The 111,876-nt window shown below is 68.8% G+C and carries 116 protein-coding genes and 2 tRNA genes (2 of these 118 only partly in view); 47 read left to right on the top strand and 71 right to left on the bottom strand.

The window, feature by feature from the left end:
* The 3 genes in view from dxr to AWC02_RS20480 are tightly spaced (at most 4 nt apart) and all read right to left on the bottom strand, a layout consistent with a single transcriptional unit that may run on beyond the window.
* Positions 1-304, bottom strand: partial view of a 1-deoxy-D-xylulose-5-phosphate reductoisomerase gene (gene dxr / locus AWC02_RS20490; protein WP_085130659.1) — the beginning only. 872 nt of this gene lie to the left of the window's left edge; the window shows 304 of its 1,176 coding nt (coding positions 1-304); the start codon lies at positions 302-304; the stop codon falls past the left edge of the window.
* A 4-nt stretch (positions 305-308) separates the two neighbouring features.
* Positions 309-704: a VOC family protein gene (locus tag AWC02_RS20485; RefSeq protein ID WP_085130657.1), complete on the bottom strand. Its 396-nt coding sequence runs from the start codon at positions 702-704 to the stop codon at positions 309-311.
* Positions 658-1,497: a helix-turn-helix transcriptional regulator gene (locus tag AWC02_RS20480; protein ID WP_085130809.1), complete on the bottom strand. Its 840-nt coding sequence runs from the start codon at positions 1,495-1,497 to the stop codon at positions 658-660. The genes AWC02_RS20485 and AWC02_RS20480 overlap by 47 nt, the downstream gene beginning before the upstream one ends.
* A 161-nt stretch (positions 1,498-1,658) precedes the next feature.
* On the opposite strand from AWC02_RS20480, the gene AWC02_RS20475 reads away from it, so the two are divergent.
* Complete coding sequence (locus tag AWC02_RS20475; protein WP_046322185.1) at positions 1,659-1,913, top strand: DUF2631 domain-containing protein; 255 nt, start codon at positions 1,659-1,661, stop codon at positions 1,911-1,913.
* A gap of 21 nt (positions 1,914-1,934) precedes the next feature.
* Here AWC02_RS20475 and rlmN read toward each other — a convergent pair whose 3' ends face one another.
* The 4 genes from rlmN to pyrH all read right to left on the bottom strand — a co-directional run bounded on the left by rlmN (position 1,935) and on the right by pyrH (position 5,330).
* Positions 1,935-3,044: a dual-specificity RNA methyltransferase RlmN gene (gene rlmN, locus AWC02_RS20470; RefSeq protein ID WP_085130655.1), complete on the bottom strand. Its 1,110-nt coding sequence runs from the start codon at positions 3,042-3,044 to the stop codon at positions 1,935-1,937.
* A gap of 24 nt (positions 3,045-3,068) precedes the next feature.
* Entirely contained in the window at positions 3,069-3,932 is an 864-nt protein-coding gene (locus AWC02_RS20465; RefSeq protein ID WP_085130653.1) for a phosphatidate cytidylyltransferase, read from the bottom strand.
* A 22-nt stretch (positions 3,933-3,954) separates the two neighbouring features.
* Positions 3,955-4,512 carry a ribosome recycling factor gene (frr, locus tag AWC02_RS20460; RefSeq protein WP_085130651.1) on the bottom strand — a complete coding sequence of 186 codons (558 nt, stop codon included), beginning with the start codon at positions 4,510-4,512 and terminating at the stop codon, positions 3,955-3,957.
* Between the two features lie 65 nt (positions 4,513-4,577).
* The gene (gene pyrH / locus AWC02_RS20455; RefSeq protein WP_085130649.1) at positions 4,578-5,330 is read right to left on the bottom strand and encodes a UMP kinase; all 753 of its coding nucleotides are present in this window, start codon (positions 5,328-5,330) and stop codon (positions 4,578-4,580) included.
* Positions 5,331-5,507: 177 nt separating this feature from the next.
* Between pyrH and AWC02_RS20450 the strand changes: the two genes are divergently transcribed.
* The 8 genes from AWC02_RS20450 to AWC02_RS20415 are packed head-to-tail and all read left to right on the top strand — an operon-like array spanning position 5,508 to position 13,285.
* Positions 5,508-5,837, top strand: coding sequence for an ArsR/SmtB family transcription factor (locus AWC02_RS20450; protein ID WP_109561105.1), 330 nt, complete (start codon positions 5,508-5,510; stop codon positions 5,835-5,837).
* Positions 5,834-6,313: an NADH-quinone oxidoreductase subunit B family protein gene (locus AWC02_RS20445; protein WP_085130645.1), complete on the top strand. Its 480-nt coding sequence runs from the start codon at positions 5,834-5,836 to the stop codon at positions 6,311-6,313. The genes AWC02_RS20450 and AWC02_RS20445 overlap by 4 nt, the downstream gene beginning before the upstream one ends.
* Entirely contained in the window at positions 6,310-8,253 is a 1,944-nt protein-coding gene (locus tag AWC02_RS20440) for a proton-conducting transporter transmembrane domain-containing protein (protein WP_419179298.1), read from the top strand. Before AWC02_RS20445 ends, AWC02_RS20440 begins: the two co-directional genes overlap by 4 nt.
* 5 nt (positions 8,254-8,258) lie before the next feature.
* Positions 8,259-9,212 carry a respiratory chain complex I subunit 1 family protein gene (locus tag AWC02_RS20435; protein WP_109561104.1) on the top strand — a complete coding sequence of 318 codons (954 nt, stop codon included), beginning with the start codon at positions 8,259-8,261 and terminating at the stop codon, positions 9,210-9,212.
* Positions 9,209-9,871 carry a hypothetical protein gene (locus tag AWC02_RS20430; RefSeq protein ID WP_085130639.1) on the top strand — a complete coding sequence of 221 codons (663 nt, stop codon included), beginning with the start codon at positions 9,209-9,211 and terminating at the stop codon, positions 9,869-9,871. The genes AWC02_RS20435 and AWC02_RS20430 overlap by 4 nt, the downstream gene beginning before the upstream one ends.
* The gene (locus AWC02_RS20425; RefSeq protein WP_085130637.1) at positions 9,871-11,337 is read left to right on the top strand and encodes a proton-conducting transporter transmembrane domain-containing protein; all 1,467 of its coding nucleotides are present in this window, start codon (positions 9,871-9,873) and stop codon (positions 11,335-11,337) included. The genes AWC02_RS20430 and AWC02_RS20425 overlap by 1 nt, the downstream gene beginning before the upstream one ends.
* Positions 11,337-12,815 carry a hydrogenase large subunit gene (locus tag AWC02_RS20420; protein ID WP_085130635.1) on the top strand — a complete coding sequence of 493 codons (1,479 nt, stop codon included), beginning with the start codon at positions 11,337-11,339 and terminating at the stop codon, positions 12,813-12,815. The genes AWC02_RS20425 and AWC02_RS20420 overlap by 1 nt, the downstream gene beginning before the upstream one ends.
* Before the next feature lie 38 nt (positions 12,816-12,853).
* A complete protein-coding gene (locus tag AWC02_RS20415; RefSeq protein ID WP_085130633.1) occupies positions 12,854-13,285 on the top strand; it encodes a MarR family winged helix-turn-helix transcriptional regulator in 432 nt (143 codons plus the stop codon).
* Between the two features lie 37 nt (positions 13,286-13,322).
* Here the strand turns inward: AWC02_RS20415 and AWC02_RS20410 are convergent, their stop codons facing one another.
* From AWC02_RS20410 to rpsB, 3 genes are all read right to left on the bottom strand, one after another.
* A complete protein-coding gene (locus AWC02_RS20410) occupies positions 13,323-14,735 on the bottom strand; it encodes an amidase (protein ID WP_085130631.1) in 1,413 nt (470 codons plus the stop codon).
* Between the two features lie 144 nt (positions 14,736-14,879).
* A complete protein-coding gene (gene tsf, locus AWC02_RS20405; protein WP_085130629.1) occupies positions 14,880-15,695 on the bottom strand; it encodes a translation elongation factor Ts in 816 nt (271 codons plus the stop codon).
* Positions 15,696-15,710: 15 nt separating this feature from the next.
* Positions 15,711-16,538, bottom strand: coding sequence for a 30S ribosomal protein S2 (gene rpsB, locus AWC02_RS20400; RefSeq protein ID WP_046320154.1), 828 nt, complete (start codon positions 16,536-16,538; stop codon positions 15,711-15,713).
* Positions 16,539-16,774: 236 nt separating this feature from the next.
* On the opposite strand from rpsB, the gene AWC02_RS20395 reads away from it, so the two are divergent.
* Positions 16,775-17,269, top strand: a complete 495-nt coding sequence (locus AWC02_RS20395; protein WP_085130627.1) for a M23 family metallopeptidase — start codon at positions 16,775-16,777, stop codon at positions 17,267-17,269.
* On the opposite strand, the gene AWC02_RS20390 is transcribed toward AWC02_RS20395, so the two are convergent.
* The 12 genes from AWC02_RS20390 to rplS all read right to left on the bottom strand — a co-directional run bounded on the left by AWC02_RS20390 (position 17,266) and on the right by rplS (position 27,247).
* Entirely contained in the window at positions 17,266-18,132 is an 867-nt protein-coding gene (locus tag AWC02_RS20390; RefSeq protein ID WP_085130625.1) for an alpha/beta fold hydrolase, read from the bottom strand. The two genes, AWC02_RS20395 and AWC02_RS20390, sit on opposite strands and share 4 nt — an antisense overlap.
* A complete protein-coding gene (locus tag AWC02_RS20385) occupies positions 18,129-19,028 on the bottom strand; it encodes a tyrosine recombinase XerC (protein ID WP_085130623.1) in 900 nt (299 codons plus the stop codon). The genes AWC02_RS20390 and AWC02_RS20385 overlap by 4 nt, the downstream gene beginning before the upstream one ends.
* A gap of 33 nt (positions 19,029-19,061) precedes the next feature.
* Positions 19,062-20,222: an alpha-hydroxy-acid oxidizing protein gene (locus tag AWC02_RS20380; protein WP_085130621.1), complete on the bottom strand. Its 1,161-nt coding sequence runs from the start codon at positions 20,220-20,222 to the stop codon at positions 19,062-19,064.
* A gap of 4 nt (positions 20,223-20,226) precedes the next feature.
* On the bottom strand, positions 20,227-21,096 hold the full coding sequence (locus AWC02_RS20375) for a siderophore-interacting protein (protein WP_085130807.1): 870 nt from the start codon (positions 21,094-21,096) through the stop codon (positions 20,227-20,229).
* Between the two features lie 41 nt (positions 21,097-21,137).
* The gene (dprA, locus tag AWC02_RS20370; protein WP_085130619.1) at positions 21,138-22,274 is read right to left on the bottom strand and encodes a DNA-processing protein DprA; all 1,137 of its coding nucleotides are present in this window, start codon (positions 22,272-22,274) and stop codon (positions 21,138-21,140) included.
* The gene (locus AWC02_RS20365; RefSeq protein ID WP_085130617.1) at positions 22,271-23,782 is read right to left on the bottom strand and encodes a YifB family Mg chelatase-like AAA ATPase; all 1,512 of its coding nucleotides are present in this window, start codon (positions 23,780-23,782) and stop codon (positions 22,271-22,273) included. Before AWC02_RS20365 ends, dprA begins: the two co-directional genes overlap by 4 nt.
* A complete protein-coding gene (locus tag AWC02_RS20360) occupies positions 23,783-24,151 on the bottom strand; it encodes a YraN family protein (RefSeq protein WP_085130615.1) in 369 nt (122 codons plus the stop codon). It abuts the gene before it with no gap.
* A 148-nt stretch (positions 24,152-24,299) separates the two neighbouring features.
* Positions 24,300-24,962: a GNAT family N-acetyltransferase gene (locus AWC02_RS20355; RefSeq protein WP_085130613.1), complete on the bottom strand. Its 663-nt coding sequence runs from the start codon at positions 24,960-24,962 to the stop codon at positions 24,300-24,302.
* A gap of 42 nt (positions 24,963-25,004) precedes the next feature.
* Entirely contained in the window at positions 25,005-25,310 is a 306-nt protein-coding gene (locus AWC02_RS20350) for a DUF2469 domain-containing protein (protein WP_012393608.1), read from the bottom strand.
* Positions 25,307-26,020: a ribonuclease HII gene (locus AWC02_RS20345; RefSeq protein WP_085130611.1), complete on the bottom strand. Its 714-nt coding sequence runs from the start codon at positions 26,018-26,020 to the stop codon at positions 25,307-25,309. Before AWC02_RS20345 ends, AWC02_RS20350 begins: the two co-directional genes overlap by 4 nt.
* Before the next feature lie 2 nt (positions 26,021-26,022).
* Complete coding sequence (lepB, locus tag AWC02_RS20340; RefSeq protein WP_085130609.1) at positions 26,023-26,838, bottom strand: signal peptidase I; 816 nt, start codon at positions 26,836-26,838, stop codon at positions 26,023-26,025.
* A 67-nt stretch (positions 26,839-26,905) separates the two neighbouring features.
* A complete protein-coding gene (gene rplS, locus AWC02_RS20335; RefSeq protein WP_046320174.1) occupies positions 26,906-27,247 on the bottom strand; it encodes a 50S ribosomal protein L19 in 342 nt (113 codons plus the stop codon).
* 382 nt (positions 27,248-27,629) lie between these two features.
* Between rplS and AWC02_RS20330 the strand changes: the two genes are divergently transcribed.
* Positions 27,630-28,526: a serine hydrolase gene (locus AWC02_RS20330; RefSeq protein ID WP_085130805.1), complete on the top strand. Its 897-nt coding sequence runs from the start codon at positions 27,630-27,632 to the stop codon at positions 28,524-28,526.
* A gap of 86 nt (positions 28,527-28,612) precedes the next feature.
* On the opposite strand, the gene trmD is transcribed toward AWC02_RS20330, so the two are convergent.
* The 5 genes from trmD to AWC02_RS20305 all read right to left on the bottom strand — a co-directional run bounded on the left by trmD (position 28,613) and on the right by AWC02_RS20305 (position 31,165).
* Positions 28,613-29,302 carry a tRNA (guanosine(37)-N1)-methyltransferase TrmD gene (trmD, locus tag AWC02_RS20325; RefSeq protein WP_085130607.1) on the bottom strand — a complete coding sequence of 230 codons (690 nt, stop codon included), beginning with the start codon at positions 29,300-29,302 and terminating at the stop codon, positions 28,613-28,615.
* A 7-nt stretch (positions 29,303-29,309) separates the two neighbouring features.
* Positions 29,310-29,831 (bottom strand): ribosome maturation factor RimM, encoded by a 522-nt coding sequence (rimM, locus tag AWC02_RS20320; protein WP_085130605.1) that lies wholly within the window; start codon positions 29,829-29,831, stop codon positions 29,310-29,312.
* An 11-nt stretch (positions 29,832-29,842) separates the two neighbouring features.
* The gene (locus tag AWC02_RS20315; RefSeq protein WP_019736217.1) at positions 29,843-30,085 is read right to left on the bottom strand and encodes an RNA-binding protein; all 243 of its coding nucleotides are present in this window, start codon (positions 30,083-30,085) and stop codon (positions 29,843-29,845) included.
* A gap of 8 nt (positions 30,086-30,093) precedes the next feature.
* The gene (gene rpsP / locus AWC02_RS20310; protein WP_085130603.1) at positions 30,094-30,576 is read right to left on the bottom strand and encodes a 30S ribosomal protein S16; all 483 of its coding nucleotides are present in this window, start codon (positions 30,574-30,576) and stop codon (positions 30,094-30,096) included.
* A gap of 169 nt (positions 30,577-30,745) precedes the next feature.
* A complete protein-coding gene (locus AWC02_RS20305; RefSeq protein ID WP_085130601.1) occupies positions 30,746-31,165 on the bottom strand; it encodes a nuclear transport factor 2 family protein in 420 nt (139 codons plus the stop codon).
* A gap of 48 nt (positions 31,166-31,213) precedes the next feature.
* Between AWC02_RS20305 and AWC02_RS20300 the strand changes: the two genes are divergently transcribed.
* Positions 31,214-32,083 carry a D-alanyl-D-alanine carboxypeptidase family protein gene (locus AWC02_RS20300; protein ID WP_085130599.1) on the top strand — a complete coding sequence of 290 codons (870 nt, stop codon included), beginning with the start codon at positions 31,214-31,216 and terminating at the stop codon, positions 32,081-32,083.
* Positions 32,084-32,095: 12 nt separating this feature from the next.
* Here AWC02_RS20300 and AWC02_RS20295 read toward each other — a convergent pair whose 3' ends face one another.
* Positions 32,096-33,163 (bottom strand): amidohydrolase family protein, encoded by a 1,068-nt coding sequence (locus AWC02_RS20295; protein ID WP_085130597.1) that lies wholly within the window; start codon positions 33,161-33,163, stop codon positions 32,096-32,098.
* A gap of 1 nt (position 33,164) precedes the next feature.
* On the bottom strand, positions 33,165-34,733 hold the full coding sequence (gene ffh / locus AWC02_RS20290; protein WP_085130595.1) for a signal recognition particle protein: 1,569 nt from the start codon (positions 34,731-34,733) through the stop codon (positions 33,165-33,167).
* Between the two features lie 329 nt (positions 34,734-35,062).
* On the opposite strand from ffh, the gene AWC02_RS20285 reads away from it, so the two are divergent.
* A complete protein-coding gene (locus AWC02_RS20285) occupies positions 35,063-35,908 on the top strand; it encodes a PE family protein (protein ID WP_085130593.1) in 846 nt (281 codons plus the stop codon).
* A gap of 36 nt (positions 35,909-35,944) precedes the next feature.
* Complete coding sequence (locus AWC02_RS20280) at positions 35,945-37,141, top strand: PPE family protein (RefSeq protein WP_109561096.1); 1,197 nt, start codon at positions 35,945-35,947, stop codon at positions 37,139-37,141.
* 980 nt (positions 37,142-38,121) lie between these two features.
* On the opposite strand, the gene AWC02_RS20275 is transcribed toward AWC02_RS20280, so the two are convergent.
* From AWC02_RS20275 to AWC02_RS20255, 5 genes are all read right to left on the bottom strand, one after another.
* Positions 38,122-38,997, bottom strand: a complete 876-nt coding sequence (locus AWC02_RS20275) for a DUF294 nucleotidyltransferase-like domain-containing protein (RefSeq protein WP_085130589.1) — start codon at positions 38,995-38,997, stop codon at positions 38,122-38,124.
* Between the two features lie 118 nt (positions 38,998-39,115).
* Positions 39,116-39,454, bottom strand: coding sequence for a P-II family nitrogen regulator (locus tag AWC02_RS20270; RefSeq protein ID WP_046319478.1), 339 nt, complete (start codon positions 39,452-39,454; stop codon positions 39,116-39,118).
* On the bottom strand, positions 39,360-40,832 hold the full coding sequence (locus tag AWC02_RS20265; protein WP_085130587.1) for an ammonium transporter: 1,473 nt from the start codon (positions 40,830-40,832) through the stop codon (positions 39,360-39,362). Before AWC02_RS20265 ends, AWC02_RS20270 begins: the two co-directional genes overlap by 95 nt.
* A gap of 235 nt (positions 40,833-41,067) precedes the next feature.
* Positions 41,068-42,516 carry a hypothetical protein gene (locus tag AWC02_RS22950; RefSeq protein WP_165757943.1) on the bottom strand — a complete coding sequence of 483 codons (1,449 nt, stop codon included), beginning with the start codon at positions 42,514-42,516 and terminating at the stop codon, positions 41,068-41,070.
* Positions 42,517-42,690: 174 nt separating this feature from the next.
* Positions 42,691-44,034 carry a PE-PPE domain-containing protein gene (locus tag AWC02_RS20255; RefSeq protein ID WP_237160553.1) on the bottom strand — a complete coding sequence of 448 codons (1,344 nt, stop codon included), beginning with the start codon at positions 44,032-44,034 and terminating at the stop codon, positions 42,691-42,693.
* Positions 44,035-44,233: 199 nt separating this feature from the next.
* On the opposite strand from AWC02_RS20255, the gene AWC02_RS20250 reads away from it, so the two are divergent.
* Positions 44,234-45,010, top strand: a complete 777-nt coding sequence (locus tag AWC02_RS20250) for an SDR family NAD(P)-dependent oxidoreductase (RefSeq protein WP_085130803.1) — start codon at positions 44,234-44,236, stop codon at positions 45,008-45,010.
* Between the two features lie 60 nt (positions 45,011-45,070).
* On the opposite strand, the gene AWC02_RS20245 is transcribed toward AWC02_RS20250, so the two are convergent.
* From AWC02_RS20245 to AWC02_RS20220, 6 genes are all read right to left on the bottom strand, one after another.
* Positions 45,071-45,439 (bottom strand): SpoIIAA family protein, encoded by a 369-nt coding sequence (locus AWC02_RS20245; RefSeq protein WP_085130582.1) that lies wholly within the window; start codon positions 45,437-45,439, stop codon positions 45,071-45,073.
* A 109-nt stretch (positions 45,440-45,548) separates the two neighbouring features.
* The gene (locus tag AWC02_RS20240) at positions 45,549-46,520 is read right to left on the bottom strand and encodes a glycoside hydrolase family 6 protein (protein WP_085130580.1); all 972 of its coding nucleotides are present in this window, start codon (positions 46,518-46,520) and stop codon (positions 45,549-45,551) included.
* Positions 46,521-46,580: 60 nt separating this feature from the next.
* Positions 46,581-47,834 carry a signal recognition particle-docking protein FtsY gene (gene ftsY / locus AWC02_RS20235; RefSeq protein ID WP_237160552.1) on the bottom strand — a complete coding sequence of 418 codons (1,254 nt, stop codon included), beginning with the start codon at positions 47,832-47,834 and terminating at the stop codon, positions 46,581-46,583.
* Between the two features lie 92 nt (positions 47,835-47,926).
* Entirely contained in the window at positions 47,927-51,517 is a 3,591-nt protein-coding gene (gene smc / locus AWC02_RS20230) for a chromosome segregation protein SMC (protein ID WP_085130575.1), read from the bottom strand.
* A 19-nt stretch (positions 51,518-51,536) separates the two neighbouring features.
* Positions 51,537-51,818 carry an acylphosphatase gene (locus AWC02_RS20225; protein WP_085130573.1) on the bottom strand — a complete coding sequence of 94 codons (282 nt, stop codon included), beginning with the start codon at positions 51,816-51,818 and terminating at the stop codon, positions 51,537-51,539.
* On the bottom strand, positions 51,805-52,221 hold the full coding sequence (locus tag AWC02_RS20220) for an OsmC family protein (RefSeq protein WP_085130571.1): 417 nt from the start codon (positions 52,219-52,221) through the stop codon (positions 51,805-51,807). Before AWC02_RS20220 ends, AWC02_RS20225 begins: the two co-directional genes overlap by 14 nt.
* 125 nt (positions 52,222-52,346) lie before the next feature.
* Here AWC02_RS20220 and AWC02_RS20215 point away from each other — a divergent pair, with 125 nt between their 5' ends.
* Positions 52,347-52,976 (top strand): DJ-1/PfpI family protein, encoded by a 630-nt coding sequence (locus tag AWC02_RS20215; RefSeq protein ID WP_085130569.1) that lies wholly within the window; start codon positions 52,347-52,349, stop codon positions 52,974-52,976.
* Between the two features lie 18 nt (positions 52,977-52,994).
* Positions 52,995-53,768: a PIG-L deacetylase family protein gene (locus AWC02_RS20210; RefSeq protein WP_085130567.1), complete on the top strand. Its 774-nt coding sequence runs from the start codon at positions 52,995-52,997 to the stop codon at positions 53,766-53,768.
* Between the two features lie 22 nt (positions 53,769-53,790).
* Here AWC02_RS20210 and mutM read toward each other — a convergent pair whose 3' ends face one another.
* From mutM to sepIVA, 4 genes are read right to left on the bottom strand one after another with little or no spacing between them, the layout of a single operon-like run.
* Positions 53,791-54,636, bottom strand: coding sequence for a bifunctional DNA-formamidopyrimidine glycosylase/DNA-(apurinic or apyrimidinic site) lyase (mutM, locus tag AWC02_RS20205; RefSeq protein ID WP_085130565.1), 846 nt, complete (start codon positions 54,634-54,636; stop codon positions 53,791-53,793).
* A gap of 2 nt (positions 54,637-54,638) precedes the next feature.
* Positions 54,639-55,367 carry a ribonuclease III gene (gene rnc, locus AWC02_RS20200; protein WP_085130563.1) on the bottom strand — a complete coding sequence of 243 codons (729 nt, stop codon included), beginning with the start codon at positions 55,365-55,367 and terminating at the stop codon, positions 54,639-54,641.
* Positions 55,364-55,972 carry a YceD family protein gene (locus tag AWC02_RS20195; protein WP_085130561.1) on the bottom strand — a complete coding sequence of 203 codons (609 nt, stop codon included), beginning with the start codon at positions 55,970-55,972 and terminating at the stop codon, positions 55,364-55,366. Before AWC02_RS20195 ends, rnc begins: the two co-directional genes overlap by 4 nt.
* Before the next feature lie 38 nt (positions 55,973-56,010).
* Positions 56,011-56,748: a cell division protein SepIVA gene (sepIVA, locus tag AWC02_RS20190; RefSeq protein ID WP_085130559.1), complete on the bottom strand. Its 738-nt coding sequence runs from the start codon at positions 56,746-56,748 to the stop codon at positions 56,011-56,013.
* A 140-nt stretch (positions 56,749-56,888) separates the two neighbouring features.
* On the opposite strand from sepIVA, the gene purU reads away from it, so the two are divergent.
* Both purU and AWC02_RS20180 read left to right on the top strand, forming a co-directional pair.
* Positions 56,889-57,830, top strand: a complete 942-nt coding sequence (gene purU, locus AWC02_RS20185; RefSeq protein ID WP_237160551.1) for a formyltetrahydrofolate deformylase — start codon at positions 56,889-56,891, stop codon at positions 57,828-57,830.
* 36 nt (positions 57,831-57,866) lie between these two features.
* The gene (locus tag AWC02_RS20180) at positions 57,867-58,421 is read left to right on the top strand and encodes a DUF4334 domain-containing protein (protein WP_085130557.1); all 555 of its coding nucleotides are present in this window, start codon (positions 57,867-57,869) and stop codon (positions 58,419-58,421) included.
* Here AWC02_RS20180 and AWC02_RS20175 read toward each other — a convergent pair.
* The 3 genes from AWC02_RS20175 to AWC02_RS20165 are packed head-to-tail and all read right to left on the bottom strand — an operon-like array spanning position 58,418 to position 61,769.
* Positions 58,418-60,400, bottom strand: a complete 1,983-nt coding sequence (locus tag AWC02_RS20175; protein WP_085130555.1) for a 5-oxoprolinase/urea amidolyase family protein — start codon at positions 60,398-60,400, stop codon at positions 58,418-58,420. The genes AWC02_RS20180 and AWC02_RS20175 overlap by 4 nt on opposite strands.
* On the bottom strand, positions 60,397-61,014 hold the full coding sequence (locus AWC02_RS20170) for an urea amidolyase associated protein UAAP2 (protein ID WP_085130553.1): 618 nt from the start codon (positions 61,012-61,014) through the stop codon (positions 60,397-60,399). Before AWC02_RS20170 ends, AWC02_RS20175 begins: the two co-directional genes overlap by 4 nt.
* Positions 61,011-61,769, bottom strand: coding sequence for a DUF1989 domain-containing protein (locus tag AWC02_RS20165; protein WP_085130551.1), 759 nt, complete (start codon positions 61,767-61,769; stop codon positions 61,011-61,013). Before AWC02_RS20165 ends, AWC02_RS20170 begins: the two co-directional genes overlap by 4 nt.
* A 105-nt stretch (positions 61,770-61,874) precedes the next feature.
* On the opposite strand from AWC02_RS20165, the gene AWC02_RS20160 reads away from it, so the two are divergent.
* The gene (locus AWC02_RS20160; RefSeq protein WP_085130549.1) at positions 61,875-62,534 is read left to right on the top strand and encodes a TetR/AcrR family transcriptional regulator; all 660 of its coding nucleotides are present in this window, start codon (positions 61,875-61,877) and stop codon (positions 62,532-62,534) included.
* 12 nt (positions 62,535-62,546) lie between these two features.
* Here the strand turns inward: AWC02_RS20160 and coaD are convergent, their stop codons facing one another.
* The 6 genes from coaD to AWC02_RS20130 all read right to left on the bottom strand — a co-directional run bounded on the left by coaD (position 62,547) and on the right by AWC02_RS20130 (position 69,602).
* Positions 62,547-63,026 carry a pantetheine-phosphate adenylyltransferase gene (gene coaD / locus AWC02_RS20155; protein ID WP_046317394.1) on the bottom strand — a complete coding sequence of 160 codons (480 nt, stop codon included), beginning with the start codon at positions 63,024-63,026 and terminating at the stop codon, positions 62,547-62,549.
* Between the two features lie 46 nt (positions 63,027-63,072).
* Positions 63,073-63,648 (bottom strand): 16S rRNA (guanine(966)-N(2))-methyltransferase RsmD, encoded by a 576-nt coding sequence (rsmD, locus tag AWC02_RS20150; protein WP_272818997.1) that lies wholly within the window; start codon positions 63,646-63,648, stop codon positions 63,073-63,075.
* Positions 63,649-63,673: 25 nt separating this feature from the next.
* A complete protein-coding gene (locus AWC02_RS20145) occupies positions 63,674-67,057 on the bottom strand; it encodes a pyruvate carboxylase (RefSeq protein ID WP_085130799.1) in 3,384 nt (1,127 codons plus the stop codon).
* 8 nt (positions 67,058-67,065) lie between these two features.
* Complete coding sequence (locus AWC02_RS20140; RefSeq protein WP_237160563.1) at positions 67,066-67,674, bottom strand: vitamin K epoxide reductase family protein; 609 nt, start codon at positions 67,672-67,674, stop codon at positions 67,066-67,068.
* A 2-nt stretch (positions 67,675-67,676) separates the two neighbouring features.
* The gene (locus AWC02_RS20135) at positions 67,677-68,435 is read right to left on the bottom strand and encodes a DsbA family protein (protein WP_085130543.1); all 759 of its coding nucleotides are present in this window, start codon (positions 68,433-68,435) and stop codon (positions 67,677-67,679) included.
* 63 nt (positions 68,436-68,498) lie between these two features.
* The gene (locus AWC02_RS20130) at positions 68,499-69,602 is read right to left on the bottom strand and encodes an alpha/beta hydrolase (protein WP_085130541.1); all 1,104 of its coding nucleotides are present in this window, start codon (positions 69,600-69,602) and stop codon (positions 68,499-68,501) included.
* On the opposite strand from AWC02_RS20130, the gene AWC02_RS20125 reads away from it, so the two are divergent.
* On the top strand, positions 69,601-70,446 hold the full coding sequence (locus AWC02_RS20125; RefSeq protein ID WP_207568096.1) for an aldo/keto reductase: 846 nt from the start codon (positions 69,601-69,603) through the stop codon (positions 70,444-70,446). The two genes, AWC02_RS20130 and AWC02_RS20125, sit on opposite strands and share 2 nt — an antisense overlap.
* Before the next feature lies 1 nt (position 70,447).
* A complete protein-coding gene (locus AWC02_RS20120) occupies positions 70,448-71,287 on the top strand; it encodes an aldo/keto reductase (protein WP_085130539.1) in 840 nt (279 codons plus the stop codon).
* A gap of 37 nt (positions 71,288-71,324) precedes the next feature.
* On the opposite strand, the gene AWC02_RS20115 is transcribed toward AWC02_RS20120, so the two are convergent.
* Genes AWC02_RS20115 through AWC02_RS20105 form a run of 3 tightly spaced genes read right to left on the bottom strand, consistent with a single transcriptional unit; the run spans position 71,325 to position 75,912 of the window.
* Entirely contained in the window at positions 71,325-72,041 is a 717-nt protein-coding gene (locus tag AWC02_RS20115) for an HNH endonuclease family protein (protein WP_085130537.1), read from the bottom strand.
* Positions 72,038-74,266, bottom strand: a complete 2,229-nt coding sequence (gene recG / locus AWC02_RS20110) for an ATP-dependent DNA helicase RecG (RefSeq protein WP_085130535.1) — start codon at positions 74,264-74,266, stop codon at positions 72,038-72,040. Before recG ends, AWC02_RS20115 begins: the two co-directional genes overlap by 4 nt.
* Positions 74,267-74,268: 2 nt before the next feature.
* Positions 74,269-75,912, bottom strand: a complete 1,644-nt coding sequence (locus AWC02_RS20105; protein ID WP_085130795.1) for a DAK2 domain-containing protein — start codon at positions 75,910-75,912, stop codon at positions 74,269-74,271.
* A gap of 193 nt (positions 75,913-76,105) precedes the next feature.
* Between AWC02_RS20105 and rpmB the strand changes: the two genes are divergently transcribed.
* Positions 76,106-76,297, top strand: a complete 192-nt coding sequence (gene rpmB, locus AWC02_RS20100) for a 50S ribosomal protein L28 (RefSeq protein ID WP_024443272.1) — start codon at positions 76,106-76,108, stop codon at positions 76,295-76,297.
* 53 nt (positions 76,298-76,350) lie between these two features.
* Here rpmB and AWC02_RS20095 read toward each other — a convergent pair whose 3' ends face one another.
* Both AWC02_RS20095 and AWC02_RS20090 read right to left on the bottom strand, forming a co-directional pair.
* On the bottom strand, positions 76,351-77,031 hold the full coding sequence (locus AWC02_RS20095) for a uracil-DNA glycosylase (protein WP_085130533.1): 681 nt from the start codon (positions 77,029-77,031) through the stop codon (positions 76,351-76,353).
* Between the two features lie 6 nt (positions 77,032-77,037).
* The gene (locus tag AWC02_RS20090; RefSeq protein WP_272818995.1) at positions 77,038-78,009 is read right to left on the bottom strand and encodes a thiamine-phosphate kinase; all 972 of its coding nucleotides are present in this window, start codon (positions 78,007-78,009) and stop codon (positions 77,038-77,040) included.
* A 42-nt stretch (positions 78,010-78,051) separates the two neighbouring features.
* On the opposite strand from AWC02_RS20090, the gene AWC02_RS20085 reads away from it, so the two are divergent.
* Complete coding sequence (locus tag AWC02_RS20085) at positions 78,052-78,597, top strand: DUF3515 domain-containing protein (RefSeq protein ID WP_109561102.1); 546 nt, start codon at positions 78,052-78,054, stop codon at positions 78,595-78,597.
* A gap of 116 nt (positions 78,598-78,713) precedes the next feature.
* On the opposite strand, the gene AWC02_RS20080 is transcribed toward AWC02_RS20085, so the two are convergent.
* Both AWC02_RS20080 and AWC02_RS20075 read right to left on the bottom strand, forming a co-directional pair.
* Positions 78,714-79,826: a D-alanine--D-alanine ligase family protein gene (locus AWC02_RS20080; RefSeq protein WP_085130529.1), complete on the bottom strand. Its 1,113-nt coding sequence runs from the start codon at positions 79,824-79,826 to the stop codon at positions 78,714-78,716.
* Positions 79,827-79,899: 73 nt separating this feature from the next.
* A complete protein-coding gene (locus AWC02_RS20075) occupies positions 79,900-80,928 on the bottom strand; it encodes an NAD(P)H-dependent glycerol-3-phosphate dehydrogenase (protein ID WP_085130527.1) in 1,029 nt (342 codons plus the stop codon).
* A gap of 175 nt (positions 80,929-81,103) precedes the next feature.
* Between AWC02_RS20075 and cofC the strand changes: the two genes are divergently transcribed.
* Genes cofC through mutT1 form a run of 3 tightly spaced genes read left to right on the top strand, consistent with a single transcriptional unit; the run spans position 81,104 to position 84,958 of the window.
* A complete protein-coding gene (cofC, locus tag AWC02_RS20070) occupies positions 81,104-81,793 on the top strand; it encodes a 2-phospho-L-lactate guanylyltransferase (RefSeq protein ID WP_085130525.1) in 690 nt (229 codons plus the stop codon).
* A complete protein-coding gene (locus tag AWC02_RS20065; protein ID WP_085130523.1) occupies positions 81,783-83,975 on the top strand; it encodes an RNA degradosome polyphosphate kinase in 2,193 nt (730 codons plus the stop codon). Before cofC ends, AWC02_RS20065 begins: the two co-directional genes overlap by 11 nt.
* 50 nt (positions 83,976-84,025) lie before the next feature.
* Positions 84,026-84,958 carry an 8-oxo-(d)GTP phosphatase MutT1 gene (mutT1, locus tag AWC02_RS20060; RefSeq protein ID WP_085130521.1) on the top strand — a complete coding sequence of 311 codons (933 nt, stop codon included), beginning with the start codon at positions 84,026-84,028 and terminating at the stop codon, positions 84,956-84,958.
* A 49-nt stretch (positions 84,959-85,007) separates the two neighbouring features.
* On the opposite strand, the gene AWC02_RS20055 is transcribed toward mutT1, so the two are convergent.
* The 3 genes from AWC02_RS20055 to leuC all read right to left on the bottom strand — a co-directional run bounded on the left by AWC02_RS20055 (position 85,008) and on the right by leuC (position 87,955).
* A complete protein-coding gene (locus tag AWC02_RS20055; protein WP_085130519.1) occupies positions 85,008-85,721 on the bottom strand; it encodes an HU family DNA-binding protein in 714 nt (237 codons plus the stop codon).
* A gap of 189 nt (positions 85,722-85,910) precedes the next feature.
* Positions 85,911-86,507 (bottom strand): 3-isopropylmalate dehydratase small subunit, encoded by a 597-nt coding sequence (leuD, locus tag AWC02_RS20050; protein ID WP_085130517.1) that lies wholly within the window; start codon positions 86,505-86,507, stop codon positions 85,911-85,913.
* A 29-nt stretch (positions 86,508-86,536) separates the two neighbouring features.
* The gene (gene leuC, locus AWC02_RS20045; RefSeq protein WP_085130515.1) at positions 86,537-87,955 is read right to left on the bottom strand and encodes a 3-isopropylmalate dehydratase large subunit; all 1,419 of its coding nucleotides are present in this window, start codon (positions 87,953-87,955) and stop codon (positions 86,537-86,539) included.
* Positions 87,956-88,000: 45 nt separating this feature from the next.
* Between leuC and AWC02_RS20040 the strand changes: the two genes are divergently transcribed.
* Entirely contained in the window at positions 88,001-88,702 is a 702-nt protein-coding gene (locus tag AWC02_RS20040) for an IclR family transcriptional regulator (protein WP_085130513.1), read from the top strand.
* Between the two features lie 100 nt (positions 88,703-88,802).
* Complete coding sequence (locus AWC02_RS20035; protein WP_085130511.1) at positions 88,803-89,303, top strand: PPOX class F420-dependent oxidoreductase; 501 nt, start codon at positions 88,803-88,805, stop codon at positions 89,301-89,303.
* A 63-nt stretch (positions 89,304-89,366) separates the two neighbouring features.
* Here AWC02_RS20035 and AWC02_RS20030 read toward each other — a convergent pair.
* The 4 genes from AWC02_RS20030 to AWC02_RS20015 all read right to left on the bottom strand — a co-directional run bounded on the left by AWC02_RS20030 (position 89,367) and on the right by AWC02_RS20015 (position 91,941).
* Positions 89,367-89,439, bottom strand: a tRNA-Glu gene (locus tag AWC02_RS20030).
* Positions 89,440-89,512: 73 nt separating this feature from the next.
* Positions 89,513-89,584: transfer RNA gene (locus tag AWC02_RS20025), tRNA-Gln, on the bottom strand.
* Between the two features lie 99 nt (positions 89,585-89,683).
* A complete protein-coding gene (gene gltX, locus AWC02_RS20020; protein ID WP_085130509.1) occupies positions 89,684-91,156 on the bottom strand; it encodes a glutamate--tRNA ligase in 1,473 nt (490 codons plus the stop codon).
* Positions 91,156-91,941: a fumarylacetoacetate hydrolase family protein gene (locus tag AWC02_RS20015; RefSeq protein ID WP_085130507.1), complete on the bottom strand. Its 786-nt coding sequence runs from the start codon at positions 91,939-91,941 to the stop codon at positions 91,156-91,158. The genes gltX and AWC02_RS20015 overlap by 1 nt, the downstream gene beginning before the upstream one ends.
* Positions 91,942-92,152: 211 nt before the next feature.
* Here AWC02_RS20015 and AWC02_RS20010 point away from each other — a divergent pair, with 211 nt between their 5' ends.
* The 5 genes from AWC02_RS20010 to thpD all read left to right on the top strand — a co-directional run bounded on the left by AWC02_RS20010 (position 92,153) and on the right by thpD (position 96,702).
* Entirely contained in the window at positions 92,153-93,409 is a 1,257-nt protein-coding gene (locus tag AWC02_RS20010; RefSeq protein ID WP_085130505.1) for an MFS transporter, read from the top strand.
* Positions 93,410-93,436: 27 nt separating this feature from the next.
* Complete coding sequence (gene ectA / locus AWC02_RS20005) at positions 93,437-93,946, top strand: diaminobutyrate acetyltransferase (RefSeq protein WP_085130503.1); 510 nt, start codon at positions 93,437-93,439, stop codon at positions 93,944-93,946.
* A 187-nt stretch (positions 93,947-94,133) separates the two neighbouring features.
* On the top strand, positions 94,134-95,411 hold the full coding sequence (gene ectB / locus AWC02_RS20000) for a diaminobutyrate--2-oxoglutarate transaminase (protein WP_085130501.1): 1,278 nt from the start codon (positions 94,134-94,136) through the stop codon (positions 95,409-95,411).
* Positions 95,408-95,815 (top strand): ectoine synthase, encoded by a 408-nt coding sequence (locus AWC02_RS19995; RefSeq protein WP_085130499.1) that lies wholly within the window; start codon positions 95,408-95,410, stop codon positions 95,813-95,815. Before ectB ends, AWC02_RS19995 begins: the two co-directional genes overlap by 4 nt.
* Complete coding sequence (thpD, locus tag AWC02_RS19990) at positions 95,812-96,702, top strand: ectoine hydroxylase (protein ID WP_085130497.1); 891 nt, start codon at positions 95,812-95,814, stop codon at positions 96,700-96,702. Before AWC02_RS19995 ends, thpD begins: the two co-directional genes overlap by 4 nt.
* A gap of 36 nt (positions 96,703-96,738) precedes the next feature.
* Here the strand turns inward: thpD and AWC02_RS19985 are convergent, their stop codons facing one another.
* Positions 96,739-97,554 (bottom strand): IclR family transcriptional regulator, encoded by an 816-nt coding sequence (locus AWC02_RS19985; RefSeq protein WP_085130495.1) that lies wholly within the window; start codon positions 97,552-97,554, stop codon positions 96,739-96,741.
* A gap of 247 nt (positions 97,555-97,801) precedes the next feature.
* Here AWC02_RS19985 and AWC02_RS19980 point away from each other — a divergent pair, with 247 nt between their 5' ends.
* The 11 genes from AWC02_RS19980 (at position 97,802) to AWC02_RS19930 (ending at position 106,697) form a co-directional block, all read left to right on the top strand.
* Positions 97,802-99,241, top strand: coding sequence for a Rieske 2Fe-2S domain-containing protein (locus AWC02_RS19980; RefSeq protein ID WP_085130493.1), 1,440 nt, complete (start codon positions 97,802-97,804; stop codon positions 99,239-99,241).
* Positions 99,238-99,861 (top strand): 3-phenylpropionate/cinnamic acid dioxygenase subunit beta, encoded by a 624-nt coding sequence (locus AWC02_RS19975; RefSeq protein ID WP_085130492.1) that lies wholly within the window; start codon positions 99,238-99,240, stop codon positions 99,859-99,861. Before AWC02_RS19980 ends, AWC02_RS19975 begins: the two co-directional genes overlap by 4 nt.
* Positions 99,858-100,118 (top strand): dihydrodiol dehydrogenase, encoded by a 261-nt coding sequence (locus AWC02_RS19970; protein WP_085130491.1) that lies wholly within the window; start codon positions 99,858-99,860, stop codon positions 100,116-100,118. The genes AWC02_RS19975 and AWC02_RS19970 overlap by 4 nt, the downstream gene beginning before the upstream one ends.
* Positions 100,115-100,924 carry a 3-(cis-5,6-dihydroxycyclohexa-1,3-dien-1-yl)propanoate dehydrogenase gene (gene hcaB, locus AWC02_RS19965; RefSeq protein ID WP_085130489.1) on the top strand — a complete coding sequence of 270 codons (810 nt, stop codon included), beginning with the start codon at positions 100,115-100,117 and terminating at the stop codon, positions 100,922-100,924. Before AWC02_RS19970 ends, hcaB begins: the two co-directional genes overlap by 4 nt.
* A gap of 3 nt (positions 100,925-100,927) precedes the next feature.
* Positions 100,928-101,653 carry a 3,4-dihydroxyphthalate decarboxylase gene (gene phtC, locus AWC02_RS19960; protein WP_085130487.1) on the top strand — a complete coding sequence of 242 codons (726 nt, stop codon included), beginning with the start codon at positions 100,928-100,930 and terminating at the stop codon, positions 101,651-101,653.
* Positions 101,654-101,719: 66 nt separating this feature from the next.
* Positions 101,720-102,466 (top strand): protocatechuate 3,4-dioxygenase subunit beta, encoded by a 747-nt coding sequence (gene pcaH / locus AWC02_RS19955; RefSeq protein WP_085130485.1) that lies wholly within the window; start codon positions 101,720-101,722, stop codon positions 102,464-102,466.
* Positions 102,463-103,011, top strand: coding sequence for a protocatechuate 3,4-dioxygenase subunit alpha (pcaG, locus tag AWC02_RS19950; protein WP_085130483.1), 549 nt, complete (start codon positions 102,463-102,465; stop codon positions 103,009-103,011). The genes pcaH and pcaG overlap by 4 nt, the downstream gene beginning before the upstream one ends.
* Entirely contained in the window at positions 103,008-104,210 is a 1,203-nt protein-coding gene (gene pcaB, locus AWC02_RS19945) for a 3-carboxy-cis,cis-muconate cycloisomerase (protein ID WP_085130481.1), read from the top strand. Before pcaG ends, pcaB begins: the two co-directional genes overlap by 4 nt.
* Complete coding sequence (pcaDC, locus tag AWC02_RS19940; protein ID WP_085130479.1) at positions 104,207-105,364, top strand: bifunctional 3-oxoadipate enol-lactonase/4-carboxymuconolactone decarboxylase PcaDC; 1,158 nt, start codon at positions 104,207-104,209, stop codon at positions 105,362-105,364. The genes pcaB and pcaDC overlap by 4 nt, the downstream gene beginning before the upstream one ends.
* Positions 105,361-106,029, top strand: a complete 669-nt coding sequence (locus tag AWC02_RS19935) for a 3-oxoacid CoA-transferase subunit A (protein ID WP_085130477.1) — start codon at positions 105,361-105,363, stop codon at positions 106,027-106,029. The genes pcaDC and AWC02_RS19935 overlap by 4 nt, the downstream gene beginning before the upstream one ends.
* Complete coding sequence (locus tag AWC02_RS19930) at positions 106,020-106,697, top strand: 3-oxoacid CoA-transferase subunit B (protein WP_085130475.1); 678 nt, start codon at positions 106,020-106,022, stop codon at positions 106,695-106,697. Before AWC02_RS19935 ends, AWC02_RS19930 begins: the two co-directional genes overlap by 10 nt.
* A gap of 25 nt (positions 106,698-106,722) precedes the next feature.
* On the opposite strand, the gene AWC02_RS19925 is transcribed toward AWC02_RS19930, so the two are convergent.
* A complete protein-coding gene (locus AWC02_RS19925) occupies positions 106,723-107,739 on the bottom strand; it encodes a 3-isopropylmalate dehydrogenase (protein WP_085130473.1) in 1,017 nt (338 codons plus the stop codon).
* Positions 107,736-109,322 carry a phosphoglycerate dehydrogenase gene (gene serA / locus AWC02_RS19920; protein ID WP_085130472.1) on the bottom strand — a complete coding sequence of 529 codons (1,587 nt, stop codon included), beginning with the start codon at positions 109,320-109,322 and terminating at the stop codon, positions 107,736-107,738. The genes AWC02_RS19925 and serA overlap by 4 nt, the downstream gene beginning before the upstream one ends.
* 98 nt (positions 109,323-109,420) lie before the next feature.
* On the opposite strand from serA, the gene AWC02_RS19915 reads away from it, so the two are divergent.
* Together AWC02_RS19915 and AWC02_RS19910 are read left to right on the top strand one after the other, a co-directional pair.
* On the top strand, positions 109,421-110,854 hold the full coding sequence (locus AWC02_RS19915; protein WP_085130470.1) for a phytoene desaturase family protein: 1,434 nt from the start codon (positions 109,421-109,423) through the stop codon (positions 110,852-110,854).
* Positions 110,855-111,045: 191 nt separating this feature from the next.
* Entirely contained in the window at positions 111,046-111,666 is a 621-nt protein-coding gene (locus AWC02_RS19910) for a hypothetical protein (RefSeq protein ID WP_085130468.1), read from the top strand.
* An 86-nt stretch (positions 111,667-111,752) separates the two neighbouring features.
* Here the strand turns inward: AWC02_RS19910 and ilvC are convergent, their stop codons facing one another.
* Positions 111,753-111,876 carry the final stretch of a ketol-acid reductoisomerase gene (ilvC, locus tag AWC02_RS19905; RefSeq protein WP_207568098.1) on the bottom strand. 878 nt of this gene lie beyond the right edge of the window, so only the last 124 of its 1,002 coding nucleotides appear in the window; its start codon lies beyond the right edge, outside the window — the gene reads right to left on this strand; the stop codon is at positions 111,753-111,755.

Raw genomic sequence — 111,876 nt, 5'->3', positions numbered from 1 at the left:
CGAGCGCGCCGACCAGCGCGTTGAGCACCACATCGGCCTCGGTGTCATACACCAGGCTGGTGACGGCTTCGGGTCCGCGGTAGGGGGCGTCGAGCGCTTCGCCGATCTGCGGGTCGGCGACGGCGATGTTGGCGACCCCGGTCTCGGCCCGCTGCGCTGCCAGCAGCGCCGGGTTACCGCCGCCGGCTGCCAGTCCGACGATCTCGAACCGGTCCGGGTTCGCCGCGACGACCTGCAACGCCTGGGTTCCGATCGAGCCGGTGGAGCCCAACAGCAGAACTTTGATGCGGCGGCCCGTACTCACCCACCTATTGTGCGCCCGCGTAGTTGCCGAAGCTCCAGAGGTTGCCCTCGGGGTCGCGAACCGCGAACTCGCGCGCGCCGTAGTCGGTGTCGCTCAGCGGCATGACCACCTCGGCGTTGTGCTCCAGAACCCGTTGGTACAGCGCGTCGGGATCGCTGGTGACGACGTAGCCGCCCGCGGTGCCCGGTTCGCGGCACCAGTCGTTACCGGGCTTGTGACTGCCGAGCATGATGGCGCCGACGCCCTCCGGCCAGCGCAGTTCGGCGTGCGCGACGGTATCGCCGGTCTCGCCGTAGCGGGCCGCGACGACGAAGCCGAAGGTCTCGACGTAGTAGTCGATGAGCTTCGCGGCGTCATGCGCTTGCAGGGTCAGCCAGACGGTCGGATTCGAAGGTGTCATGCCCCCACTGTGACCGCTGGGGGTGGCCGCCGTCTTGAATGTTTTGGAACTCTTCGGCCAGCCAGGCTCCCGGGGACACGCCGGCGTACCGAACGAACTCGCGGCTCAGATGGGCCTGATCGGCGTATCCGGCCGCGGCCGCGACACCGGCCAGGTCGACACTGCCGTGCCGGCGGGCCTCCTCGGCCAGCCGGGCGGTCGCGTATTCGAAGCGCATCAGCATGGCCACCGCCTTGGGACTGTGGCCGACCTCGCGGCGGAACAGGGTGGACAGATGCCGCTGACTGATTCCGCTGCGCTCCGCAACCCGGGCCACCGGCATCCTGCCCCGGCTGCGGGCCAGTAGCTGCCAGGCGAAGATCAGCTCGGGGCGCACGGCGGCGTCCCGCCGGCGATACTGCTCCGCCAGATACTCCGAGACGACCCCGAACACCTCCGGCCACGACCGCCCGGCGGCGACCTGCTCGTGCAGGCGCAACGCCCGCCGGCCCAGCATCGGTGCTCCGTCGAAGTCGCTGACGCTCAGTTCGGCGGCCGGCACACCGAACAGCGCGCGAGACGCCAGCGGATGCACCGCCAGCTGAACCCCGGCCTGCCCGCTGGTCTGCGCCACCCGGGCCGCGTGGGTATGCAGGCCGCCGAGCAATACCGGAGCGGGCCGTGCGGCGGCCAAGGTGTCGAGCGATGCGGCCGCGCGCACCCCCTCGTCGAGGCTGACGATGAAGGTCAGCGTCGATGAGGGCATTCCGCGGTGGACGCCGTCGGGGACATCGAACGCGCGATAGCCCACCATCGACGCCACGCCGGGGGCGATGCGGGGCGGTGCAGTCGCGAAATCCCAGATCCGCGGGGCGCGTGCGGTGTGCTCGGCCATGGTGTCCACGGTAGATCGGCTGAATGGGGGTATGTCAGAATGTCGCGCAGTAGTTGCACAGGCGAACTGAAGGAGTCGAAGTGGCCAGTACCGAGGTGGAGCGCCACACTGGGGTCGACCCCGTCGAGGTGCCGTCTGCGGCGTGGGGTTGGAGCGCGATCAACTACCGGACCTGGCACATCGTCGGTTTCGCCATCGTCGGCTTCCTGCTGCTCATGCTGCGCGGAAACCACATCGGCCACGTCGAGGACTACTTCCTGCTGGGATTCGCCGCGCTGACCCTGATCGTCGTCGTGCGCGACATCATCGGCCGCAACCGCGGCTGGCTGCGCTGAGCGCACCCGCCTGAGCGTCCGCTAGGCGTTCTCGGCCGCCAGCTGGCCGCAGGCGGCTGCGATCTCCCGTCCGCGGGTGTCGCGGACCGTACATTCCACGCCCTGAGCCCGCACGCGCCGCACGAACTCCCGCTCCGCCGGCTTGGGACTGGCGTCCCATTGGCTGCCCGGCGTGGGATTGAGCGGAATCAGGTTGACGTGCACCAGCTGCCCCAGCGCCTTGTGCAGTTTCTTCCCCAGCAGGTCGGCCCGCCAGGGCTGGTCGTTGACGTCGCGGATCAGCGCGTATTCCACCGACACCCGCCGGCCGGTCACGTCCGCGTAATAGCTTGCGGCGTCAAGGACTTCGGCGACCTTCCACCGATTGTTGACCGGCACCAGCGTGTCGCGCAGCTCGTCGTCGGGGGTATGCAGCGACAGCGCGAGCGTCACCCCGAGGCGCTCGTCGGCGAGCTTGCGGATCGCCGGGGCCAGTCCGACGGTGGACACCGTCACCGACCGCGCCGAGATCCCGAAGCCGTTCGGCGGCGGCTCGGTGATCCGCCGCACGGCTGCCACCACCCGGGCGTAGTTGGCCAGCGGCTCCCCCATGCCCATGAACACGATGTTGGAGAGCCTCGCCCCAGAAGATGAAGCACCGCCGCTGTCTCGTAGCGTCACCGCCGCCGACCGCACCTGCTCGAGAATCTCGGCGGTGGACAGGTTACGGGTCAGCCCGGCCTGCCCGGTGGCGCAGAACGGACAGGCCATGCCGCAGCCGGCCTGCGAGGAGATGCACACGGTGTTGCGGCGCGGATAGCGCATCAGCACCGACTCGAACTTGGTGTCATCGTGCGCCCGCCACAACGTTTTTCGGGTCTGTCCGGAATCGCATTCGATCTCGTTGGCAGCGGTCAGCAGTGCGGGGAACAGCGCGTCGGCCACCGCGGAGCGCACCGCCGCCGGAAGGTCGGTCATCAACTGCGGATCGGCGAGCAGTCTGCCGTAGTACTGCTGGGCGAGTTGGTTGGCACGGAAGGCCGGCAAGCCCAGTTCGGCGACGGCCGCGGCCCGCCCGGCCGGGTCCAGGTCAGCCAGGTGGCGAGGCGGCAGGGCGCGTTTGGGTGCGGTGAACACCAGCTGAGGCGTCATGATCGGTTCCAGTATGCCTGTGACTCAGAGAACGGTTAGGACGATCCAGGTCACCACCGCCGCCGGCAACAGCGCGTCGAGTCGGTCCATGATGCCGCCGTGACCGGGCAGCAGACGGCCCATGTCCTTGATGCCCAGATCCCGTTTGACCTGGGATTCGATGAGGTCGCCGAAGACGCCGGTGAAGACGAGCAGCAGCCCCAGCGGTAGGCCCACCCACCATGGCCGGTCGAGGAACATCGTCACCGCGAACACGGCCGCGGCAACACCGGCGACCAGTGAGCCGGCCAGCCCCTCCCACGACTTCTTCGGGCTGATCGCCGGCGCCATCGGGTGCTTGCCGAACAGCACACCGACGGCGTACCCGCCGATGTCGGAGAAGACCACCGGAAACAGCAGGCACAGCACCCGGCCCGGTCCGTTGTCGCGGAAGACCAGCAGGGCAGCGAAGCTCATGCACAGCGGCACCCAGACGGCGATCAGGATCATCGCCGACATGTCCCGCAGATAGTTGACCGGGGTGTGGTTCAGCCCGCGATGCACCAGCCGCCAGATCATGCAGATCACCACGGTGGCGCCGAAAGCGCCCAGCACTCCCCTGGCCCCGAACGGCAGTGACAGCCACAGCATCGCCTGGCCGCCGAGGGCCAACGGGATGAACGGCACGTCGTAGCCGGCCTCACGCAGCCGCCTGGTGATCTCGTGCGTGCCGACCGGCGCGGCCACCGCAAGAATCAGCACCCAGAAACGCGGGGCGAACAGCAGCGTGTAGACCAGTGTCCCGGCCAGCAGTACGCCGACGGCGATGGCCGCCGGAAGGTTGCGTCCGGCTCGCGACTGCTTCGGTTGCGGAACCGCGGCGTCTACGCCGGTGTCATGGTTGGCCACGGTTGTGCCTGCTGGGCGGTCCCTAGACCTCCAGCAGCTCGCCTTCCTTGTGCTTGACCAGCTCGTCGATCTGCGTCACGAACTGCTGGGTGGACTTGTCCAGATCCTTCTCCGCCCGGCCGACCTCGTCCTCGCCGGCATCACCGTCTTTGCGGATACGGTGCAGCTCCTCCATCGCCTTACGGCGGATGTTGCGCACCGAGACCTTGGCGTCCTCGCCCTTGGCTTTGGCCTGCTTGACCAGCTCCTTGCGCCGCTCCTCGGTGAGCTGCGGCACGGCCACCCGGATCACCGAGCCGTCGTTGCTCGGGTTCAGACCGAGGTCGGAGTTGCGGATCGCGTTCTCGATGGGGCCCAGCTGCGACGCCTCGTAGGGCTTGATCACCACCAGGCGCGCCTCGGGCACGTTGATGCTGCACAGCTGGGTGATGGGGGTCATCGACCCGTAGTAGTCGATGACAATCCGCGAGAACATGCCCGGGTTGGCCCGGCCGGTCCGGATGGTCGAGAGATCGTCACGGGCCACCGACACGGCCTTCTCCATTTTCTCCTCGGCATCGAAGAGAGCCTCGTCGATCATGTACCCCGCTCCTCGTTATCTTCGCTGTGGCACGGCCGCTGCGGGGGCATCCCCCATCGCGCCCGTCAGCTGGTGACCAGTGTCCCGATCTTCTCACCCGCGACCGCCCGCGCGATATTTCCGTCGGTCAACAGGTTGAACACCAGGATCGGCATGCCATTGTCCATGCACAGGCTGAAGGCAGTGGCATCGGCCACCTTCAGTCCCTGCTCGAGCGCCTGGCGGTGGGTGATCGAGGTGAGCAGCTCGGCGTCGGGGTGCGTCCGCGGGTCGGCGGTGAACACCCCGTCGACCGCCTTGGCCATCAGCACCACCTGAGCGCCGATCTCCAGCGCCCGCTGCGCCGCGGTGGTGTCGGTGGAGAAATACGGCAGACCCATGCCGGCCCCGAAGATCACCACCCGGCCCTTCTCCAGGTGCCGCTGTGCCCGCAGCGGAATGTAGGGCTCGGCGACCTGACCCATGGTGATCGCGGTCTGCACCCGGGTGTCGATACCTTCTTTTTCCAGGAAGTCCTGCAACGCAAGGCTGTTCATCACGGTGCCGAGCATGCCCATGTAGTCCGAGCGCATCCGCTCCATGCCGCGCTGCTGCAACTGGGCGCCACGGAAGAAGTTGCCGCCGCCGATTACGACAGCGACCTGCACACCGTCGCGGACCACTTCGGCGATCTGGCGTGCGACCTGGGCAACCACGTCGGGGTCGAGCCCAACCTGCCCGCCGCCGAACATCTCCCCACCGAGCTTGAGCAACACCCGCGAATAGCGGGGGCGGCGACCGGCCGGGCGGCCTTCGTCGGTACTCGTCGGCTCCGTCATCAGGCTCCTTTGGGCTGCGCGGATATGACAGCGCCATCGCGGTTAACGTCCGCGACGGCATCCTCATCCTGCCCTACCGGGCAGGTCAAACACAGCGCGGGGTCGCGACACCCGCATCCACCCCTACAGCATATGAAGAACTTTTCAATTGATGCTTTGGTTGGTATGGTTTCGGCTGTGCCGAACTCGCTGCATCAGGTCAAGGCCGAGTTCTTCAAGACCCTCGGGCACCCCGCCCGCATCCGGATCCTGGAGCTGCTGGCCGAACGCGACCACTCCGTCGGCGAGCTGCTGCCCGAGATCGGGATCGAGGCATCGAACCTGTCGCAGCAGCTCGGCGTGCTGCGCCGCGCCGGCGTGGTGACGGCGGCCAAGGACGGCAGCGCAGTGGTCTACTCCATCGCCTCGCCCGTACTCACCGAGCTGCTCGCCGTGGCACGCAAGGCCCTGACCGGGCTTCTCTCCGACCAGGTCGCCATCCTCGATGACCTGCGGGCCGGCCAATGAGCTGGCTGACCCGGATCCGTGCGCTGGGCCGCATCACCGAACCGGCCGGCGCCCGCCCCCCTGCCGCCGCCGACCCGCCCGCCGGTGTCGCGGGATCGTGCCAGATCCGCCACGTCGACGCCGGATCCTGCAACGGTTGCGAGATCGAGATCGCCGGGGCGTTCGGCCCGGTGTACGACGCCGAACGGTTCGGCGCCCGACTGGTCGCCTCGCCGCGGCACGCCGACGCCCTCTTGGTCACCGGGGTGGTCACCCGCAACATGGCCGAGCCGCTGCGCAACACGCTGGCGGCCACACCACAGCCCCGCAAGGTCATCGCCTGCGGCGACTGCGCGCTCAACCGGGGCGTCTTCGCGCAGGCCTACGGCACGGTGGGCGCCGTCGGCGAGGTGGTCGACGTCGATGTCGAGATCCCCGGATGCCCGCCGCGGCCCGAACAGATCCTCGCCGCCCTACGGTCGGTGACCGGCCGGTGAGCACCACCCCGGCAGCACCGCACCGCCAGGCCGTTGCGGCAGCCATCAGCGGTGCGGCAACAGCCGGGGTCGGTGCCGCCGGAGTCGCGATCGGCCTGGCGGGCGCCTTCGCCACCGTGCCCGCCGTCCGCATCGATTGGCTGGTTCCGCTGCTGGGCGTGCAGCTGCGCATCGATGCGCTCGGCGGCTTCTTCATGGCGCTGACCGGCGCGGTGGCAGTGGCGGCGGGCCTGTATTGGATCGGCTATGCGCGCCACGAGCGCTACGGCGCGGTCCCGCTGGTGGGCCTGCCGCTCTTCGCCGCCTCGCTGCTGGCGGTACCGGCGGCAGGCTCGGTGACCACTTTCCTGCTGGCGTGGGAGCTGATGGCACTCACCTCCCTGGTGTTGGTGCTGACCGAACAACAGCGCGCCGAGGTCCGTTCGGCCGCGCTGAGCTACGCGGTGATGACACAGTTGGGCTTTGCCGCGCTGCTGGTGGGCATGGTGGTGCTGGCCGCCTATACCGGCGACGCCTTCACCAACACCGGCGTGCTGCCCGAGCCGGCGCGCAACACCGTGTTCGTGTTGACACTGCTGGGCTTCGGCTCCAAAGCCGGGCTGCTTCCGCTGCATGCCTGGTTGCCCAGAGCGCACCCGGAGGCACCCAGCCCGGTCTCAGCGCTGCTCAGTGCCGCCATGGTCAGCCTCGGCGTCTACGGGATCATCCGTGTCGACGTCGTACTGCTCGGGCCGGGCCCCCGGTGGTGGGGTCTGACGCTGTTGATCGCCGGGGGCGCCTCGGCGCTGTACGGCGTGCTGCAGGCGTCGGTGGCGACCGACCTCAAACGGCTGCTTGCCTACTCGACGACGGAGAACGTCGGGTTGATCACCCTGGCCCTGGGCGCGGCCCTGTTGTTCTCCGGTGCCGGAGCGCGTGATGCCGCTGCCGTCGCCGCGGTCGCGGCATTGCTGCACCTACTCGCCCACAGTGCGTTCAAAAGCCTCGGCTTCCTGGCGGCCGGGTCGGTGCTGGCCGCCACCGGCCTGCGCGACCTGGACCGGCTTGGCGGACTGGCCCCCCGAATGCCGGGCACCACAGCGCTCTTCGGGGTGGCCGCGCTCGGCGCCGCCGGCCTGCCCCTGGGCGCCGGATTCGTCAGCGAATGGCTGCTGATCCAGTCGCTGATGCACGCCCGGGCCACCGACGACGTCACCCTGACCCTGGTGACACCGTTGGCGGTGGGTGCGGTCGCACTGACGGCCGGCCTGGGGGTGGCCGCCATGGTCAAGGCCTTCGGCATCGGATTCCTGGCCCGTCCGCGCAGCGATGCCGCGGCAGCGGCCACCGAAGCGCCGGCCACGATGCTGGCCGGGATGACGCTTGCCGCCCTGCCCTGCCTGATGCTGGCCGTCGCGCCGGGCACCGTCGGGCCACTGCTGCGCGCGGCGCTCGACACACTGCCCCTCCCCGGCGCGGCCCCGGACCTCGGAACGTTCCTGCGCCTGCCCGGTCTGGGCGCCTCAATGTCCCCGGGGCTGCTGGCCGCCGCGCTGGCCGCCGCCGCCGTCGTGGTCGTGATCGCTTCCCGCTGGCGTGCGAGCACCCGCCCCAGCGCCGCCACGGTGCCGCTGTGGGCCTGCGGAGCAGACGATCTGAGCCCCCGGATGCAATACACCGCAACATCGTTCGCCCAGCCGCTGCAGCAGGTCTTCGATGATGTGCTGCGCACCGACACCGCCGTCGAGGTGACCCGCCAGGCTCCGTCGAGCTACTACGTGGACCGGATCGCCTACCGCACGCGGGTGGCCGACGTCGTGGAAGAACGCTGGTATGCCCCCCTGCTGCGGGCCGTGGCCGCCGCTGCGCAACTGGTGCGGCGTGCCCACACCGGCAGCGTGCACCTCTACCTGGCCTACGGTGCCGCGGGAGTGCTGATCGCCATGCTGGTGGCGCGATGAACGTCATGGCCTACCTGGCAGGAATCGTCCAGGTCACCGGCGTGATCTTCGGCGCCCCCCTGGTGGTCGGTCTGATGCGCCAGGTCCGGGCCCGCGCCGAGGGACGCGCCGGTGCCGGGATCTGGCAACCGTGGCGTGACCTACGCAAGCTGCTGGGCAAGCAGAATCTCAAGCCGCTGGGCACCACCTGGGTTTTCGCCGCGGCGCCGACCGCCCTGGCAGCGACCACGCTGGTGATCGCCGCAACCGCTCCCCTGGTGGCGACCGGTTCACCACTGGACCCGGTCGCCGATCTGATCACCGTTGTGGGCCTGCTGTTTTTGGGCACCGTGGCATTGACCCTGGCCGGTATCGACACCGCGACAGCCTTCGGCGGAATGGGCGCCAGCCGGGAGATCACCATCGCCGCCCTGGTGGAACCGACCATCCTGCTGGCGGTGTTCGCATTGTCGATCCCGGCGAACTCGGCCAATCTGGGTGCCATCGTCGGGCATACCAGCGAGCAGCCCGGACAGGTGCTCTCCCTGGCGAGCGCGCTGGCGTTCGTCGCGCTGGTCATCGTGATCGTCGCCGAGACCGGCCGGCTGCCGGTGGACAACCCATCGACACATCTGGAGCTGACGATGGTGCACGAGGCCATGGTGCTCGAATACGCCGGGCCGAAGCTGGCGCTGGTCGAATGGGCGAGCGGCATGCGCCTGACCGTGCTGCTGGCGCTGCTGGCAAACCTGTTCTTGCCCTGGGGCATCGCCAGCGCGCACCCCGGTGCGCTCGACGTCGTCCTCGGGGCGGCGGCGATCGCACTCAAAGTGGCCGTCCTGGCCGCAGCCATGGCCGGCGTCGAAGTGTTCCTCGCCAAGCTACGGCTGTTCCGGGTACCCGAACTGCTCGCCGGCTCCTTCGTGTTGGCACTGCTGGCGGTGACGGCGGCGAACTTCTTCACCGAGGCGGCCGGATGAACGACGCGTGGATGAACTACGTCAACATGCTGGACCTGGCTGCCGGTGGCGTGCTGCTGGCCGCGGTGCTGGCCGTCTGGCACCGGGACCTGTCGGTGGTCGTACGCCGCCTGCTGGTCGCCCAAGGCATCGCGTTGGCCGCCATCCCGGTGATTCGCGGTGTGTACGAGCATGATCGGGCCCTGCTGATGGTGGGTGTCGGCGTGCTGGCGGTGCGGGCCGTTGTACTGCCGGGGTTGCTGCACCGGGCACTGGGAGCCGAACGCCGGGAATCGGCGCCGCTGGTCGGTACCACCGCCGCGCTGCTGATGGTCACCGCGCTGGTGGTGGCGGGCTTCACCATCGCCCAACCGGTGGTCGCGCTGGCGCCCAGCACCTCGACCAACGCCGCCCCGGCGGCCATCGCCACGGTGCTGATCGCACTGTTCATCATGGCGACCCGCCGCCATGCCATCTCCCAGGCGGTCGGGCTGCTGATGCTCGACAACGGGATCGCCGCAACCGCTTTCCTGCTTACGGCCGGCGTCCCGCTGATCGTGGAGCTCGGCGCCTCGCTGGACGTGCTGTTCGTCGTGATCGTCCTGGGCGTACTGACCGGAGCGCTGCGCAAAGCCTTCGGCGGTGTGGATCTGGACCTGTTGCGGGAGCTGCGCGACTGATGACTGCTCTGATCCTGCTTCCCCTGCTGGCACCGGTGCTGGCAACGCTGTGTGCGCTGGCGCTCGGCTGGCGCAGGCTGACCGCCGCCGCCACCGTGGTATCGGCTCTGACGATCCTCGGATGCGGTGCCGCGCTGGGCTTCCAGGTCGGCGACCGCCCCCATCTGGCGGTGGACGGCCTGCTGCGCGCCGACGCGCTCTCGGCGACCATGCTGATCGTCATCGGCGTCGTCGGCAGCCTGGCCACCTGGGCGAGTATCGGCTACATCGATGCCGAGCTGGCGAACGGGCACACCGATGCGCGTGGCGCACGCCTGTACGGCATTCTGACCCCGGCGTTCCTGGCGGCGATGGCTCTTGCGGTGTCGGCCAACAACATCGGCGTGGTGTGGATCGCGGTGGAGGCCACCACGGTGGTCACCGCGTTTCTGGTCGGCCACCAGCGCAGCCGGGCCGCCCTGGAAGCCACCTGGAAATACGTCATGGTGTGCTCGGTGGGCATCACCATCGCCTTCCTGGGAACGGTGCTGTTGCACTTCGCCGCGTTGCACGCCGGGGCAGGCAGCGAGGACGCGTTGAATCTCGACGTGCTGGCCGCCCATGCCGGGGCCCTCGACCCGGCGGTGACCCGATTGGCCGGTGCACTGTTGCTGATCGGCTACGGCGCGAAGATGGGCCTGGTGCCGTTTCACACCTGGCTCGCCGATGCGCACAGTCAGGCCCCGGCGCCGGTGTCGGCGTTGATGAGCGGGGTGCTGCTGTCCGTCGCGTTCTCGGTTCTGATCCGGATCAAACCGATCATCGATGTCGCGGTCGGGCCTGGCTACCTGCGGAACGCACTGCTGGCGGCGGGACTGGCGACGCTGCTGATCGCGGCCCTGCTGCTCAGCGTCACGGGCGATCTCAAGCGGATGCTTGCCTACTCGTCGATGGAGACGATGGGCCTGATCGCGATTGCCGCGGCTGCCGGCACGCAGCTGGCGATCACCGCACTGCTGCTGCACGTCGCGGCCCACGGTGTCGGCAAGACCGTGCTGTTCCTGGCCGGCGGGCAGCTGCAGGCCGCCCACGGCACCACGGCCATCGGCGAGATCACCGCCGTACTCGGCCGGTCACGGCTGGTCGGCGGTGCGTTCGCCGCCGGGATGGTGATCCTGCTGGGGCTGCCGCCGTTCGCGATGTTCGCCAGCGAGGTGGCGATCGCGTCCGCGCTGGCCGACGCCCGGCTGGCCTGGGCGCTGGGCCTGGCCATGGTGGCGCTGGTAGTGGCGTTCGCCGCGCTGGTCCGCAACTCCGGCCGGATGTTGCTGGGCAGCCCGGACGCCGGCAGTCCGGCGATCCGGGTGCCGGTGACGGTCGCCGGTGCGCTGGTCGCCGGCGTCGTGCTGTCGCTGGCCCTCGGGGTGACCGCAGGCCCGCTGTCCGGCTTGTTCGACACCGCCGCAACTCAACTCGGAGTCCGCTGATGGCTCCGATCACCCGCAGGCACGCGATCACCGCCGACCAGCTCGTCGGTGCGGCAACCGATCTGCTGACCGACGGCTTCCGGCTCGCCCTGATGGCCGCCCACGACGACGGCGACGCCCTGCGGGTGGTGTATCTGTTCCTCGCGGGCCGCCCAGACCGCCGTACCGAGCTGACCCTGACCGTGCCCGCGACGGACCCGGTGATCCCTTCGCTGGCGCGGCTGTCGTTCCAGGCCGGCCGCTTCGAACGCGAGATACTCGATCTGTACGGGATCACCCCGCTGGGCCATCCCCAACCGCGCCGGCTGGTCCGGCACGCGCATTGGCCTCCGGATTGGCATCCGATGCGCAACGACGCCGGGAATCCGGGCGATTTTGTTGCCGCGGATCACTTTCCCTTCCTGACGGTCGAGGGTGCCGGGGTCTACGAGATTCCGGTCGGGCCGGTGCACGCCGGCCTGATCGAGCCGGGCCACTTCCGGTTCTCGGTTGTCGGCGAGTCGGTGCTGCGACTCAAAGCGCGCCTGTGGTTCGTGCACCGCGGAATCGAGCGGCTGTTCCAGGGCCGTATCGCCGGCGCGGCAGTCGATCTGGCCGAACGGATCAGTGGCGATACCTCCGCCGGCCACGCCCTCGCGCACAGCCTGGCTGTCGAGGATGCCCTCGGCGTCGACCTGCCCGATGCCGTGCACCGGCTGCGAGCTCTGCTCATCGAACTCGAGCGTCTCTACAACCACGCGGCCGACCTGGGCGCCCTGGCCAACGATGTGGGTTTCGGCCTGGCCAACTCCCACGCCCTGCGGGTCCGCGAACTGGTGCTGCGCATCAACGACCAGGTGTGCGGCCACCGGCTGCTGCGCGGCGCGATCAGCCCCGGAGGCGTTGCGCTACAGGCCCTCCCCGATCCGGATCGGCTGCAGGCGCTGGCCGACGACATCGCTGAGATCGCCGAGCTGACGCTGGGCAATTCGATCATCTACGACCGGTTCGCCGGGACCTCGGTGTTGCACCGCGAAGACGCCCTGGCGATGGGCACCCTCGGGTACGTGGCGCGGGCCAGCGGACTTGTCACCGATGCCCGCCTGGACCACCCCACCACCGAGCTTCCGATCACCGAGGTAACGGCGAGCGGGGGTGATGTACTGGCCCGCTACAGCGTTCGCCGCGATGAATTCGCGGCATCGGTGGCCCTGTGCCGCACCCTGATCGACAACCACACCGGCCCGATCGCGGTGCGGGAACCCCTTCCTGCGGTAGCGGGAATCAGCAGCGGGATCGGCATCGTCGAGGGCTGGCGCGGCAGCATTGTGCACCGGGTCGAGGTCGGGGCAGACGGGTTGCTCCGCCGCGCGAAAATCGTGGATCCGTCGTGGTTCAACTGGCCCGCACTGCCGGTGTCGATGGCGGACACGATCGTCCCGGACTTCCCGCTGACGAACAAGAGCTTCAACCTGTCGTATGCCGGAAACGATCTGTAGCTGCTGGGCGCAGAGCCCCTGTATGTCAGGATATTTGGATGATTGACGTGGACAGCGCCCCGCTGGGTTACCTGCTGTATCGGGCCAGCTCAGCGCTGCGACCGCAGGTGACCGCAGTACTGGGACCGCTGGGTCTCACGTTGCCGGAGTTCGCCTGTTTGCGCGTGCTGTCGCTGCGCCCCGGGCTGTCCAGCGCCGAACTTGCCCGCCACGCCGGAGTCACGCCCCAGGCGATGAACACCGTGCTGCATCGGTTGGAGAACCGGGGAGCGGTGAGCCGCCCGGACTCGGTGCCGTCCGGCCGGGCGCTGCCGGCGACGCTGACCGAAGCCGGCCGGGACTTGCTGACCAAGGCCGAACAAGCCGTGCGCGTCGCCGACGGCAGGGTTCTGGCCGCGCTGAGCACATCCGAGCAGCATCGGCTGCGGGAGATGCTGGAGCGGATCGGCGCGGAGTGCACGCCGGGTTGATGCCGGCGTTCCGCTGCGCCGTGCCGGCGGGTGCCGCTTAGGCGCGTTCGGCGATCGTGTGCCAGGGTTTGGCGGCCTCGAGCTCATAGGCCAGCTCCAGCAGGCGGGCCTCCTGCCCGACCGGTGCGCTGAACATCATGCCCACCGGCAACCCGGCAGCCGATTGCGCCAGCGGCAAGGAGATCGCCGGCTCACCGGTCACGTTCTGCAGCGGAGTGAAGGTCACCCAGTCCATCAGCCGGTCGATGATCTGCTCGTAGTCGGCGGTGGGGTCCAGGTGGCCCACCCGCGGGGTTTCGTGGGCGAGCGTCGGGGTGAGCGCAACGTCGTAGTCGCCGTACAACGGCGAGGTGTGCCGCCGGCGCACCGAGGCCAACCGGGCGACCGCCAGCGGCAGCCGGTACAGCTGGCGGGTGGCATGGCGATCCAGTCCCAGCGTCAGATTGTCCAGCCGGGTGCGGTCGAAGCTGGGGCCGAACATCCGTCGGCCGCCCTTGACCAAGGCTGTGGACAGGAATGCCCAGTAGAGCAGGAAGTCGTCGGCGAAGCTCGCCGGAACCGGCGGCTGGTCCAGGTATTCGACGTGGTGGCCGAGTTCCTCGAGCAGCGCGGCGGTCTTCAAGGTGAGCTCGCGCATCTCCGGCGACGTCTCCCGGGCGATCGACTCGGTGGTCACCGCGACCCTCAGACGCTGGGTGCTCGGCCCCCGGACGTCGCCGATCGGCGCCAGCCGGGGGTTGCGCGAGATCCGTTCGGCTTCTGCGTAAAAGGCTGCCGTGTCCCGAACCGAACGCGTCACCACCCCGTTGAAGACGATCCGCAGCGGCATGGCGCGCAGATCCTTGTCCAGCGGCAGCCGGCCCCGCGACGGCTTGAGCCCGACCAGGCCGTTGCAGGCCGCCGGGATGCGGATGGACCCGCCACCGTCGTTGGCATGGGCGATCGGCACCACGCCGGCGGCGACGAATGCCGCCGACCCCGATGACGACGCCCCGGCCGTGTAGTCGGTGTTCCACGGGTTGCGTACCGCACCGAGCCGGGGATGCTCGGCCGAGGCGCTGAAACCGAACTCGCTCAGCTGCGTTTTACCCAGGGCGATCAGCCCGGTGTTGCGGTACAGCGCGGCGAAGGCGCCGTCGGCTGCGGCGGGGTGCGGCTGCCAGGCGTCGGTGCCCTGCATGGTCGGCATCCCGGCGACGTCGACGTTGTCCTTGACGAACGTCGGCACACCATGGAAACGCCCGGAGCCACCCCGTTTGGCGGCATCCCGTGCCTGGTCGAACGCCCGGTAGGCCAATGCGTTGAGTTCGGGATTGACCGCTTCGGCGCGCGCGATGGCGGCCTCGGCGAGTTCGACGGGCGACACCTCGCCCGATTGGAGTCGTTCGACCAGACCGAGCGCGTCGGAGTTGCCGAGCGCGTCGTCGCCGAAGGCGTGCACAAGTTGCATGCCGGTGACACTAGTCGACGGGCAGGGCGGCGCTGTGCCGACTCGGCACTGCCCGGCTCCGGCGGTCGGATGCACTTATGCCCCAACGAAAATCGCCGCCATGCCCGGAAACGGGCGTGGCGGCGATTTCTCTACGACCGGAGATTAGGCCTGGCCGACCTCGAACCGCACGAAGCGGGTCACGGTCACGCCTGCCTCTTCCAGCAGCGCCTTGACGCTCTTCTTGGAGTCCGACACCGAGGACTGCTCCAGCAGCACGACATCCTTGAAGAAGCCGGTGACCCGGCCCTCGACGATCTTGGGCAGGGCAGCCTCGGGCTTGCCCTCCTCCTTGGCCGTCTCCTCGGCGATGCGGCGCTCGTTGGCCACCAGGTCGGCGGGAACGTCGTCACGCGTGAGGTACTTGGCCTTGAGCGCGGCGATCTGCAGCGCCACGGCGTGGGCCGCCTCGGTGTTGGAGCCCTCGTACTCGACCAGGACGCCCACGGCCGGCGGCAGGTCGGAGGCCCGCTTGTGCAGGTAGGTCTCCACGTTGCCGTCGAAGTAGGCGACCCGGCGCAGCTCAAGCTTCTCGCCGATCTTGGCCGACAGCGCCTCGATCGCCTCGCCGACGGTGCGGTCGCCGGCCTTCGCGGCCTTGAGCACCTCGACGTCGTCGGTCTTGGCCGCGGCGGCCGCGGTCACGACCTCCTCGGCCAGCGCCTGGAACTCGGCGTTCTTGGCGACGAAATCGGTCTCGGAGTTCAACTCGATCAGGGCGCCGCCCTTGGCGGCGACCAGGCCTTCGGCGGTGGCGCGCTCAGCGCGCTTGCCGACGTCCTTGGCGCCCTTGATGCGCAGCACCTCGACGGCCTTGTCGAAGTCGCCGTCGCTCTCGGCCAGCGCATTCTTGCAGTCCATCATGCCTGAGCCGGTGAGTTCCCGAAGCCGCTTGACGTCGGCAGCGGTGTAGTTCGCCACTGTGGTGTGCCTTTCCTACGATGCGTCGGTGGTGGTGTCGGCGCCGGCGGCGGCGTCGGGTGCAGAGGTGGTGGCGCCCGCCAGCAACTCCTGCTCCCACTCGGCCAGCGGCTCAACCGCGTCGGCCTCAGCCTTGCCCGCACCGTTGCCCTGACCTGCCCGGGCCTGCAGCCCCTCGGCCACCGCGGAAGCGATGACCTTGGTCAGCAGCGCCGCCGAGCGGATCGCGTCGTCATTGCCCGGGATCGGGTAGTCGACGAGGTCGGGGTCGCAGTTGGTGTCCAGGATCGCGATGACCGGGATGCCCAGCTTGCGGGCCTCGCCGACGGCGATGTGCTCCTTGTTGGTGTCGACGACCCAGATGGCCGAGGGCACCTTGGCCATGTCGCGGATACCGCCGAGGCTGCGCTCCAGCTTGTTCTTCTCGCGGGTCAGCATCAAGATTTCCTTCTTGGTGCGTCCCTCGAAACCGCCGGTCTGCTCCATGGCCTCAAGCTCCTTGAGGCGCTGCAGACGCTTGTGCACGGTGGAGAAGTTGGTGAGCATGCCGCCCAGCCAGCGCTGGTTGACGTAGGGCATCCCGACCCGGGTGGCCTCGGCCGCGACCGACTCCTGCGCCTGCTTCTTGGTGCCGACGAACATGATGGAACCGCCGTGGGCGACGGTCTCTTTGACGAACTCGTACGCCTTGTCGATGTACGTCAGCGTCTGCTGCAAGTCGATGATGTAGATGCCGTTGCGGTCGGTGAAGATGAACCGCTTCATCTTGGGGTTCCAACGACGGGTCTGATGCCCGAAGTGGGCGCCGCTGTCGAGCAGCTGCTTCATGGTCACTACGGCCATGGCTGTATCCAGCTTTCTTAGTGTCGGTTGTCGCCCGGCATCGGGTGAGGCCGGGCCCTGGTGCCTGCTGAGATACCGGACCCCTGTCGGGGACCATCCGGCATCCGGTTGTGGTGCAGACACGCGAAGTTAGTCCGCTTGACGCGAACTGCGTAGCCGAGTTTACACCGTCCCAACAGGTGCTTTGTCCACAGCGGTGACTGGCCGGTTTCGGGGCCGCCGGGTGCACTGGGGGCATGCGATTTGCGGCGTTGTTGCTGGCCGCCAGCTTACTGCTCGCCCCGCCGGCGGTGGGCAGCCCGATCCGGCTGGATTGGCCGCTGCGACCGCGCCCGGCGGTGGTGCGGCCGTTCGACGCACCTCGCCCGGACTGGCGGCGCGGTCACCGGGGCGTGGACCTGGCCGCCGAGCCGGGCCAGCCGGTGTACGCCCCGGGGGCCGCGACAGTGGTGTTCGCCGGGCGGTCCGGTGGGCAGCCGGTGGTGTCGCTGGACCATCCCGGCGGGCTGCGCACCAGCTACCAGCCGGTTTCGGCGAAGGTGCGGGCCGGACAGTTGCTGGCCGCGGGATCGGTGCTCGGCACGGTGGAGCCCGGCCATCCCGGCTGCGCCGCGCCGGCCTGCCTGCATTGGGGCGCGATGTGGGGTCCGGCGTCCCGCGCCGACTACGTCGACCCGCTGGCGTTACTGGCCTCGACGCCGATTCGGCTCAAGCCGCTGTCGAGCGGCTAGGACGCCAGCACCCGGCGCAGAAAATCGGTCATCACGGCAACGACGGCCTCGGGCTGGTCCCGTTGGACCCAATGGCCGGCACCGGCGATGACTTTCAACTCGGCGTGCGGGATCAGCGCAGCGGCCGCGCGCGCACGCGACACCGGCACGCCGACATCCCGGTCACCGTGCACGATCAGCACCGGCCGCGCGATGTCCGCCAGTCGCCTGGTGTAGTCGGTTCTCAACCGGTTCCACAACATCTCATTGCGCTGCCATTGCTCGAAAGCGGTGAACCCGGGCTGGCGGGCGGCCGCGACGATCTCCGCGACCAGCTCCGGGGTGCGTTGCGCCGGGTCGCGGATCAGGGATTTGAGGCTCCAGGCCAGGGCCGCACTGTTGGTCGCCATCGCGCGGGTGGCCAGATCGAGCGCGCCGGTGCGCTGCATCGCCCAGGCCAGCAGGTGTCGTCCGCCGTGCAGCCGCGGCATCAACCCATAACTGTCCAGCAGCACCGCCCCGGCGACGCGTTGCGGCCGTGCCAGCACATGGCCGATGGTCAGTCCCCCGCCCAGCGACAGGCCGCCGATGGCGTAGCGGTCCAGGCCGAGCGCGTCGACGAACTCCCCGACGTAGGCCACCAGCCGTTGCTGCGTCACCCGCCAGTCGGGCAGCGGACTGGCACCGCAACCCGGATGATCGGGCGCGACGACCCGAAAGCCGCCGGCGGCCAGCCGCGGTCCGACAGCACCCCAGGACAGCGCCGCGTTGTCGGTGCCGCCGCCGTGCAGCAGCACCACGGTGCCGGCCGACGGGTCGTCGGGGCGGAAGTCGAGGTAGGAGACCCGCGCTGAGGGGAGGTCGACGAATTCCCGCACGGTCACGCTCGCGGATGGGCCTGATCGTGCACGGCACGCAGCCGGGCAACCGTGACATGGGTGTAGAGCTGGGTGGTGGCCAGGCTGGAGTGCCCGAGCAGTTCCTGCACGATCCGCAGGTCTGCCCCGCCCTCCAGCAGGTGCGTGGCCGCGGTATGGCGCAGCCCGTGGGGACCCATGTCTGGTGTGCCACCCACCGCGGCGACGGTCTGGTGCACCACGGTGCGGGCCTGGCGGGGATCAAGGCGCCCGCCGCGGGCGCCGAGCAGCAGCGCCGGGCCGGATTCGGCGGTCGCCAGCGGCGGTCGCCCGCGCCCGAGCCACGCTTGCAGGGCTTCGGCGGCGGGCTCCCCGAACGGCACGGTCCGTTGCTTGTTGCCTTTGCCCACCACCCGCAGCACCCGCCGGGAGCTGTCCACGTCATCGATGTCGAGTCCGCACAGTTCGCTGACCCGTACCGCTGTGGCGTACAGCAACTCGGTGATCAATCTGTCCCGTAACGCTAGCGGGTCTTCTTGTTGGGCACCGGATTTCGCGGCATCCATCACTTCTTGAGCCTGGTCGCGGCGCAACACCGCCGGCAGTGTGCGGTGGGATTTCGGCAGCTGCAGGCGAGCCCCGGGATCCGATGTCAGCAGTCCGCGGCGCGCCGCCCAGGCGGTGAAGGTCTTGACCGTCGAGGTGCGCCGTGCCAGCGTGCTGCGGGCCGCGCCGACGCCGGCCTGGGTGGCCAGCCAGCTGCGCAGCAGCGGAAGGCTCAGCTCATCGATGCGGCTATGTCCGCGTTCGGCGAGAAACCCGAACAGCGATCGCAGGTCGCCGAGGTAGGCGCGCCGGGTGTGGTCCGACCGGCCCCGCTCCAAAGCCAGGTACTGGTCGAACTCATCGAGAATCGCGTCCACCGGGCCACGCTCTCAGACCGGTTGCCCGCAGCCTCAGGTGACGCGCCGCAACGTTTCCGGGGTGAGATCAACCCGTGACGGATACCCGTCCACCGCCATGATCAGGTCGGCCTCGGCCAGCAGCGAGCGCAGCACGTGCACGATTCCGGCGGTCCCGCCCAGCGCCAGTCCATAGGCATAGGGCCGGCCGATGCCGACCGCGGTCGCCCCCAGCGCCAGGGCCTTGATGATGTCGGCGCCGGTCCGGACCCCCGAATCGAAGAGCACCGGCATCCCGTCGGCGGCGGCCACCACATCGGGCAGGCAGTCCAGGGCGGGTAGTCCCCCGTTGGCTTGACGACCGCCGTGCGTGGAGCAGTACACGCCGTCCACACCGCCGTCGCGGGCGCGCCGCACATCGTCGGGGTGACAGATGCCCTTGACGATCAGCGGCAGGTCGGTCAAGGACCGCAGCCACGGCAGGTCAGCCCAGGTCAGCGGATTACCGAAGGTCTGCACCCAGGACAGGATCGCGGCCTGCGGGTTCTCCTCCGGCGGCTGGGCCAGGCTTGCGCGGAACACCGGGTCGGAGAAATAGTTGGCCAGGCAGTGACCCCGCAGCTGCGGGAAGTTCGAGGTGGCCAGATCCCGCGGTCGCCAGCCCGGAACCCACGTATCGAGGGTGACGACGATCGCCCGGTAGCCCGCGCCCTGAGCGCGCTGCACCAGACTGGCCGCCAGCTCCCGGTCCTTGGGGGTATACAGCTGGAAAAACCCCGGGGTATCCCCGAATTCGGCGGCGACGTCCTCAAGCGGGTCGGCGGTCAGGGTGGACACCATCATCGGCACGCCGGTGGCGGCCGCCGCGCGCGCACTGGCCAGGTCACCGTGTCCGTCCTGGGCACAGATGCCGATGACGCCGATCGGAGCCATGAAGACCGGCGCCGGCAGCCGCAGTCCGAACATCTCGACGGACAGGTCCCGCTCGGCGGCGCCGACGAACATCCGCGGTATGAGCCCCCACTTGTCGAAAGCCGCGACGTTGGCCCGCTGAGTGCGCTCGTCACCAGCGCCCCCGGCCACATAGGACCACACCGAGGGGGAAAGGGCTGCAGCGGCTTTGGCCTCCAACTCGGTGTACGTCATCGGAAGCGACGGCAACACCCCGGCCAGGCCCTGCAGGTAGATCTCGAACTGGTAGTCCCCGAATGCCATGGCCTCATGCCCCGCGCTCTGCGCCGGCGGCCTCGGCAGCTTCGGCGGCGGCGAGTTCCTTCTTCCACTGCCGGAAGGTCTCCTCGGTGCGACCACGCCGCCAGTAACCGGAGATCGACGCCCACTTGGCGTCGACCCCGCGCTCCTTGCGGATATAGGGCCGAAGGTTGTGCATGACCGCCTGGGCCTCGCCGTGGATGAACACCTGAACCCGGCCGGGCAGCCACGCGGCGGTGGTGACCGCCTCGATCAGCGGGTCGTTGTCCCCGGCCCGTTCCTGGCCCACCAGGTCGGCACGTGCGCCACGGTGCAGCCAGAAGAGCTCGACTCCCTCCGGCGCGTCCAAGGCGATCTCGTCTTCGGGGCCGGCCACTTCGATGAACGCCTTTCCGACCGCACCGGCCGGCAGTGCCTCCAGCGCCGCGGCGATGGCCGGCAGGGCACTCTCGTCACCGGCCAGCAGATGCCAGTCGGCGCTGGGGTCGGGTGCGTAGGCGCCATTGGGACCCATCAGGTACACCGCATCTCCGGGCTGCGCACTGCGGGCCCACGGGCCGACAACACCGTGGTCACCGTGCACCGAGACATCGATAGCGATTTCCCGGCTCGCCGAATCGGCCCGCCGCACCGTCAGGGTGCGGATCACGGGGCGGTGCTCCTCGGGCAGTCCGTCGAAGCTGTCCAGCGTCAACGGGCGCGGCAGCGCGTCCACGTCGACCTCATGGCGCACAAAGAGCACCTTGACGTACGAATCTGTGAAATCGCTGGGCGCAAAGGTGTCAAAACCACTGCCGCCCAAAACCACTCGAATCATGTGCGCCGAAGCACGTTCGGTTCGGACAACTTCGAAAGTGTGAACCGGTCGCCCCGCCACGCTGCCTCCGTTCATCGGCCTGCCCCAGCCGACTATACGAGCTACCGGCGGCCGCGGACGATCCCCCAGCTGCCGTCGCGCCGTTGCACCAGACCGGCGAGCTCCAGCATCGCCAGCGGCGCGAGCACCTGCGCCGGGGCCAGCCCGGCTGTCCGGGCGACCTGATCGACGGTGACCACACCGCGGCCGGGCAACGCCTCATAGACCTGACGCTGGTCGGCGCTGAGCCCGTCCAGCGGCGTGGCCGGCCGGGGCGGATCCTCGGCCAGCTCGCCGACCCGGCCCGCCAGCTCGATCACGTCACCGGCCCGGGTCACCACCTCGGCACCGCCGCGCAGCAGCACGTGACAGCCTGCCGAGGCCCCGCTCGTGACCGGCCCGGGAACTGCGGCAACCGGCCGGCCCAGCCGCCGTGCCCACGCGGCGGTGTTGGCCGCGCCGCTGCGTATCCCGGCCTCCACCACCACCGTCGGTCCGGCCAGAGCCGCCACCAGCCGGTTACGGGTCAGAAAACGGTAGCGGGCAGGGCGGACCCCGGGCGGGTATTCGGTGACCAGCAGACCGGCCGCACCGATCCGCTGCAGCAATGCGGAATGGCCTGCCGGATAGGCGATGTCGACTCCGGCGGCCAGTACCGCCACCGTCGTTCCGTCCGCGGCCAGCGCGGCGCGGTGGGCTGCCCCGTCGATTCCGTACGCGCCGCCGGACACCACTGCGACGTCGCGTTCGGCCACTCCGGCGGCCAGTTCCGCGGCCACCGTTTCCCCGTAGGACGTTGCCGCTCGAGTTCCGACGATCGCCACGGCCCGCTCCGCGACGGCATCGAGGCGTGCCGGGCCCACCGCCCACAGCACCAGCGGCGGCCGGCAGTCCGGGGTTGCCGCGGCGCCGGCGCCGCTGAATGCGGCAAACGCGAGCGTCGGCCACTCGTCGTCGTCCGGGGTGATCAGGCGGCCTCCGCGCCGGGCCAGCACCTCCAGATCGTCAGAGGCGACATCGAGATCACGCCGGAACTCGGTGTGCCGGGCCAGCTCCGGTTCGACCGCACCACGGCGGATCCGCTCTGCCGCCTCGACCGGGCCGACCCGGCCGACCAATGCCGCCAGGTCCGCGCGCGGTGGCTCAGCGACCCGGGACAGGTATGCCCAGGCCCGCAAGACGCTGTCCCCCGCGCTCATCGGCCCCGTCCCGCCTGACGAAAGCTCAGGGCGGCGCAGACCTCGTTGGGCCCGGGCGCGGTCCGCCCCGCCAGATCGCTCAGGGTCCACGCGACCCGCAGGGTACGGTTTGCCCCCCGGATCGACAGCAGCCCGCGGTCCAGCGCGGTGCGCAACGGTGCCATCGCCTGGCTGCTGAGCCGAAACCTGCGTCGCAGCAACGCCCCGCTGACCTCGGCGTTGGTGCGAAAGCCGTGCGGCCCCCAGCGCTGGGCGGCCGCGGCACGCGCGTGGGCCACCCGTGCCCGCACCGCCGCCGTCGACTCCCCGTCGTCGGCCGAGAACGCACCCGCCCGGACCGGATGCATCTCCACCCGCAGATCGACCCGATCCAGCAGCGGACCCGACAACCGGCCGAGGTAGCGCCGCTTCTCCATCGCCTTGCAGGTGCAGTCCCGGGGATCGGCCGGTGCGCACGGGCACGGATTGGCCGCCATGACCAATTGGAAGCGAGCCGGATAGCAGGCCACTCCGTCGCGCCGGGCAAGCCTGATCTCGCCGTCTTCCAACGGTGTTCGCAGCGCCTCCAAGGCACTGACCCGGATCTCGGCACACTCGTCGAGGAACAGCACCCCTCGATGCGCGCGGCTCACCGCGCCGGGCCGAGCCATACCGGAGCCCCCTCCCACCAGTGCCGCGACGCTTGAGCTGTGGTGCGGCGCGATGAAGGGCGGCCGGGTGATCAGCGGTGCGCTGTCCGACAGCATGCCCGCAACCGAGTGGATGGCGGTGACCTCCAGCGACTCGCTTTCGGTCAACGGTGGCAGCAGGCCGGGAAGACGTTGGGCCAGCATGGTTTTCCCGATTCCGGGCGGCCCGGTCAGCAGCAGATGATGCGAGCCGGCGGCAGCCACCTCGACGGCGAACCGGGCCTGGGCCTGACCGACCACCTCGGCGAGGTCGGCGGCCGGCTCGGCCACCGGAGCCGCCGTGGCGACGCGGTCCCGCAGCCGTGCCGCCCCCCGCAGCCAGCCGTACAGTTGGCGCAGCGTCGCCACGCCGTAGACATCGATGCCGTCCACCAGGCTGGCTTCGGCGAGGTTGTCCACCGGAACCACCGCAGCAGCCCAGCCGTCGTTTTTGGCGGCCAGCACCGCCGGCAGCACCCCGTGGACCGGCCGCACCCGCCCGTCGAGCGCGAGTTCCCCCAGAAGTACGGTCTTGTCCAGCAGTGACCACGACGCTTTGCGTTCCGCGGCGAGCACCGCCGCGGCCAGCGCGACATCGTAGACGGAGCCCATCTTGGGCAGCGTCGCCGGCGAGAGCGCCAGGGTGAGCCGGGCCGCGGGCCAACGCTGGCCGCTGTTGGTGATCGCCGCCCGCACGCGGTCGCGTGACTCCTGCAGAGCGGCGTCGGGCAGGCCCACCAGGTGCACCCCGGGCAGCCCCGAGGTGATGTCCGCTTCGATCTCCACGATCAGCCCGTGCAGGCCGCGCACCGCGACCGAGAACGCCCGTCCCAGCGCCATTCAGCCCACCCCCTGCAGATGGGTGATCTGCACTCCGTTGCCCGGACCGATCCGCACCCTGATCACGTCGAGGCGGACCGCTTCCCACCGGTATGGCTGGCCCACCAGCCAGACGCCGGCCAGCCGGCGCAGCCTGCGCACCTTCTCCGGCGGCACGGCGTAGGCCAGCCCGCCGAAGCCGTCACCGGTGCGGGTCTTCACCTCGATGAAGACCACAGCGCGCGCCGCAGGATGGTGTGCGACGACATCGAGTTCGCCATACCTGCAGCGCCAGTTGCGGGCCAGAATCGACCACCCCTGGCCGATCAGGTAGTCGACGGCCGCTTGTTCTCCGAGCGCCCCCAGCGCGGCGCGAGTCCTGGTTGTCATGCCGGTCAGGGTGGGTCACCACCCCGACAGCGTCGCGCCCGCCGGTTGCCAAATCCACTGTCTCAGCGGCGGTTATCCCCAGTGCCGGCTTCATCCACAGCGACGAGCAGGACCCTCGCCGGTAGGGCGACCGGGCGGGTCGGCCGGCTTATCCGGCGTGGGCCCCCGGTGCACGCACGATCAGCGGCACGCCGGGAAAGTAGGCGGCCATCTCGCTGCGGGCACGGCGCAAGGCAGCGGTGCCGTAACCCTTCTTGCGATGCTCGGGGTGGATCCAGATCCGCACATTGACCTCGTTGTGGTGCAGGTCGCCGAAGACCATGCCCACCTTCTGCCCGCCGGCGACGGCGACGAGCCATGCGGCGTCCTCGTCGTCGACCCGCGACAAGCCCGAGTTGATCTCGTCGTCCAGACCACCGGCCGGGCCGCCGGACCCGTCTCCGCTGGCGCCGACGTCGGCGGTGCGCAAGGCGAAGATGTCGCGATCGTCACCACCGAACGGGCGCAGCTGGAGGGAGTCCGAAGAACTCGCCGGCCGATCCCCAAGGGTGAACGTCAGCTCGTTGTTGAGGTCGTCGAGTTCATCGGCGATCCGGCTCCGCGCGTCCTTGGTCAGCTGGTCCAAGCACATGCCGATGACCGCTTCGCAGCCCAGCGGCGAGACGCCGAGCAGCTCCGCGATGGCCTGCACGGCCGAACTGCGGTCGTCGGATTCGACGATCACATCGAGCACCTCATGGCGACGCTCCATGGCCTTGAGCAGGGCGTCTGTGATTTCGCGGCGGGAGACGGCACGGTCGACAGCGGTCATGCGAGCCAGCGTAGACCCAACTCGGCGGGACCGCTGCGGTGTTTACTCCGGAAGCCGCAGCTCGGGCTTTTCGACCTCTTCGATGTTGACGTCTTTGAAGGTGACCACCCGCACCTGCTTGACGAACCGGGCGGGCCGGTACATGTCCCAGACCCAGGCGTCGGCCAGCCGAAGCTCGAAATACACCTCACCGTCGGCGTTGCGCGGCACCATCTCGACGCTGTTGGCCAGGTAGAAGCGCCGTTCGGTCTCCACGACGTAACTGAACTGCCCCACGATGTCCTTGTATTCGCGGTACAGCGAGAGTTCCATCTCGGTTTCGTACTTCTCGAGATCTTCGGCACTCATCTGCTCAGCCGTCCTTCTGCTCGGTTCGTCCCCATTGTCCCAGTCGCCGCTGCACCGGCCATCGCCACGTTCCGCACGTTGACGTACGAGAAACGATGCTGGCTACACGGTCCCAACGCTGCCAGCGCCGCGGTGTGCGCCGCAGTGGAATACCCCTTGTGCTCGGCGAAGCCATAACCGGGATGGTCGGCATCCAGGGTGGCCATGTACCGGTCCCGGCTGACCTTGGCCAGCACGCTCGCCGCAGCGATGCACGCCGCGGCACCGTCGCCCCCGATCACCGGAAGCGAGGGCATGGGCAGCCCCGGCACCCGGAACCCGTCGGAGAGCACATAGCCCGGCCGCAACGCCAGGCCCGCCACCGCGCGGCGCATTCCCTCGATATTGGCGACATGCACCCCACGCGCGTCGACGTCGGCGGGTTCGATGAACACCACGTGATAGGCCAGTGCGTACCTGCAGATCAGCGGAAACAGCTGTTCGCGGGCCTTTTCGGTGAGCTTCTTGGAGTCGTCGAGCGCTGCCAGTGCCGCAGGCTTGCCCGGCCCGAGCACGCAGGCGGCCACCACCAGCGGACCGGCACAGGCGCCCCGACCCACCTCGTCGACACCGGCGACCGGACCGAGCCCACTGCGGTACAGCGCCGACTCCAGTGTGCGCAGCCCCGGCGAGCGACGGATCACCGGGCGCGGTGGCCAGGCCGGAGCCATGGTTAGGGATCCTGCTGCGGGTTCGTCGCTCGGACCAGTCCCCAGCGCGACGGCGGCCACGCGATGAACCTGGTCTTACCGATCACGTTGGCCACCGGCACGGTGCCGGCATCGACGTCGTCTCCGGTGCACAGGATCCGGCGCTGCATGTCGGGCTGCGCCTGCACGGAGTCACAGTGCGCACGCGAATCCGACGAATGGGTGCGGTTGTCACCCATCACCCACAACCGCCCCTCGGGAACGGTCACCGGACCGAACTCGTTGCCCAGGCAGGGATAGACCATCGGGTCGACCATGAGGGTGGCCGGGTTCAGGTAGGGCTCGTGGAGCGGCTTGCCATCGACGGTCAGACCGGTGTCGTTGCGGCACTGTACGGTCTGACCGCCCACCGCAATAACCCGCTTGACCAAGTCGTTCTCGTCCGGCGGCACGAAGCCGATGAAAGACAACGCGTTCTGAACCCAGCGCACCGGAGTGTTGCTCGATCGGATCGATTTGTAGCCCACGTTCCACGACGGGGGCCCGCGGAATACGACGACGTCGCCCGGCTCCGGAGTGCTGAACCGGTAGGTGACCTTGTCCACCATGATGCGGTCACCGACGCAGCCGTGGCAGCCGTGCAGCGTCGGCTCCATCGACTCCGAGGGAATCAGGTAGGGACGCGCTACGAAGGTCAGCGTCAGGTAGTACAGCACCAACGCAATCGCGATCAGCACCACCGACTCGCGCAGTGCGCTGTGCTTGCCGTCCTCGGCTGCCTCGGCTGCTTCAGCTGCCTCGGGAGAACTCTCGGGTGACGGACCCGTGGTTTCGGTCACGAGATCAGCGTAATGACCGCGTCAGCGGTGCCCTTGACCGACCGGAGAAAGCCCCGCGCGGGCAAGATCAGCGCTTTTCCTTGATCTTGGCCTTCTTGCCGCGCAGCTCACGCAGGTAGTACAGCTTGGCGCGACGGACATCGCCGCGGACCAGGACGTCGATGTGGTCGACGTTGGGCGAGTGCACCGGGAAGGTCCGCTCCACACCGACGCCGTAGCTCTCCTTGCGGACGGTGAACGTCTCGCGAACGCCGCCGCCCTGGCGGCGGATGACCACACCCTTGAACACCTGGATGCGCTCCTTGGAGCCCTCGATCACCTTCACGTGCACGTTGACCGTGTCGCCGGGGGCGAAGGCCGGGATGTCGTCGCGCAGCGACGCCTTGTCGACGATGTCCAGCGTGTTCATTGCGGAAACACTTCCTCGCAGGTCGCGGCTGCGGACCGACCGCGCGCTTCGTGCGCATTCGGACGGCTACCGAGCCGATGGGTTCGGGCATATTGTCGCACCGTGCGGAGACCGGAACGCCAGGACCCCGCTGCAGAACCAACCGGCGACAACTGCTCAATTGTGCCAGACGCGGCGCAACCAGTGAAATCGCGCAAATCACCGCTGGTCGTTGTGCGCCGAACCACCGTAACCGTGATAATTCTGAAGGCGACCGAACTGCGCGCGCCGAACGTCCACGCGGTAACCTATCCGCCGGGCCGATGGCAGCAGTGTGGCAAGCCCGCAACCCGATGTCGGTGCACCTACGCGTCAAGGAGGCCTACCAGCCGTGCGGCCATCGATGCTCCTGCTGACCGTCGTCATGGTGATCTCCACGGTCGTGTTCGGCTGCGACGAGAAGGTCTATGGCGCCGACGCGGTACGGCCCACGCCGTACAGCGCGCCTGAGGTGGCCCCGGTGGCCACCATGATCGATGTGCCTCGGGCGCCGGCGATTCCGCCGGCCGCGGTGGTCGAGGGACTCGCGGCGCGCATGCAGGAAGCCACCGACGACGCCGCCCAGGTCGGCGCCAACATCTCGGTGGCCGTGCTGGACCGGATCACCCACCAGCTGATCACCAACGGCAACACCCGCCCGATCGCCACCGCCTCGGTCGCCAAGCTGTTCATCGCCGACGACCTGCTGCTGCACCAGCCGGAAGGCGGCCTGTCGGCCGACGACCGGGCCGCGCTGGATTCCATGCTGCGCGCCTCTGACGACGGGGCCGCCGAGACGTTCTGGAACCAGAATGGACGCAACGCGATCATCACACGGGTGGCCGCCCGCTACGGCCTGGCCGGCACCTCGCCGCCGTCGAACGGCGCCTGGTGGAACACCATCAGCACCGCACCGGATCTGGCGCGTTATTACGACATGCTGCTCAATGGGTCCGGCGGCCTGCCCCCGGCCCAGGCCAGCCTCATCTTGAGCAACCTCGCACTGTCCACCCCGAGCGGGCTCGACGGCTACCCGCAGCGGTTCGGGATTCCAGAGGGTCTCTACGAAGAGCCGGTCGCGGTGAAGCAAGGCTGGATGTGCTGCATCGGCAACAACTGGATGCACCTGTCGACCGGCGTCGTCGGACCGGACCGGCGCTACATCGTGGTCGTCGAGGCGCTGCAGCCCAGCGACGATGCCACGGCGCGCAACACGATCACCGAAGCCGTCAAGACCATCTTCCCGGGCGGGCGGATCTAGAAAAGGCGGGTCGCCGTTTATGCCCCGGCGATCGCAAGCGCGGCGAAGCCGGGCGCAGCGGGTCGCCGTTTATGCCCCGGCGATCGCTAGGGTTCCAGCAGATCCGGACGGCGTTCGCGGGTCCGTGCCACGGCTGCCTCGTGGCGCCACGCATTGATCCGGGCGTGGTCACCGGAGAGCAGGACCTCGGGTACTTCCAGGCCGCGCCAGCTCGGCGGGCGGGTGTAGCTCGGCCCCTCCAAAAGCCCGGCGCGATCCGGGGAATGCGAATCGTCGCGTTGTGAAGCCGGATTGCCCAGCACTCCGGGCATCAGGCGCAGCACCGCCTCCAGCATCACCAGAACCGCGGGCTCGCCGCCGGCCAGCACGTAATCGCCGATCGACACCTCTTCAACCCGCATCCGCCGGGCCGCATCATCGGCAACCCGCTGATCGATGCCCTCATAGCGGCCGCAGGCGAACACCAGATGCTGCTCCAGGCTCCAGCGCTGCGCGGTGGCCTGGTCGAACAGTCGTCCTGCCGGGGTCGGAACGATGAGCAGCGTTTGCTCCGAACAGATTTCGTCCAGCGCTTCACCCCAGACCGGCGCCTTCATCACCATTCCGGGGCCGCCACCGTAGGGGGCGTCGTCGACTGAGCGGTGGACGTCGTGAGTCCAGCGCCGCAGATCGTGCACCCCCAGCTCCACCAGGCCGGTCTCGATGGCCTTGCCGGGCAACGACTGCCGGATGGGATCGAGATAGGACGGGAAGATCGTCAGGACGTCAACTTTCACGCCGCGCCTATCCCTCCAGGTCGAGCAGACCCTCAGGCGGGTCGATCACCAGCGTCTGCTCGGCCAGCGACACCGTCGGCACGAATGCGGCGACGAACGGCACCAGCAGTTCCCGGCCATCAATCCGCTTGATGGCGAGCAGCTCGCCGGCGGCGGTGTGCAAGACCTCGGTGACGGTGCCCACCGGCTCCCCCGCCGTGTCGCGGACCGCCAGCCCCTCGAGCTGGTGGTCGTAGAAGGTGTCCGGCTCGGTGATCGGCGGCAGCTCCGCGGTGTCGACCACGAACAAGCTGCCACGCAACGCGTCGGCACCGTCACGATCCCCCACCCCGACCAGACGCAGCAACAGGCGTGCGCCGTGCGGACGCGCCGCTTCCACGACATAGTCGCGTTGCGGCGCACCGGACTTACGGGCATGCAGCGTGGCGCCCGGGGCGAATCGCAGCTCGGGGTCGTCGGTGCGAACCTCGACGACGACTTCGCCGCTGATGCCGTGGGCCTTGACCACCCGGCCGACCGTCAGCTCCATGAGCCGGCCTGCTACCGGTCGGTGTCCACCACGTCCACGCGGATGCCGCGTCCGCCGATACCGGCGACGAGGGTGCGCAACGCGGTGGCGGTGCGACCGCCCCGACCGATCACCTTGCCCAGGTCGTCGGGATGCACGTGCACCTCGACGGTACGGCCACGGCGATTGGTCACCATGTCGACCCGCACGTCATCCGGGTTGTCGACGATGCCGCGCACCAAATGCTCGACGGCGTCTGCCACCACGGCACTCATGGCCGCGGTCAGCTCTCGCCGGCCGACTCGGCGGCCTCGGCAGCGGGTGCCTCGGCGGGAGCCTCAGCCTTTTCCTCAGCCTTGTCGGCTGCCTTCTTGGCCGGTGCCTTCTTCTTCTTGGCGGTGGTGGCCTCGGTGGTCGGACCACCCTCGGCCTCGGCCAGCGCGGCGTTGAACAGCTCGAGCTTGCTCGGCTTGGCGGGCTTGACCTTCAGGCGGCCCTCGGCGCCGGGCAGGCCCTTGAACTTCTGCCAGTCACCGGTGATCTTGAGCAGCTTGAGCACGGGCTCGGTGGGCTGGGCGCCGACCGACAGCCAGTACTGGGCACGCTCCGAGTCGATCTCGATCAGGCTCGGCTCTTCCTTCGGGTGGTAGCGGCCGATGACCTCGATGGAGCGGCCCTCGCGGCGGGTGCGCGCGTCAGCAACCGCGATGCGGTACTGCGGGTTGCGGATCTTGCCGAGACGGGTGAGCTTGATCTTGACAGCCATGAATCACTCCTGCGGTATCACGCTGCAATTCAGCGATGCGGGCGGGTTTGCCCACATCCGGTTTTGCCTCGCGTGTTGGTGTCACGCCACGCGGAAACCCGACAGGATCGCGTCGCAGGGCGGACAGCGCTCCATTGTGCCAGAAGCACGGCGGTCAGCAGAAATTGCCTCAGGGCATCTTCTGGAAGCACTTGGTCTCGGAGCGCCGGCTCATCCGCCAGCCGTCGGCCGTACGGACAAACGCATCGTCGTACCACAAGCCCAACAGCATGGTCGGGTCGTTGTCCGCGCGGAACACCATCGGGTTGAAGCAGAAGGTCCGCGCGGTGGCGGTGTCACCGTCGACCTGGATGGCCGGCAGGCCGAGCATGTGGGAGTAGCCGGCGAAATTGGGCAGCACCTCGGTCAGCCAGGCCTTGACCTCCGGGAAGCGTCCCTCGATGCCACCGAACGCCCGGTAGTCGATATAGGCGTCGGGGGTGAAGACGGCGTCCAGGCCGTCGAAGTTTCCGGTGTCGATCGCGGTCGAGTAGTCGACCAGCAGTTGCTGGATCTCCCAACGGTCCGAAATTTCCTGTTGGCTCAGCATCCCCCGATTCAACACTGCGGCCGGTCGGGGCCGGTAAGGTATGCCGCCATGCGGAAAATCCTGGCCGCAATCGCGGCTTTCGCGACGGTGTTCGCCGCTCCCGCGCTCAACGCCCACGCCGATACCGCGCAGCCCGTCGGCTCGGCACCGGTGCCGGCCGGCCCGGCACCGAACTGGCTCATCGCCGACCTGGACTCCGGGCAGGTGCTGGCCGAGCAGAACGGCTACGCCGTGACACCTCCGGCCAGCACAATCAAGGTCTTGCTGGCATTGGTCGCCCTCGACGAGTTGAACCTCGAGGACACCACCGTGGCGACCGTGGCCGACACCCAGGTGGAGTGCAACTGTGTCGGAGTCCGGCCGGGCCGCAGCTACACCGCGCGTCAGCTGCTCGAAGGCCTGCTTCTGGTGTCGGGCAACGACGCCGCCAACGCACTGGCGGACATGCTCGGGGGTCCCGAGGAAGCGGTGGCGAAGATGAACGCGAAGGCCGCTGCGGTCGGCGCGACGGCGACCCACGCCAGCACCCCCTCGGGGCTGGACGGCCCCGGCGGGCCGGGAGCGAGCACCCCGCATGACTTGGCGGTCATCTTCCGGGCGGCGATGGCCCATCCGGTCTTCGCCGAGATCACAGCGCAACCCTCGGCGGCCTTCCCCACCGATTCCGGGGAGCGTCCGATCGTGAACATGAACGAACTGCTGGCCCGCTATCCCGGGGCGTTCGGCGGCAAAACCGGCTTCACCGACGCCGCCCGCAAAACCTATGTCGGCGGAGCGGCCCGCGACGGCCGCCGGCTGGTGGTTGCGCTGATGTACGGATTGATCCGGGAGGGCGGCCCCACCTACTGGGACCAGGCGGGCGCGCTGCTGGATTGGGGCTTCGCACAGTCCCCCACCTCGGGCGTCGGCAGTCTGTAGTCGGCAGCGCCCCTAGTACAGCCGCCCGCGCAGCATCACCACATCGGGACGCCTGAGCACTTCGGGGCCGCTGCGCGGGTCGTCGGCGAAACACACCAGGTCGGCCGGTGCCCCGTGCTCCAGTCCCGGTGCCCCCAGCCACCGCCGGGCGTCCCAGCATGCCGCGCCCAGCGCCTCGGTCCGGCTCAGACCCACCCCGGTCAGGGCGTTGACCTCATCGGCGATCCGGCCGTGGGCCACCATGCCACCGGCATCGGTGCCGGCGTAGACGGGCACGCCGGCCTCCCGCGCCGCACCGACGCGCGATCGACAGCTGGCGTGCAGGGCGCGCATGTGCGCGGCGTAGGTCGGGTACTTGGCCGCCGAGTCGGCGATGCCGGGGAAATTGTCGATGTTGATCAGTGTCGGCACCAGCGCGGTGCCGTGGTCCAGCATCATCGCGATGATGTCGTCGGTGATCCCGGTGCCGTGCTCGATGCAGTCGATCCCGGCGTTGATCAAGCCCGGTAGCGCGTCCTCGCCGAAGACGTGCGCGGTGACCCGTGCGCCGTGGGCGTGCGCGGCCTCGATGGCCGACTTCAGCACCTCGTCGGACCACAGTGGCGCCAGGTCGCCCACCGCCCGGTCGATCCAGTCGCCCACCAACTTCACCCAGCCGTCGCCACGAACGGCTTGGGCAGCAACGGCTTCGGGGAGCTGATCCTCGTCATCGACGTTGATCGGCAATCCGGGGATGTAGCGCTTGGTCCGGGCCAGATGCTGCCCGGCGCGGATGATCCGCGGCAGGTCGTCACGGTCGTCGAACCCGCGGGTGTCCACCGGTGAACCCGCGTCACGGATCAGCAGGACACCGGCCCGGCGCTCGGCCTCCGCCTGGCGCACCGCCTCGTCGACGTCCACCGGACCGCCGGGCCCGATGCCGACGTGACAGTGCGCATCGACCAGTCCGGGGATGATCCAGCCGTCGGAGAAGACGGTCTCGGCGCCGTCGACCGGCTCAAGGCTGATGGTGCCGTCGACGATCCAGAACTGCACGGGTTCTTCGTCGGGCAGCCCACGGCCCCGTACGTGCAGCGCCAAGCTACTTCTGACCCGGGAAGTTCAACTTGGACAGGTCGAAGTCGGCCAGCCCGGGCGGAAGTTCGTTGAGGCCCTCGGGCATCTGCGACAGGTCGGGGAACCCGGCGGGCATGCCCGGTCCTCCGGGGCCGAACAGGCCGCGTACCTTCGGCGGTGTCGGCCCGCGGTTCTTGCCCTTCTTGCCGGCTTTGCCCTTGCCGCCCTTTGCCTTACGGGTGGCGCTCTTGCGCCCTATGCCGGGCAGACCCAGGCCGCCCATCATCGACGACATCATCTTGCGGGCCTCGAAGAACCGGTCGACCAGCTGGTTGACCTCCGCAACGGTGACGCCCGAGCCGTTGGCGATGCGCAACCGCCGGGAGGCGTTGATGATCTTCGGGTCGGCCCGCTCGGCGGGCGTCATGCCGCGAATGATGGCCTGCAGACGGTCCAGGTGGCTGTCGTCCACGGCGGCCAGCGCGTCCTTCATCTGGCCGGCGCCGGGCAACATGCCCAGCAGGTTGCCGATCGGACCCATCTTGCGGATCGCCAGCATCTGCTCGAGGAAGTCCTCCAGAGTCAGCTCCCCGGAGCCGATCTTGGCGGCCGCCTCTTCGGCCTTGCGGGCGTCGAAGACCTGCTCGGCCTGCTCGATCAGGCTGAGCACGTCGCCCATGCCCAGGATCCGGCTGGCCATCCGGTCGGGGTGGAAGACGTCGAAGTCCTCCAGCTTCTCGCCGGTGGACGCGAACAGGATCGGCGCCCCGGTGACTTCGCGCACCGACAGTGCCGCGCCACCGCGGGCGTCACCGTCGAGTTTGGTCAGCACCACCCCGGTGAAGCCGACTCCTTCGCGGAACGCCTCGGCGGTGTTCACCGCGTCCTGGCCGATCATGGCGTCCAGAACGAACAGCACCTCGTCGGGCTGCACGGCATCGCGGATGGCGGCGGCCTGCGCCATCATCTCCTCGTCGATGCCGAGGCGCCCGGCGGTGTCGACGACGACCACGTCGAAGTGCTTGGCCTTGGCTTCGGCCAGACCGGCAGCGGCCACGGCCACGGGGTCACCGGGCACACCGGTGTCACCGGCAACCGAGGTGCCCGGGTGCGGGGCGAACACCGCCACCCCGGCGCGCTCCCCCACGACCTGAAGCTGGTTGACCGCCCCGGGGCGTTGCAGATCGCAGGCCACCAGCAGCGGGGTGTGTCCCTGGCCGCGCAACCAGGTGGCCAGTTTGCCGGCCAACGTGGTCTTCCCCGCACCCTGCAGGCCGGCCAGCATCACGACCGTGGGCGGGGTCTTGGCGAACGCCAGTTGGCGGGTCTGGCCGCCGAGGATGCCGATGAGCTCCTCATTAACGATCTTGACGACCTGCTGAGCGGGGTTGAGCGCACCGGAGACCTCAGCGCCTTTGGCACGCTCCTTGATCCGCCCGATGAAAGCGCGCACCACCGGCAGCGAGACATCGGCCTCCAGCAGGGCCAGCCGGATCTCCCGGGCGGTGGCATCGATGTCGGCGTCGGTCAGACGCCCCTTGCTGCGCAGCCCCTGCAGGGCCCCGGTCAACCGGTCGGAGAGCGATTCAAACACGCCGCCAGCCTATATCTGGTCTTACGCAGCGGGTGGGCAGGCGAAGGAGACAGCCGTGCACGCCGAGGCCAAGACGGCTCCAGATCCGGCGGACCAATTGTAACGGCAATGTTAGATAAATCGCACAGTTAATGCCGTGATTCCCATTCGTTAAACCGCTGTTTCCGAGCTTTCACACCCCATGGATATCGGTTAAAGATTCACACTCAACTGCTAAGTAATCGTTACCGACCACCGCTTTAGCTCAGATTTCTGCCAAGCTTTGGCCATCGAAAGCCAGCCCGCCGATAGCTCAACAAAAGCGATTCGGCCTCTTGCGAGGAGGACGCATGTCGTCGTTCGTTAAAGCACTCCCCGAAGCCATGACGCACGCTGCAGGGCAATTGGCAGGAATCGGTGAAGCGCTGGCTACTGAGAACGGTGCCGCAGCGATCCCGACCACCGTGATTGCCCCCGCCGGGCTGGACCCGGTGTCGGCACTGCAGGCCGCGGTGTTCACGACTTACGGGACGCTTTACCAGTCGATCAGCGAGCAGGCCCAAGCGGTCCACCAGCAGCTGGTGCAGGTCCTCGGGCTCAACGCCACTGCATACAACACCGCCGAGGCCACCAACCAGGCCACCGCGCAGGCCGACTCGGCCATGGACTGGATCTTGCACACCTTGCTCGGGGTTCCGGAGAGCGGCAGCAGTTCCTACTTGTCGAGCAACCTGGCCAACATCGAGAACATCGGTGTAGGCAACTGGGCCTCGGCAGGTTCGGCATTGCTGGGCCTGGCCGGTGGTGGTCTGCTCGACTTCCCGGAGGAGATCGCCGCCGAAGGCGCCGCGGGCCTCATGGGGTACGAAGCACCCGTGTATACGCCGGTCGGCGCACTGCCCGTGGCGGCCGGCATGGGACAGGCCACCACCGTCGGCGCCCTGTCTGCGCCGCCCGCCTGGGCCGCTGAGACCGCGGCAGCCTCGGCTGCCAACGCCGCTGCAGCGCCGGGCCGTTTGGCTGCGGCGGCCGCGGCGAGCAGCGTGGCTGCCCCGCACGGCATGTCTGGCATGCCCGTCATGGGGGCTGTGCCGGCAGCCATGGCCGCCGCCGGAGCCGGCCATGCGGCCGGGAAGTTCGGCGCCCCGCGCTACGGCGTCAAGCACACCGTCATGCCCAAGCCCAAGGCCGTTTAGCAAACCTGCCCCACCGACGAGAATGGGATTACGTATATGTCTTTTGATTTCGGAGCGTTACCCCCGGAGGTCGTCTCGACCTGGATGTACACCGGAGCTGGTTCTGCACCTCTGATGTCGGCCGCAGGGGCGTGGAGCAGCCTGGCCGCTGAGCTGGAGGCGGCGGCGGCATCGGCCCAATTGGTGATCGCCGAGCTGGTCGGCGCCGACTGGACCGGTCCTGCGTCAGCAGCGATGGTCAGCGCCGTCGAGCCGTATCTGACCTGGCTGCAGACCACTGCGACGGCCGCCTTCCAGGCCAGCTCGCAGGCGATGACCTCAGCGGGAGCGTTCGAAGCCGCCCGCGCGGCCGTCGTGCCTCCGCCGGTGGTTGCCGCGAATCGGGCGCAGCTGGCCGCCCTCGTCGCGACGAATTTCCTGGGCATCAACACCCCGGCGATTCTGGCCACCGAAGCCGCCTATCTGGAGATGTGGGCGCAGGACACCATGGCCATGCTCGGCTACACCACCGCATCGTCCAGCGCCTCGGCGCTCACCCCGGTGGCTCCGGCACCCCAGACCAGCAACCTGGCCGGCGCGGCGCTCGCCACTGCCGGCTCGGCCACCGGTGGGGTCCAGCAGGAGTTGAATCACACTCTCGGCTCGCTGCAGGGCGTGCTGTCGGGGCTCGCCTCGCCCTTCGCGGGGTCGGCCCAAGCGACGGCCGACCTGGGGAATGCGGTCGACCTGTTTCTCGGCACCCCCTTCTTCGCCAATATCATCAACAGCGGCGTGAACACCGCGGCCTGGTTCACCACCACCGCGATCCCGACGGCGATATCGCTGGGCCACACGGTCGCTCTTGCCGGCCCGGCTGCCCTGGCATCCGACGTCACCGGCACCGACGGCCTCGCAGCCGGTTTGGGTTCCGGGGTTCTGGCAGGCATGACTACGCCGGTGGGCGCGGCTGCTGCCGGCGGGGCTCCCGTCCTGGCCGGGCTGGGACAGGCCACCAACATGGGCGGACTGTCGGTGCCGGCCAACTGGCCGACCGCAGCCGGAGCGGCCAGCTCTCAGGTCTCGGCGCTCGGCGGCTCGGGTTGGACCGCCGCTGCCGACGAAGCGGCTGGGGTGCACGCGGCACCTGCCGGAATGGTCCCGGCGGGCGCCGGTGGGCGCGGCGGCCTGGGCTCGGGCGGCACCCCGCGCTACGGCGTGAAGCCTACGGTGATGCCCAAGCAGGTGTTTGCCTGACAACCGGGGCGATGACCTGATCGCTGGAAGCAGCGGGAGAGTCACTGTCCAACCGCACCTCAGGTGCAGGCTTGACCGGCCTCCGCCGGTCCCCTGGACAAGTCCGGTAACGGATGCATCCACAGTTGAGGCCGATAATGCAGGCCTGGGGACCGGCGGGGGCCACTTGCGGTGCGGGGGCCATGACGCCCGCGGGGCCGGGCGCCGCGACAGCAGTACCCAGCGACAAAGATTCAGCGCCGGTCAATCCGGCTGTGAAGGCTATTCCTACAGCGCCCAACAGTGTGGCGGTCTTCCTTCCGAAACGTCCCATCGCCCTCGCCATCCCTATGTTTCGTCCGTGTTTTCCATGTTTCGCCTGTGTTTCGCCTCGCTCACACGGTACGTGCGGATCCTTACAGCTGGCTGATCCAAAACGCTCCGGCGCGCGGTAGTAGCTGTATGTCAGCGAAGACGAAACTGGCAATGACGGAATCGCAAAAACGTCTGCTACCAGCTAGAACCGTCCGAGAACCGACCGGAACCTTCAGGAATGCCAGCTCAGAACGGGCGATTTGCCAGGGGTAGCTCCCAGGATTTTCTTTGAATACTGCTGGGTATAGATAAGGTTTCGTAAAGCTCACAGTCGCCGCTTAATGCGCTCCTCGCCGGCGGTCGCCAGCGGCGCAAGCGCCGCCACCGTCGCACTCGGAAGACCCGCTGTGGGGCCCTCAGAGGCCGCCCCGGGAGACCTCCCAGAAGCCCGCTGTCGATTTAGTACGGGTTATCGCCAAGTGGCGGCACCGCCAGGAGAAAGACAATTCTGTCGATAAACCAAAAGCGTATTGGTAGAGAAATACACCGACGTCCGGAGAAATGGCGCTCGCATCCCCCGACGCGGACTCATTGCGGGAAACGCTGGGCCAGCGCCGGCCGGATATGCCGAAGCGGCGCCGGGTGACTCCCGGCGCCGCCAGCAAAGATTTCTATTACGCGGAGCGTTACACCCGAACGGCTGGGGTGACGCGACCCGAGATGGCGTCCGCGGCCACCCGTAGGGCGGTGTCGACGCGGTGGCTGATCTCGCGCGCCGCATCGAACAGCCGGCTCGTCAGGTCGTGGCCGTCCCCGATACCCAGCACCGCACTGATCTCGTCGGTGTAGCGAGCCGACAGCAGATCGTCGCCCCGGCCGCAGACCCGGTGCAATTCGGTCCGCACGTCCAGCACGGTGCGATATGGTCCGCGCAGCGAGCACCGGCGCAGGCTTGGCCGCCGCGGCCCCGGGGGCTCGACAACACCTGCGACCGTCAGCGCATCGAACAGCTGCACGTCACGCAAACCGCCGCGGCCACCCTTCAAATCGGGCTCGGGGCTGTCGGCGATCTCTCCGCTGCGTTGCCACCGGGCCTGTGTCACGTCGAGGAGCTCGCCGTAGCGGGAATCGAATCCCTGGCGCCATTGCCGGCGGACGCCGGCGGTCAGGCGCGACGTCAGCAGCTCGTCGCCGGCGATGTGGCGGGCGTCGAGCATGGCCAGGGCGACGAGCATGTCGTCGTCGGCGACCTGAAGTGCCTGCGGAACCGTGCGCACACTGTGGTCGAGTCGAACGTTGGCGTCCCACAGCGGATACCACAGCTGATCCGCCACCTGCGCTACAGCGCCGGGCGCCATGTCGTCGTGCAACAACAGCAGGTCTAAGTCGGAGTGCGGAAGCAACTCACGGCGGCCCAGCGAACCGGTCGCGACAATCGCGAATCCGCTGCCGGGAACCAGGCCCACCTCGCGTGCTTGGGCGACCAGCCACGCCTCGTGCACATTGCGCCAGGCGGTGCGCAGCGCGGCCGAATCCCATTGAGCCGGGCTGGCGCACCGCAAAGCCGCCCGAGCGGCGGCTAAGTCGTTGCACCGCAACCGACTTAGCCGCCGCTCAGGGCTCGTAGCTGGTCCCCTGCCGTTCATGACGGCCTAGACCGACCCCGACCGCAACGCACGGTCAAACCGCGTCGGCACCGCGTTCTCCCGTCCGCACCCGGACAACGGATTCCACCGCGCTGACCCACACCTTGCCGTCTCCGATCTTCCCGGTCCGGGCTGCCCGAACGATGACGTCGACGATCTTGTCCACCGCGAAGTCATCGACCAGCACCTCGACCCGGACCTTGGGGACGAAGTCGATGGAGTACTCCGCACCTCGGTAGACCTCGGTGTGGCCCTTCTGCCGTCCGTAGCCCTGGACATCACTGACCGTCATCCCCAGCACTCCGGCCTCCTCCAGGCCAGTCTTGATGTCCTCCAACGTAAACGGCTTCACGATCGCGGTGATCAGCTTCATCTTCTCTCCGTTCTTCAGTCGAGTGAGCAAGGACCGCACCTCCGGTACCCACGAGGTCGTACCCGCTTTGCAGGTGCTCGGCCTCGTCGATTCCCGAGACTTCATCCTCAACGTCCACCCGCAGGCCGAGGGTGTATTTGAGAATCAAGGCCAGGATCGCCGTTCCGACGGCCGAGTACAGAGCGACGCTGGACGCACCGATCGCCTGGCGCCACAGCTGGTCGAAACCGCCCCCGTAGAACAATCCGGGCGTAACCCCTCCCTCAACGTCGACGGCGGCGGTGGTGGGAGCAGCGACCAAGCCCACCAACAGCGTCCCGACAAGTCCTCCGACCAGGTGCACGCCCACGACGTCGAGCGAATCGTCAAAGCCGAACCGGTATTTCAGGCCCACCGCCAGTGCGCAGGCCACACCGGCCACGGCTCCGACAACCAGCGAGCCGACGACATCGACCGACGCGCACGACGGCGTGATCGCCACCAGACCGGCCACGATGCCCGACGCCGCACCCAGGGGGGTGGCGTGACCGTCGCGAATCCGCTCTACCAGCAACCAGCCCAGCATCGCCGCCGCTGTGGCGACCGTCGTGGTGACGAAGGTCGATCCGGCAACGCCATTGGCGCTCGCCGCCGAACCGGCATTGAATCCGTACCAGCCGAACCACAGCAGGCCGGCGCCGAGCATCACCAGGGGCAGATTGTGCGGCCGCATCGGAACCGGCCAACCTTTGCGTTTGCCCAGGACGATCGCCAACACCAAAGCCGCCATACCGGCGTTGATGTGGACCGCGGTGCCTCCCGCGAAGTCGACCGCGTGCAGTTTGTTGGCGATCCAGCCACCGTGCGGGGCAGTTCCGTCATCGAACGCGAAAACCCAGTGTGCCACCGGGAAGTACACGAAGGTGACCCACAGGGCGGAGAACGCCAGCCAGCTGCCGAACTTCATCCGATCGGCTACCGCTCCGGAGATCAACGCGACTGTGATGATCGCGAACATCAGCTGAAAACCGACGAAGACCGTGGCCGGCATTGTGCCCACCAGTGGAATCTCCACTGCCGGTGCACCGCTGACCGGATCGGCGGCGACCGCGTCGGAGCCGATCAGCCCCTTGAGTCCCCAATAGTCGGTAGGGTTTCCCGCCACGTTGCCGACATCGTCGCCGAAAGCGAGCGAGAAACCGTAGAGCACCCACAACACCGTCACCACTCCCATGGCGCTGATGCTCATCATGATCATGTTCAAGACACTCTTGACGCGGACCATGCCACCGTAGAAAAACGCCAGACCCGGCGTCATCAACATCACCAATGCGGCACTAGTCAGCATCCAGGCAGTGTCACCCGTGTCGGGTATTCCCATCGTCGGGAATTGATCCATGCACAAACCTCCTCCACAGCGACCGGTTGCCGTTGAACCAGGCTGGTCTTAACCATGCGCAACGGTTGTTTCGGCGTTAAAGCCGCTCCGTTGCGGATATGTGACCACCTGCTCACACCGGCCGGTTACCTGAGGATTCGATCACCGCGGAGGTGCGTCGGTACCCGAATGCCGGGCCCGCCGCACCGCGGGCGCGCCGGTGCGCGAGTCGGGCACCGGCGCGCGAAGGAGGCCGCTAGCCGGCCGCGCCGGGGGAACCGCCGCGACCGCCGGCGCCACCGGTTCCGGCGACATTGGCACCGCCCGACTGGCCCACACCGCCGGGGTTGTTGCCGGTTGCTCCTCCGGTCCCGCCCGAACCGCCGTCGCCGCCGGCACCGACCGAGCCGTTGCCACCGGCCCCACCGTTGCCGCCGCGTCCACCGGAGCTGCCGGACTGCTGGGCGGCGGCACCGCCGTTCCCGCCGTCCCCGCCATCACCACCGGTGCGGCCGCTGCCCCCGGCGCCGCCCGCTCCTCCGACGCCGCCGGTGCCACCAATGGAACCGAAGCCCGCGTTCCCTCCCGAGCCGCCGTTGCCGCCGTCGCCCCCGACGCCGACCGGGTTGGTCAGACCTGCGCCGCCCGCACCACCCGCACCGCCGTTGCCATCTCGGCCGGCCTGCCCGATCGCACCGATCCATCCGGCGCCGGCGCCCGCGGCACCGCCTCTGCCGCCGTCGCCGCCGTCACCGCCGTTGCCGCCGTTGGGCTGGCTCGCCGTGCCGACGCCCCCGGCCGCCCCCACGCCGCCGATACCGCCGGCACCACCATTGCCACTGAAGCCCAACAACCAGCCGGCGTTGCCGCCGACGCCACCGTTGCCGGCGTCGCCGCCGTGCAGGGCAGTCACATTGGGGCCGTTGACGCCAGCCCACCCGGAACCGCCGCGACCGCCCGTTCCGCCGAAGCCCCAGCCGGCCACGGCGTCACCGCCGAGACCACCGTCGCCACCGGGGTGCGAGACCAGCGAGGAGCCGTCGAAGGTGTCATAAAAACCCGTGCCACCCTGGCCGCCGGCGCCGCCGTCACCGAACCACAGACCGCCGGAACCACCTTGGCCGCCCGCGCCGGCTTCGATCACCACCCCACCGGGGCCCAGCGAGGCCGCCGCGCCCTGGCCGCCGGCGCCCCCGTTCCCGAACAGTCCGGCGTCGCCGCCGGCGCCGCCCGCACCGTCGTTGACTCCGGCCACGCCCGCCGCGCCGGTACCGCCGTCGCCGAACAGGTACCCGCCGTCACCCAGGTCCCCGAAGCCCCCCATCCAGCCGAACAGCGAGATGTTGGGACCCTTGAAACCATCGATGCCGTCGCCGATCAGGTATCGGCCGAACGTCAGCACAAAGGGCGTGTTGATCAGATCGATCATCAGCTGGTTGCCGGCACTGTGCAGGAAGCTCTGCAAAGCGCCGTGGAGCGGCAGATAGAAGCTCTCCTGGTAGATCTCGGCCCAGTCTGGGGAGACCAGCCCGGTGAGGTCGAGCCCCCACACATCGGAGGGGTCGAAGGCCGCTGCCGACCCGATCTCAGCAGGGTCGAAGGCTACTGCCGATCCGATATCGCCGGGGTCGAAGCCGGCCGGATCGATCTCGGGAACGTCGAACCAGGTGCCGGGGTCCAGGAAGTCGAAATCCGCCGCCGCCACGGGGGCGGCCGAAAGGGGCGCCAAGGCAAGCGCCAAGGCCGAGACGGCGCCGGTCGTCGCGCGACTCCACCCGGCCGATCTGTCTGCACCCCGCTGTCGGGCGCTGCGGCGAAGACGACGATTCATTTCCATATACCTTTCTAAGGCTATGCGGAGGACCGTATAAACGCAGACTCAGATACTGCCGAGCAGGTCAAGTCCGAGCAAATCGGACAGCCAGGACATGCCGGGATTTCCCTCCAGCGCGGACCCCACAGCCGCGGCAAACTCCGAGGGATCCCCGGGGTCGGTCGCCACCGCCGAACCACCGAACAGGCCACCGAACATGGGGCCCGGGTCTTGAATATCGAAAAGGACGCGTTCGGCCGCGTTCCACAGTGTGGTGAACGGCTCCTGCTCCAAAAACGAGCCGTACACGTAGTTCGCCGGATTCTGCAGGGCGCGGATCGAGGCTTCGACGCCTTCGGACCAGGCCTGCGACAGCGCGGCGTTGAGTTCGTCGGGGCTGATGTGGCTCGGCAGAAGCTCCAAGCTGAACGAGGTCAGCTCGTTGGCCGGTCCCTGGTTCCAGCCCTCGGTGAGGCTGCCGTAGCCGAGGTTGACCAGGATGCGCAGGCTGGGCTCCAACAACTCCGCCAGCGGCACTCCCCACACCGGATTCACCCGCAGCAGATCGGTGAGCGGCAGCGTCTCACTCGGAATGATGTAGTAATTCGTGAGGCCGTCTCCGGTGGTTTCCAATGGAATTGCGTTGGCGATGTCATCGGCGTCGACACCGAAATATGCGATATGCACCGTAAACATTCCGAGAATGGCATTGAGATCGGCCAGCAAATTCAAAGGATAACGCGGAAAGTCGGCATATCCGTCGTATTCCATCGTGTACACATCGGTGGTGAAGTAGTCCGGCGTCGGATGCCCCAGGGTCATCCCGTTCCAGAACGTGAGGTCGCCGCCCCAGAAGTTCAGCAGCTGCAGCAGACCGCCGTTGGGGTTCGCCGAGTTGCCGACCAGCACGAAATGAACATCCTCGGGGGACACGCCGTTATGACGCAGCTGATCCATCGTCATGGACGACATCGCCGAACTCTGCGAGTAGCCGAACACGTACACCGGGTTCTCGGAGTTCACTGCGCCGCCGGCGATCTGCTTCTCGATCGCATCGGCCAGGATCTGAGCCCCTTGCACCATCGAGAGGTTGCCGGGGAAGGACAACTGGGGAGTGAACAGCGACTGAGCCGTTCCGGTAAAGCCGTGCGGCTGCAGGTATAACAGGTTCGCGGCGTTGACGTAGCCGGACGAGGGCAACGGGATGCCGCTGCCGCCCATCACGAACGCGATGTCGCCTCCGGTCAGCGCCACGTCCGCAGACACCGCAGCCGCCGATCGCGGAGCCGGTGCGGCAAGCCCGGCCACACCGGCGAAGAAGACGAGAACGCTCACTACTGCTACAACTGCGCGTCCACGGCGGCGCGAACGCCCCCCTCGCGGAGCGGTCATCGCGGCGACACCAGCCATCGAAACCCCTTGAAATGCCCTTCACGCCCGCCGAGCGCGGAACCCCACCTGAAATTAGATCATCGAACAATAGTATTAGTCAGCCGTTCGGCGGAAAGCTAGCCAGGTTGACATAATTTTCCTTATTGCCGGCCGGATATAGTCATCTTTCGCCTTGCCGAATCACGGCACGGACCGGCGTCCAAGTAAAGTGGCCGGCGTGGATATTAATGGAGCAAGCGCGATCGTCACCGGTGGCGCATCAGGAATCGGCGCGGCGACTGCCCGCCAGCTGGCCGACAAGGGTGCCCGGGTCGTGGTCGCCGACCTGCAGGCAGACAGGGGCGAGGCGCTCGCCCACGAGATCGGCGGCGTCTTCGTCTCCGTGGACGTGACCAGCACCGAGCAGATCATCGACGCCGTCAACACCGCGACCGACCTCGGTCCGCTGCGGGCGCTGGTGAACTCGGCCGGCATCGGCTGGGCCCAGCGCACCATCGGCAAGGACGGCGAGTTCGAGTCGGCGCACAGCCTCGATGCCTACCGCAAGGTGCTGGCGATCAACCTGGTCGGCACGTTCGACTGCATCCGGATCGCCGCCACCGCGATGAGCCGCAATGAGTTCACCGACACCGGCGAGCGCGGCGCGATCGTCAACCTGACCAGCGTTGCGGCCTTCGACGGTCAGATCGGCCAGGCCGCATACTCGTCGTCCAAGGGCGGCGTGGTGGGCATGACCCTGCCGGTGGCCCGGGACCTGTCGGCCGCCGGCATCCGGGTCAACACCGTGGCGCCCGGCCTGATCGACACCCCGATCTACGGCGAAGGCGAGGCCGCGGAGGCGTTCAAGGCAAAGCTCGGCCAGTCCGTGCTGTTCCCGCACCGCCTCGGCAAGCCGGAGGAACTGGCGTCGATGGTGGTGGAGCTGCTCACCAACTCCTACATGAACGCCGAAGTCGTCCGGGTGGACGGCGGCATCCGGATGCCACCGAAGTAGTCGACTACCGATCGAGAAGGCCCCCGGCGACCGGGGGCCTTCTTCATCGGTGCAGCGCCTTCAGCCCGCGGCCCATTGCTTGGCCTGCTCGACCTCGTCGAGACCGAACACCGCCAGCTCGCCGGGGATCATCCACTCCAGCGCGTGCAGCACATGGGCGACCCACTCTTTGTCCGACACCACCGCAATGCGTTTGAACGCAGAGTGATGCGGCAGCACGGTACCCAGGCCGAGTTTGAGGTCTTCGGCCAACCCGCCCGGCCCGAAACCCTCGTAGTCGGAATCGATGATCTCGACGATCCGAATATCACCCTCGCGCAGCAATTCCTGCAGCGAGGGCTTGATCTCACGCAGCTCGTCACCGCGCAGCCGGCCCGCGACGCGGATACCGGTCACCCCGGCCGGCATGTCCGGCAGCAACTCGATCATGCCGAAACCCCCCTTGCAGCCGTTGCCGCCACTGTAATCCGGCTCGCCGGCTTGTCGGCTAAGTTGCCCCGGGGCTCGCGCAGGGGACTTCGGGACCCCGGGTGTCGTCCTAACCGCCGTTGCGCGCCAGGTTGATGGCGTACTCGCTGACGAAGTGCCCCGCCGCGGGCTCGCCGGCACCGCAGCTGCCGTCGGACTCCCCTACCCGCTTGACCCACAGGTAGGCGTCGGCGTGTGCGCCGGCGGTGTCGGCGGTGGGCGCGACGCCCAGCGCCCGCCCGCTGGGGTTGCACCAGCCGAACGGATCGCCTTCGGCCGGGCCGTTGCCGTTGCGGGAGGTGTCGATCACGTAGTGCGCGCCGCCGGTCATCCCGGAGATCTCCTCGCCGTAACCGATTTCTTCCTCGGTGCTGAAGTAGTTCGTGGAGTTCAGCGCAAAGCCGCGCGCGCGGCCCACCCCGGCCTGGTTGAGGCGGTTGGCCATCTCGCCGGCGCTGACCCAGCGCGAGTGCCCGGCGTCGACGTAGACCGCGGTGGCCGGGTTGCGGGTCAGCGTGTCGACGGCGTAGCTGATCAGGTCGAAACGCTCCTGGCGCTGGTCCCCGGAGAGGCAGTCGGCCATCGCCAGCGCATCCGGTTCCAGGATGATCGCGGCCGGGTTTCCGCCGATCCCGTCGGCGACGCTGTCGATCCAGGCGCGGTAGGACGCCCCCGAGGAGAACCCGCCGGCGGCGTAGCTGCCGCAGTCGCGGTGCGGGATCGCGTAGAGCACCAGCACCGGCATGGCGCCTGCCGCCGCTGCGGCGCCGGTGTGCCTGGCCACCGTCGACCCGACGGAACCCACCCCGAACGCCTGGTCCAGCCAGTACGCCTGCGGGGTGTTGGCCACCCGCGCCAGCTCGGCGCTCTCCGGCTGCGCGTTGGAGGCGTGCATCGCCTTGGAGATGGGGTCCACGTAGAAGGGTCGCCCGGCCAGGGGGTTGTCCCCGTCGGCGTGGGCGGGGCCCGCACCGGCCAGGGCCGCCAGGGCAAGAAGGGGCGTGAGGCAGCGCGCGACTACACCAAATGCTGAGGGGATCACAGGGAAAAATTACCTCATGGCCCCAACGGAGGTCACAGGAAGGTCACGGCGCGCCAGGGCTCAGCCCAGCAGCGCGTCGACGAAGGCCGCCGGCTCAAACGGCGCCAGATCGTCGGGCCCCTCGCCGAGCCCCACCAGCTTGACCGGCACCCCCAGCTCCTGCTGCACCCGGAAGACGATTCCGCCCTTGGCGGTTCCGTCCAGCTTGGTCAGCACCACGCCGGTGATGTCGACGACGTCGGCGAAGACCCGGGCCTGCGCCAGGCCGTTCTGCCCGATGGTCGCGTCGAGGACCAGCAGGACCTCGTCCACGGCCGCGCGGCGTTCCACCACGCGCTTGACCTTGCCGAGCTCGTCCATCAGGCCGGTCTTGGTGTGCAGCCGTCCCGCGGTGTCGATGACCACGACGTCGACCCCCTCGGACATCCCTTTGTCGACGGCGTCGAAGGCGACCGAGGCCGGATCGGCTCCCTCGGCACCGCGCACCACGTCGGCGCCCACCCGCGCCGCCCAGGTCTGCAGCTGGTCGGCCGCCGCGGCCCGGAAGGTGTCGGCCGCGCCCAGCAGCACCCGGCGGCCGTCGGCCACCAGCACGCGGGCCAGCTTGCCCACCGTGGTGGTCTTGCCGGTGCCGTTGACCCCCACCACCAGCAGCACCGACGGGTGATCGTCATGCGGCAGGGCCCGGATGGACCGGTCCAGAGCAGGCTCCAGTTCACCGATGAGCACCTCGCGCAGCACCGCACGAGCCTCGGCTTCGGTGCGGACCTGCCCACCGGCCAGCCGTTCGCGCAGCGCAGTCACCACCGACTCGGTGACCACAGGGCCCAGGTCGGCCACCAACAGGGTGTCCTCGACGTCCTGCCAGGAATCGTCGTCGAGGTCGCCGCCGCCGAGTAGGCCGAGCATGCTGCGCCCCAGGGTGTTCTGCGACTTGGCCAGCCGGCCCCGCAACCGCTGCATCCGTCCTTCGACGGGCTCGATGTCCGGCGCGACGGTGTCCGGCGCCGGTTCGGGGACGACTTCGGGGGGCGCTTCGGGCAGCTCGACGTCGGTGATCGTGCGCCGCGGGGCGTCGCGCGGGACAGTCGCGTCGTCGCCGATGACCGGGGCCGGCGGCTCCGCGGTTTCGGTACGGCTGAACGAGATGCCCGTGGAGGCGCTGTAGCCGCCGGAGCGGTCCAATCCCTCACGTTCCGGCGCGGACAGCTTGATCCGGCCCCGCCGATGCCGCACCAGGCCCCAGACCAGCGCACCGATCAGGACCACCGCGACAACGACCGCGAGGGCGATCAGGAGAGTTTGAGACGACACGACCGTCATTGTCGCAGCAGGGTCTTACGCGGGGTTAATGCGGCGCTCCCAGCTTCACCTCGCCTCCGGCGAGCCTCGCTGAACCGCCGGGCTCACGCCTGGCTGGAGACGAGCTCTTCGCCGCGGATGCGCTGCGAGATCACCGCGGTGATCCCGTCGCCCTGCATCGTCACCCCGTACAGCGCGTCGGCGACCTCCATGGTCGGCTTCTGGTGGGTGATCACGATGAGCTGCGAGCGGGCCCGCAGCATCTCGAACAGCGCCAGCAGGCGCCGCAGGTTGGTGTCGTCCAGCGCGGCCTCCACCTCGTCCATGATGTAGAACGGCGACGGGCGGGCCCGGAAGATCGCGACCAGCATGGCAATGGCCGTCAGCGACTTCTCGCCGCCCGACAGCAGCGACAGCCGCTTGACCTTCTTGCCCGGCGGGCGGGCTTCGACGTCGACCCCCGTGGTCAGCATGTCGTTGGGATCGGTCAGCAGCAGACGGCCCTCCCCGCCGGGGAACAGCGCCGCGAACACCTCGCGGAACTCGCGCTCCACGTCGGCGTAGGCGTCGGTGAACACCTGCAGGATGCGCGCATCGACTTCGGAGACCACGTCGAGGAGGTCTTTGCGGGCGGCCTTGACGTCCTCGAGCTGGGTGGACAAGAAGTTGTAGCGCTCCTCCAGAGCCGCGAACTCCTCCAGCGCCAGGGGGTTGACCCGGCCCAGTTCGGCGAGTTCACGTTCGGCGCGTTTGGCCCGGCGCTCCTGGGTCGCGCGGTCGAAGCGCATCGGGGCGGGCGCCATCACCTGCTCGCCGCGTTCGCGGGCCTGCTCGTACTCGGCCACCTCCAGCTCGGTCGGCGGCAACGCAACATCGGGCCCGTATTCGGCGATCAGGTCCGCCGAACTCATGCCGAACTGTTCGAGCACCGTCTGTTCGAGTTGCTCGATGCGCAGCGCGGCCTGCGCCTTGGCGACCTCGTCGCGGTGCAGCGACTCGGTGAGTGCGGTGAGCCGGGTGCTCAGCGAGTTCACCTCCTCGCGAACCGCCACCATCGCGGCGGCCCGCTGCTGGCGTTCACCGGCGAGCCCGTCACGGATACGCGCCGCCGCCGTCACCACATGCGCCAGCCGCTGGGCCAGCGAACTGCCGGCGTCGGCCACGGCGGCGGCCGTGGTCGCCGCGCGGGCGCGTGCGGCGCGGGCCTGCTCGGCGCGGACCCGCGCCTCGCGTTCCGCCGCTGCCGCGCGGCGCAGCGAGTCCGCCTTCCCGCGAACGGCGTTGGCCCGTTCCTCGGCGGTGCGCACCGCGAGCCTGGCTTCCACCTCGACGCTGCGGGCGGCTTCTGCGGCGGCCGCGATCTGCTGGCGGTCGACCGGTTCCACCGCCTCGGCGGGCTGGTCGGCTTCGGCGTTGCGCAGCCGGGCCTCGATCTCGCTCAGCTCGGTGACGGCCTGCGCCCGGCCGACCTCCAGCTCGTCGCGTTCGCGCAGCTGACGGCGCCACTCGGCCTCGGCGGCGCGGGCCTCCTGGCCCAACCGGCCCAGCTGCTCGTGGGTCGCGGCGATGGCGGCATCGGACTCGTTGAGCGCCGCGAGCGCCTGTTCGGTGGCGTCGCGGCGGGCAGCCTGCTCGGCCAGGGCTCCGGAAAGCGCCGCGCCGAGCTCGCCGGCCTGGGTCTGGGCGGCTGCCAGTTCCGCGCGCGCCTTGTCGATCTCGCTGTTGATCTCCAGGGTGGAGGGCTTGCGGTCGGATCCGCCGCTGACCCACCCGGCACCGACCAGGTCGCCGTCGCGGGTGACCGCCCGCAGGCCCGGATGCGTGGCCACCAGGTCCAGCGCGTCGGCCAGTTCGGAGACCACCACCACCGACGCCAACATGGCCGTGAGCGCGCCGCGCAACCGGTCGGGGGCGTCGATGAGCTCCAGTGCCCACAGCGCCCCGTCGGGCAGCGCCGCACGCTGTTCGGGCGCCGACAGCGGCCAGTCCCCCAGCACGATCGCCGCCCGGCCGCCGTCGGCGTCCTTCAGCGCGTTCAGCGCCGAGCGGGCCGCGCCGGCGTTCTCGGCAGCCAGCGCGTCGGCCGCCGAGCCCAGGACCGCGGCCAGCGCCGCCTCGTACCCCGAGCGCACCTTGACCAGCTTCGCGATCGAGCCGAACAGGCCGGGACCGCTGTGGTTGGTCGCCAGCCAGGCGGCGCCGTCTCGGCGTTCCAGGCCCATCGACAACGCCTCGATACGCGCGTGCAGCGAAGCCACCTGCCGTTCGGCGGCCCGTTCGGCGGCTTGCAGCTCAGCCACCCGCTGGTCGGCCAGCCGCAGCGTTGCCACGGTCCGCTCATGGTGCTCGTCGAGACCGACCTCGCCCTGGTCGAGCTCGACGACCCTGCTCTGCACCGTCTCGAACTCCGCCTGCGCGGCCTGGGCCCGGCCGGCCGCCTCCTCGATGCGGGCCGAGAGCTGGCCCACGTGGGTGTCGATCGACTCGACGCGGGCGCGGATGGTCTCCACCTGGCCGGTCAGCCGGGCCAGGCCCTCGCGCCGGTCGGCTTCGGCGCGGACCGCGGCCAGATGTGCGCGCTCGGCCTCGGTGCTGCGACGTTCGCGCTCGGCCAGTTCGGCGCGGGCCGCCTCCAGCCGGATACCGGCCTCGGCCAGTTCGGCGAGCAGTTGCTGCTCGGCGGCGGCCACCTGTTCGGCCTCGGCTTCCAGCGCGTCCGGGTCGACGCCGCCGGTGGTGATCGGCTCCTCGTCGAGATGCTGCGCGCGCTCACTGGCGATGCGCACGGTGGCGCTGACCCGCTCGGCCAGGGCCGACAGCGAGAACCAGGTCTGTTGGGCGGCCTCGGCCCGCTGGGTCAAGGTGGCGACCGCGGACTCATGGGCGGTCAGTTCGTCGGCGGCCACCGCCAGACGCTCGGTGATCTGGTCGTGTTCGCGACGCAGCGTCGCCTCGGCGTCGGTGGTTCCGGCGTACTCGGCCTGCCTGGTCACCAGATCATCGGCGGTCAACCGCAGCCGGGCGTCGCGCAGGTCGGCCTGGATGGTGGCGGCGCGCCGCGCGACCTCGGCCTGGCGGCCCAGCGGTTTGAGCTGGCGGCGCAGTTCGGTGGTCAGGTCGGTCAGGCGGGCCAGGTTGGCCGCCATCGCGTCCAGTTTGCGGACCGCCTTCTCCTTGCGCTTGCGGTGCTTGAGCACCCCGGCGGCCTCTTCGATGAACGCCCGGCGATCTTCTGGTCGCGACTCCAGGATCTGGGCCAGCCGGCCCTGGCCGACGATGACGTGCATCTCCCGGCCGATACCCGAGTCGCTCAGCAGCTCCTGGACGTCCATCAGCCGGCAGCTCGCGCCGTTGATCTCGTATTCGCTTGCCCCGTCGCGGAACATCCGCCGGGTGATCGACACTTCGGCGTACTCGATCGGCAGGGCGTTGTCGGAGTTGTCGATGGTGACGGTGACCTCGGCGCGGCCCAGCGGGGCACGCGACGACGTGCCGGCGAAGATGACGTCCTCCATCTTTCCGCCACGCAGGGTCTTGGCGCTGTGCTCCCCCATCACCCAGGCCAGGGCGTCGACCACATTGGACTTGCCCGAACCGTTGGGCCCGACCACCGCGGTGATGCCCGGCTCGAAGCGCAGAGTCGTCGGCGCTGCGAAGGACTTGAAGCCCTTCAGCGTCAAACTCTTGAGATGCACGGGGTCTGAGACTACCGGTCTAGCGTTCGGCGAATCCGTCGATCGGGTCCCCGGCGTCCGCCCAATCGGCGACGACGGTGTCCACCCGGCCGGGCGTCGTCCCGCCCTGCAGCAGCTCCAGCAGGCGCTGGCAATCGGCCCGCGGACCCTGAGCGACGACGTGTACGCGCCCATCCGGGCGGTTGGCGGCGTACCCCGTCAGCCCCAGTTCCAGCGCCCGTGAACGGGTCCACCACCGAAAGCCGACCCCCTGGACCCGCCCGTGCACCCAGGCGGACAGGCGGACGTCAGGCCCGGTCACCGGCGTCGACGGCAAAGCGCACCTCGGTGCCCGATTTGAGGGTGCGGCCCACCGTGCAGACCTGGTCGATGGCCCGCTGGACGACGGTGAGCAACCGCTGCTTGTCGGCCTCGTCGAGACCCGACAGGTCCAGCTCCAGCGTCTCCTCCAGCAGCGGGTAGCGCTCCTGCTCACGATCGGCGGGACCCGAGACCCGGATCGTGGCCGCATAGTCGTCGCCGAGGCGGCGGGCCAGCGGCGCGTCACTGGCCATCCCGCTGCACGCGGCCAGCGCGATCTTCAGCAGCTCTCCGGGGGTGAAGACGCCGTCGACGTCTTCGTTGCCCACCAGCACCTGCGCCCCCCGGGAACTGTGTCCGGTGTAGCTGCGGACCCCTGTTCGTTGAACCCATAGTTCCGTCATGAGGACATCTTGGCAGCCGCGGGTCTTCCCTCGCCGAACGTGTACTCAGTCCGATAAAACCGCCGATTTCCCGGACTCATTACACGCTCGGTGAACGGGGCGCGGCGCGTAGTGTCGTCTGGGTCATGCAGGTAGCGATTCCACTGTTCCCGCGCTTCACCGCGCTCGACGCGATCGGGCCGTATGAGGTGCTGCAACGGATCCCCGACGCCGAGGTGGTCTTCGTCGGGCACCGCCGCGGCGAGGTGCGCAGCGACAACGGAATGCTCGGGATCATCTGCGACGCACGGTTCGACGAGCTGCCGCGCCCGGACCTGCTGGTCGTGCCCGGCGGGATCGGGACGCGCGCCCTGCTCGGCGACACCGAGTTGCTCGACTGGGTGCGCGAGGCCCATGTCCATACCCGGTTCACCACCTCGGTGTGTACCGGTTCGCTGCTGCTGGCCGCTGCGGGCCTGCTGGACGGGTTGACCGCGACCACCCACTGGAGCGCCGTCGAACTGCTGGAGCACCTGGGCGCCCGCTATGTGGATCAGCGTGTGGTCGAACACCTGCCGCGCCGGATTGTGACCTCCGCAGGGGTCTCCAGCGGCATCGACATGGCGCTGCGGCTCGTCGAACTGCTACTGGACGCCGAGAGTGCCTGCGCTGTACAGCTTTTGATCGAGTACGACCCGCAGCCACCGTTCGACTGCGGCTCCCGGGCCAAAGCCGCCGAAGCTGTTCTGCAACGCGCGGCGCAGCTGCGGCGCTGACGGGCATACTGATTCGGTATGGCCACCGTGGTCGCGTTTCACGCCCACCCCGACGACGAGGTGATCCTGACCGGGGGCACGCTGGCTCGCGCCGCCGCCGAGGGCCACCGGGTGGTGGTCGTGGTGGCGACCGACGGCCGGGTCGGTAACGACGACGCGGACCGGCTGGGCGAACTGCGCTCGAGTGCGGCAATCCTCGGCGCCCACCGGGTCGAGTGCCTCGGATACGCCGACAGCGGGTTCGGCCCCGTGTTTCCCGCCGACCCGCCCGGGCGGGTCCGATTCGCCCGCGCCGACATCGCGGAGTCGGCCCGGCGGCTGGCGGACATCCTGACCGAGGAACGCGCCGAGCTGCTGTTGAGCTACCAGTCCAACGGCGGCTACGGCCACCGGGATCACGTACGGGTTCACCAGGTCGGTAAACAGGCGGCGCAGATCGCGGCGACACCGCGGGTGCTCGAGGCGACGATGCCCCGGGAGATGCTGGCCCGGATCGCCGATGCCGCACGGTGGGTTCGGCTGCCGGCCCCCTACCAGCGCGATGTGGTGCGCACGGCCTATGCGCCACGGGCGGACATCACGCACCGGATCAATGTGTTCCGGTTCGCCCGGCAGAAGCGCGATGCCCTGGCCGAGCACCGTTCTCAGATCAGCGCGAGCCCCGCGGCGGCACGGCTTGTCGCGTTGCTGATGCGGCTGCCTCCCCAGGCGGCGGGGGCGATGTTCGGGCGGGAATGGTTCGTCGACCCGGACCGGGAACCGGGCACGATCTACCGCGACATCTTCGCGTGAGCACGGACGCGCAAATCGGTTGTCAGCGTTGGCACTGCGGGCAGAAGTACGACGAGCGGTTCATGAATTTGGCGCGGCGAATCGGTGTTCCGCAACGCCGGCACGGCTCGTCCTGCCGCCCGTAGGCGTCCAGCGATCGGCTGAAGTAACCGGATTCGCCGTTGACGTTGACATACAACGAATCGAACGAGGTGCCTCCGGCGGCCAGCGCGTCGCGCATCACCTCGGCGGCGGCCGCCAGCAGCGACCGCAGCCGCGGCCGGGACAGCCGGTCGGCCGTCCGGGTGCCACGGATTCCGGCTCGCCACAGGGCTTCGTCGGCGTAGATGTTGCCGATTCCCGACACCACGGTCTGGTCGAGGAGTTGGCGCTTGATCTCGGAGTGCTTGCCGCGCAACACCTCGACAACCGATTCGGCGTCGAAGCGCGGGTCCAGCGGGTCGCGGGCGATGTGCGCGACCGGCACCGGCAACAGGCTGCCGTCCACCTCGACCAGGTCGGTGAGCTGCCACCCGCCGAAGGTCCGCTGGTCGACGAAGCTGACCTTCGTCCCGTCATCGAGCACCACGGCGATCCGCAGGTGCCTGGTGTCGGGCAGGTCCCCCAGCAGCATCTGGCCGCTCATCCCCAGGTGCACCACGAGCGCCTCGTCGGCGGTGGAGCCGTTCAGCAGCAGCCACAGGTACTTGCCCCGCCGATCGATGCCGGTGATGCGGGCGCCCAGCAACCGCCCGGTCAGGTCGGCCGGGCCGGCCTCGTGCCGGCGCACCGCCCGCGGATGGTGCACCCGCACCGCGGTGATGGTGCGCCCCACCACGTGCTCTGCCAGGCCGCGCCGGACCACCTCGACCTCGGGGAGTTCCGGCATCGTCAGCCCTGCGGTGCTTCGTCCACCGCGTCCGAGCCGGCCGAGTCGTCCAGGGCCTGCCAGGCCGCCGCCGCGGCCTTCTGCTCGGCTTCCTTCTTGGTCCGGCCGACGCCGCTGCCGTAGGCGGTGTCGGAGACGACGACGGTCGCGGTGAATTCGCGGTCATGATCGGGCCCGGTCGAGGTGACCCGGTAGGACGGCACGCCGATCCCGCGGGCGGCCGTCAGCTCCTGCAGGCTGGTCTTCCAGTCCAGACCGGCGCCCAGGGTCGCCGCGGTGTCGAGCAGCGGACCGAACAGGCGCAGGATCACCTCGCGGGCGACGTCGATACCGTGCTGCAGGTACACCGCTCCCAGCAGCGATTCCATCCCGTCGGCCAGAATGCTGGACTTGTCGGCGCCGCCGGTGTTCACCTCGCCGCGGCCGAGCCGCAGATGAGCGCCCAGGCCGTCTTCGGTCAGGCCGCGCGCCACATCGGCCAGGGCGGAGGTGTTGACCACGCTGGCACGCAGCTTGGCCAGATCGCCCTCCGGGCGGTCCGGGTGCCGGTGGAACAGCTCATCGGTGATGGTCAGCCCGAGTACGGCGTCGCCCAGGAACTCCAGGCGCTCATTGGTGGGCAGCCCGCCGTGCTCGTAGGCATAGCTGCGGTGAGTGACGGCCAGCGTCAGCAGGTCGTCGGGCAGGTCCACGCCGAGAGCATCGAGCACGGCTTGACGGGGACGGCTCACCGCCCACCGTCATCGCTGCGCGGGTTCTCCTCCTGGGCCGCAAGAATTCCCGTCAGCTTCGCCCAGCGCGGGTCGATCTTGTCGTGGTGGTGGCCGGGTTCCGCGGACGCCAGCAGCGCGCCGCAGTCCGGGCACAGGCCCGGGCAGTCCGGATCGCACAGCGGCGACAACGGCAACGCCAGACCGACCGCGTCGACGATGGCCTGTTCGAGGTCCACGCCGTCATCGACGACGCGGCCCATCTCGTCGTCGTCGGTGGTGGCGTCGGTGGCGCTTTCGGGGTAGGCGAACAGCTCAGTCAGCTCGACCTCGACGGCCCCGGTCAGCGGTTGCAGGCAGCGCGCACATTCGCCGGCGGTGGCGGCCGAGACCGTTCCGCTGACGAGCACTCCCTCCGAAACCGACTCCACCCGCAGATCGAGGTCCACCGCGGTGCCCGCCGGAATCGCCACCAGGTCCAGCCCGATACGGGTGGGACTGACCCGCTGCTCGCGCAACGGCATCAACGCGCCGGGGCGTCGCCCGAGCCGCGAGACGTTGACCAGGAACGGTGCAGGCAGTGCCCGCTGTGCGCGCTGCGTGCCTGCGCCGGGGTGCCTCGCCATGCCGCGATTCTACGCAGCCCTCAGACGGCGTTCGCCGGTCAGCGGGTCGCGTAGTCGTGGGTGCCCGCCGCGGTACGCAGTTGGTGACGACCGCGGTTGATCGAGCGCAGGGTGCCGTTGAGGAAGTCCTCGAACTCGGCCAGCTTGGCGTCGACGTAGATGTCGCATTCGCCGCGCATCCGGTCGGCCTCGGCGTGCGCCGAGTCGATCAGCCGGGTGGATTCGGCACGCGCGGCGGTGACCACCTCGTTCTGCGACACCAGGCGCTGCTGTTCCTTGATGCCTTCCTGCACGGCCTTCTCGTAGGCGGCGTTGCCGCTCTCCACCAGTCGGTCGCATTCCGCCTGGGCGCGGCTGGTGGCGGTCTCGAACTCCCGCTTGGCGGTGGCGCTGAGCCGGGCCGCTTCCTCGCGGGCTTCCCCGACCATCCGCTCGCTGTGGGCGCGCGCCTCGGCCACCATCCGGTCGGCCTGGCCCTTGGCGTCGGCCAGCAGCCGGTCGGCTTCGGCCCGGGCGTGGCTGATCAGGGAGTCCGCTTCCGCGGTGGCCGAGCTGACCATGGACTCGGCGTGCTCCTTGGCCTCACCGAGCACCGAGTCACGGGCGTCCAGCACGTCTTGGGCGTCGTCGAGCTCGCCGGGGATGGCGTCCCGGATGTCGTCGATCAGTTCCAGCACGTCACCGCGGGGTACCACACAGCCTGCCGTCATCGGCACGCCACGGGCCTCTTCGACAATGGAGCCAAGTTCGTCAAGGGCTTCGAACACTCGGTACACGGCAGCACCCTCCAGACATAGTTGTTGTTACTAGTGTGCCCTGTGTTACGTGTGTGACTGGGTTAGTCGCCCGGTGTGTCGGATTCTCGTCCCCTGCACCGGTAGCCTGACCCGTTGAAGTCCAGATCGGAAGGGTGGCCATGACGAACGGTTCTGGGGGCCACGGGGGCGCCGCGACACCCGGGCAGGCTCCGCAGGGCTATCCGCAGCAGTCCGGCGCGCAGGCGACCACCGATATCGGCCGGCTGCTGCTGCGATGCCGGGACAATCACGGGATCATCGCCGCGGTCAGCGCCTTTCTGGCCGAGGCCGGGGCCAACATCATCTCGCTGGATCAACACTCGACCGCCCCCGAAGACGGGACATTCGTGCAGCGGGCGATCTTTCACCTGCCCGGCCTGCCGGCTGCCCTCGACGGGCTCCAGGAGAGATTCGGGGCCACGGTCGCCGAGCGGTTCGCGATGGATTACCGGTTCACCGAGGCCGCCAAGCCCAAACGGGTGGCGATCATGGCGTCCAAGACCGACCACTGCCTGCTGGACCTGTTGTGGCGCAACCGCCGCGGGGAGCTGGAGATGACGGTGGCCATGGTGATCTCCAACCACCCGGATCTGGCCGACCAGGTGCGCCCGTTCGGCGTGCCGTTCTTCCATATCCCCGCGACCCGCGACATCCGCGCCGAGGCAGAACAGCGTCAGCTCCAGTTGCTCTGCGGCAACGTGGACCTGGTGGTGCTGGCGCGCTACATGCAGATCATCACCGGCGATTTCATCGAGGCGGTGGGCTGTCCGCTGATCAACATCCACCACTCGTTCCTGCCCGCGTTCATCGGCGCGGCGCCCTACCAGCGGGCCCGGGAGCGGGGCGTGAAGCTGATCGGCGCCACCGCGCACTACGTGACCGAGGTGCTCGACGAGGGCCCGATCATCGAACAGGACGTGGTGCGGGTGGACCACACCCACAGCGTCACCGATCTGGTGCGACTGGGCGCCGACGTCGAGCGGGCGGTGTTGTCGCGGGCCGTGCAGTGGCATTGCCAGGACCGGGTGATCCGGGTGGGCAACGAGACGGTGGTGCTCTAGCGGCTCGCGCCGTCGACCTCGAGTAACGTGGTCCGCATGCTCGTGCAGGACCTGTTTTCCACCGTGCCGACGACCACCGCCGAGGCCTTGGCGATCTTCGATGCCGCGGAGGCGGTCGATCCCGATTTCATGATCGGAACCTGGCACGGCGCGGAGCTTCCGACCGGGCACCCCCTGGACGGTCTGCTGGCCGCCAGCGGCTGGTGGGGCAAGCAGTTCGTGGATGCCGAGACCGTGCATCCGCTGCTGTTCCCCACCCGCGACGGCTCCGCGCTCTGGGCCTTCAACCCGGTACTGGCGTTCAGTGTCCTGGGACTGGCGACGAAGCTGCCGGCGATGAAGAACCGGGCGGTCGGCGGGCGGATCACACTGCTGGCGCCGTTGGTACGAACCCGGGCCCCCAAAGCGCGGTTGCGCACCACGCGCTACCGCGGAGTCGACACCGCGACCATGATCTACGACCAGGCCCCGGTCAACGATGTCTTCCGGCGCCTGTCCGATGAAGCGGTGCTCGGGGCGATGGACCTGCGCGGTTCGCCGCAGCCGTACTTCTTCGTGCTCTACCGCGACGATTCGCTCACTGTGGCTTAACCGTCGGCGATTTCGCCGGCCCGGCGCCACGCGGCACGCTCCGCGGCGAACGCTGCCGTCTGTCGGCCCCGGAATGCGGCGATACCGTCGGCGTTGGCGTCCAGGAAACTGCGGTAGGCCGGCAGCGAGAACTCGCCGTCGCAGATCTGCACCCGGCCTCGTCCGGCTGCCATGTCGGCCCGCAGGTCGAGCAACTCGGCAGCACTCACCGGATAGAAGCTGATGCGATCGAAGTGCCGGAGCAGCCACGGGGTTCCTGGATCGAACAGGCCGGCGGCCGCGTGCCGGTGGTTCCACACCTGGGTGGTGCGTCCGACGAACTGGTAGCCGCCGGGGCCCTCGATGCCGTAGATGCACAGGTAGGCACCGCCGATCCCGACGGCGTTCTCCGGGGTCCAGGTCCGGGCCGGGTTGTATTTGGTGGTCACCAGCCGGTGCCGCGGATCCAGCGGGGTGGCCACGGGCGCCCCGAGATAGATGTCGCCGAGACCCAACACCAGATACTGCGCGTCGAAGACGATGTCGTAGACCTCGCGGATGTCGTCAAGACCGTTGATGCGCCGGATGAATTCGATGTTCGACGGGCACCACGGCGCGTCGGGCCGCACGCCGTACATGTAGCGGCGGATGGCTTCGCCGGTGGCGGGATCGTCCCAACTCAACGGCAGGCGCACCGAGCGGCTGGGCACCACGAGCTCGTCGCAGGGCGGCAGGGCGTCGTCGATGGCGGCGACCTGTTCGATCACCTCCGGCACCGAGGTCTGTGCGGTGTCGAACTGGATCTGCAGTGACCGCACGCCGGGCGTCAGCTCCTGCAGCCCGGAAAGTTCCTGCTCACGAAGCCGGTCGTAGAGCACCTGAATCCGTGCCCGCAGCGCCAAATCCAGTGTCATCGGGCCGTATTCGACCAGGATCGCTCCGTCACCGGCGCGTCGCACGGTGACGGCGGTCCCGCCGCCGTTGGTGTAGCGCTGCAGCACGCCGTCATCGCCGTCGCCGGAGTCAGAGACCACGACGGGCCAGGCAGCGCGCCGCTGCACATTCAGTGCCGCCGGCGGCGGGGCGTGCCGTGCACGGATCGGCACCAGCCGCACCGTGTCGCCGGGCGCGAGCTGGCCCAGTTTCCACCGGTCGGCGCGGACCACCGTCACGGGGCACACGAAACCCCCCAGGCTGGGGCCGTCGGGCCCGAGCAGGATCGGTGTGTCGCCGGTGAAGTCCAGTGCACCAACGCAGTAGGCGGTGTCGTGGATGTTCGACGGGTGCAGGCCGGCTTCCCCGCCGTCGGGTCGAGCCCACCGTGGTTTCGGCCCGACGAGCCGCACGCCGGTGCGGTCGGAGTTGAAGTGCACGCTGTAGTCGGTGCTCGTCAGGGCGAGCATGTCGGCTCGGGTCAGAAACTCCGGTGCCGCGTGCGGCCCTTCGGTGACCGCGAGTTCCCAGTGCCGGCCGATGCTGGGCCGGCTCTGGCTGGGTGCGCGGCTGAGCAGCGGCGCCGCACCGTTGCCGACGGCGCTGAGCCGATCGGACTCCCGCAGCGCCCGCCCCTGATGCCCGCCGATCATGCCGTGAGTGAATGTTGCTGTGCTGCCGAGGAATTCCGGCTCGGCGATTCCTCCTTCGACCAGCACATAGCAGCGCATGCCCGGTCCGGGGACGGTACCGATTTCCAGGAGGCCACCGGCGGGCACCCGTACCGATTGCCACTGCCCTACCGGGGTGCCGTCCAGACTGACCGGCACTGGGGCGCCGGTGACGCACACCCATGCGGGGTCGCAAAAGCGCAGCGAGGGACCCGCCTTGGTGCATTCCAAGCCGGCTGCGCCTTCGGGATTGCCCAGAACCCGGTTGCCGAGCCGCAACGACACATCGTCCATCGGCCCGGACGGCGGCACTCCGACATGCCAGTAGCCGACGCGGCCGGGCCAGTCCTGCACGGTGGTGAACATGCCCGGCGAGACCACCTCGATGCCGATCATGGCCGGGTGATCACCATCCGGACCGGGGTCGGGTCGAACCCGTTGCACGGGTTGTTGATCTGCGGGCAGTTGGACACCAGGACCAGGGTGTCGATCTCGGCACGCAGTGTCACGGCCTTGCCCGGGGCCGAGATGCCGTCCACGATCCCGAGGGTGCCGTCGGATTCGACCGGGACGTTCATGAACCAGTTGATGTTGGAGACGATGTCGCGCTTTCCCAGACCCCAGCGGGCTCCTTCGGCCAGGAAGTTCTCGACGCAGGCGTGCTGGTGGGCGGTGTGATGTCCGTAGCGCAGCGTGTTGGACTCCTGCGAGCAGGCTCCGGCGATGGTGTCGTGATTGCCCACGTCGTCGGCGACGACGGTCATCAGGGGGGTTCCGTCGGCTGCGCGCAGCACCGATCCGGTGCTCAAGAAGATGTTGCGCGCGGCGGCAACGGTGGCCTGGGCGCTGTAACGGCGGGTGTGGTCGGCCGCGTCGTAGAGCAGGCAGTCCACCGCCTGGTTGCCGTGCAGGTCGATGATCTGCAGCTGCTCTCCGGCACGCACCACCGCCGACCAGGGCGCCCGGGCCGGAACCTGCTGGTCGGAGACGATCTGCGCTGGACCGGTCATGAGCGCTCCCCCGCTGCTGCGGCCCAGGCCGCCTCGGTGTTATGTACCGCGCGTTGGTATTCCGGGTCCTGATTGGCCAACTCTGCCAACTGCTCGCCGGCCCGCCAGGCGAGCACGTCCAGTGCGGTGGACGGCGGGTCGGGGTCCAGCGGGTGTGCGGCATTGGCAGCGACCAGCAGCACCGGAAGGTGGATCAGCAGGTCGACGGCGGCGCCGGGGCCTGTGGGCCCGGTGAATTCCAGTGCGCCGCTGCCGGGGTCCACGCGGACGCCGCGGAAAAGCGACGCCGACGGGGCGACGTCGCGAATGTCCAGGCCGTGCTTGAGCGCTCCGAGTAGGAGCAATCGGCGGCCGGTGGCCTCCGGCCCGCAGAGCAGGTCGTGTCGTCCCGACGAGTCGGCGACGACGGTGGCCAGCACCCGGCCCTGGTCGGACAGCAGGGGGTGGCCGACGCCGAGATAGGCCTGCCACGGAACTTTCATGGTGTCGGCGACATTGAGCCGTTCCCATGGCGCCTCGGCCCGGTAGAGCAGCAGGTGCGCGCAGGCGCCGCCCGCGACGTCGATCAACCGCAGCCGGCTACCACGGGCCAGCACCTTGGTGACATAGCCACCCGCCGGGATCGACTCTGCCCAGGTCAGCCTCGCCGGATCCACGTCGTCTGGCGTCGCCGGGACGCGCATCGACGCGTGCTGCGCCTGAGCGCGGGCATGGGAGCGGGCCCCGTCGGTGGAATCGGTGGATAGGTCGTCCATGTCCCGGACGCTAGCACAGTTTCTATCAAGTGATAGTTTTTAGCGGGCGGGGGCCGCCTCCTGTGATCGGTAACGGGGCTGGGCAATCGTGATAGGCAGTAAGGCGTGCAGATCGATCGCCGAGGACGTCCCCGGCTCGTAGCCTCCAGCCGGCCCGGGCGCAGCGCCCGCGACGAGATCCTTGATGCCGCGGCGGAGCTGTTCACCACCGTCGGCTACGCGGCCACCTCCACCCGACGCATCGCCGCCAGCGTCGGCATGCAACAGGCCTCGCTGTATCACCACTTCGCCGCCAAGGACGACATGCTGGACGCACTGCTGGCCGGCACCGTCGACGCGTCGGTACAACTCGCCGCCGAGCTGCTGGCCGAGGACGGGCCCAGCGCTGCCCGGCTGCACGCCCTCGTCGTCGCCGACACCGCCCAATTGTGTGGCGGAACCTGGAATCTGGGCACGCTCTATCTGCTTCCCGAGCTCCGCTTGGAGCGTTTCGCCGCGTTCCGCCGGCAGCGCGAGACCCTGCGCAGCCACTATCAGCAGCTGTCGCAGGCAGTGATCGACGAACACGGCGGCCCCGCCGACGCCGTCGACCTGCCCTTCCGGCTGGTGGAGGCGGTCATCAATCGCCGCTCCGACGACGGCTCCTGCCCCCCGGACTATCCCTGGACCACTGCCGAGGCGGCGCTGCGCGTCCTGGGCGTCACGAGGGGACTGTCCGCCGTGCGCGCGGCGACCGCGCGCCGTTTGGGGTTGGCGCCGACGTAGGCCGCGGTCGTCTCAGCGGCCGGCCAATTTGGCCGCCAGGCGCCGGTTCACCGGCTCGGGCAACAGGTCGCTGACATCTCCGCCCATCGAGGCCACCTCTTTGGCCAGCGATGACGACACGAATGAATAGCGCGGCGTGGTCGCCACGAAAAACGTGTCGACACCGGCGATGTGCTTGTTCATCTGGGCCATCTGCAGCTCGTACTCGAAGTCGGTGCCGGTGCGCAGGCCTTTGACGATCGCGGTCAGCCCCCGCTCCCGGACGAAGTCCACCACCAATCCCCTGCCGGACTCGGCACGCACGTTGGGCAGATGGGCGGTGGCTTCGGCGATCATCTCGAGGCGCTCGTCGAGGGTGAACATCCCCTGCTTGGCGGGGTTGACCAGCACGGCGGCCACCACCTCGTCGAACTGGGCGGCCGCCCGCTCCAGGATGTCCACATGTCCCAGGGTCACCGGATCGAAGGAACCGGGGCAAACGGCGCCGCTCATAGGGGTCGACGCTACACGCCCGGCTTCGAATCGCCTGCGTTCGCCGCTACTCCCGTTCGGCCAGATCCAGGCGAGTGTCGCCGTACCGGCGCGACGGCCAGGCCTGCCAGCCCTGCGGCCAGCTCACCGCCGGGCTGGCGGCGGCACGCTCGATCACCACGACAGTGCCCGGGGCAGCCCAACCGCCGGCGGCCAACAGTCCTGGCAGCGCGTCGATTTCGGCCGCCTCTACCTCATACGGCGGGTCGGCCAGCACCAGATCCACCGGAGTCCCGGTTCCCGCGGTGAGCACCGCAGCCACTGTCCCGCGGCGCAACACCGCACCGGCCAGTCCCAGCGATGCGATGTTGGCCGCCAGCACATCGCCTGCGCGACGGTCGGATTCGACGAACAGCGCCGTCGCAGCGCCGCGAGACAACGCTTCCAAACCCAACGCTCCGGACCCGGCGTACAAATCCAGCACCGCCATGTCGGTGAGGTCCATCCGGGCATCCAGCATGTTGAACAGGGCCTCGCGCACCCGATCGGTGGTCGGCCGGGTACCGCGCGGCGGCACGGCGATGCGCCGCCCGCCCGCTGCGCCGCCGACGATACGGGTCATGACCGCGCCCTGTGCGCACAGCTGCGCTGGGCGTCCACACCGGCGATCAGCTCAACACCACCAGCAGGTCGCCGCCTTCGACCTGGGCGGTGGCCGCCACCGCCACCCGGGCGACGGTTCCATCGGTGGGCGCCGTGATGGCCGCCTCCATCTTCATCGCCTCGATGGTGGCGACGGTCTGTCCCGCGCTCACCTTCTGCCCCTCGGCCACCCCGATTGTGACCACGCCGGCAAACGGTGCGGCGATATGGCCGGGCTTGTTCCGGTCCGCCTTCTCCGCGACCGGCACCACGCTGGCCACGCTGCGGTCTCGGACCTCGACCGGCCGCAGCTGACCGTTGATGATGCACATCACCGTGCGCATGCCGCGTTCATCCGGCTCGGAGATGGCCTCGAGCCCGATCAGCAGCTCCACCCCGCGCTCCAGCCGCACCCGGTGTTCCTCGCCTTGACGCAAGCCGTAGAAGAACTGGTTGGCCGACAGTCTCGAGATGTCGCCATAGAGTTCCCGATGCGCCTCGAATTCCTTGGTGGGGCCGGGGAACAGCAGGTGATTGAGCCGGGCCTGACGTTGCGGCCCGGACTTGCCCAGCACGGCCTCGTCGTCTGCCGAGAGCTGCTGGACCTCCCGCGGGGCGCCCCTGCCGACCAGTGCCTTGGCGCGCAACGGTTCCGGCCAGCCGCCGGCCGGCTCGCCCAACTCGCCGCGCAGGAAACCGATCACCGAATCCGGGATGTCGACCCGGGACGGGTCCGCGGCGAACTCCTCGGCGCTCACGCCGGCTCCGACCAGCGCCAGCGCCAGGTCTCCGACCACCTTCGAACTGGGGGTGACCTTGATCAGCCGGCCGAGGATGGCATCGGCGGCCGCATAGTTGGCCTCCACGTCCTCGAACCGGTCCGCCAGCCCCAGCGCCTTGGCCTGCTGGCGCAGATTCGACAGCTGGCCGCCGGGTATCTCGTGGCGGTACACCCTCCCGGTCGGCGCCGCCAGACCGGACTCGAACGGCGCGTACACCTTTCGCAGCGCCTCCCAGTACGGCTCCAGGTCACAGGCCGCGTCCAGCGAGATCCCGGTGTCATAGCCGGTGTGGGCCGCGGCGGCGATGATCGAACTCAACGATGGTTGGCTGGTGGTTCCCGCCAGGGGCGCGGCCGCACCGTCGACGGCGTCCGCTCCGGCCTGCCATGCGGCGACGTAACTGGCGAGCTGACCACCGGCGGTGTCGTGGGTGTGCACGTGGATAGGCAGGTCGAAGCGACTTTGCAGCGCGCTCACCAGGGTGCTCGCCGCGGCGGGACGCAACAGTCCCGCCATGTCCTTGATCGCCAGCACATGCGCCCCGGCACCGACGATCTGTTCGGCGAGCCTCAGGTAGTAGTCCAGCGTGTAGAGCTTTTCGTCCGGACTGGCCAGATCCCCGGTGTAGCACATGGCGACTTCGGCTACCGCACTGCCGGTTTCCCGCACCGCGTCGATGGCGGGAAGCATCGACTCGACGTTGTTGAGCGCATCGAAGATCCGGAAGATATCAATGCCGGTTTCGGCTGCCTCTTGCACGAACGCCGAGGTCACCAGCTCCGGGTAGGGCGTGTAACCGACGGTGTTACGGCCGCGCAGCAGCATCTGCAGGCAGATGTTGGGCAGCGTCTCGCGCAACGCGGCCAGCCGCTCCCAGGGGTCTTCCTTCAAAAACCGCAGCGCGACATCGTAGGTGGCTCCGCCCCAGCACTCGACCGAAAGCAGCTCGGGCATGGTGCGGGCCACGTACGGCGCCACCTTGACCAACCCGCTGGTGCGCACCCGGGTGGCCAGCAACGACTGGTGGGCGTCCCGGAACGTGGTGTCGGTGACGCGCAGGGCCGGTGAGTCCCGGAGCCAGCGGGCGAAACCTTCTGGCCCCAGCTCGACCAGTCGCTGCTTGGAACCCGGCGGCGGTGGCACCGTCAGGTCCAACTCGGGCAGCTTGTCACGCGGGTAGACCGCCGACGGCCGGGTGCCGTGCGGACTGTTGACGGTGACATCGGCCAGGTAGTTCAGGATTCGCGTGCCGCGGTCGGCCGAGGCACGCGCGGTGAGCAGTTGCGGCCGCTCATCGATGAACGAGGTGGTGACGTGCCCGGCTGAGAAGTCCGGGTCGTCGAGAACCGCCTGCAGGAACGGGATGTTGGTGGCCACCCCGCGGATGCGGAACTCCGCGATGGCCCGGCGGGCCCGCTTCACCGCGGTGGGGAAATCCCTTCCCCGACAGGTCAGTTTGACCAGCATCGAGTCGAAGTGGGCGCTGACCTCCGCACCCAGGTTGGTACCGCCGTCCAGCCGGATGCCGGCCCCGCCCGGACTGCGGTAGGCGCTGATGCGCCCGGTGTCGGGCCGGAAGCCGTTGGCCGGATCCTCGGTGGTGATACGGCATTGCAGCGCCGCACCGTGCAGCGTGATCGAGTCCTGCGACAACCCGAGGTCCGCCAGCGACTCGCCCGCTGCGATCCGAAGCTGCGACGAGACCAGGTCCACATCGGTGATCTCTTCGGTGACGGTGTGCTCCACCTGGATCCGGGGATTCATCTCGATGAACACGTGGTGACCGCGTTCGTCGACGAGGAATTCCACCGTGCCCGCACAGGTGTAACCGATGTGGCGTGCGAAGGCGACGGCGTCGGCGCAGATCTTCTCGCGCAGTGCGGGATCCAGATTCGGCGCCGGCGCCAGCTCGACGACCTTCTGATGGCGGCGCTGAACGCTGCAGTCGCGCTCGTAGAGGTGGATCACGTTGCCGTGGTTGTCCGCCAGGATCTGGACCTCGATGTGCCGCGGGTTCACCACCGCCTGCTCGAGGTAGACGTGGGCGTCCCCGAACGCCGAATCCGCTTCGCGGCTGGCGGCCTCCACGGCTTCTGCCAGCGCGTCGGCGTCGGCCACACGGCGCATACCGCGCCCGCCACCGCCGGCCACCGCCTTGACGAACAGGGGGAAGGTCATGTCCTGGGCCGCGGCGAGCAACTGCGCCACCGATGTCGACGGCGCCGACGATGCCAGCACCGGCAGGCCCGCCTCCCGCGCGGCTGCCACCGCGCGGGACTTGTTCCCGGTCAGCGCCAATACCGCGGCACTGGGACCGACGAAGGTGATGCCGGCGTCCGCGCACGCCTGGGCCAGCCGGGGATTCTCGGAGAGAAACCCGTAGCCCGGGTACACCGCGTCGGCGCCGCAGCGGATCGCGGTGCCGACGATCTCGTCGACCGACAGGTAGGCGCGAACCGGATGGCCCTCTTCGCCGATCTGATAGGACTCGTCTGCCTTGAGCCGGTGCAGCGAGTTGCGGTCCTCATAGGGATAGACGGCCACGGTGCCGACCCCGAGTTCGCAGGCGGCACGGAAGGCACGGACAGCGATCTCCCCGCGGTTGGCCACCAGCACTTTGGAGATCACATCCACCCCTAGAACAGCGTTATCCAGTAGTCCTGAAACCGAATAAATATCAACAGGAATAACGCGATAAACCATAACGCAGCCACGGTCCAGCGCCACCGGTGCAAATATTGCAAATTGTTGCGTATACCGCTCTGCTCATATGCCAGGGCTGCGAATATCACCAGCAGGCACAGCGTGACCGCCCAGACCACCATGCAGTACGGGCACAGCGCTCCGATGCGGTACAGGCTCTGGAAGATCAGCCAGTGTACGAACCCGGCCCCCGCCAGGGTGCCCACCGCCAACCCGTTCCAATACCACCGGGGCAGTGAAACTTTCCCGACAGCGAGCACACCGGTGACGATCACCACGGTGAAGGCGATGATCCCCAGCAGCGGGTTGGGGAAGCCCAGCACGGAGGCCTGCGGGGTGACCATCACCGACCCGCAGGACAGCACCGGGTTGAGGTTGCACGACGGCACGTACCCCGAGTCCAGCAGCAGCTTGATCTTCTCGACGGTCAGCGTGACCGAGGCGGCCAGTCCGATGACTCCGCCGATCAGCACCGCCCAGGCCCGCGACGCGGCGAGCGGCACCGACTGCTGCTCGTGCGGTTCTACCGCCGAAGCGGTGATGGTCACGACTCCGGGGCCGGGGGCACCGACATGCCCGGCAGGTCACCGACGATCTCGCGGATCTTGGAGACCAGGGCCTCGGGGGTGGAGGGCCGGTAGTCCTCGCCGTTGATCCGCAACGTGGGGGTGGCGTGGATGCCGCCGGCCGCGGCCATGCCGCCCACCATCTTGAGGTACTTGCCGCTGTTGATGCACGCCGGAACGGTCCCGGCGGCCCCGGCCTGGCGGGCCAGTTCGATGAGGCGCTTGTTGTCCGGGAAGTCGGTCCCGATCTCCGACGGCTGAAGCTGCTCGGTGTAGAGCGCGGTGTGGAACCGGCGGAAGGCGTCGTTGCTCTCGTCGGCGACGCAGTAGGCGGCGGCACCGGCACGCGACGAGTAGTTGTCGTTCTGCGGCCGGTCCAGGATCGCGACCATGTGGTAGTCGGCGGCGATCGCCCCGCTGTCGATCAGCCGGGACACGGTCGGACCGAAGGCCCGCTCCAGGTTGCCGCAGGCCGGGCAGAGGAAGTCCTCATAGAACGTCAGAACGGCCTTGGGCTCGTCGGTGCCCTCCTTGGTGACCAGCTTGCTCGAGGTGACCCGGACCGCCTCGCCGGCGCTGGCGCCCTTCTTGTGGCCGTTGGACACCACGATGTAGCCGATCAGACCCACCGCGAAGACCACCACGATGGCGACCAGCCCGATCTGCATGGCGAGATTGCGTTTCTGGTCGCCGGCCTTCAAGCCGGAGGCGCCGGGGCGTTTGGGTTTGCTGGCCACAGTCGGTTGGTCCTCGTCTTCGGTGGTCGGTTTTGCGGTTCTACAGTACCGGCGTGAGCGGCCTCAGCCGCGGCTGAGGTGGGCGCGCAGCGCCGAGATCAGCTCACCGGTGGCAGTCGCGCTGCCGCCGCCCAGACCGAACAGATTGATGAACGCGTGCGTCAAGGTCGGCATCCGCCGCAGGTCGACGACGACTCCGGCTTCGCGCAGGGCCGCAGCGAACTGCTCGCCCTCGTCGTAGAGCGGATCGAAGCCCGCCAGCGCCATCAGTACCGGCGGCAGTCCCGACAGGTCGTCGGCCAGCAGCGGAGACACCCGCGGGTCACTGGGTTCGAGCTGCGATCGGCCCACATATTGCTCGGTGAACCAGTCGATGTCGTGCTTGGTCAGCAGGAAACCCTCCCCGTAGAGGGTGCGCGAGCGGGTCTGGGCGGTGCAGTCGGCCACCGGGTAGATCAGCCACTGCAGGACAGGCGCCGGCCCGCCCTCGTCGCGGGCCCGCAGCGCCACCCCGGCGGCCAGGTTGGCGCCCGCGCTGTCTCCGCCGACACCGACCCGGCCGGTCAGTCCGCCCAGTTCGGCGGCGTGGTCGACGGCCCAGCGGAAGGCCGCGCAGGCGTCGTCGAGTGCCGCCGGCGCGGGATGCTCCGGCGCCAGCCGGTAATCCACCGACAGCACCGCAACGTCGCCGTCACGGCAGGTCAGCCGACAGATCGCGTCGTGGCTGTCTAAGTCGCCGAGCACAAATCCGCCACCGTGGAAGAAGACCAGCAGCGGCTTGCCGCCGTCACCGGGCGGGCGGTAGTGCCGAGCGGCGATGTCGCCGGCGGGGCCGGGCAACACGAGGTCGCGTACGTCGACGCGGATGTCGCCCCCGCCGAGCCCGGCGGAGGTCAGGCGCAACTGGGCGCGGGAGGCGTCCGGGTCGTCGCCGATGACCAATCCGTGGACGCCCATCGCGTGCTGCGCGGCCAGCGTCAATCGCAGCGTTGGGTCGAGGGTCTTGCCGTCGATAGTCACCGACCGCCCGCCGGTCAGGAGCCGCTGCACCCCGACCGGCAGCCTCGGAGTGACCTTCATGCCGACGTTCACCAAGGTGTTCTGCAGCTGATCGGACCACCTGCCACCCCGCCCGGAACCGGGCCCGGCTGGCAGACTTCGTGGCATGGTTGCTGGCGATAACTTGCGTTCGGTCACGCTCAACGACGGTAATTCCATCCCCAGCGTCGGATTCGGGGTTTACAAGATTTCCCCCGCCGAGACCGAACGCGCGGTGAGCAGTGCGCTGGCGGCCGGCTACCGCCACATCGACACCGCGGCCCTCTACGGCAACGAACGCGAGGTGGGCCGCGCCGTCGCAGCCTCTGGGCTGGGGCGCGACCAGGTCTATGTGGTCACCAAGGTGTGGAACGCCGACCAGGGCTACGACTCGACGCTGAGGGCGTTCGACGCGAGCATGGACCGGCTCGGACTGGACGTTCTGGACCTGTACCTGATCCACTGGCCCCTGCCGATGCGCGGCAAGTTCGTCGAGACCTTCCGGGCCATGGCCCACCTGCGGGATCAGGGCCGGATCCGCTCGATCGGGGTGAGCAATTTCGCCGCCGATCACCTCAAGGTGCTCATCGACGCGATCGGGATCGTGCCGGTGGTCAATCAGATCGAGCTGCACCCCCGCTTCAGCCAGCCCGAACTGCGTGCGCTGCACGCCCGTCTCGGCATCGCCACCGAGGCCTGGGCGCCGTTGGGGCGCGGTTCGCTGCTGACACATCCGACGGTCGCCGCGGTGGCGCGGCGGTGCGGCAAGACCCCGGCACAGGTGCTGATCCGATGGCATATCCAGCTGGGTAATATCGTGATTCCGAAATCGGTCCACCCCGAGCGCATCGTCGGCAACTTCGACGTCTTCGACTTCGAACTCGGCACGTCAGAGATGGCCGAGATATCCTCGCTCGACGACGGCGCCCGGCTGGGGCCCGATCCACGAACGTTCGATTACACAGGTAGGTGAAATGACGTCGGGCACTGCGATCCCCTCCGTCACGCTCAACGACGGTCACACCATGCCGACTCTGGGCATCGGGGTGGGCGAGTTGTCCGAGGCCGAAACCGAGCGGGCCGTATCAACGGCGCTCGAACTGGGCTGCCGGCTGATCGACACCGCCAAGGTGTACGGCAACGAGGCCGCGGTGGGCCGGGCCATCGCCGCGTCGGGAATCCCGCGCGAGGAGGTGTTCGTCACCACCAAGCTGGCCAACGCCGACCAGGGTCTGACCGCCGCCATCGAGGCCTGCAAGGCCAGCCTGGAGCGGCTCGGGATGGACTACATGGATCTCTACCTGATCCATTGGCCGGCTCCGCCGCTGGGCATGTACGTCGACAGCTTCGGCGGGCTGATCCAGACCCGCGAGATGGGACTGGCCCGGTCGATCGGGGTGTGCAACTTCACCACCCAGCACATCGACGATCTGATCGACTTGGCGTTCGAGACACCGGCGGTCAACCAGATCGAGCTGCACCCGCTGCTCAACCAGGCCGAGCTGCGTGCCGCCAACGCTGAGCGCGGCATCGTCACGGAGGCTTACAGCCCGCTGGCGGTGGGCCGCCTGCTCGACCACCCGACGGTGACCGCGATCGCCGCCGAGTACGGCAAGACTCCGGCGCAGGTACTGATCCGATGGAGCCTGCAGCTGGGCAACGTGGTGATCCCCCGCTCGGCCCAGCCGGAGCGCATCGCCGCCAACCTCGACGTGTTCGGCTTCGAGCTGGCCCAGGAGCACATGGACAGCCTCAACGGCCTCAACGACGGCACCCGGGTGCGCGAAGACCCGCTGACCTACACCGGCACCTAGGCCATCCCGCGGCCGTCTGTCCCCCGTCGCTGCACCCTTACCCGGTCGGACAGGTTGCCGCGGCGTTGCGCAGTACCTCCGCTGACGGCTGATCGAGTCGCAGCTCGTAGCCGCGCAGCACCGCGAGGTAGGCGATCGCATACTGACAGGCGAACGACCGGTTCGGCGGCATCCACTGCCCCGGGCCGGCGTCCCCCTTGTCCTGGTTTGCCCGCCCGGCGACCGCCAGCAGGTTGGCGGGGTCGTTGGCGAAGCGCAGCCGCTGGCGGTAGGTCCAGCCCGAAGCTCCCATGTCCCAGGCGTAGGCCAGCGGGACGATGTGGTCGATCTGCACGGCTTCGCCGATCTTGGCGCCGCGGGTGAAGGCGACGACGGCATTGGTGTAGGGGTCGTGCAGGGTTCCGGTGGCCACCGCGGCGGGGCAGCGTTTGGTCGAGACCCGCGTGATGTCCACCAGATCGCGGTTGAGGATGTCGTTGCGGGTGTCGCAGCCGTTGCGTCCGCCCGGGGCGTCGTTGTCGTCGTCCCAGGCCTGGCCGAACAGCTCGCGGCGGTAGTCGTAACGGTGGGTGCGCACCGGCACCACCGAGATGCCGGCCAGGACGTCGGTGCCCTGCGCCACGGTGGGCATCCCGGCCTGCGCTGCCAGGGCACGGCTGCGCTGGCCGGAGGCCGAGACGGTCTGGTAGGCCACCAGCACGGCGATCGCCGCCGCGACGGCCATCCACAGCAGGGTCCTGCGACGGGGGTTCATGACTTGTCCAGGTATTCGATACCGGTGAAATGTGCTGCCAGCGTTGCCAGCCCGGCATCGTCGGGGTCGGCTTCCCAGGCCTTGTCGCACCATTCCCGGGCCGCTTCGATGACCTCGCCGTGGTCGGTCAGCGACAACAGCTTCAGTCCGCCGCGCCAGCCGGACTGGGTACGGCCCAGCACATCACCCTCGCCGCGTTCCCGAAGATCCAGGTCGGCCAGCGCAAAGCCGTCCAGTGTGGCGGCCACGGCCTCCAGGCGCCTGCCGGCCCGGGACCCCTCGGTCGCCGAGGTGACCAGCAGGCACAGGCTGGCGTGCTCGCCACGGCCGATCCGCCCGCGCAGCTGATGCAGCTGGCTGATACCGAATCGGTCGGCGTCGGCCACCAGCATCACCGTCGCATTCGGGACGTCGACACCGACCTCGATCACAGTCGTACACACCAACACGTCCACCGTCCCGGACCGGAACGCGCTCATCACCGCGTCCTTCTCATCGGCGGACAACCGGCCGTGCATCAATCCGAGCCGCAGTCCCGCCAACGGCCCGGATCCCAACCGCTCGTAGAGCTCTACCGCGGTCGCCGACGGGCGCAGCGGCCCCTGATCACCGGCCTGCGCCGCGGGCTCGTCGTTCTCGTCGATACGCGGCGCCACCACGTAGGCCTGCCGACCGGACGCGACCTCTTCGCGGATCCTTTCCCAGGCCCGTTGCAGCCAGGCCGGTTTGGTCTTCTCAAAGATCACCGAGGAGCGGATCGGCTGCCGCCCGCGTGGCAGCTCACGCAGCGTGGAGGTCTCCAGGTCGCCGTAAACGGTCAGGGCCACGGTGCGCGGGATCGGCGTCGCGGTCATCACCAGCAGATGCGGCGTCATGCCCGCAGGAGCCTTGGCCCGCAACTGATCGCGCTGTTCCACACCGAAGCGATGCTGTTCGTCGACCACCACCATGCCGAGCCGGTGGAACTCGACGGAGTCTTGCAACAGGGCGTGGGTGCCCACCACGATCCCCGCGCTGCCGTCGGTGATCTGAGCCCGCACCTGCTTCTTGGCCGGCGCCGACATCGACCCGGTGAGCAACGCCACCGCGGTGGCATGGTCCGCACCGCCGAGCTGACCCCCCATGGCCAGCGGGCCGAGCATGTCTCGAATTGAGCGAACATGCTGAGCGGCAAGGACTTCCGTCGGAGCAAGCAACGCGCACTGGTAACCCGCGTCGACCATCTGCAGCATCGCCAGCAGCGCGACCACCGTCTTTCCGGAGCCGACCTCACCCTGCAGCATCCGGTTCATCGGGCGGGTCGCGGTCAACTCAGCATGCAAAACGTCGAGCACTTCGCGCTGCCCGGCGGTCAGTTCGAAGGGCAGCCGGCTCGCCATCTGCGCGGCCAGCCCGTCGCTGCTCGCAGGTGCCGACGGCCCGGATTCGGACAGTTCGCCGTTGCGGCGCGCGGCCAGCGCCCATTGCAACCCCACCGCCTCGTCGAAAGTCAGTCGCTCGCGGGCCCGCTCGCGCTGCGCCGCGTTCTCGGCGAGGTGGATGGCGCGAAGCGCCTCGTCCTCGCCGATCAGCCCGCGCTCGGCCAGCAGCGCGGCCGGCAGCGGCTCGGGCACCGGGTCGAGGACTTCCAGAACCTGTCGCACACAGGAGAAGATGTCCCAGCTCTGCAGTTTGGTGCTCGCCGGATAGATCGGATAGCAGGCCCGCTCGAACTCCGACTGCAGCACTTCGCCACTGATCGCCTGAGAGGCGTCGGCGATGTTGCGCAGCGAGTCACTGCCGAAGTTGTCCTGGTTCGGCGCATCCAGGATGAGGAAGTCGGGGTGCGTCAGTTGAAGTTTGCGGTTGAAGTAGCCGACCTCGCCGGACAGCATCACCCGGGTTCCCGGGGTGAGTTTGTATTTCAGGCCGCGCGCGTTGAAGAAGGTGGCACTGACTTTCTGCTGGCCGCTGCCCAGGGTGATCACCAGATATTCGTTGGGCCGCCGGCCCTGCTGGCGCCTCATCGGTCTGGCCACGGCGGTCGCGATGGTGTCCACCAGGGTGATGTGTTCGCCCTCGAGCGCCTGGGCGTCGTCCACGCCGCGTTTGGTCGCGCCCTCGACGTAGCTGCGGGGGTAGTGCCGCAACAGGTCGTCGACCGTGCGGATTCCGAAGAACTCGTCGAGCTTGGCGGCAGCGTCCGAACCCACCACGTAGTCCAGCCGGTCGGCCAACGTGACCATCGTCACTCGACCCCGATCAGCAGTGCGTCCCCCCGATGCCCGGTGAAGTAGGTCGCCAGCTCGGTACCCGGGTGCCGATCGTGCACGTGCCGGGCCAACACCTCGATGACCTCCCCGCCGAAGCCCGCCCCGAACAGCACCGTCACCAGCTCACCGCCGGCAGCCAGCATCAGGTCGATCAGACCGATCGCCGCCGCTCCGACATCGCGGGCCACGATCAGCACCTCGTCGCCGGCGATGCCCAGGCCGTCACCGGGTTGGCAGGCGCCCGCCCAGGTCAGCGCTTGTTCGGTCGCCACCCGCACCGACCCGAGCCGCGTTCCGCCGGCCGCCCGGGCCATTGTGTAGCCGTCGTCGACCAGCGGGCGGCCCGGATCGTGCACCGCCAGTGCCGCCAGCCCCTGCACCATCGAGCCGGTCGGCACCGGCACCACGTCCACCCCCCACCCGATGGCCGCCGTACAGCCCGCCACCAGCTCCTCGGCGGCGACGTAGCCGTTGGGCAGCAGCATCACCTGGGCTGCGCCGGTGTCGACCACCGCCCGCAGCAGCTGCTGCGCGGAGACCATCATCACCGGCTCGGCGCTGAGCGGGTCCGGCCGCAGTACGCAGGCGCCTTCGGAGTCGAACAGCGCCTCGGCGCCGTCGCCGTCGACCACGGCGAGCACCGCCCGCTCCCGTGTCCAGCTGCCCGGAGACGGGCCGGCGGCCCCGGCCAGCGCCGAGATCTGGATCCGGCGCGGCCGGCCGAACGCCAGCCCGGCCTCGACGGCGGCACCGGCGTCATCGGTGTGCACGTGCACCGAATATCCGCCGACCACGCCCGAGGTCGCGATCGCGACCGACTCGCCGAGCTGCGTCAGCCGTTCCCGCAGGGCCTCGGTGTCGTCGGGGCTGCACTCGCCGAGCAGGTACATCACCTCGAACTGGGGTGCCGGCGGCTCGGTGCCCGCTTCGGGGGTCCGGGGCCGGGGCGACGGTTGATACCGGGCCCGCACCGGGGCCTGCCCGGTGATCGTCGAACGCAGCGCGTCGAGCAGCACCAGCAGGCCGCGACCGCCCGCGTCGACCACCCCGGCCTCGGCGAGCACGTCGAGCTGGGTGGTGGTGGCCTCCAGCGCCTCGGCGGCGGCGTCGGTGCCCGCCACCAGCGCCGGACCCAACTCGGCCCCCTGCTCCGCAGACCGCCGCACGGCAGCCGCCGCGGCCTGCAGCACCGACACGATGGTGCCGGGGACCTCGCGCCCGCCCATCGAGGTGACCACCAGCTCCACCCCGTGCCCTAAACCGGCCGCGAGCAGCGCCGCGTCGATCACAGTGGTTGCGGCCCCGCGTTCGGCCGTCACGTCGGCCAGGCCTCGCAGGATCTGCGACAGGATCACCCCGGAGTTGCCCCGGGCGCCGTGCAGCGCTCCGGCCGACAGTGCGGCCGCCACCCGGCCGACCTCGCCCGAGGCGGCCTCGGTGTTGGCCTCGGCCAGGGCCGAGCGCATGGTGAACAGCATGTTGGTGCCGGTGTCGCAGTCGGCGACCGGGAAAACGTTGAGCTGGTTGATCTCGTCGGTGTGGGTGATCAGGTCGCCGACGGCGGTGTGCGCCCAGTCCCGCAAGGTCGCCGCGTCCAGCAGACGATCGGGGTTGCCCACCTCCACCCACCTTCCTGCAGCCACCTCCGGTGGCCGCAAGCCTAATCACTTCGGGCGACAGCACAGCTCACGCACGTCCGGTCGGGACGGGGCGTTTTGGTGGTTGCCCCGCCTGGCGGGTATCCTGATCAGGTTGTCGGGCCACCCGCTGAGGTCGTTGGCCCTCAAGCAGACGTTTTGAGGAGTGTCACATATGGCTGCCGTGTGCGATATCTGCGGAAAGGGCCCCGGCTTCGGCAAGTCGGTGTCCCACTCGCACCGTCGGACCAGCCGTCGGTGGGACCCGAACATCCAGGTTGTGCACGCCGCCCGTCCCGGCGGTAACAAGCAGCGCCTGAACGCCTGCACTTCGTGCATCAAGGCCGGCAAGGTCGTCCGCGGCTAACTCCGCGCTCCCCGGCTGCCCGGGCGCCCGCTACGGCGGCCGCCGTGGCGGCGTCACTGCAGACGCCAGTCGATCGGCTCGGCTCCCAACTGTGCCAGCAGCTCGTTGGCGCGGCTGAACGGACGCGATCCGAAGAACCCACGCGACGCCGAAAGCGGCGACGGGTGCGGTGACTCGATGGTGAGGCAGTGCTCGTTGAGCATCGGTTTGAGCGTCCCGGCGTCGCGGCCCCACAAGATCGCCACCATGGGCCGTCGGCGGGCCACCAGCGCGCGGATCGCACACTCGGTGATCGCCTCCCAGCCCTTGCCGCGATGCGACGCCGGCGCACCCGGTTGCACCGTCAGCACCCTGTTGAGCAGTAGCACACCGCGCTGCGCCCACGGGGACAGATCGCCGTTGGAGGGCCGGGGATAACCCAGGTCCGCGGTGTACTCGGTGAAGATGTTCTCCAGGCTGCGCGGCAGCGGCCGCACGTGCGGTGCCACCGAGAAGCTCAGGCCCACCGCGTGACCCGGCGTCGGGTAGGGGTCCTGCCCGACGATCAGCACCCGAACGTCATCGAACGGAAAGCTGAAGGCGCGCAAGATGTTCTGCCCCTCCGGCAGATAGCCGCGACCAGCCGTCGTCTCCTCACGCAGGAACTTTCCCAGCACGGCTACCTGATCGGTCACCGGCGCCAGCGCAGTGGCCCAACCGCTTTCGACAAGTTCGGGAAGTGGACGCGCACTCATGGTGTCTCAACGTAACGGTGCGCCGGGATCGAACGACTGCCAGCCCGCCTGCCCGTCCCACGCCGCCCCGTCGACCAGCACCCGCGCCGGCCCGGGCAGCACCTGACCGATGGCACGCCAACCGGCCGGCACGCCGCCGGGAAACGCGGCGACCAGCGCGTGGTCCTCTCCCCCGCCCAGCACCCACGACCACGGGTCGGCGCCGACTGCCGCAGCCGCGGAAGCCAGCGCCCGGTGATCGGACGCCAGCGCCGCCGTGGACACGTCCAGCGTCACCTGTGACGCGTCCGCCAGGTGCCCCAGGTCGGCGATCAGTCCATCGGAGACGTCGGTCATCGCCTGCGCGCCGGCGCCGGCGGCCACCGCACCCTGCCCGTAGGGCGGCTCCGGGACCAGATGCCGCTGCTCGAGCTCGGGGAACCCCCCTGCACCGTCGCTCAAGAGCCGCAGCCCCGCCGCCGAGCGGCCCAGGTCGCCGGCCACCGCCAGCGTCGCCCCGGGGCGCGCGCCAGACCGCAGCACCGGAGCCCGGCCGGCCAGCTCCCCCAGCACCGTCACCGACACCACCCAGCGGTCGGCCTGAACCAGGTCGCCGCCGACCACGCCCGCGCCCAGGCGCTCTGCCTCGGCCCACATCCCGTCGGCCAGGGCCGCGGCGTCGGCGGCAAGCGTGTTGGAGGGCGCCCCGAAACCGACCACGAAAGCGGTGGGGCGTGCCCCCATCGCCTCGATATCGGCCGCGTTCTGCGCGATGGCCTTGCGCCCGACCTGCTCGGGGGCCGACCAGTCCAGCCGGAAATGCCGCCCTTCGACCAGCATGTCGGTGGAGACCACCACCCGGCCGTCGGCGCAGCCCACCACCGCCGCGTCGTCGCCGGGTCCCAGCTGCGTGGTGGCGGGCTGACGGCGCCCGGCAACCAGCCGGTCGATCATGGGAAACTCTCCAAGCTGACCCAGCGTGGGCTCATTACCGCGCACAGCCTGGAGTGTAGGTGCGATCAGAATGGTGGGCGGGGCGTGATCGGTCCGGACAACGATGCAGACGACGGGCCGCCGCGGCTGGCGCTGATCCTTGCGCTGGTGGTGGCCGTCGCCGCGGTGGGTATCGCACTGACGGTCGCCGCGGTGCGCCACCCGGGCGGGCGGGGCGTCGAACCGGTCCGGCTCGCCACGGTGCCCGCCCCGCAGGCCGACAGCGCCGACTGCCATGCCGTGTTGGACGCGCTGCCGTCTGCGCTCGGCGACTATCGGCGGGCCGAGCTGGCCGAACCGGCCCCGCAGGGCGCGGCGGCCTGGACCGCCGCGGACGGTGCTGCGGTGGTGCTGCGCTGCGGGCTGGACCGGCCGGCGGACTTCGTGGTGGGTTCACCCATCCAGGTGGTCGATCACGTGCAGTGGTTCGAGGTTCGCGAAGGTGACCGCGCCACCTGGTATGTGGTGGACCGGAGTACCTATCTGGCGCTCACCCTGCCGCCGGGTTCGGGGCCCACGCCCATCCAGGAGATTTCGGATCTGATTGCCGCGAAGTGGGCCCCGGTGGCGATCCGGCCGGGCCCGCCGCGCTGAGTAGTTGCGCCGAGCGTGCATTCACGCCGAGAATCTGCCTGATTTTCCGCCCTGAGTGCACGCTCGGCGCGGCGGCGGGCGCCGGGCGCGGCGGCGGGCGGTGGGCGGTGGGCGCGTCAGCGCAGGCCCACCCCGCGAGCCAGCGCGGTGTCGACCATGGTCGCCAGCAGCGTGGGATAGTCCATGCCGCTGGCCGACCACATCCGCGGGTACATCGAGATCGTGGTGAAGCCGGGCATGGTGTTGATCTCGTTGATCACCGGACCGCTGTCGGTCAGGAAGAAGTCCACCCGGGCCAGGCCCTGGCAGTCCAGCGCGCCGAACGCGCGGATGGCCAGCTGCTGCACCGCGGCGGCGACATCGTCGTCGACCTTGGCCGGCACGTCGAGTTCGGCGGCGTCATCGAGGTACTTGGTGGCGAAGTCGTAGAACGCGTCGTCGGGGTCGCAGGTGCCGGCCACCCGGATCTCGCCCAGCGTGCTGGCGGCCACCGTGCCGTCGGGGAACTCGAGCACGCCACATTCGATCTCACGGCCGACGATCGCGGCCTCGACGATGACCTTCGGGTCGTGCCGGCGGGCCTCGGCGATCGCGGCGGGAAGCTCGTCATACGACGTCACCCGGCTTACGCCGATCGATGATCCGCCGCGCGCCGGTTTGACGAACAGCGGAAGCCCCAGGCGCTGACGCTCGTCGTCGGACAGCGTCTCCTGAGCGGCCCGCAACACCGCGTACGGCCCGATCGGCAGGCCGTCGGCGGCCAGCAGCTTCTTGGTGAACTCCTTGTCCATGCCCGCCGCGCTGGCCAGCACCCCGGCCCCCACATAGGGCACCCCGGCCAACTCCAGCAGCCCCTGTACGGTGCCGTCCTCGCCGTAGGGGCCGTGCAGCACCGGAAACACCACGTCGACCGACTCCAGCACCTCCGCGGGCCCCGCAGCGGAGAACGCGACCAGCTGACCGGCCCGCTGGGGGTCGGCCGCCAGCGCCAGTTCGGCACCCGAGTCCGTGGTGACCGACGGCAGCTGCCGGTCGGTGATCGCCAGGGTGTCGGGGTTGCCGTCGGTGAGTACCCACGCGCCCTGCGGGGTGATCCCTACTGCGACGACCTCGAAGCGTTGCGGGTCGAGGTTGCGCAGAATGCTGCCCGCTGAGACACAGGAGATGGCGTGCTCACTGCTGCGGCCGCCGAAGACGACGGCCACGCGGGTCCGTTCGTGGGAATTCACACGCCAGAGGGTACCGGGCGGTTAGCGAGCCTAGGAGAGGCGAAGCTGGACCGCCCCATAAACCGGTCGCGGCTCACTCCGGTTTGGTGTGACGTCCCAGCAGCAGTGCCACCGCCTCGGTGACCGACAGCCCCTGGTGGCACACCCGGTGCACCGCGTCGGTCAAGGGCATCTCCACGTCGTAGCTCGACGCCAGGGCCAGCACCGACTGACACGAGGTCACCCCTTCGACGACATGGCCGTCGGTGGTGCTCGCCAAACCCGCCGATCCGGGGGCCGGCGGCAACGCCTCGCCCCGGCCGAGCCGCTCCCCGAACGAACGGTTGCGCGAATGCGGCGACGTGCAGGTCGCCACCAGGTCGCCTACTCCGGCCAGGCCCGCCAGGGTGGTGTCCTTGGCGCCCAGCGCCACACCCAGCCGAATGATCTCGGCGAGACCGCGGGTGATGATCGCGGCCGCGGTGTTCTCCCCCAGACCCACCCCCGCCGCCATCCCACAGGCCAACGCGATGATGTTCTTGCAGGCGCCGCCGATCTCGGTACCGATGACATCGGCGTTGGTGTAGGGCCGGAAATAGCCGGTGTTGAGCATCCGTTGCAGCGCCACCGCACGACCGGAGTCCGTGCAGGCGACCACCGTGGCCGCGGGCTGGCCGGCGGCGATCTCGGCCGCCAGGTTGGGACCCGACACCACTGCGACCTGGCCGGGATCGAATCCCGTCACCGCCACGATCACCTGGCTCATCCGCATCAGCGTGCCCAGCTCGATGCCCTTGGCGACGCTGACCAGCGTGGCACTGGTGGTGAGGTACGGCGTCCAGGTCTGCAGGTTGGCCCGCATGGTCTGCGCCGGTACAGCCAGCACGACGGTGGTCACGCCGTCCAGCGCCTCCGCGGGATCGCAGGTGGCACGCACCGCGTCGGGCACGGTGAAGCCGGGCAGATAGTCGGGGTTGAGCCGGGATTCGTTGATCTGGGTGGCGATGTCGGGCCGGCGTGCCCAGAGTTTGACCGCACTGCCGGCGTCGGCGAGCACCTTCGCCAGCGCCGTGCCCCACGCACCCGCCCCCATCACCGCGACCGTGCCGTCGGTGCCGACCATCGCACACCACCTCCCTTAAGCGCATCACCCTATCGGGGACCGCGAGCGCGGCGGAGCCGGGCGAGGCGGGTCACCGCCATTGGCATCGGGGACCGCGAGCGCGGCGGAGCCGGGCGAGGCGGGTCACCGCCATCGGAACCGGGGACCGCGAGTCGTCGAACCCCACGCTGGCAGGATGGGTCAGGTGAACTCCGCACAGGCCGAGGAATCCGGTATCGGGGTGATCATTGCCGTCAAGCGGCTCAGCGTGGCCAAGACGAGGCTGGCGCCGGCATTTCCGGCACCGGCACGGGAGGCCGTGGCGCTGGCCATGCTGACCGACACCATCACCGCCGCGTTGGAAGCCCGGGGGCTCGACCACATCACCGTGGTCACCCCGGACGAGGCCGCCGCCGCGACGGCCGCCGAGTTGGGCGCGGAAGTGCTGCAGGACCCGACACCGGAGGGCCACGGCGACCCGCTGAACAACGCGCTCGCCGCAGCCGCGGCCAAAGTAGCCGCTTCTATACCGAATATCGTTGTTTTACAAGGAGATCTACCGGCGCTGCAATCGTACGAACTCGACGAGGCGATCACCGCCGCGCAGGCACATCAGCGCAGCTTTGTCGCCGACCGCCAAGGAATGGGCACCGTGGCGCTGTTCGCATTCGGCGCCCCCCTGCAACCACGGTTCGGCCGGGATTCCTCGAAACGGCACCGGCAATCCGGCGCCCTGGAACTGACCGGCGCCTGGCCCGGCCTGCGCTGCGACATCGACACGCCCGAGGATCTGGCGGTGGCGCGCCGGCTTGGAGTCGGTATGGCGACGGCCCGCGCGCTCGCACACGCCAAGACCGGTGGCAGCAACATGCGCTATGAGCAATGATTTATCAGTGGACGAAATTGAGGGCAGCGAGCTCACCGAGACGCGTATCGATACCAACTGGCGTCCGAACGACTCCACTCCGACGGCGCCGCCTGCGGCCACGGCGGGTCTCCCGGTCGGCGGCGATCACGACGAACTACCTGCCGATCGCTATCTCAACCGCGAACTGAGTTGGCTGGACTTCAACTCCCGGGTGCTGGCGCTGGCCGCTGACACCTCGCTGCCTCTGCTGGAGCGCGCCAAGTTTCTGGCGATCTTCGCCTCCAACCTCGATGAGTTCTACATGGTGCGGGTCGCCGGCCTCAAACGCCGTGACGAGATGGGCCTGTCGGTCCGTTCCGCCGACGGCCTGACCCCGCGTGAGCAACTGCGCCGGATCGGCGAGCAGACCCAGCTGATCGCCACCAACCACGCGCGGGTGTTCCTCGACTCGGTCCGCCCGGCGCTGGCCGACGAAGGCATCTACGTGGTGACGTGGGCCGACCTGCTGCCTGCCGAACGAGACCAGTTGTCGGTGTACTTCCACGAGCAGGTGTTCCCAGTGCTGACGCCGCTGGCCGTCGACCCGGCACACCCGTTCCCGTTCGTCAGCGGCCTCAGTCTGAACCTGGCGGTGACGGTCAAGCGCCCCGAGGACGGCGGAAGTCACTTCGCCCGGGTGAAGGTTCCCGACAACGTCGACCGTTTCGTCGAACTCGACGCCGGGGCCGACGGCGGGGTCCGATTCCTGCCGATGGAGGAGCTGATCGCGGCGTTTCTGCCGGTGCTGTTTCCCGGCATGGAGATCGTCGAGCATCATGCGTTCCGCATCACCCGCAACGCCGATTTCGAGGTCGAAGAGGACCGGGACGAGGATCTGCTGCAGGCCCTGGAGCGGGAGCTGGCGCGCCGGAGATTCGGATCGCCGGTCCGCCTCGAAGTCGCCGACGACATGACCGAGCACATGCTGGAGTTGCTGCTACGCGAACTCGACGTGAACCCCGGCGACGTCATCGAGGTGCCCGGCCTGCTGGATCTTTCGTCGCTGTGGCAGGTCTACGGCCAGGAGCGGCCCGACCTCAAAGACCGCACCTTCGTGCCGGCCACGCACCCGGCGTTCGCCGAACGGGAGACTCCCAAAAGCATTTTCGCCACCCTGCGCGAGGGCGATGTGCTGGTGCACCACCCCTATGACTCCTTCGCCACCAGTGTGCAGCGGTTCATCGAGCAGGCCGCCGCCGACCCGGGGGTGCTGGCCATCAAGCAGACCCTCTACCGCACCTCAGGCGATTCACCGATCGTCACCGCGCTGATCGACGCCGCCGAGGCCGGTAAGCAGGTGGTGGCCCTGGTCGAGATCAAGGCCCGGTTCGACGAGCAGGCCAACATCAAGTGGGCCCGCAAGCTGGAACAGGCCGGCGTGCACGTGGTGTACGGACTGATCGGTCTGAAAACCCACTGCAAGGTCTGCCTCGTCGTGCGCCGCGAGGGCTCGACGATCCGGCGGTACTGCCATATCGGCACCGGCAACTACAACTCCAAAACCGCACGGCTTTACGAGGACGTGGGTCTGCTCACCGCCGACCCGGACATCGGCGCCGACCTGACGGACCTGTTCAACTCCTTGACGGGTTATTCACGCAAAGTCGCCTACCGAAACCTGTTGGTGGCGCCCTACGGCGTGCGGACCGGGATCATCGAACGCATCGAACGCGAGGTCGCCGCGCACCGCGAGACCGGCCTCGGCCGGATCCGGCTCAAGCTCAATTCGCTGGTCGACGAGCAGGTGATCGACGCGCTCTACCGCGCCTCGCGGGCCGGGGTGCGTGTCGAGTTGGTGGTACGCGGCATCTGCGCATTGCGGCCCGGCGTCGAGGGCTTCTCCGAAAACATCATCGTCCGATCGATTCTCGGCCGGTTCCTGGAACACTCTCGCATCATCCACTTCCGCGCCATCGACGAGTTCTGGATCGGCAGCGCCGACATGATGCACCGCAATCTGGACCGCCGCGTCGAGGTGATGGTGCAGGTGAAAAACCCCCGGCTGACTGCACAACTGGGCGATGTGTTCGATTCCGCGATGGACCCGGCCACCCGTTGCTGGGAGCTCGGTCCAGACGGTCAGTGGACCGCGGAGCCGCAAGACGGGGCCACCGTCCGCGATCACCAGGTATCGCTGATGGAACGCCACCGCAATCCCTGACCGACCGCCCATCCACCGCCCCGCCCGAACTGACCTAGCAGGAGTGCAAGGTGCTCGAAACGACGGTGTCGAAGGGCTCTTCGCCGACCGACAAGGTGATCCATGCCGCCGGCGCCGTGCTGTGGCGGATGCGGCACGGCGCGGTCGAAGTCGCCGTCATTCACCGCCCCCGTTATGACGACTGGTCTCTGCCGAAGGGCAAGGTCGATCCCGGGGAGAACGAGCCGGTGACCGCCGTGCGGGAGATCCTGGAGGAGACCGGCCAGCACGCGCACCTGGGCCGCCGGCTGGGGGCGGTCAGCTACCCGGTGGCGCAGGGCACCAAAAAGGTGCGGTACTGGGCCGCCCGGGCCCTGGGCGGAGACTTCACGCCCAATGACGAGGTGGACGAACTGGCATGGCTGCCGGTCGACGCGGCGATGCAGGAACTGCAGTACCCCCACGACCGGAAGATATTGCGGCGGTTCACCAAGGCGCCCGCCGATACCGAGACGGTGTTGATCGTGCGGCACGGCACCGCCGGGCGCCGATCACGCTTCTCCGGTGATGACCGCAAGCGACCGTTGGACAAGATGGGCCGCGCCCAGGCCGAGGCGCTCACCGGCCTCCTGCTGGCTTTCGGCGCCACCGATGTGTACGCGGCCGACCGGGTGCGCTGTGAACAGACGGTGGAGCCACTGGCCGCCGAACTCGGGGTTGAGGTGCGTGCCGAGCCGGCGCTGACCGAAGAGGCCTACTCTCACAACCCCAAGCGTGCTCGCCGCAGGGTTATGGAGATCGCCCAGCTCGGCGGCACGCCGGTTATCTGCACCCAGGGCAAGGTGATTCCCGACCTGATCGGCTGGTGGTGTGCGCGCGACGGCATCAAGCCCGACAAGTCGCGCAATCGCAAGGGCAGCACCTGGGTGCTGTCGCTGTCGGGTGGCCGGCTGGTCGCCGCCGATCATCTCGGCAGCCCGCTGGCCCGCCACAAGTCGACATAAAACGACCGAGCGCCGCGGGGATGGCCCCGCGGCGCTCGGCTGTTTGTGGTTACTTGCGGCCCTTGCGAGCCGGAGCCTTGGTCGCGGCCTTCTTGGCCGGAGCCTTCTTGGCGGGAGTCGCCTTGGTCGCGGCCTTCTTCGCGACGACCTTCTTGGCCGGAGCCGCCTTGGTCGGGGCCTTCTTCGCAACGACCTTCTTGGCCGGAGCCTTGGTCACAGCCTTCTTGGCCGGAGCCTTGGTCACAGCCTTCTTGGCCGGAGCCTTGGTCACAGCCTTCTTGGCCGGAGCCGCCTTGGTCACGGCCTTCTTGGCCGGAGCCTTCTTGGCCGGGGCCTTGGCTGCCGCCTTGGTGGTGGCCTTGGCGGCGGTCTTCTTCGCCGCAGCCTTGGTGGCCTTCTTGGCCGGCGACTTCTTCGCCGCCTTGGCCGCGGTGGTGCTGGTACCAGCACCACGCTTGACGGCGAGTCCCTCAGCCGGGACGCGCTGCGCGCCAGAAACAATCGCCTTGAACTGCGCGCCGGGGCGGAATGCGGGAACTGACGTCGGCTTCACCTTGACCGTTTCACCGGTGCGGGGATTGCGGGCGACGCGCGCGGCGCGACGACGACGCTCGAAGACACCGAACCCGGTGATGGTGACGCTCTCACCCTTGTGGACGGCGCGCACAATGGCATTGACGAAATGCTCAACGGCCTCGGTCGCCGACCGGCGGTCGGTGTCCAATTCCTTTGTGAGCACGTCGATGAGCTCTGCTTTGTTCATCCAATCCCTCCGAGACCAGTGGCCCTACTTGAGCCGACTAGTGCACACGGTAATCCCTGATACCACAGATATCCAAGAGCCACGCGCAATTTCAGACGAGATTATGGGCGAATTCGGTAATCCGGTTACCGCCCTTGAACGCCGGTCACAGCCCCGCGCCCAACGGAAATTAAGGCTCGTTACGCCGCCTCAGGAAGCAGGCAGGGTGCGCGGCTTCCAGCTCGGCCGAGCAGCCTCAAATGTGTCGATATCTTCGAGTTTCCGCAGCGTAAGGCCTATATCGTCGAGCCCTTCGGACAATCGCCAGGCGGTGTAGTCATCAATCGTGAACGGCACCACCACCGTTCCGGCGGTGATATTCCGATCTTGAAGATTGACAGTGATTTCCAGACCCGGGCTCTGCTCGATGAGCTTCCACAGCAGTTCCACATCATCCTGGGCCACCTGGGCGGCCAGCAGCCCTGCCTTGCCGGCATTGCCCCGGAAGATGTCGGCGAATCGCGACGAGATCACCACCCGGAACCCGTAGTCGAGCAGCGCCCACACGGCGTGCTCCCGCGACGACCCGGTGCCGAAGTCCGGCCCCGCCACCAGCACCGAACCTTTGTCGAACGGGCTGAGATTCAGCACGAAGGAGGGGTCGGTGCGCCACGTGGCGAACAGGCCGTCCTCAAAGCCGGTCCGGGTGATGCGCTTCAAATAGACCGCGGGAATGATCTGGTCGGTGTCGACATTGGACCGGCGCAGCGGGACGCCGATTCCGGTGTGAGTGTGGAAAGCTTCCATGACTAGGCTCCTTTAAAAGGCCGTGGCGGTCAGTTCAAGTCGGCGGGGGCCGAGAGCCTGCCGCGGACAGCGGTGGCGGCGGCTACGGCCGGGGAGACCAGATGGGTGCGTCCACCCTTGCCCTGCCGGCCCTCGAAATTGCGGTTGGACGTCGACGCCGAGCGCTGACCGGGTGACAGCTGATCCGGGTTCATCCCCAGGCACATCGAGCATCCGGGTTGGCGCCACTCGGCACCCGCCGCGGTGAAAACCTCGGAGAGGCCTTCTGCTTCGGCTTGATTGCGCACGCGCATCGAGCCCGGCACCACGAGCATGCGCACCCCGTCGGCGACTTGGCGTCCGCGCAGCACCTCGGCAACCGCACGCAGGTCCTCGATACGGCCGTTGGTGCAGGATCCGACGAAGACGGTGTCGACCGGAATGTCGCGCATCGGCGTGCCCGGCGCAAGGTCCATGTAGGCCAACGCCTTCTCTGCGGCGCGCCGTTCCGCCTCGTCGGTGATCGACTCGGGGTCGGGCACTTCGGCGCCCAGTGGGACGCCCTGGCCGGGGTTGGTGCCCCACGTGACGAACGGTGTCAGCGCAGCCGCGTCGAGGTGGACCTCAGCGTCGAACGTGGCACCGGGGTCGGTGCGCAGGCTACTCCAATAGGCCACCGCGGCGTCCCAATCCGCGCCGGTGGGCGCGTGCGGCTTGCCCCGCAGATACTCGTAGGTGGTCTCGTCGGGAGCGACCATTCCGGCCCGAGCGCCGGCCTCAATGCTCATGTTGCAGATCGTCATCCGGGCCTCCATCGACAGTGCTTCGATGGCGCTGCCGCGGTACTCGATGACGTAGCCCTGGCCGCCGCCGGTGCCGATCTGGGCGATCACCGCCAAGATGATGTCCTTGGCCGTCACGCCGTCGGCGAGCTGCCCGTCGACATTGACCGCCATCGTCTTGAACGGGCGCAGCGGCAGCGTCTGGGTGGCCAGCACGTGTTCGACCTCGGACGTGCCGATGCCCATTGCCAGCGCCCCGAATGCGCCGTGTGTGGAGGTGTGGCTGTCGCCGCAGACCACCGTCGTGCCCGGCTGGGTGAGCCCCAGTTGCGGGCCGATGATGTGCACGATCCCCTGATCGAGATCGCCCATGGGGTGCAACCGGATGCCGAACTCGGCGCAGTTGCGCCGCAGCGTCTCGACCTGGGTCCGGGACACCGGGTCGGCGATCGGCTTGTCGATGTCCACCGTGGGCACGTTGTGGTCCTCGGTGGCGATGGTCAGATCCGGGCGCCGGACCGGACGGCCGGCCAGCCGCAGCCCCTCGAAGGCCTGCGGACTGGTCACTTCGTGCACCAGGTGCAGGTCGATGTAGATCAGGTCGGGTTCAGTCCCGCCGCCGGATACCACGACGTGGTCTGCCCAAACCTTTTCGGCCAGGGTGCGAGGCTGCTCGGTCATTGCCATCCCCAAATCTGAAAGTCTCATATTCTGAGACGCTAGTATCTCTATATGGGACAGCATAGCGGCATCGGCGTTCTGGACAAAGCATTGGCGGTACTGCACTCGATCGCCGAATCGCCCTGCGGACTGGCCGAACTGTGCGACCGCACCGGCCTGCCCCGCGCCACCGCGCACCGGCTGGCCGCGGGACTGGAAGCCCACCGACTGCTCGGGCGCGACACCGAGGGGCGCTGGCAGATAGGTCCCGCCGTCAGCGAACTGGCGGTCCACGCCGACGATCCGCTCCGGGCTGCCGGCGCGGCGGTCCTGCCACGGCTGCGGGAGATCACCGGGGAAAGCGTGCAGTTGTACCGCCGGGAGGGCGCCGAACGGGTCTGTGTCGCGGCGCTGGAACCCCCTGCCGGGCTGCGCGACACCGTGCCGATCGGTTCCCGGCTGCCGATGACCGCCGGTTCGGGGGCCAAAGTCCTGTTGGCCTATGCCGAGCCCACGATTCAGCAGGACATGCTGTCGAAGGCGGCGTTCACCAGTCGCACCCTGGCGGAGATCCGCCGGCGGGGCTGGGCGCAGAGCATCGCCGAACGCGAGCCGGGGGTGGCCAGCGTGTCGGCGCCGGTGCGCGATCGCCGCGGCACGGTGGTGGCAGCCATCTCGGTCTCGGGCCCGATCGACCGGATGGGCCGACGTCCGGGGGCACGCTGGGCCGCCGACCTGCTCGCGGCCGCCGACGCGCTCACCGAGCGACTGTAGAACGCGGCGCGGGCGCCGGGCTGCCCCCACACCGGCGGCATGCGCCGGCTGACTCGCGTCTGCTCGCCGGGGCATCCGGTCTGCCTGACAGACTGCACACATGGGAACCAAACAGCGCGCACAGATCGTCATGACCGACGCCGAGGTCGCCGACTTCGTCACCAACCACCGCACCGGAACGCTGGCCACCATCGGCCCCGACGGTCGGCCCCACCTGACGGCGATGTGGTACGCGGTGCTCGACGGCGAGATCTGGCTCGAAACCAAGGCGAAGTCCCAGAAGGCCGTGAACGTGCGCCGCGATCCGCGGGTCACCTTCCTGCTGGAGGCCGGCGAGACGTACGACACACTGCGCGGGGCGGCCTTCGACGGCGTCGCGGAGATCGTCGACGACCCGGACATCCTCTTCCGGGTCGGCGTCAGCGTCTGGGAGCGCTACACCGGGCCCTACTCCGAGGAGATGAAGCCGGCCGTCGACGCCATGATGAACAACCGGGTGGCTGTGCGCATCGTCACGTCGCGCACCCGCTCCTGGGATCACCGCAAGCTCGGCCTGCCGGCGATGCCGCTGGGTGGAACCACTGCCGCCACCGAAGACTGAAGACAACTCGCCAGACACGGGAAAGGGCCCGCACCTTCGAGAAGGTGCGGGCCCTTTGCGATGTACCCCCGATGGGATTCGAACCCACGCTACCGCCGTGAGAGGGCGGCGTCCTAGGCCGCTAGACGACGGGGGCTAGAACATTTCCGGGTTGCCAGCATAGCTCAACCCAAACGGCCCACCTAATCGCTTGCAGCGGACCGCTTTTGCTGGGGTACCAGGACTCGAACCTAGAATGGCTGAACCAGAATCAGCTGTGTTGCCAATTACACCATACCCCATTGGCCGGCCATCACCGCTGGTCAGCGTGCCTGGCGGGCACTGCTGGCCTGACGTTCTTGGGCCGACGAGCAGACTACCAAACTTCTACGCCGAAGTTGTCATCGCGCTTCCCCTACCCCGGCCCGGGCGGTCCGCAACCGGTCCAAGCTGCGTCGCGAGCCCAGCAATTCCAGCGACTCGAACAGCGGCGGGCTGACCAGACCGCCGGAGACGGCGACCCGGACCGGACCGAACGCCTTGCGCGGTTTGAGGCCCAGTCCGTCCAGCAGCGCCGCCTTCAGCGCTTCCTCGATGGAGGCGGTGGTCCAGTCCTGCACGGCCTCCAGAGCGGTGATGGCAGCGTCGAGCACCGGGGCCGACTCCGGGCCCAGCTCCTTGGCGGCGGCACGCGGCTCCAGCTCGTAGTGCTCGTCGTTGAAGAACTTCAACAGCGGCCAGGCGTCGCCGAGCACCACGATGCGGGTCTGCACCAAGCCGGCGGCCACCGCAAAGCCGGCGTCGTCCAGGCCGGTGTCATGGCCGTGGGCATCCAGATAGCTGCGCAGCCGGGCCGTGAAGTCGTCCAGGTCGAGCAGCCGGATGTGCTCGGCGTTGATCGCATCGGCCTTCTTCTGGTCGAACCGGGCCGGGTTGGAGTTGACGTTCACCACGTCGAACGCGGCAACCATCTCCTCCATGCTGAACACATCACGGTCGTCGGCGATGGACCAGCCCAGCAGCGCCAGGTAGTTCAACAGACCCTCCGGGATGAATCCCCGGTCCCGGTGCGCGAAGAGATTCGACTGCGGGTCACGTTTGGACAGCTTCTTGGTGCCTTCGCCTAAAACGGTTGGCAGGTGCCCGAATTCCGGAATCCGCTCGGCCACACCGATACGCATCAAAGCCTGATACAGCGCGATCTGCCGCGGGGTGGACGGCAACAGGTCCTCGCCGCGCAGCACGTGGGTGATCTTCATCATGGCGTCGTCGACCGGGTTGACCAACGTGTACAGCGGGTCGCCGTTGGCCCGGGTCAGGGCGAAGTCGGGCACGGTGCCCGCCGGAAAGACCGTCGGCCCGCGGACCAGGTCCGTCCAGCCCAGCTCGGTGTCGGGCATCCGCAGTCGCACCACGGGCTTGCGGCCCTCGGCGAGGTAGGCCGCCCGCTGGTCGGCGGTCAGGTCCCGGTCGAAGTTGTCGTAACCCAGCTTGGGGTTGCGCCCGGCGGCGCGGTGACGGGCCTCGACCTCCTCCGGCGTGGAGAACGCCTCGTAGGCCTCCCCCGCCGCCAGCAACCGCGCCACCACATCACGGTGGATATCGGCGCGCTCGGACTGCCGGTACGGCCCGTAGGGTCCGCCCACCTCGGGGCCCTCGTCCCAGTCGAGGTGCAGCCAGCGCAGTGCGTCGAGCAACGCCAGGTAGCTCTCCTCGCTGTCGCGCTCGGCGTCGGTGTCCTCCACCCGGAACACCATGGTGCCGCCGGTATGGCGGGCGTAGGCCCAGTTGAACAGGGCGGTACGGATCAGCCCGACGTGCGGAGTGCCGGTCGGCGAGGGGCAGAACCGGACACGAACACCAGATGTGGTCACTACTTTCCTTTGCGGATAACCGGATTGGACAGGGTGCCGATGCCTTCAACGGCGATGGACACGGTGTCACCGTGCTCGATGGGACCGACACCTTCGGGGGTGCCGGTAAGGATGATGTCGCCGGGCAGCAGCGTCATCACCGCGGAGACCCATTCCACGATGGCGCCTACGTCGTGCATCATCAGCGATGTCCGGCTGTCCTGCTTGACCACCCCGTTGACCTCGGTGCGAATGGCCAGGTCAGCCGGGTCGAGGTCGGTGACGATCCACGGCCCGATCGGACAGAAGGTGTCGTGGCCTTTGGCCCGGGTCCATTGCCCGTCAGACTGCTGCTGGTCACGTGCCGACACGTCGTTGCCGATGGTGTAGCCCAGGATGTTGTCGCGGGCCCGCGCGGCCGGAACGTCCTTGCAGGGACGTGAGATGACCACGGCCAGCTCACCTTCGTAGTGGACCGGGGAAGCGTTGGCTGGCAGCTGAATCGGCACGTTGGGTCCGATGATCGCGGTGTTGGGTTTGAGGAACATCACCGGGTTGGCCGGTGGGGCACCACCCATTTCGGTGATGTGGGCGGCGTAGTTCTTGCCGATGCAGACCACCTTGCTGGCCAGGATCGGCGCCAGCAGCCGCACGTCCGCCAGCGGCCAGGAACGGCCGGTGAACTCCGGTGTGCCGAAGGGGTGCTCGGCGATCTCGCGGGCGGTCATCTCGTGTGGCCGGTCGGGGTCCCCTTCAAGGCTGACGAAGGCGACGCCGTCCGGGCTGGCAATTCGGCCTAGGCGCATTCCAGCAAGCCTAATGGCGGCCGCAAGCGCGGCGGAGCCGGGCGAAGCGGGCCGCCATCAACCAGCCCAAGCCGGCCGCAAGCGCGGCGGAGCCGGGCGAAGCGGGCCGCCATCAACCAGCCCAAGCCGGCCTCCAAGCGGCCCAGACGGCCCGCCATCGACCCGCCCACCTTCACCGTCCCACCAGGCCGGCCTGTGGAAGCATGGTCGGATGTCCACCGAGTCGATCGGCACAGCCGCTCGCTGGTCGGTGATGATCGTCGCCCTGCTGGCGACGTTGTGCTCGTTCGTCTTCATCAACGGCATCGCCTTCGTCATCCCGATGCTGGAGACCAAGCGGGAGACCAATCTGGCGATGGCCGGCCTGCTGGCGTCGATGCCCAGTTTCGGCATGGTCTTGACGCTGTTCGCGTGGGGCGCTCTGCTGGACCGGGTCGGCGAGCGCATCGTGTTGAGTGTCGGATCGGCACTGACGGCGCTGGCCACGTTCGCGGCGGCCTCGACGCACTCGCTGGTCGGTGTGGGCGCCTTCCTGTTTCTGGGTGGTATGGCCGCGGCTAGCGCCAACAGCGCCAGCGGCCGGTTGGTGACGGGCTGGTTTCCCCCGCACCAGCGCGGACTGGTGATGGGGATCCGCCAGACCGCGCAGCCCCTGGGAATCGCGCTGGGGGCCGAGGTGATTCCCGAGTTGGCTGAGCACGGGCTGGCGCGGGCACTGATGTTCCCGGCAACGTTGACCGCGGTGGCAGCGGTGGCGTGTGTGATCGGGGTGGTCGATCCGCCGCGCCGGCCGCGGTCTGCGGCCTCCGGCGCGGAACTCGCCAGCCCGTACAGCAATTCGAAGGTGTTGTGGCGCATCCACTTGTCCTCGGCGCTGCTGATGGTGCCGCAGTGTGTGCTCGCCACATTCATGTTGGTGTGGCTGATAGTGGACACCCACTGGTCGATCGCCGCCGCGGGTGGGCTGGTGACGGTGTCGCAGCTGCTGGGCGCGGCGGGCCGGGTGGCTGCCGGCCGGTGGTCGGACCGCGTGGGGTCGCGGTTGCGCCCGATCCGCGGCCTCGCCCTCGCCGGAGCGCTCGCGATGCTGGCTCTGGGGGCCACCGATCACCTGCATTCCCGGCTTGCCGAAGCCGCGATGGTGGTCGCGGCGGTGATCACCGTGCTGGACAACGGATTGGCCTCCACCGCGGTGGCCGAGATGGCGGGACCGTACTGGAGCGGGCGCGCGCTGGGCATCCAGAACACCACTCAGCGGCTGACCGCCGGGATCGCTCCCCCGATTTTCGGCGCATTGATCGGCGCCGTCGGCTACCCCCTGTCGTTCGCTCTGTGCGGACTGTTTCCGCTGGCCGCACTGCGGTTGGTCCCGGTGAAAGCCGAACCCGAAGGTCGCTCACCGCTGGAGGCGCTGCGCACCCTGCGGATGCCGCCGGCGCCACCGCCCAGCCCGCCTGCCGCGCCCTGAGGCCGGCCGCCCAGTACCGTCGAAACGATGAGCGATACGGATCGTGTCCGGCTTCGGACACCGACCGTGGCGGACGGCCCGAGCCTTTGGCGGATGGCCGTCGACAGCGCGACTCTCGACGTCAATGCCCCCTACGCCTACCTGTTGTGGTGCCGTGATTTCGCGGCCACATCGGTGATCGCCGAGGTCGATGGGCGCCCGGGGGGGTTCGTGACCGGCTATCGGCGCCCCACGCATCCGGAGGTCCTGATGATCTGGCAGGTGGCGGTCGACGCCGCGCACCGCGGAGTCGGACTGGCCGGCCTGATGCTGGATCACCTCGCTTCCCGCCACGTCGCCGAGGGCGTTACGCACGTTGAGACCTCGATCACACCGGATAACGCCGCCAGCCGGCGGCTGTTCGCGGCCTTCGCGCGCCGGTGGGACGCGCCGCTGGCGTGTTCGGAGCTGTTCGAAGCGGGTTTGTTCGCCGAATCCCATCTGGCAGAAGAACTGTTTCGCATCGGCCCGCTTCGGGTACAACCACGACGCCTGTGAGGCGTGGCCGGGTTGAGATAACAAATTGGTCTCGGTAAGGTCACGAACAGATAACCGTGGGCCCCGGGAGAGGCAGGCGGGGGGATCCGAACGGGGTGGTGGGTCGAGCCGAGAATCACCCACGGCACGAGTGTGATGGCGACCTGTCGTTCCGTTCCGTTGTCAGCGACCGACGGACGGGGGAACTATGACGATTTTTGATGCGCTCGAATCCGAGGTGCGCAGTTACTGCCGGTCATGGCCGGTGACGTTCGACCGCGCCAGCGGTTCTCGGATGTGGGATGTCGAGGGCAGGCCCTACCTGGACTTCTTCGCCGGCGCCGGTGCGCTCAACTACGGCCACAACCACCCCGACCTGCGGGCTCCCCTGCTGGAATACCTGAGTTCGGATCGGGTGGTGCACAGCCTGGACATGAACACCACGGCCAAGGCCGAATTCCTGAGGCGCTTCGACGAGGTGATCCTCAAACCACGCGAACTGGACTACAAAGTCCAGTTTCCCGGGCCGACCGGAACCAACGCGGTGGAGTCGGCTCTGAAACTGGTGCGCAAGGTCACCGGCCGGGAGAGCATCATCAGCTTCACCAACGCCTTCCACGGCATGACCCTGGGCTCGCTGAGCGTCACCGGCAATTCGATGAAGCGCGGCGGGGCGGGCATTCCGCTGGTGCACGCCACCCCGATGCCCTACGACAACTACCTCGACGGTGTGGTCCCCGACTTCTTGTGGTTCGAGCGCCTGCTCGAGGACAGCGGCAGCGGACTCAACGACCCCGCGGGGGTGATCGTCGAGACGGTCCAGGGCGAGGGCGGCATCAACGTGGCGCGCCTGGAATGGCTGCGCGGCCTTTCCGAATTGTGCCGGCGCCATGACCTGTTGCTGATCGTCGACGACGTGCAGATGGGTTGCGGGCGCACCGGACCGTTCTTCAGTTTCGAGGCGGCCGGGATCGTCCCCGACATCGTCTGCCTCTCGAAGTCCATCAGCGGCTACGGGCTGCCCATGGCGCTGACGCTGCTGAAGCCGGAACTGGACGTCTGGGAGCCCGGCGAGCACAACGGCACCTTCCGCGGGCAGAACCCGTCGTTCGTCACGGCCGCAGCGGCGCTGAACTTCTGGACGGACGATCGTCTGGAGAAATCCGTGCTGCGCAAGGGCGAACTGGTCGAGCAGGCACTGCGCGACGTGGTGGATCCGATCCCCGGGGCCACCGTCCGGGGCCGCGGCCTGATCCGCGGGGTGGCCTTCGACCGCCCGGAGCTGGCCGGCGCGGTGTGCCGCGAGGCCTTCGGACGCGGCCTGCTGCTGGAGACCTCCGGCCCCGACGGCGAAGTCGTAAAACTCATGCCCCCGTTGGTCATCGACGACGACGACCTGGCCGAAGGACTGCTGATCACCGCTGCGTCGATCGAAACCGTCGCCACCCGTGAACTCACCACCACCACGTCAGGAGCCAGCCGATGATCGTCCGAACCCTCGCCGAGATCAAGGGCACCGACCGCGATGTCACGTCCAAGACCTGGAACAGCCAGCGACTGCTGCTGGCGCGTGACGGCCAGCGATTCTCCCTGCACGAGACCTGTCTGTACGCCGGTACCGAAACCTCGATGTGGTACGCCAACCATGTCGAGGCGGTGTACTGCGTCGGCGGGGAAGGGGAGCTGATCAACGACGAGACCGGCGAGGTGCACCCGTTGCGCGACGGCACCCTGTATCTGCTCGACGGCCACGAGCGCCACCGGGTGGCGGCCCACACCGACCTGCGCATGGTGTGCGTCTTCGACCCGCCGGTGACCGGCCAGGAGGTCCACGACGCGAACGGCGCCTACCCGCTGCTGGCCGAACAGCCCCAGGAGACCGCGCCGTGACGACCGCCGTCGCCGACCGCTATCCCACCCGCAACAACGTCGCGATCGGCATCGAGCCCCGCCGCGACCCAGTGGTATGGGCACCCGGCACCAACGGCGGTCCGCTGAGCCCGGCCGCGGTCGAGCCGTTCGACACCGACGGGTTCTTGACCGTCACTCCCCTGCTCAGCCCCGAGATCGTGACCGACCTGCGCGGCGAGCTGGACCGCCTGCGCGCCGACCCCGCCCTGGCCGCCGACGAGCGTTCGATCTGCGAACGCGACAGCGCGCAGATCCGGTCGATCTTCGAGGTGCACCGGATCAGCCCGGCCTTCGCGACGCTGGTGGCCGATCCGCGCCTGGTGGGTCCGGCCCGCCAGCTGCTCGGCTCCGATGTCTATGTGCACCAGAGCCGAGTCAACTTCAAGCCGGGCTTCAACGGCCGAGAGTTCTATTGGCACTCTGACTTTGAGACCTGGCACGCCGAGGACGGCATGCCGGCTCCCCGCGCCGTCAGCGTCTCGGTGGCCCTCACCGAGAACCGGGACACCAATGGGTCGCTGATGATCATGCCCGGCTCGCACCGCTGGTTCGTCTCCTGCCCGGGTCGCACGCCACCGGACCACTACCGCTCGTCTCTCACCGAGCAGCAGATCGGCACGCCCGACGACGCGAGCCTGAGCTGGTTGGCCGATCGGTGCGGAATCCGGCAGATCACCGGCCCCGCCGGCTCTGCGGTGTTCTTCGACAGCAACTGCATGCACGGGTCGAGCAGCAACATCACCCCGTACGCGCGCTCGAATGTGTTCATCGTCTACAACAGCGTGGACAACGCGCTCGTGGAGCCGTTCGGCGCCACCGTTGCTCGACCGAACTTCATCGCCAGCCGCGTGTTTCACCCGGTTTAGCCCCAGCCAATCCGCGACAGCCGCGCCGACGCTCGGTCAACCGATCCGGGCAGCGATCTCGGTGGCCGCCTCGCTCAGCACATCGGCCACCCCGTCGTACTGCGCGGCGCTGAGTCGGTGAATAGGCGCTGCGGCGTTCAGCGCCAGGAGCACACCGGGCGCCCGGGCCGCGATCCCCACCGCCACGGAGGCGACACCGTCCTCGCTGCCCTCGCGGCTCACCGCGTATCCCTGCTGTCGCACCCGGGCGAGCTCGCGCTGCAGCTCGGTGCGGGTGCCCACGGAATGGGCCGTGAGGCGCGGGAGCTGCTCATCGGGGTAGAGCCGGAGGAAGTCGGCGTCAGACAGCCGCGCCAGTAGGGCCTTACCCGTGGAGGTGCAATGCGCCGGCATCGCGCGGCCGTGTCGTGATGCCACCCGAACCGCAGTCGGCCCCTCGGCCGCGGCGATGAACCGCACGTTGGCGCCCTCGAGCATGCCCAGATGGACCGATTCCCTCAGGCGCTCGCTGAGGCGCGCCAGCACCGGTTTTGCCGCACCCTCGATGTCGATCCGGTTGAACACCGAAAACGCAACGCTCAGCAGTGCGGGCCCAGGGTGATAAGCCTTGGACACCGGATCCTGGCGGACGAATCCCCGGTACGCCAGCATGGCCAGCAACCGGTGAGCCGTCGATGATGCGACCTCCAGGTGCCTCGCCGCGTCGGTCAGCCGGATCTGCGGCTGCTCGCCCAACAGCAGGATGAGCTTCAGCGCCCGGTCCACCGATCCGATGGGATATTGCGGCACGTCCCCTTCGGCGCCCGCCCGGTCGGCCGCTGACTCGGGCGGAAGCGGGGACTTGCTCTGCATACCAGAAACCCTACGCCAACATCCGGCGCGTGGACGCAGTTGGCGCGGGTCGGCTGCACCCGGCGGGCGGGCTCGCCGGAGCCACCCGCTTCCCACCATCAACACCAGCTCAGAGCGTTATACCGGTCACCGTTGCAGCGCTGTTGACCTTGCCCCGGCCTTCCTGGCAAGGTTGGTCCACACCGCGGCATCGTTTTCTGCATAACAGACACCCGTGGGGCCTTGAAAAGACTGGAGTCGCAAATCGATGAGTGATCACCGGCACGTCCTCGACGAGGTCAGGCGGGGAATGATCCCGGCACATATCTACAACGACGCCGAGATCTTCGAACTCGAAAAGGAGCGGCTCTTTCGCCGGGCCTGGATGTTCGTGGCGCATGAGTCGGAGATCCCGCAGAACGGCGACTACGTGGTACGGCGCCTGCTCAACGACTCGTTCATCATCGCCCGCGACTCGAAGGGCGACGTGCGGGCCATGTTCAACATGTGCCTGCACCGCGGGATGCAGATCTGCCGCGCGGAGATGGGCAACGCCTCGAACTTCCGGTGCCCCTACCACGGGTGGTCGTACCGCAACGACGGCCGAATCACCGGCCTGCCCTTCCATCAGGAGGCCTACGGCGGCGAGGCGGGGTTTTCCAAGCGGGGCCAAACCCTGTTACCGGCACCGAATCTGGCCAGCTACAACGGTCTGATCTTCATCAGCCTCGACCCGCAGGCCCCACCCCTTACGGAGTTCCTCGGCGACTTCGCCTTCTATCTGGACTTCTACACCAAGCAAAGCCGAGCCGGCTTGCAGGTGCGCGGCCCGCAACGGTGGCGCATCAGGGCGAACTGGAAGATCGGCGTGGAGAACTTCGCCGGGGACATGTATCACACACCGCACACCCATGCCTCGGTGGTCGACATCGGATTGTTCCGGGAACCCAAGGCGCAGAAGCGCAAAGACGGAGCGACCTACTGGGCGACCTGCGGCGGCGGAACGACCTACAAGCTGCCGCCGGGCACCTTTGAGGAGCGGATGCGCTACGTCGGCTACCCCGACGAGATGGTGGACCGGATCAAGGACGTGTGGTCGCCCGACCACCAGCGCCTGGTCAGCGATGACGGTTTCATGATCTCGGCGGCCTCCTGCTTTCCCAACATGAGCCTGGTGCACAACTGGCCGAAAATTCAAGACAGCGAAGACGTCTTGCCGTTCATCTCGATTCGCACCTGGCAGCCGGTCAGCGAGAACGAAACCGAGGTGTACTCCTGGTTCGCCGTCGACGCGGCAGCCCCCGAGCAGTTCAAGAAGGACTCCTACAAGGCCTATCTGATGTGCTTCGGCTCCACCGGCATGTTCGAGCAGGACGACGTGGAGAACTGGGTCTCGCTGACCAACACCGCCGGCGGATCGATGGCCCGTCAACTGCTGCTCAATGGCCGGATGGGTCTGCTCGCCGACGACACCCCGGTCGTGGATGCATTGCCGCCGGAGCAGTTCCACGGTCCGGGCACCGCTCAGGTCGGCTACAACGAGAACAACCAGCGGGCGATCCTTCGGATGTGGGCCGATCACCTCGAACTGCCTCCGGTGGCGACGACTCCGGCAGCCATGGGCACGCACCGCGAGTCGATCACTCCCCTGGTGCAGACCAATGGCACACCGCGATGCGCGGCGAGCGTGAAGGAGGCCCAGCTATGACGGCCACCGAGGAAGGCCGGGACGGCCGGTTCCCCCGGCCGGACGCCGAGAACCCATGGAAGCTGGCGGTACTGGGCGATCACGCGCCGACGAAGGTCCGCGTGGGCAGACCCTTGCCGTTCAATGATCCCCGGCACCTGCAGGCGCATCAGTTCCTGGTCGACGAGGCCTACCTGCTCGACGCACAGCAGTACACCGAATGGCTCGACACGCTCACCGAGGACATCCACTACTTCATGCCCGTCCGGGTGACCACGGCCGCCGGTGCGGGCTTCGACACCTCCCCCGGCATGGCTCATTTCGATGAGAACAAGTACTCGCTGAGCAGACGCGTCGCGCGCTTTGCCACCGAACACGCGTGGACCGAAGACCCTCCGTCGCGGCTGCGCCATCACATCAGCAACGTCCGGACATTCGCCTGCGACGACGACGCCCATCTGATCGTCGAGTCCGCCGAGCTGCTCTTCCGCAGCCGCGGGGATGTGAACGAAGCCGCGCTGGTGTCCTGCGGAAGGGAAGACCTGCTGCGCCTGACCGACCAACGCTGGAAGTTGGCGCGTCGCACCATCTATGTCGACGAGTCCGTCCTGCGCATGCAGAACCTGGCGGTGTTCCTGTGAGCGCACTCGAGGACCTGCTGGCCGGTGCGGTGGGTGAGCCCATCAGCATCGCCAACGAATTCACCGAAGTGACGCTGCGCCGGGTCGACACCCGCAACGGTTCCAGGCTGCTCATCACCGCTGCCAAGTCGGGACGCTGGATCAGTCTCGACGCTCTGGAAGTCGAGGCATTGACCTGGCAGAACGACTACACACTTGCCGCGATGGTCGGCAACCTGCAACAACCACTGCTCACCGACGACAGCGACCTGCCATGACGCGTTGGCTGGAGGGCAAACGGGCGCTTGTCGTCGGCGCCGGCTCGGGTATCGGCCGTGCGGTGGTCGATGCCTATCTCGAAGAGGGCGCGCGGGTCGCGGTGTTGGAGCGCGACCCGGCCAAATGCGCGGCACTGGAGAACCAACTGCCGCAGGTCATCGTGACGCAGGGCGACGCGACGACGGCGCAGGCCAATGAACGGGCCGTCGCAGCCGCCGTGGCGGCCTTCGGCGGCCTGGACACTCTGGTGTGCTGCGTGGGGATCTTCGACTTCTACAAGGGCATCACCGACATCACGACCGCGGAACTGGCACCGGCGTTCGAGGAGATGTTCAGCACCAACGTGCTGAGCCACCTGCAGTCGGTGAAGGCCGCCGTTCCGGCGCTACAAGACCAGTTGGGTTCGTCCATCCTTCTGACCGAGTCTGCGTCGTCGTACTACGCGGGACGCGGGGGTGTCCTCTACGTCGCATCGAAGTTCGCCGTCCGCGGCTTGGTCACAAGCCTCGCCTACGAACTCGCCCCGCACATCCGGGTCAACGGTGTCGCCCCCGGGGGCACTCTCAACACCGACCTGCGCGGTCTGCACAACCTGTCGCTGGACCATGTCCGCTTGGACGACACCCCCGACCGGGCCCGCGATCTGGCGGCACGCACCCCGCTGCATGTCGCCCTCACGCCGCAGGACCACGCCTGGAGCTTCGTCTTCCTGGCATCCGAGAGATCCCGCGGCATAACCTCCGGAAGCATCCACCCCGACGGCGGGTTCGGTATGGGTGGCGCACAACCGTCCCCGAGGGGCTGACCCATGAGCACAGATCTGGCCGCAGCGCGAGCGGAGATCGCCCAGGCCTGCCGCGTGGCTGCGGCGCGTGGCCTGGTCGACGGGATTCTCGGGCACATCAGTGCCCGGGTCGACGACGATCACTTGCTGATCAGGTGCCGCAGCGATGCCGACCGGGGTGTGGCGTTCACCCGTCCCGACGACATTCGGCTCATCCGGTTGGACGGAACCCCGGGCGCCACCGGGGAATTGGACGGATATCGGCCGCCCAACGAGTTGCCGATCCACGTCGAGACGCTGCTGGCACATCCCGAACACCGGGCCGTGGCCCATCTGCACCCGCCGGCCGTCGTGGCCGCCGACCTCGCCGGTATCACGATCGAGCCCATCTACGGCGCCTACGACATCCCCGGCGCGTGGCTCGCGCGCCGGGGCGTCCCGGTTTACCCCCGGGCCGTACTGATCCACACCGCGGAACTGGGCAAAGAGATGGTCGCCGCCATGTCGGGGAAGCCGGTGGTGATCTGCCGCGGTCATGGCATCACCAGTGCGGCCGCCACGGTGGCCCAGGCCGTTCTGCAGGCGATAAGCCTCGATCAGTTGGCGGCTATGGCGCTGCGGGTCCGTTCCGCCGGCGGCACGTGTACGCCGATCAACGAATCGGACTGGGCACACCTGCCCGACCTCGGGCCGTCGTTCACCACCGACGCTGCCTGGCGCCACGAAGTGGCCCGGCTCGAAGCCGGCTGAGCGCACACCGATGGGTATTGCTCGTCGCTCCTTCATTCCGCCCGCCGCTGCCGATAGCGTGTGGCTATGACCGGTCAGGCGCAGATCAGCGCGGAGATTGCGGCAATCCAGGCCGAGTACTCGCGCGCCGGCCTTGCCGAAAGCCAGCCGAGACTGGACTATCCGCCCTACCGCAGCAGCGTGCTGCGTCACCCCAAAAACGCTCTGCACCTGGTGGATCCAGAATCCGTCGAACTGCAGGCTCCGTGCTTCGGCGATGCTGACATGGATCCGCTGGACGCCGACCTGACCGCCCGGCATTCCGGCGACCCGATCGGCGAGCGAACGGTGGTGACCGGACGGATCCTCGACGGCGACGGCAGGCCGGTGCGCCGCCAACTCGTCGAGATATGGCAGGCCAACGCCAGTGGGCGCTACATCCACCAGGGCGATCGACACCCCGCACCGCTGGACCCCCATTTCACCGGCGCCGGGCGGTGCCTCACCGACGACGACGGGTTCTACCGGTTCACCACGATCAAGCCCGGTCCGTATCCCTGGCGCAACCACCACAACGCGTGGCGTCCCGCCCATATCCATTTTTCGCTGTTCGGCAGCGATTTCACCCAACGGATGATCACCCAGATGTACTTCCCCGGCGACCCCCTGCTGGCGCTGGATCCGATCTATCAGTCGATCCCCGACCCGAGGGCCCGCGACCGGCTCGTCGCGGCTTACGACCATGAGCTCTCCATTCCCGAATGGGCCACCGGCTACCGCTGGGACATCGTGCTCACCGGCCCGGCCACAACACCTTTCGAGGAGCCGCGATGAGCAGGCTGACGGCCACCCCGGGCCAGACCATCGGTCCCTTCTTTGGCTTCGCCCTGCCCTTCGACCGCGGCAACGAACTGGTGCCGCCGGGTTCGCCGGGTGCCATCACGGTGCACGGCACCGTCACCGACGGCGCCGGCGCGCCGGTTCCCGATGCGCTGCTGGAGATCTGGCAGGCCGACGCCGAGGGCACGGTGACGAGGTCCGGCTCGCTGCGCCGTGGCGCCCCGGGCTTCACCGGCTGGGGACGCACCGAGACCGACGCCGAGGGGCATTACCGCTTCACCACCGTCACCCCCGGAGCGGCCCACGGCTGCGCCCCGTTCATCGCCGTGACGCTGTTCGCGCGCGGACTGTTGAACCGGTTGTTCACCCGGGCCTATCTGCCCGGCGATCGGCTTGATGCCGATCCGCTGCTCAATTCGCTGCCGGCCGAACGGCGCCGGACACTGATCGCGGTTCCCGACGAACACGGCTTCCGGTTCGACATCAGGATGCAGGGCGCCGACGAGACGGTGTTCCTAGCCTACCGGGGGCAGTCGTGACCGACTTGTTGTGGCCCGGCGACCACCGGGCAGGGCAGACCTTCAGCGACGCGGCGTTTCTGGCGGCAATGGTCCGGGTCGAGAATGCTTGGCTGAGTGTGCTTGTCGAGGCCGGTATCGCACCGGCCGCGGCACGGGCCGACCTGACCACGGCGATCTCGCCCGCCGACGCCGAGGTGCTCGCCGTCGCCGCCGAGGCGACCGGCAACCCGGTTCCCCCGGTGGTCGACCTGCTCCGGAGCCGCTGCGGCGGCGAGCCGGGCCGCTGGCTGCATCGGGGGTTGACCAGCCAAGACGTCCTCGACACCGCGCTGATGCTCTGCCTGCGCGACACACTGGACCGCATCGGCGGTGAACTCACCGCGCAGGTACGCCTACTGGCCGAGTTGGCCGAAGCCCATCGCGACCGCCCGATGCTCGCCCGGACCTTGACCCAGCCGGCGCTGCCCAGCACCGCCGGCGTGAAGTTCGCCCACTGGCTTACCGGTGTCCTGGACGGCGCCGACTGCCTGGCCGCCCTGCCGGCACTTGCGGTGCAGGCCGGCGGCGCCGCGGGAACGATGGCCGCCGCCACCGAGCTGGCCGGCTCACCCGGGGCGGCACTGGCCCTGTCCGGGCAGCTGGCCGCAGCCCTGGGGCTGGCCGACAGTCCGCCCTGGCACACCACCCGGTCACTGGTCACCCGGGTGGGCGATTCCCTGGTGACATGTTGCGATGCCTGGTCACACATCGCCAACGACGTTGCGGCCGGCAGCAGGCCCGAGATCGGCGAGCTGGCCGAGGGCCGCGGCGGCGGCTCGTCGACGATGCCGCACAAGAGCAATCCGGTGCTGTCCATCCTGATCCGCCGCACCGGATTGACCGCCCCAGCACTGGCCGCGGGGCTGCACGCCGCCTCGGCGGCCAGTATCGACGAGCGCTCCGACGGCGGCTGGCATGCCGAGTGGGCGATGCTGCGGACCTTGTCCCGCCGTGCCGTCGCCGCGGCACTCCAGACAACCGAATTGCTCACCGGGCTGGTCGTCGACACCGATCGCGCCGCAGCGAACCTGGCCGCTGCCGGTGAGCTGTCCGGGGAGCAGCGGACGATGACCGACTTGACCGGGCGTACCTCCGGAGACGACTACACCGGGGCCGCAAACCATCTCATCGATGCCGCACTACGACGCGCACACCAGCACCTTGGGGAGGCAACATGACCGCGCCGCGCTTGGCCGCCACCGACTTCGGCGGACCCCGCGACGCGGATCTGCTCCTGCTCGGGCCGTCGCTGGGCACCTCGGCCACCGCGCTGTGGAGCTTGGCCGCTGAACGGCTCACCGAGAACCTGCGCGTCGTCGGCTGGGACCTGCCCGGCCACGGGCGCAGCCCGGCCGCACCGTTCCGGATGCCGGACCTGGCGACAGGCGTGCTCGCCCTGGCCGATGAGATCGCGCCACGCGCCGCATTTCACTACGCGGGCAACTCCATCGGCGGTGCGGTCGGTCTGCAGCTGGCACTCGACGCTCCCGAGCGGTTGGCGAGCGCGACACTGCTGTGCACCGGGGCTGCCATCGGACGACCGGAAGACTGGGCCGTGCGCGCGGCCACCGTCCGCGCATCGGGCACCACCGCAGTCGTCGACGCGTGCGTGCAGCGCTGGTTCGCCCCCGGGTTCACCGATCGGCAACCCGAAGTCGTCGCCGCGTTGGTGGATGCGCTGCGTGTCACCGACAACGAATCGTATGCCCAGGCATGTGAGGCGCTGGCCGACTTCGACGTCACCGCACTACTCGACCGCATCGATACGCCGGTGCTGGCCGTCGCCGGCTCCGCCGACGCTGCCACTCCCCCGGATTCACTGCGGCGCATCGCCTCCGGAGTCACCCACGGACGTCTGGTGGTGCTCGATGAGGTCGGCCATCTGGCACCGGCCGAAGCCCCCGGGGCGACGGCGAACCTCATTCACGACCATCTGACGGTGCGGGACCCGGTGTACGCCGCCGGGATGTCGGTGCGGCGCACCGTGCTCGGCGACGAGCACGTCGACCGCGCCATCGCGGGCAGCACCGGGTTCACCGCCGATTTCCAGGAGCTGATCACACGCTACGCGTGGGGCAGCATCTGGACCCGTGACGGCCTCGACCGGCGCAGCCGCTCGATCGTCACCCTCACAGCCCTGGTGGCTCGGGGGCACCACGAAGAGCTGGCGATGCATCTGCGTGCCGCACGGCGCAACGGCCTGAGCAACGACGAGATCAAAGAGGTGTTGTTGCAGACCGCCGTCTACTGCGGCGTACCCGATGCCAACACCGCCTTCCGCATCGCCGCACAGGTACTCGCCGACCACGACCGCCCGGAGGACCCCCGGTGAGCCGTACCGTGATCTGCCAGTCCGCGACCGAGGCGCTGGCCGGAATCGCCGACGGCGCAACGATCCTGGTGGGCGGATTCGGGATGGCGGGGATGCCCACCGCGCTGATCGACGCCCTGATCGCCCAGGGTGCCGGCGATCTGACCATCGTCAGCAACAATGCGGGCAACGGCGACACCGGGCTGGCGGCGCTGCTGGCCGCCGGACGCGTCCGCAAAGTCATCTGTTCGTTTCCGCGCCAACCTGATTCCTATGTGTTCGACGGTCTGTATCGGGCCGGCAAGATCGCCTTGGAGCTGGTACCGCAGGGCAACCTGGCCGAACGTATCCGCGCCGCCGGTGCGGGCATCGGGGCGTTCTTCTGCCCCACCGGTGTCGGCACGCTGCTCACCGAGGGCAAGGAGATCCGGACGATCAACGGCCGCGATTACGCGCTGGAGTACCCCATTCACGGCGATGTCGCGCTGATCCGTGCCCACGTCTCGGATCGCGCCGGAAATCTGGTCTACCGCAAGACCGCCCGCAACTTCGGACCGGTGATGGCCACCGCGGCTACGCTGACCGTCGCTGAGGTGTCCCAGGTGGTCGACACCGGTCAACTGGATCCGGAGACGATTGTCACGCCGGGAATCTACGTCGACCGGATCCTGGAGACGTGCTCGTGAACCCACCGCTTGCCCCGGCAGTCGAGCACGTGAGCCGCGGTCCCCTGACCCGCGACGAGCTCGCCGCCGTCATCGCCCGGGATATTCCGGCCGGCTCGTACGTCAATCTGGGTATCGGTCAACCGACGCTGGTGGCCGATCACCTGTCACCCCAGGACGCGGTCATTCTGCACACCGAGAACGGGATGCTGGGCATGGGGCCCGCGGCGCGCGATGGCGACATCGATGCCGACCTGACCAATGCCGGCAAGATCCCGGTCACCGAGTTGCCCGGTGCCGCTTACTTCCATCACGCCGACTCCTTCGCGATGATGCGCGGCGGCCACCTCGATGTGTGCGTCCTGGGCGCGTTACAGGTCAGTCAATGCGGCGACCTGGCCAACTGGCACACCGGGGAGCCGGGCGCGATTCCCGCCGTCGGCGGCGCCATGGACCTGGCGATCGGAGCCAAGAACGTGTTCGTGATGATGGACCTGTTCACCAAGGACGGTGCCGCCAAACTGGTCGAGTCGTGCACCTACCCGCTGACCGGTCTGCGCTGCGTCAGCAGGGTCTACACCGAGTACGCCGTCATCGACATCGACACCGCCGCAGGCACACTGCGGGTACGCGAGACCTTCGGCACCACCGTCGCCGAGCTCGCGGCGCGCCTGCCCGTCGCCCTCTGAGGCCCGGCGCAGACGCGCCGGTGCGCTAGAGCAGGCCCAGAATCCGTTCTCCGGTGGCCGCGGTGCTCAGCTTCTGCCCACCGCGGGTGGCCAGGTGCTTCGCGACGGCCGCGTCGACCCGAGCGGCGGCATCGTTCTCGCCGATGTGCCCCAGCAGCATGGCCACCGACATGACGGCCGCGGTCGGGTCGGCGATGCCCTGGCCGGCGATGTCGGGCGCGCTGCCGTGCACCGGCTCGAACATCGACGGGTTGACACCGGTGGCGTCGATGTTGCCGCTGGCCGCCAGACCGATTCCACCGCACACGGCACCCGCGAGGTCGGTGATGATGTCACCGAACAGGTTGTCGCTGACGATCACGTCGAATCTGCCCGGGTCGGTGACCATATAGATCGTGGCCGCGTCGACGTGGGTGTAGGCGGTCTCGACGTCGGGGTATTCCTTACCGATCTCGGCCACCGTCCGGGTCCACAACGACCCCGCGTAGGCCAGCACATTGTTCTTGTGCACCAAGGTCAGATGCTTGCGGCGGGCGCGGGCCTTCTCGAAGGCAAAGCGGACCACCCGGGCCACCCCGAACGCGGTGTTGACGCTGACCTCGGTGGCCACCTCGTGCGGGGTGCCTACCCGCAGCGCCCCGCCGTTGCCGGTGTAGGGCCCCTCGGTGCCTTCGCGCACCACCAGGAAGTCGATCTCCGGTGGGTCGGCCAGGGGGCTGTCCACGCCGGGGTACAGCCGGCTGGGACGCAGGTTGACGTGGTGATCCAGGGCGAAGCGGGCGTGCAGCAGCAGGCCGCGCTCCAAGACCCCCGACGGCACCGACGGGTCACCGATCGCGCCCAGCAGGATCACGTCGTGGCCGCGGATCTCCTCGAGTACGGAATCCGGGAGGATCTCCCCGGTGGCGTGATAACGCCGGGCGCCCAAGTCGTATTCGGTCTTCTCGGTACCGGGCAGTACGGCGTCGAGCACCTTGACCGCCTCGGCGATCACCTCCGGGCCGATTCCGTCGCCGGGAATGACGGCAAGTTTGAGGCTCATGACAGGTCTACCTCTTCAATCTTGTTGGCGCCGACCGCTGCACTGATCGCCGACTGCACCTCGGCGGGGACCTGACGGTCCACCCGCAAGAGCACCGTCGCCGCAGGGCCCTCAGCGTCTTCGGACAGCTGGGCGGCATGGATGTTGATGCCGGCCGATCCCAGCAGCGTCCCGATCTTGCCCAGCGCGCCGGGCTGGTCGGTGTAGTTGATGATCAGGTTGACGCCCTGGGCCCGCAGGTCGAAGTGCCGGCCGTTGATCTCGACAATCTTCTCCACCTGCTGGGTGCCCGACAACGTGCCGGCAACGGTGACCGCCGATCCGTCGGCGGTGACCGCCCGGAGCTCGACGACGCTGCGGTGGTTGGGACTTTCGGTGGCGGTACCGATTTCGGCGTCCACACCGCGCTCGGCGGCCAGCGCCGGCGCGTTGACGAACGTCACCGGGTCTTCGATGACGGCCGAGAACAGTCCGCGCAGGGCCGACAGTCGCAGCACACCGACGTCGTCGGAGGCCAGCTCGCCGCGCACCTGTACCGACAGCGAGACCGGAAGCCCGTCGGAGAGCGCACCGGCGAGCAGGCCCAGCTTGCGAACCAGGTCCAGCCAGGGTGCGACTTCCTCGCTGACCGCACCGCCGCCGACGTTGACCGCGTCGGGAACGAATTCGCCCGCCAGCGCCAGCTTCACGCTCTTGGCGACGTCGGTGCCGGCCCGGTCCTGCGCCTCGACGGTCGAGGCGCCCAGGTGCGGCGTCACCACCACCTGCGGCAGGTCGAACAGCGGCGAATCGGTGCACGGCTCGGTGGCGAACACGTCCAGCCCGGCGGCCCGGACATGGCCACTGGTGATCGCATCGGCCAGTGCCTGCTCGTCGATCAGCCCGCCGCGGGCGGCGTTGACGATGATCACCCCCGGCTTGGTCTTGGCCAGCGCTTCCTTGCCGATCAGGCCCGCCGTCTCAGGGGTTTTCGGCAGGTGCACCGAGATGAAGTCGGCCCGGCCGAGCAGTTCGTCGAGGCTGAGCAGCTCGATGCCGAGCTGGGCGGCGCGGGCCGCCGACACGTACGGGTCGTAGGCCACGATGTGGGCGCCGAACGCGGCCAGCCGCTGGGCGACCAGCTGTCCGATGCGCCCCAGTCCCACCACGCCGACGGTGTGGTCGTAGATCTCGGTGCCGGAGAACGACGACCGCTTCCACTGCTTGGCGTGCAACGAGGCGTCGGCGGCCGGGATCTCCCGGGCGGCGGCGAGCATCAGCGCGATCGCATGCTCGGCGGCGCTGTGGATGTTCGACGTCGGCGCGTTGACCACCAGGACACCTCGGGCGGTGGCGGCCTCGACATCGACGTTGTCCAGGCCGACCCCGGCGCGCGCCACGATCTTGAGCTTCGTGCCGGCCGCCAGGACCTCGGCATCGACGGTGGTGGCCGAGCGCACCAGCAGCGCATCCGCTTCCGGGACCGCGGCCAGCAGCTTTTCCCGGTCCGGGCCGTCCACCCAGCGAACCTCGACCTGGTCGCCGAGGGCGGCGACGGTGGACTGGGCGAGTTTGTCAGCGATCAAAACCACGGGCAGAGTCACCCGGACAGCCTAGTGGGCTGCCCTGCGCCTGTTCGTCCGGGATTGCCGATTATGGGCACTCGGGGGTACCGGCCGAAGCCGGTCCCTACCATCGACGAATGGACGTCACCGTCGTCGGTAGTGGACCCAACGGCCTGGCAGCCGCCGTTATCTGTGCCCGTGCAGGCCTATCGGTTCAGGTTCTGGAAGCCCAGCCCACCTTCGGCGGCGGCGCTCGCACCGCCGCCGATCCGGATTTCGGCGACGTGTCCCACGACATCTGCTCGGCGGTGCACCCACTCGGGTTGGCGTCGCCGTTCTTCGCGGAGTTCGATCTGGCGGCCCGCGGTGTGCAGCTGATCTCGCCCGAGATCTCCTACGGCAATCCGCTGGATGACCGGCCCGCGGCGATCGCCTACCGCGACCTCGACCGGACCTGCGCGGAGCTGGAGCACGGCTCGTCCTGGCGCCGGCTGCTGGGACCGCTGGTCGCCGACAGCCGGTCCGTCGTGGAATTTCTGTTGGGCGACAAGCGGTCGGTGCCGTCCGGTATCGCGACGGTGGCTCGTCTGGGCGTGCGCATGGCCGCACAGGCGGGCCCGGCCTGGAACGCGACGCTGCCCGGCGAGGACGCCCGCGCCCTCTACACCGGGGTGGCTGCGCACACGATCTCGCGGCTGCCGTCGGTGACCTCCGCCGGCGCGGGCATGATGCTGGCGACCCTGGGCCATACGGTCGGCTGGCCTATCCCCGTCGGCGGCAGCCAAGCCATCACCGATGCGCTGATCGCCGACCTGACCGCCCACGGCGGCCAGTTGACCGCCGGAGCGCCGGTGACCACGCCGCCGGGCGGCGTCGTGCTGTTCGACACCGCGCCGACCGAACTGCTGAAGGTCTACGGCGACGCCCTGCCCGCCCGGTACGCCAAGGCGCTGCGCCGCTATCGCTTCGGGTCGGCGGCCGCCAAGGTCGACTTCGTACTCTCCGGCGAGGTGCCGTGGAGCGATCCGCGGCTGGCGCAGGCGCCCACGCTGCACCTGGGGGGCGACCGCCGACAGATGGCCCGCGCCGAGGCGGAGGTCGCCGCCGGCCGGCACGCGCAGCAGCCGATGATCCTGGCCGCATTGCCCCACCTGGTCGACCCGTCCCGCGTCGACGCCGCCGGGCGCCGGCCGATGTGGGCGTATGCCCACGTCCCGGCCGGTTCGACCCTCGACCAGACCGAGGCCGTCACGGCGGGCATCGAGCGGTTCGCCCCGGGCTTCCGCGACATCGTGGTTGCCGCACGCTCGGTGCCGGCAGCCCTGCTGGCGCACCACAACGCCAACTATGTCGGCGGCGACATCGCCGCCGGAGGCAACAACGCGGTGCGCGCCCTGGCCGGCCCGACGCCGCGACTGAACCCGTGGACAACTCCGGTTCCCGGGGTCTACCTGTGCTCGGCGGCCACGCCGCCCGGTGCCGGTGTGCACGGCATGGCCGGTTTCTATGCCGCGCGGACGCTGCTGCGCCGCGAGTTCGGGATCAGCCGGGTGCCGAGCCTGGCACCCTGACCGCGCTGGCTATCACACCCTGGTGAGTTCGGCTAACTAATAAAGTCATCAGCAAGACGGAGCATTTACATATCTTTTCCCCAGATAAATAGGGACAATTTGCCAGCCTTGCGGTAGCCTCAGCTAACTTGTGCTGGGCGCAACAGCAACGCCCCCAAGTGACACAAGTCACGAGCTATGAGGAGCAAGCCATGAACATCACCCTTCGACCCCTGGCCCTGGCGGGAGCCGCAGTCATCAGCGCCGGTGCGATCGCCGCCACGCCGGTGGTCGTCACCCCGGCCCACGTGCACATGCCGGCCATCGAACTCACCGCCGACACCGGCCCGCTCGACGGCATCGGCGACTTTCTGAACGGCTTCGATTTCGAGGGCCTGTTCAATGGTCTGAGCGGCTTCTTGACCAACCTCGACCTGGGCGGCATCTTCGCCAGCTTCGGCGACTTCTTGACCAACATCGACCTGGCCGGGATCTTCGCGGGCTTCGGCGACTTCCTGACCAACATCGACCTGGCCGGCATCTTCAACGGCTTCGGCGACTTCTTGACCAACATCGACCTGTCCGGCATCTTCACCGGCCTGACCGACGTGTTGGCCAACATCGACCTGTCCGGTATCTTCGCCGGTCTGGGCGACCTGCTGGCCAACATCGACCTGTCCGATCTGTTCGCCAACATCGACCTGTCCGGTCTGTTCGCCAACATCGACCTGTCCGGACTGTTCGACAACATCGACCTCTCGGGCATATTCGCCAACATCGACTTCTCGGGGATCTTCGACGGCCTGTTCGACGGCTTGGGCGGTGGCGTGTAACCACCGCAAAACACGAGTGGCCCCTTCCTTTCGGAAGGGGCCACTCGTCTTTTCGCCTCCGGTAGCGGCGAGCCGCTCCGAGACGCTTATGCGGTTTCGGTGATGGGGCGGTCCACCCAGCTCATCAGGTCGCGCAGTTTCTTGCCGGTGACCTCGATGGGGTGCTCGGCGTTCTGCTTGCGCAGCCCTTCGAGCTCCTTGTTGCCGCCC

Origin of the sequence: Mycolicibacter engbaekii (assembly GCF_002101585.1) — a bacterium.
Classification (GTDB): Bacteria; Actinomycetota; Actinomycetes; order Mycobacteriales; family Mycobacteriaceae; genus Mycobacterium; species Mycobacterium engbaekii.
This window is presented reverse-complemented; position numbering and strand designations above follow the sequence as displayed.

Coding starts and splice junctions, on each gene's coding strand:
- AWC02_RS20485 (WP_085130657.1), bottom strand. CDS start 704: ATGACACCTTCGAATCCGACCGTCTGGCTGACCCTGCAAGCGCATGAC.
- AWC02_RS20480 (WP_085130809.1), bottom strand. CDS start 1,497: ATGGTGGGCTATCGCGCGTTCGATGTCCCCGACGGCGTCCACCGCGGA.
- rlmN (WP_085130655.1), bottom strand. CDS start 3,044: ATGACGCCTCAGCTGGTGTTCACCGCACCCAAACGCGCCCTGCCGCCT.
- frr (WP_085130651.1), bottom strand. CDS start 4,512: ATGATCGACGAGGCTCTCTTCGATGCCGAGGAGAAAATGGAGAAGGCC.
- pyrH (WP_085130649.1), bottom strand. CDS start 5,330: ATGACGGAGCCGACGAGTACCGACGAAGGCCGCCCGGCCGGTCGCCGC.
- AWC02_RS20445 (WP_085130645.1), top strand. CDS start 5,834: ATGAGCTGGCTGACCCGGATCCGTGCGCTGGGCCGCATCACCGAACCG.
- AWC02_RS20435 (WP_109561104.1), top strand. CDS start 8,259: ATGGCCTACCTGGCAGGAATCGTCCAGGTCACCGGCGTGATCTTCGGC.
- AWC02_RS20430 (WP_085130639.1), top strand. CDS start 9,209: ATGAACGACGCGTGGATGAACTACGTCAACATGCTGGACCTGGCTGCC.
- AWC02_RS20425 (WP_085130637.1), top strand. CDS start 9,871: ATGACTGCTCTGATCCTGCTTCCCCTGCTGGCACCGGTGCTGGCAACG.
- AWC02_RS20420 (WP_085130635.1), top strand. CDS start 11,337: ATGGCTCCGATCACCCGCAGGCACGCGATCACCGCCGACCAGCTCGTC.
- AWC02_RS20415 (WP_085130633.1), top strand. CDS start 12,854: ATGATTGACGTGGACAGCGCCCCGCTGGGTTACCTGCTGTATCGGGCC.
- AWC02_RS20410 (WP_085130631.1), bottom strand. CDS start 14,735: ATGCAACTTGTGCACGCCTTCGGCGACGACGCGCTCGGCAACTCCGAC.
- rpsB (WP_046320154.1), bottom strand. CDS start 16,538: ATGGCCGTAGTGACCATGAAGCAGCTGCTCGACAGCGGCGCCCACTTC.
- AWC02_RS20395 (WP_085130627.1), top strand. CDS start 16,775: ATGCGATTTGCGGCGTTGTTGCTGGCCGCCAGCTTACTGCTCGCCCCG.
- AWC02_RS20380 (WP_085130621.1), bottom strand. CDS start 20,222: ATGGCATTCGGGGACTACCAGTTCGAGATCTACCTGCAGGGCCTGGCC.
- dprA (WP_085130619.1), bottom strand. CDS start 22,274: ATGAGCGCGGGGGACAGCGTCTTGCGGGCCTGGGCATACCTGTCCCGG.
- AWC02_RS20365 (WP_085130617.1), bottom strand. CDS start 23,782: ATGGCGCTGGGACGGGCGTTCTCGGTCGCGGTGCGCGGCCTGCACGGG.
- AWC02_RS20360 (WP_085130615.1), bottom strand. CDS start 24,151: ATGACAACCAGGACTCGCGCCGCGCTGGGGGCGCTCGGAGAACAAGCG.
- AWC02_RS20355 (WP_085130613.1), bottom strand. CDS start 24,962: ATGACCGCTGTCGACCGTGCCGTCTCCCGCCGCGAAATCACAGACGCC.
- AWC02_RS20350 (WP_012393608.1), bottom strand. CDS start 25,310: ATGAGTGCCGAAGATCTCGAGAAGTACGAAACCGAGATGGAACTCTCG.
- AWC02_RS20345 (WP_085130611.1), bottom strand. CDS start 26,020: ATGGCTCCGGCCTGGCCACCGCGCCCGGTGATCCGTCGCTCGCCGGGG.
- rplS (WP_046320174.1), bottom strand. CDS start 27,247: ATGAACACGCTGGACATCGTCGACAAGGCGTCGCTGCGCGACGACATC.
- AWC02_RS20330 (WP_085130805.1), top strand. CDS start 27,630: ATGCTCCTGCTGACCGTCGTCATGGTGATCTCCACGGTCGTGTTCGGC.
- rimM (WP_085130605.1), bottom strand. CDS start 29,831: ATGGAGCTGACGGTCGGCCGGGTGGTCAAGGCCCACGGCATCAGCGGC.
- AWC02_RS20315 (WP_019736217.1), bottom strand. CDS start 30,085: ATGAGTGCCGTGGTGGCAGACGCCGTCGAGCATTTGGTGCGCGGCATC.
- rpsP (WP_085130603.1), bottom strand. CDS start 30,576: ATGGCTGTCAAGATCAAGCTCACCCGTCTCGGCAAGATCCGCAACCCG.
- AWC02_RS20305 (WP_085130601.1), bottom strand. CDS start 31,165: ATGCTGAGCCAACAGGAAATTTCGGACCGTTGGGAGATCCAGCAACTG.
- AWC02_RS20300 (WP_085130599.1), top strand. CDS start 31,214: ATGCGGAAAATCCTGGCCGCAATCGCGGCTTTCGCGACGGTGTTCGCC.
- AWC02_RS20285 (WP_085130593.1), top strand. CDS start 35,063: ATGTCGTCGTTCGTTAAAGCACTCCCCGAAGCCATGACGCACGCTGCA.
- AWC02_RS20280 (WP_109561096.1), top strand. CDS start 35,945: ATGTCTTTTGATTTCGGAGCGTTACCCCCGGAGGTCGTCTCGACCTGG.
- AWC02_RS20270 (WP_046319478.1), bottom strand. CDS start 39,454: ATGAAGCTGATCACCGCGATCGTGAAGCCGTTTACGTTGGAGGACATC.
- AWC02_RS20265 (WP_085130587.1), bottom strand. CDS start 40,832: ATGGATCAATTCCCGACGATGGGAATACCCGACACGGGTGACACTGCC.
- AWC02_RS20255 (WP_237160553.1), bottom strand. CDS start 44,034: ATGGCTGGTGTCGCCGCGATGACCGCTCCGCGAGGGGGGCGTTCGCGC.
- AWC02_RS20245 (WP_085130582.1), bottom strand. CDS start 45,439: ATGATCGAGTTGCTGCCGGACATGCCGGCCGGGGTGACCGGTATCCGC.
- AWC02_RS20220 (WP_085130571.1), bottom strand. CDS start 52,221: ATGACGGAACTATGGGTTCAACGAACAGGGGTCCGCAGCTACACCGGA.
- AWC02_RS20215 (WP_085130569.1), top strand. CDS start 52,347: ATGCAGGTAGCGATTCCACTGTTCCCGCGCTTCACCGCGCTCGACGCG.
- AWC02_RS20210 (WP_085130567.1), top strand. CDS start 52,995: ATGGCCACCGTGGTCGCGTTTCACGCCCACCCCGACGACGAGGTGATC.
- mutM (WP_085130565.1), bottom strand. CDS start 54,636: ATGCCGGAACTCCCCGAGGTCGAGGTGGTCCGGCGCGGCCTGGCAGAG.
- AWC02_RS20195 (WP_085130561.1), bottom strand. CDS start 55,972: ATGGCGAGGCACCCCGGCGCAGGCACGCAGCGCGCACAGCGGGCACTG.
- purU (WP_237160551.1), top strand. CDS start 56,889: ATGACGAACGGTTCTGGGGGCCACGGGGGCGCCGCGACACCCGGGCAG.
- AWC02_RS20180 (WP_085130557.1), top strand. CDS start 57,867: ATGCTCGTGCAGGACCTGTTTTCCACCGTGCCGACGACCACCGCCGAG.
- AWC02_RS20175 (WP_085130555.1), bottom strand. CDS start 60,400: ATGATCGGCATCGAGGTGGTCTCGCCGGGCATGTTCACCACCGTGCAG.
- AWC02_RS20170 (WP_085130553.1), bottom strand. CDS start 61,014: ATGACCGGTCCAGCGCAGATCGTCTCCGACCAGCAGGTTCCGGCCCGG.
- AWC02_RS20165 (WP_085130551.1), bottom strand. CDS start 61,769: ATGGACGACCTATCCACCGATTCCACCGACGGGGCCCGCTCCCATGCC.
- coaD (WP_046317394.1), bottom strand. CDS start 63,026: ATGAGCGGCGCCGTTTGCCCCGGTTCCTTCGATCCGGTGACCCTGGGA.
- AWC02_RS20125 (WP_207568096.1), top strand. CDS start 69,601: ATGGTTGCTGGCGATAACTTGCGTTCGGTCACGCTCAACGACGGTAAT.
- AWC02_RS20130 (WP_085130541.1), bottom strand. CDS start 69,602: ATGCCACGAAGTCTGCCAGCCGGGCCCGGTTCCGGGCGGGGTGGCAGG.
- AWC02_RS20120 (WP_085130539.1), top strand. CDS start 70,448: ATGACGTCGGGCACTGCGATCCCCTCCGTCACGCTCAACGACGGTCAC.
- AWC02_RS20115 (WP_085130537.1), bottom strand. CDS start 72,041: ATGAACCCCCGTCGCAGGACCCTGCTGTGGATGGCCGTCGCGGCGGCG.
- recG (WP_085130535.1), bottom strand. CDS start 74,266: ATGGTCACGTTGGCCGACCGGCTGGACTACGTGGTGGGTTCGGACGCT.
- rpmB (WP_024443272.1), top strand. CDS start 76,106: ATGGCTGCCGTGTGCGATATCTGCGGAAAGGGCCCCGGCTTCGGCAAG.
- AWC02_RS20095 (WP_085130533.1), bottom strand. CDS start 77,031: ATGAGTGCGCGTCCACTTCCCGAACTTGTCGAAAGCGGTTGGGCCACT.
- AWC02_RS20075 (WP_085130527.1), bottom strand. CDS start 80,928: ATGGTCGGCACCGACGGCACGGTCGCGGTGATGGGGGCGGGTGCGTGG.
- cofC (WP_085130525.1), top strand. CDS start 81,104: ATGGGTCAGGTGAACTCCGCACAGGCCGAGGAATCCGGTATCGGGGTG.
- AWC02_RS20065 (WP_085130523.1), top strand. CDS start 81,783: ATGAGCAATGATTTATCAGTGGACGAAATTGAGGGCAGCGAGCTCACC.
- AWC02_RS20055 (WP_085130519.1), bottom strand. CDS start 85,721: ATGAACAAAGCAGAGCTCATCGACGTGCTCACAAAGGAATTGGACACC.
- leuD (WP_085130517.1), bottom strand. CDS start 86,507: ATGGAAGCTTTCCACACTCACACCGGAATCGGCGTCCCGCTGCGCCGG.
- leuC (WP_085130515.1), bottom strand. CDS start 87,955: ATGGCAATGACCGAGCAGCCTCGCACCCTGGCCGAAAAGGTTTGGGCA.
- AWC02_RS20040 (WP_085130513.1), top strand. CDS start 88,001: ATGGGACAGCATAGCGGCATCGGCGTTCTGGACAAAGCATTGGCGGTA.
- AWC02_RS20035 (WP_085130511.1), top strand. CDS start 88,803: ATGGGAACCAAACAGCGCGCACAGATCGTCATGACCGACGCCGAGGTC.
- AWC02_RS20015 (WP_085130507.1), bottom strand. CDS start 91,941: ATGCGCCTAGGCCGAATTGCCAGCCCGGACGGCGTCGCCTTCGTCAGC.
- AWC02_RS20010 (WP_085130505.1), top strand. CDS start 92,153: ATGTCCACCGAGTCGATCGGCACAGCCGCTCGCTGGTCGGTGATGATC.
- ectA (WP_085130503.1), top strand. CDS start 93,437: ATGAGCGATACGGATCGTGTCCGGCTTCGGACACCGACCGTGGCGGAC.
- ectB (WP_085130501.1), top strand. CDS start 94,134: ATGACGATTTTTGATGCGCTCGAATCCGAGGTGCGCAGTTACTGCCGG.
- AWC02_RS19995 (WP_085130499.1), top strand. CDS start 95,408: ATGATCGTCCGAACCCTCGCCGAGATCAAGGGCACCGACCGCGATGTC.
- AWC02_RS19985 (WP_085130495.1), bottom strand. CDS start 97,554: ATGCAGAGCAAGTCCCCGCTTCCGCCCGAGTCAGCGGCCGACCGGGCG.
- AWC02_RS19980 (WP_085130493.1), top strand. CDS start 97,802: ATGAGTGATCACCGGCACGTCCTCGACGAGGTCAGGCGGGGAATGATC.
- AWC02_RS19975 (WP_085130492.1), top strand. CDS start 99,238: ATGACGGCCACCGAGGAAGGCCGGGACGGCCGGTTCCCCCGGCCGGAC.
- hcaB (WP_085130489.1), top strand. CDS start 100,115: ATGACGCGTTGGCTGGAGGGCAAACGGGCGCTTGTCGTCGGCGCCGGC.
- phtC (WP_085130487.1), top strand. CDS start 100,928: ATGAGCACAGATCTGGCCGCAGCGCGAGCGGAGATCGCCCAGGCCTGC.
- pcaH (WP_085130485.1), top strand. CDS start 101,720: ATGACCGGTCAGGCGCAGATCAGCGCGGAGATTGCGGCAATCCAGGCC.
- pcaG (WP_085130483.1), top strand. CDS start 102,463: ATGAGCAGGCTGACGGCCACCCCGGGCCAGACCATCGGTCCCTTCTTT.
- pcaDC (WP_085130479.1), top strand. CDS start 104,207: ATGACCGCGCCGCGCTTGGCCGCCACCGACTTCGGCGGACCCCGCGAC.
- AWC02_RS19925 (WP_085130473.1), bottom strand. CDS start 107,739: ATGAGCCTCAAACTTGCCGTCATTCCCGGCGACGGAATCGGCCCGGAG.
- AWC02_RS19915 (WP_085130470.1), top strand. CDS start 109,421: ATGGACGTCACCGTCGTCGGTAGTGGACCCAACGGCCTGGCAGCCGCC.
- AWC02_RS19910 (WP_085130468.1), top strand. CDS start 111,046: ATGAACATCACCCTTCGACCCCTGGCCCTGGCGGGAGCCGCAGTCATC.